Source organism: Streptomyces himalayensis subsp. himalayensis, assembly GCF_013778455.1.
GTDB lineage: Bacteria > Actinomycetota > Actinomycetes > Streptomycetales > Streptomycetaceae > Streptomyces > Streptomyces himalayensis.
This window is the reverse complement of record NZ_JACEHE010000001.1, coordinates 633065-748123: the sequence shown is the minus strand read 5'-3', so window position 1 is coordinate 748123 and position 115059 is coordinate 633065. Positions and strand designations below refer to the sequence as shown.

The window sequence follows — 115059 nt, the reverse complement described above, 5'->3', positions numbered from 1 at the left end:
CGCAAGGGCCCTGGGGTGGGACAGGGCGCCTGTCGTTCCGCTCGTGCCGGGGCGGGGACGGGCGGATCAACGTCCCGGTCATTCCGCCTGATGTCCCGGTCGTTCCGCCGGAAGCGCCACCGGTCCCGTGGGACCGGCCGTGGGAACGGTTGTGCGCTCCCCGAGCGCCGTTCGTCGCGCCAGGACCGTGTACGGCCCGACATCACGTCGTACGAAGGTCGCTCGGGGAACAGTGAGGCCGGGAACAACGGACGCAGACGGGTGCGGTTGGGCTGGCGTGGGAAGTTGTCCCGGCCGAGCTCGATCCCGTGCCCGTCCTTGAGCCGGTGCATGAGGTGGCCGCCGGGCGAGGCGGGAGCGTTGCGCACCGCCTCGCCCACCGGGCCCTGAACGGGACGCCGACGGCCCGGTGACGGGGAGCCCGTCAGCGGATCGGCCGGTGCACGTTCTCCCGTCGTGCCGGCCCAGGCGTGGCGTCCGCGATCCACGGGCCCTCGCCCGAGGGGTCGACGATGCCGGACTCCAGCCAGGTGTACATGCCGCTCATGACGCCCTTGACCACCTTGCGGTCCAGGTCGTCGGTGTTGGTCCACAGGCGCGCGAACAGTTCGTCGACGCGGATGCGGGACTGGCGGCAGAAGGCGTCGGCGAGCTGGTAGGCCTCGCGGCCGTACCCCTCGGTGTTCCGCAGCATCTCCGCCCGTACGCAGGCCGCGCTCATCGCGAACAGCTCGGCGCCGATGTCGACGATCCGGCTGAGGAAGCCCTGCTTGGTCTCCATGCGGCCCTGCCAGCGGGACATGGCGTAGAACGTGGAGCGGGCGAGCTTGCGGGCCGACCGCTCGACGTAGCGCAGATGCGTCGAGAGGTCCACGTGGCCCGCCGGGTGGAAGTCCGCGTATGCGCGCGGGAGCTGGCCCGGTCCGGCGACGAGTTTCGGCAGCCAGCGTGCGTAGAATCCGCCGGCCTTCGCGCCCGCCTTCGCCTTGTCGGAGAGGGACTTCTCGGGGTCGATCAGATCCCCGGCGACCGACAGGTGGGCGTCGACCGCCTCACGGGCGATCAGCAGGTGCATGATCTCCGTGGAGCCCTCGAAGATGCGGTTGATGCGCAGGTCTCGGAGGATCTGCTCGGCAGGGACTGCCCGCTCGCCGCGGGCCGCGAGGGACGCGGCCGTCTCGAAGCCGCGGCCGCCGCGGATCTGGACGAGCTCGTCGGCCATCAGCCAGGCCATCTCGGAACCGTAGAGCTTGGCCAGTGCCGCTTCGATGCGGATGTCGTTGCGGTTTTCGTCGGCCATCTGGCTCGACAGGTCCAGTACGGCCTCCAGGGCGAAGGTCGTCGCCGCGATGAAGGAGATCTTCGAGCCGACGGCCTCGTGGTGGGCGATGGGCTTGCCCCACTGCTCGCGGGCGGCCGACCACTCGCGGGCTATCTTCAGGCACCACTTGCCGGCGCCCGCACACATGGCGGGCAGGGAGAGGCGCCCGGTGTTCAGTGTGGTGAGCGCGATCTTCAGTCCGGCGCCCTCGGGGCCGATGCGGTTGGCCGCGGGAACCCGGACCTGATGGAAGCGGGTGACGCCGTTCTCGATGCCGCGCAGGCCCATGAACGCGTTGCGGTTCTCGACCGTGATGCCCTCGGATCCGGCCTCCACGACGAAAGCCGTGATGCCTCCCTTGTGGCCCTCGGACTTCGGTACGCGCGCCATGACGACCAGCAGGTCGGCGACGACGCCGTTGGTCGTCCACAGCTTCACGCCGTCCAGGACGTAGTCGTCGCCGTCGGGCACCGCGGTGGTGGCCAGGCGTGCGGGGTCCGAGCCGACGTCGGGTTCCGTCAGCAGGAAGGCCGAGATGTCCGTGCGGGCGCACCGCGGCAGGAAGGTGTCCTTCTGCTCCTGGGTGCCGAACAGCTTCAGCGGCTGCGGTACGCCGATCGACTGATGCGCGGACAGCAGCGCGCCGATCGCCGGGCTCGCGGAGCCGGCCAGGGCGAGCGCCTTGTTGTAGTACACCTGAGTGAGGCCGAGGCCGCCGTACTTGGTGTCGATCTTCATGCCGAGCGCGCCGAGCTCCTTGAGCCCCTGGATCACCTCGTCGGGGATCTGGGACTCCCGCTCGATACGGGCGGAGTCGATCTTCGTCTCGCAGAAGTCGCGCAGCTTGGCCAGGAACTCCTCACCGCGCTGGGCGTCCTCGTCGGGGGGCGTCGGATGGGGGTGGATGAGATCCAGCCGAAAGCGGCCGAGGAAGAGTTCCTTGGCGAAGCTGGGCTTGCGCCAGTCCTGCTCACGCGCCGCCTCGGCCACCTGACGGGCTTCGCGTTCGGTGACGGTCGGCTTCGTGGTGACGGTCGGCTTCTTGGTTGGTGCGGACATGAGGCTCACCTCGCCGCGCAGTGGGGTCGATTGAGATCGATTGTCCGGTCGGTTACCGACCAGTGCTACTCGTTCGTATGTACCCGATATGCCGGGCCCCCACCAGCCCTCGCGCACCGTTCGGGGGAACGGGGCGCCTCGCGCGGGGCCCCGCGGCGGTCAGCCGACGTCCGCCGAGTACGCCTTCGTGTCCAGCCGCCCGGCCGCCTTGAACACCTCCGTGCCGGCCTCGACACCGGAGAGATACTTGTCCTTGCCGAGCAGCTTTCCGGCGGGCCAGGGCCTGCGCGAAGTCGTCGAGGTTCAACATCGCCTTGGTGGTGTCGGAGACCCGGACGATCAGATGGTGTGGGCCCGCATGTCGGACTCGGTTACGGGGTTCAAACTCCTAGTCGAAGCGCTTCGACAACCTATGGACACCCCCTGGCCGTCGGGCTACTGTCGGATCACCCTCATCCCGCAGTCCTGTCCGCAGCGCCCGTTGTCGAAGCGCTTCAAACCAACGCTTGGAGAGCTGGATGGTCACCCTCGCCGAGGTCGCCCAGCACGCCGGAGTGTCGGCGAGCACGGTGAGCTATGTCCTCAGCGGCAAGCGGTCCATCTCCGCCGGCACGCGGCAGCGCGTCGAGCGGAGCATCCAGGAGCTCGGCTACCACCCCAACGCGGGGGCCCGGGCCCTGGCAAGCAGCCGCTCGAACATCATTGCGCTGATGATTCCGCTGCGTACCGACATGTATATGCCGGTGATGATGGAGATCGCCATCGCCGTCGCCACAACGGCCCGTGCGCACGGGTACGACGTACTGCTGCTGACCGGCGAGGAGGGGCCCGACGCCGTACGGCGGGTCACCGGCAGCGGGCTCGCGGACGCGATGATCCCCATGGACGTCGAGCTCGACGACGAGCGGCTGCCGTTGCTGCGCGGCACGGACCGGCCGTCCGTGCTCATCGGCCTGCCCGCCGACACGACCGGGCTCACCTGCGTCGACCTCGATTTCGGGGCGACGGGTGCCTTGTGCCTCGAGCATCTGGCCAAGCTCGGCCACCGCGATATCGCTGTCATCGGTGAGGCGCCCGGAGTGTACGAGCGGCACACCGGATTCGCCGAGCGGACCCTCGACGGGCTGCGCAGCCGCTCCCGGGAGCTGGGCGTACGGCTGCTGCACCGGCCCTGCGAGGGCGGCTACGACGCGATGTCGGTGACCCTGGCCCGGATCTTCGACGAGCGTCCGTCCACCACCGGGTTCGTCGTGCAGAACGAGTCCGCGGTCGAGCCGCTGCTCGCGCTGCTGCGCCAGAGCGGCCGCGCCGTTCCCGAGGACGTGTCGGTGGTCGCGATCTGCCCGGACCAGCTCGCCATGCAGGCGTCGGTGCGCCTCACCTCGGTCGCCATCCCCGCGCAGGAGATGGGGCGGCGCGCCGTGGAACTCCTGGTCGCCAAGCTCGAGGGACAGGGCACGGACGAGGTCGTGCTGCTCCCGCCGGAACTGACCGTACGGGCCAGCTCGGGCCCGGCCCCGGCTACTGGCTGAGCCTCGGGGCCCAGCCTTCCCCGGAGCACGGGCAGAACCCCGGAACGGCCCCCGCAGTACCTCGGGGCACCCGGCGAGCCTCGGGCCCCCCGGCGAGCCTCGGGCCCGGAGCCCGGCGCCCGAACAAGCGACCTGCGCCCTATCAGCGAGGGCCCGAGCGCCTTGTCCCCGCCGCCCCGCCACTCCCCGGCATGGCTCCCGCCAGGCCGGCCTGTCACCACACCAACCGTCACATCGCACGAGCCGTCACATCACACCAGCCGTCACACCACTCCCTCAGGAGCACCCGCGTGAACCAGCCTGCCGTGCCCCAGCCTGGAGAAGGCTCCCCCAGCCTGGCGCAGTCGTCCCCCACCATCGGCACGTTCCGCGAGCGTGACGGTGCGCTGGAGTGGAGCGGCCGCCAGGAGACCGTACGCATCGAGCCCTGGGGCCCGGGCGCGATCCGCGTCCGGGCCCGGCTCGGCGGCCCCGTCCTCGAAGGGCTGCCCGGCGCACTCATGGACGACCCTGAGCCCGCCCAGGCGGTGACGGTCAAGATCGGCGACGACGAGGGGCAGTTGACCGTCGGCGCGATCACCGCGCACATCAGCGCCGAGGGGCAGATCCGCTTCGTCCGTACCGACGACGGCACCGAACTGCTCGCCGAGGAGCGCGCCCACTTCTGGTGGCCCGGCGCGCGCCTCTACACCCCGACCGGCAACGGCCACCACCGCCTCGAGCAGCGCTTCAGCGCGTACGAGGGCGAGAAGCTGTACGGCCTCGGGCAGCACCAGCACGGGCGGTTCGACCAGAAGGGCACCGTCCAGGACCTGGTGCAGCGCAACGCCGAGGTCACCATCCCGGTGCTCACCTCCAGCCGCGGCTACACGCTGCTGTGGAACAGCCCCGCGATCGGCCGCGTCGAGCTGGCCGACAACGGCACGCGCTGGGTCGCCGACTCCGCCCGCCAGATCGACTACTGGATCACCGCGGGCGCCCCGGCCGACGCCCAGCGCCGCTACAGCGCGGCGACGGGCCGGACGCCGATGCTGCCGGAGTGGGCCGCCGGCTTCTGGCAGTGCAAGCTGCGCTACCGCACGCAGGACGAACTGCTCGCCGTGGCGCGGGAATACAAGCGGCGCGGCCTGCCGATCTCCGCGATCGTCTGCGACTTCTTCCACTGGACGCATCTGGGCGACTGGAAGTTCGACCCGGCGGAGTGGCCCGACCCGGCCGCGATGATGCGAGAACTCGACACGCTCGGCATCAAGCTGGTCGTGTCCGTCTGGCCGTCGGTGTCTCCGCTCAGCGAGAACCACGAGCTCATGGAGCAGAAGCGCTACTTCATCGGCACGCAGTACAGCCCGATGGCGCACGCCGACTGGCCGGACAAGGAGGTCGCGTCCACCGTCCAGGTCGCCTTCTACGACGCCACCAACCCGGAGGCCCGCGAGTTCGTGTGGTCGCGGGTACGCGACAACTACCTGGAGCCGTACGGGATCCGCGCCTTCTGGCTCGACGCCTGCGAGCCGGAGCTCAAGCCGCACTTCGCCGAGAACCTGCGTTACTACGCGGGTCCCGGCCTGGAGGTCGGCAACCTCTACCCGCGCGAGAACGCCCGTACCTTCTACGAGGGCATGCGCGCCGCGGGCGAGACCGAGGCGGTCACCCTCAACCGCTCGGCCTGGGCGGGCAGCCAGCGCTACGGCGCCGCCCTGTGGTCCGGCGACATCGGCACGGACTTCGCGACCCTGCGCCGCCAGATCGCTGCGGGCCTCAACACCGCGCTGTCGGGCATCCCGTGGTGGAACACCGACATCGGCGGCTTCCACGGCGGCGACCCGGACGACCCGGCGTACCGGGAGGTGATGGTCCGCTGGTTCCAGTTCGGCGCCCTGTCTCCGCTGATGCGCCTGCACGGCTTCCGCGACCCGGGCATGCCGCTCGGCCCGGACATGACGGGCGGCCCGAACGAGGTGTGGTCGTACGGCGAGGAGAACGCCGCGATCCTCGAGAAGTACCTGCACCTGCGCGAACGCCTCAAGCCGTACGTCCTGGAGGTCATGCGCGCCGCCCACGAGGAGGGCCTGCCGGTGATGCGCCCGTTGTTCCTCGAGTTCCCCGAGGACGAGACGGCCTGGTCGGTGGACGACGCGTACCTCTTCGGCCCGGATCTGCTGGTGGCACCGGTACTGACGGCGGGCGCCACGGAGTGGACGGTGTACCTCCCGGCGGGCGCCCGGTGGACGGACGCCTGGACCGGCGAGGAGTACGGGGGCGGCACGACCGTCACGGTCGACGCCCCGCTGGACCGGATCCCGCTGTTCCTGCGGGACGGGGCGCGGCTGCCGGTAGCGGAGTAGCCGCGGGGTGAGGGGAGGGCGGCCGGTCCATCGGGGGAGCGGCCGCCCTCGTCCGTCGCTACGAGACTGCCGTTCGCCTCAGAATCCGTGTGCCAGGCGCTATACATGGCGCCATGACCGACGCTGCCTTCTTCTCCGCCCGTGAGTTCATCCGTCGTGAGGGACGCCTTCTGGAGCGGCGGCTGTTCGCCTGCCTCTTCGAGGGTGCCGACCCCTCCGGCGTGGTGGACGCGTTGCGCGGCTATCAGAACCCCGACGGCGGGTTCGCACACGGCTTGGAGCCCGACAAACTCTGCCCCGCGAGCCTTCCCATCGACGTCGAGATGGCCCTCCAGGCTCTGGCCGACGCCGGCATCACCGACGAGCAGATGGTCCAGCGGGCGTGCGACTGGCTGCAGTCGGTCGCCGCCCGGGACGGGGCCGTCGCCCTGGCCTCACCGGTCATCGAGCAGTACCCCAGGGCCGAGCACTGGAGCGAGTGGACGTACACGCCGGGGCTCAATCCGACCGCCGGGCTGGCAGGCCGGCTGCACCGGCTGGGTGTCGAGCATCCCTGGCTGACCACCGCCACCGCATGGTGCTGGTCGGCGCTGGAAGCCGGCCTGCCCGAGGACGCCCACGCGCTGGCCGAGGCTCTGGTCTTCCTCGAGCACGTCCCCGATCGTGCCCGGGCCGAAGCCCTGGCGTCCGGGGTCGGCGAGTGCCTGCCCAAGCTTTCGCTGTACCGGGCAGATCCCGACGATCCGGGCTACGGCATCACCCCCCTGCACCTCGCCCCCACACCGGACAGCCGTTGGCGTCGGCTGTTCGCCGACGACCTGATCGAAGGCCACCTCGAGCGGCTCCGCCGCGACCAACAGCCGGACGGCGGCTGGGCCATCACCTGGCAGCCACCGAGCAGCGCCTCCACCCTGGCCTTCCGGGGCATCGAGACGCTGCGGGCCCTGCAGGTCCTGACCGCTTACGGCAGTTGAAGCAGCAGCTCAGGCCACCGCCTGCACCGTCGCGTCGGGCATGGGTGAAAGCAGCCACCCGACATGCTGTGTTCGCCGGCCGGAGGTCACTGGGCGACGCCCGCCAGGAGCCAGCGGCGCACCGGCACCTCCAGCAGCACCCGGCCGCGGCCCGGTCGTTGCGGGGCGGTGACGTCCCAGTCGTACTTGGCGGCAAAGTCCGCCGTGACCTCCGCCGGGAAGGCGTCGCGGTGCACTGCCGCTTCGCCCTCCGCCACCACCGGCGCGTCGCCGCTCTCCAAGGCCAGGGAGACCCGGGGCGTCTTCTCGATGTTGCGGACCTTGACCGCGCCTTCGTCGGCACCGATCCACCATGTGTCGTGCAGGTAGACGAACCACACCGGCGTCACATGAGGAGAGCCGTCCGGCCGTACGGTGCACAGCCAGGCGTTGCGCTCACGGGCGAGGCGATCGAGGACGGCGGGCGTGGGCGTGGGCATCCGCCTATCTCACCACCCGCCGTCGCTATCCGGTAGGCGGCCGGGTGTCGGCCACCGCCTGCCTGCCGCCGGCGGGCAGGCCGGAGACGATGGCGTGGACGTTGTCCGTCACGGACATGAGTGTGGCGACTTCGCCGAGCCTCAGACCCGGTCCAGCGGCCGATGCGGCCCCGCCGGAAGCTGGGCTCGGATCGCGTCGCCCGGCCGCACCTCGCCGCCCCGCAGGACGATGCCCATGATTCCCGCCTTGCGCACGATGTTGCCGGCCTGGTCGCGGCCGACGACCTGCTTCAGCAGCCCGTCCTGGAAGTTGTCGATCTGCAGGCAGGGGTTGCGCAGGCCCGTGACCTCGACCATCGCCTCCTCGCCTATGTGCAGCAGCGTGCCGGCGGGCAGACCCAGCAGATCGATGCCTCGGGTGGTGACGTTCTCTCCGAGCTCGCCCGGGGATACCTTGAATCCCTCCTGGCCGACCTCGGCGAAGAGCTCCTCATGGATGAGGTGGACTTGGCGCATGTTCGGCTGTGTGGGGTCCTGCGCGACCCGCGAACGGTGCTTGACCGTCACCCCGGCGTGCACGTCACCCTCCACACCGAGCCCGGCGAGCAACCTGATGCCGTCCCGGTTCGTTTTGCTGAACGAGTGCTCGCCATTGCTGCTGACCGCCGTTACCGTTCCGCCCATGCCAGGGCCCCTTCTGCGATGCGACGTCTGCCTCGAACCTACGTGGCGCAGCAACAGGCTTCCACCGAGGACGAGCATCGTGACCTCGGGGACTTTTTCGTGCGCGAGGCGCCCTGGCGCCTGGACCACTCAGCGCTGTTGCCATACCAACGTGTAGCGCCAGAACAGACGGCGTCGCAGCCGTGCACCTGGCAGGACGTGGCGGGCCTCGCGGACAATGTGGGAGAAGCTCATGTCCGCTGGTCGGGTCGGGGCGGTCATCGAGACCGGCCGTGGTGCCGTCCGGCCCCTGTTCTTGAACCATCCCGTGGCGGCGTTCAGCGGGATGGCGGCGGCGCCGAGCAGGTGGTCACCGAGGGTCTGCGCGCGGGCCAGTCCGACGACCACCAGCGTTCCTCCGGGTGCCAGGTGCCTACGGAAGTGGGTGAGCGCATCGGTGAACGGCAGGTGGTGGATGGCGGCGACGCACGTGATGACGTCGTAGGAACCGGCGGGGATCCCGGTCAGCGCGTCTGCGACGGAGAACGTCACCTGGGCGGCCGGAGGAGTCAGCTCCCGTGCCCGGCCGACGATGACCGGATCGGCGTCGATTCCGTGCACCTCGTTGGCGCGTGTGGCCAGGAGCCTGGCCAGGTCGCCACTACCGGAGCCGACGTCGAGCCCCCGGTCGAAGTGTTTCGGGAGCTGTCTCAGTATCCATCGGTGGTAGTGGGCGTTGTGGTCCCATGGGTGAGCGGTATTGAACCGCTCAAGGGCTTGCAGGACGTGGTGCGGCAGCGTTGTCATGCCGTCATCCCAGCAGGCCCTGCGGCCCTGTGACGCTCGGTCTGGAAACTGACTATGGCTCAGCCCATCAACCAGTTGTACTGGACCGGTACCAGGACACGTTCTCTGGTGGCTTTGTCGTTGGCGACGGACATCGCATGCCGGTGGGTTTCGGCAGCACTTCGCGATCCTTAGTACTCCAGCTGTAGATCGCGATCTTCGTAGTGCGCGGTCTGCCGGGCGGCAGCGGCAGGCTTGGGCTTGGTGGCTGTGGCGGGCTGGCGCGTAGGGTGCCGGGATGATCGCGATGCCAGAGGAGTTCGCACAGAGCACCGTCGACCGCGAGGGGGAGGCCGGGGCCGCGTGGCTCGCCGAGCTGCCCGGGATCGTGGAGGAATTGCTGGGGCGCTGGGGGTGCGTGCCGGATGGCGAGGTCATGCACGGGGGCGTCGGCGTCATCGTTCCGGTACGGCGGCGGGCTGAGGAGAGCGCCGTGCTGAAGGTGTCGTTTCCGCATCCCGGCAACGTCCATGAGCCGGATGCGTTCGTTGCGTGGGGCGGGTGCGGCGCCGTCCTGCTGCACGAGCGCGACGACGAGCGGTTCGCGATGCTGCTGGAGCGGGTTCAGCCGTCGACCCTGGCGGAGGTCGAGGACGGCGACGAGGTGGTGACGGTCGCCGGGCGGCTCAATCGCCGCCTTGCCATCCCCGCACCGCTCGGCCTGCCCCGGCTGTGTGCGCAGGCCGATGCCTGGGAGGAGCAGTTGTGCAAGGACGCCGAGGAGTTGCCAAATGCATTGCCGCGTCAGGTGCTGGATGCCGCCGTGGCGACCGTTCGGGAGCTGGGTCAGGCTCAGCCGGACACCCTCATCCATGGCGATCTACATGCCAAGAACATCCTGCGTGCCGGCCGAGAGCCGTGGCTGGCTGTCGACCCCAAGGGGTACGTGGGAGATCCCGCCTACGACGGCGGCACACTGATGAAGTCCCGCGCGCTGACGCTCCTTGAAGCAGATGACCTGGGCAAGGCTGTCCACCGCGTCTTGGACGTCTTCGCCGAGGCCGCGGAACTCGACCGTGAACGCGTCCAGCGGTGGTCCCAGTTCCATGCCGTCCAGGCTGCGTTCTGGGGCCGCCGCCACGGCTTTCGTATCGCCCGTAGTGGACCACGGCTGGACTGGCTCATCGAATTCGCCGACCGACTGGCGGAGTTGCTCATCGAACGCCCGTAGAGCGTGATGGTGCTGGCCGGGTCCGGTGGGTGGACGAGTGCGGCCACCGTTGATCATCGTGAGCTGTGTGGACTGACGATGAGATGGTGGCCGCAGGTCACAGCATAGATCCCGCCCGGTGGCGGGAAGCATCCGCGGCGGCCATGGGCCGCATTGCGGGCCGGTTCGCCCGCTCTCCTCGCCGCGCCTGGTCAGGCCACCCTCGAGGAAACGGTGTGTGAGCTTGTTCCGCTTTGACGGACACCATCGGTGTGGTGGTCAGGCTGCGAGTGCGGTCTCGTATTCGGCGGGACTGCGGTAGCCGAGGCTGCTGTGCAGTCGGTATCACCAACCCGGGGGGCGTGAAGCTCAAGCCGGCCGGCGCCGGGGAGCCGTTGGACAGCGATCCCCTCGCCACGGAGGCCTTCCCCGGCTTCGCACAGCTCACCCTGGTCACCACGACGACCAGCACGGGGCCGGACGGGACCGAGGTCGCCGACGTGATCACCGCCGAAGGAGTGCTCTATCGGGCACGGCCCGACGGCACAGTCCTCGACGCCATGGGCACACCGACAACCAGCGGCGAGGTCGCTCTCTCCACCGACCAGGCACGCGAGACCGCCCAGCGGTTCGCCGAGGCCAACCTTCTCGGCTTCACCACCGACTGGCAAATCGTCGCAGACGAGCCCATCAGCCACCTCGCCGGCGACGCGCTGCAGCTGCTGCGGTGGCGTCCGGTGGATGCGGGAAAGGCTGGTGCACGTGAGGTCACCGTCGAGATCGACCGGCGGACCGGCGCTGTCGTCTACTTCTCGGCCACCGGCGGCGGTGCCGACGCCGGTGAAGAGCCCACGGCCGCCTTCGCGGTGAGTGAGTCCGAGGCCGTCGCAGCCGCCCGGGAAGCCGTCGGCGACGACCGCGGCATCGCCACCGCCGTGGCCGACACCTGGCAGACCAGCAGGTGGATCGTGACCGTCGACCGGGGTCTGACCGGGCGCCCCGAAGCCCTGGTCCACGACGTCGACCGCATCGAGATCGATGCCCGCACCGGCGCCGTGTTGTCCCGCACCACCGTCTGACCCCTGCCCCACAATTCACGGAGGACATACATGTCCATGTCGACGCTCATCCAGAAACGGCTGAGGCAGAGAATCGCTGTCGTACTGGCCTCGCTGTTCGTCGCCACTGGCCTCACCTTGCCCACCACCGTGCACGCGGTGACGTCCGCCCCTGTCGTTGTGGCCGCCGACGCGGTGGAGCTGCGCTGGGAGCAGATCCCGGACGCGACCGCCTATCTGGTCGTCGACGACTACGAGAACCGGGTGCTGTGGCGCGGTGAGCAGACCACCACCCGCATCCCCGCCACTGCGCCCAGCGCACTGTCGCTGCTCGTCGTCGCCCTCACCGAGACTGGAGAAACGGTCGTGGCGAAGGTCATGGCGACCCTGCCGGACCCTGCGTCGGCCCGTACGCCGATGACCGCGATGACCACGGCAGAAGGCACCTGGTTCAGCTGGGGCGCGCTCTCTGGTGTCACGTCGTACACGGTCGAGGGCGACGGAATCCCGGCGATGTCGGTGGCATCGACGGCCGTCAACCTCCCGGCGAAGCTGGGTGAGACCGCCGAGTACAACATGTACGCCAAGCCGCCGGTGGTCGGGGAGATCACCGACGCCACCGTGACGGACGTCCACTACGGCGTCCGGGTCACACCCGCGTCCACGGACGTTTCGAGCGCTTCCCAGCAGACCCGGGAAGGAGACGTCCTGCCCGCTGGAATTCCCACCATCCTGGCCAGCCGTTTCAACTACGAGACGTACATTCCCTGGCAGTGGATCGATGCCCCGGAGGACGGCTACTACCTCAACTGCGAGAGCGGCGACAACGGGGAGGACTGGTGGTACAACGGCAACAACCGCGGTAAGTACGACTATGGGGTGGGCAATTACAAGAGCCTGACCTCCGCCTACTACGCCTGGACCCGGGCAAAGACCTATCCCAGCAAGGGGATCACGACCACCAAGCGGTACAAGAAGGTCGGCACCAGCTACATCTACGACTCCTCACGTACCGCGAGCACCGAGGACATCGTGATCACCCCGCTCGACAACACCGGACGCACCGCCTACACGTCCGTGGAGCATGAAGCCGGCCACCCGTACTGCACGCCCTTCGCGAGAATCTCGTACGAGCAGACGCAGGTGGCCTACAGCAGCGGCGGATACGGTATGTCGGGCACGCACGACCGGATGCCCAACCACCAGCAGTACCGAACGATCTACTACTCCGACGGTACGCAGAGTAACTACCTGATGTTCGACCACCCGCTCACCGATCCCAAGTGCCTCAACGAGATCTACAGCTCATGGAAGTGCGGTGGTAAGTGGGAGTATCAGGTTCAGGGATAACGCCAGGATGTGACGGCCGTCGGCTCCTCGCTGAGTCGCCGGCCGTCCCGCCGGACAGTCGAGGATCGGTTATGCGGCAGAAGAACGTGGTAGGTTTTTTCGCCCGGTGGGCGCTGGCAATGATCGTGTGCGCCTTCTTTCTTTACTGGTCAGCTTTTTTTGCCACCCTTTCTGGCTGGAGCTTCATCGAGGAACCGGCCGAGCGGTGGCGGCAGGAAGGTCGCGAAATCATTGAGCTGCTGATCTTCTCGGCGATTCTCGGAATGCTCGGAATCGGATCGGCCCGGCTCGTCCTCCGGAAGTCCCCACTGACCTGGTGGCACCTGCTGTCCCTGGTCATACCCGCGTGGGTCGCCCTCGACTACGTGGAAAGCGGCGTCATACCGCTGTGAGAGTGCGTAATGGCTACCGTGAGCCGATCCGCGTGTCGCGATCGGGAAGGGGAACCGCGATCGGGAAGGGGAGCCCGGCAGGGCAGGCGCGTCGCAATACCGGCCCCGTCAGGGACATCATGAGCGTGACGGCCGCCACTGCGGCCGTCACCGCGTAACCCACCGCCGCCGAGGCGTGCTCCACGACCCAGCCGCCGGTGGCCGAGCCGCAGGCGATGCCGCCGAGCAGGGCGGTCACGGCGATGGTCATGCCCCCGACGCGGGACGGCGTAACCGCCGCTGTATGGGCGGCGTTGGGAGAACATCCGACCCCCGCGGATACGCAAGCGAGCCCCGGACCGGGTGGTCCGGGGCTCGCGGTGTTCGGGAACGTCTACAGGTCGAACTCGATGTGCTCGATGTCGGTGAAGCGGACTTCCTCCAGCTGGCCGGCTCGGCGGCCGTTGTCCTGGAAGTACACCTCCTTGAGCGCTGCGGCGGCGATCTCCTGCAGACGCTGCTCGGTGGCGCCCTGCTCCTGGGCGTCGAAGAGGCGGGCGGCGAACTGCGGCGGCAGGGCGACGGTCAGGTGCCGGAGGCGGTCCTCATCGGTGGAGCCGATCGGCGCGGTGTAGCCGATGCGGGCACGGGTGTCGATGACGATGCCACCAGTGGTCGCCGCCTTCTGCCGGGCCTTCGCTCGGATCTGCGGCTGCCACCGCTTTTTCACCTCGGTCTCCAACCGGCCTACCGGCTCGGCTGGTCGCATTGGCGGCGACTCCATCAGCAGCGATCCCTCACCAGCCATTACCGGCGACAAGCCGCATCCCAGACATGAAGATCGCGATCTACAGCTGGAGTATTAGGCAGAGAAAAGTCGGCAAGTTTCGACAGCGCCAAAGGTCAGCTTGTCCTGCTCGCCTGATGCGATGATCACTCCTATGTCTTCATCGCCCGCCACGGATTCCTGGCCTGCCACCATCGGCACCCCCAGGTCGATGCTGCGCCCTGCCGAATCCGACGACGTATTCGCGTTCACCCGACTGTGGACCGATCCCGACGTCCGGTGCTTCCTCGGTGGTCCGGTCGCTGAACAGCAACTCGCCACTTATCGACAGTATTTTGCGGGTCGTCCCAACCTGTTCGCCGTGGTCACACGCCAAGAGGCCACCCTGCTCGGCTCTGTGTCGATCGATCCGAAGTCCCGGTTTGACAGCCGTCGGGAGGTGTCCTATTCCTTCCTGCCGGAACACTGGGGGCAGGGATATGCCCGTGAGGCCGTGACGGCTGCAGTCGGCTGGGCATTCGACCATGCCCCCTCGGACGATCCGTCCGTCATTGCGGTCACCCAGGAAGCCAACAGCCGCTCACGCCGACTCCTTGAAGCCATAGGCATGCACTTCATCAGCAGTTTCGTGGAGTGGGACGCTCCCCAGGCGATGTATTCCATGCAACGTCAGGACCTCCGCGCTGACCTGTAATCCTCACGACAGGCTCGTCAGGGGTCAGGCCGTGTCGGTGTGCTCGATCCTGGCCCGGGGCTGGGTGAGACGGTAGGAGTCGCTGCCGTCTCGAATGAGACGCCATACAGCGGCTCCTCTCGCATCCTTGGCCAGGTGGGCCAAGCGACGGACGTGGTGCTGTGGCCGGAAAACCGGCTGCTCCATCCAGTTCCTCGCTCATAGGGTTCCGGGGCATGGACTGGCATGTGTGGCACGACGACTACGACCTACCGGATTCCTTCCTCGGACGACGATTGCGGGCTGTGCAGGAGCGGATTCGAATAGCTCTCAACGGGTGCCCTACAGGTCCTCTCCGGGTGATCAGTGTGTGCGCCGGTCAGGGCCGTGATCTGTTCGGCGCGTTGTCGACGCACCCGCGCCGTGGAGCTGTGACCGCGCGGCTTGTCGAAATCGACTCGCGCAATGCGGCAGCGGCGCGGGAAGCCGCTGCGCTGGCCGGGGTGGGACGGGTCGAAGTCGTGGTCGGAGATGCCGCGTTGACCAGCCACTATGGCGGCATGGTCCCGGCAGATCTCGTGCTGGTATGCGGGGTCTTCGGCAACATCAACGACGAAGACATCCATCGCACCGTCGCCCACTGCGCCCAGTTGTGCAAGGCAGGCGGAACCCTGGTATGGACCCGGCATCGCAAGCCACCAGATCTCGTACCGCGCATCTGCAATTGGCTGGAGACACGCGGTTTCGAGCGCCAGTGGCTCTCCGAGCCGGAGGAGGGCTACGGCGTGGGGGTGCACCGTTTCGCCGGTGAACCCCAGCCTCTGACCCTGGGGGAGCGCATGTTCACATTCATCGGATACGACGTCCTGGCGCAGAGAGACGGAACGACCTGAACAGGCCACCTACTGGGCCCAGGCCGCCGCTGCGATTGAGCCGCTGTCCCACGGATGCAGGCATTAAGTCGGCCAGAAGAGGACACAGGCCCCGGCGGCACGTACGCACGCCTTGCCGAACTCGGCCACCGGCCTGCGCGTTTCCGCGAGGAGATTCGCAGCCGGATGCCATCGAGCAGCGAGGCCGAGCGCCTAGCCCTCGCTTCGGGAACCCCTGTCATCCTGATCTGCCGGACAGCCATGACCGAAGACGGCAGAGTCGTCGAGCTCAATGAAATGACCCTCGACTCCGCGGCCTATGTGCTCGAGTACGACTTCGAAGCCTGACGGCAGAGCCCTCGGCGTCACCGCATTCCGAGCTGCCGCGCGGCGGCTGCCACGGTCTGCTCCAGCAGGACGGCAATGGTCATCGGTCCGACGCCGCCGGGGACGGGAGTGATCAGACGGGCGCGGGTGCGGGCGGTGTCGAAGTCCACGTCGCCGACGTTGCCCGGGTTGTATCCGGCGTCGATCACCACCGCGCCCGGCTTGACGTCCTGACCGTGGATCAGCCGGGGGCGACCCACCGCCGCCACCACGATGTCCGCTTCGCGGACGATCGCTTGCAGGTCCGTGGTGCGGGAATGGCAGTACGTCACCGTGGCGTCCTGTGCGAGCAGGAGCATCCCGACGGGTTTGCCGAGGATCGGGCTGCGGCCGACGACGACGGCGTGTTTGCCGGCGAGTTCGACGCCGTACTCGTCCAGCAGCCGCATGATCCCGCCGGGGGTGCACGACTCGAAGCCGGGCAGTCCGAAGCTCGTCGCGCCGAAGGAGTGCATAGTGACGCCGTCGACGTCCTTCTCCGGAGCGATGGCCTCGAACGCCGCCCGCTCGTCGATTCCCGGCCCGACCGGATGCTGCAGCAGGATGCCGTGGACTTGGGGGTCGTGAGAGAGGGCGGCCAGCGTGTCGACCAGTTCGGCGGTCGTGGTGGTGGCGGGCAACCCGATGTGGCGGGACTGGATGCCGGCCTTCGCGCAGCGGGCCCGCTTCATGCGGACGTACGTGACCGACGCGGGGTCGTCGCCCACCAGCACCGTCGCCAGGCACGGCGTGACACCCGTGCGTTGTGCGATCTCCGCCGCCTTGGCGGTGGTCTCTTCGACGATGCGCCGGGCGAGTCCGGTGCCGTCCATGAGCTGGGCCGTATGGGTCGGGGACATCATGGCCTCCCAGGCGTGGTCATCCACTCGCCCAGGCGCACGGCATCGACGCTCTCGTCAGACCGCTCCCCGGTGGTGCTCCACCTCAGCGCCAGTCACGGCCCACGGCGCACTGTAGTGGATGCGCGTCTCGCCCCCGTGGGTTGTGCCGTACCGGCAGCGCGCGGACGCCGCCTGGTGCGCGGGCGATCGAGCGTTCCGCGGCTCAGGACGCCGCATACGCCGTCGCCTGAATGCCGTACAGATCCGCGTACCGCCCGCCGACCGCCAGCAGTTCCTCGTGCGTGCCGTACTCCGCCAGGATGCCCTTGTCGAGGACGAGGATCAGGTCGGCGCCGCTCACCGTCGAGAAGCGATGCGAGACGATGACCGTCACGGCGCCGGTGCGGTCGGCAAGGGTGCGGGCGCGGTCCATGTAGCGCTGGAAGATGGCTTGTTCAGGCGTCCGTGTCGAGCGCCCCGAGATCCGTACCGTCGACGGTGATCCGGCCCTCGTCGGGCCGGTAGAACTTCGACAGCAGCTTCACCAGCGTCGTCTTGCCGGAGCCGAACTCGCCGACCACCGCGACCACGGCACCGGCGGGCAGCGTGACGCTGATCCCGTCCAGCGCGCGGCGCTCCGTGCCCGGATAGACGTACGACACGTCGGTCAGGGTGATGCCCTCGCGCAGCGCGTCCGGGGTGGGGGTGGTGCCAGTCGTACGGGCCCGCTGCCCGGCGGCGTACGAGCGCAGCCACAGGTACGGGCCGATCAGCCGCATCGCGTCGATCGCCCCGGCCGCCCGGTACACCGCCTGCTGCACGGACTGGCGCAGCGCCGCCGCGACCGTGATCGTCAGCACCAGGTCACCGGGCGTGCCGAGGCCCTGTGCCGTGCGGTGGCCGACGAGCGCGAGGCCCCCGCCGAAGCCGAGCGTGAACACCGTCCAGCCGGCCGCCCGCAGCCATGCCGCACGCATACGGGCCCCGTAGCGGCCCTCCACCACGTCATCGAAGGCCGCGCTCTGGCGCCGTACGATCTCCTCCCCCGCGCCCGCCACCCTGAGCTCCTTGCCGGTCGCGGCGCGCGTACCCAGCTTGAACAGATGGCGCTGGAGACGGTGGGACTCGGCTGTGTCGGTCTCGGCGGCGTTGACCAGCCGCTGGCCGCGGGCGTTGGCCCACAGCGGGAGTGCGGCGGCGGGCAGCAGGAGCAGCAGCCAGGGGCTGACCGTTCCCAGCAGCAGGAGAAGGACGACGAGTTGGAGGACGTCCGTGAAGATCGCGATCGCGCTCCACATGCTCGCCACGATGGCCCAGGCGGAGGTGCGGACCGTGGTGACCCGGTCCAGATAGTCCGTGCGCTCCAGGTGCTCCAGGCCCTCCAGCGTCGCGATGTCGCGGTGGATGCCCTCGTGGACGTCCGTCAGCCCGAGCTTCTCGGTGGACATGATCATCAGGGAGCGGCCGGTGTGGTTCAGGGTGCGGGTCGCGGCGTATGCGCATGCCGCGCAGACCGCGCCGAGGACCGCCGCGTCGTGGTCGCCGGTCGTGATGCCGTCGACGGCGGTGCGCAGGGAGAGCGCGATGCCGGTGGTGGCGGGCACGCCGAGCAGGAGCACGGAGAGGGTGGCCGCGGTGGCGGCCGGGATACGGCGCCAGGAGAGCGCGAAGAGTTCACGCCACAGCGCGAGTGTGCGCCTCACCGGTACTGCCCCTTTCGTGCCGGTCTCGTCCTCACGCACTGCCGTACTCGCCTCACTCAATGCCGTACTCGCCTTCCTCGATGCGGTCCTCGTGGCCGCGCCGGAAGCGTTCGGCCTGGATCGCGAACATCTCGGCGTACGTGCCCTGCCGGGCGATCAGTTCGTCGTGGCTGCCCGATTCGGTGATGCGGCCGCCGTCGAGCAGCACGATCCGGTCAGCCTGGCGGACGGTGGACAGGCGGTGCGAGATGAGGACGACGGAGGTGTCGTCGCCGCGGGCGCGGGCGAGCCTGTCGAAGACGTCGAACTCGGTGCGTACGTCCAGGTGGGCGGTCGGCTCGTCGAGTACGAGGAGCCGGGCGCCGGTGTGCACGGCGTACAGCGCGCGGGCGAGGACGACCTGCTGCCACTGTCCGCCGGAGAGGTCGACGCCGTCGGTGCGGGAGCGCGCCAGCGGGGTGTCCCAGCCCTGCGGCAGCCGCTCCAGGACGGCGGTCAGACCCGCGTCGCGGGCGGCGGCTGCGAGCGCGGTGTCGTCCCGGGGGACGGCGGCCTGGCCGAGCGTCACGTTGTCGGCGGCGGAGAGTTCGTAGCGTACGAAGTCCTGGAAGACGACCGAGATGCTGCGGCGCCAGGCCTCGGGCGCGAGGTCGGCCAGGTCGGTGCCGTTCGCGGTGAGGCGCCCGCCGGTCGGCTCGTACAGGCCGGAGAGCAGCTTGATGAGCGTGGACTTGCCGGCGCCGTTGAGGCCGACGACGGCGAGGAGTTCGCCGGGGCGGATGTCCAGGTCGAGGGCGTCGAGGACGGTGCGCTCGGTGCCGGGGTAGCGGAAGGAGACGCCCTCGAAGCGGACGTGGAGTGGGCCTTCGTGGACGGTTTGGTCTCCCTGGCGCGGCACGGGCACCGGCAGGAGCTTCTCCAGCTCCGCGGTGGCTTCCAGCGCGGCCTCCGCCCCTGCGACATCGCGCCCGTCGGCGTAGTCGACGAGGCTCACCAGCGACCAGCCCGCGCTGAGGACGGCGGTGGCGACCGCGGCCGAGTGCGTGCCGTCCGCGCCGCCCGCCGCTGCCGGTACGAACACCGCGAGCAGGCAGACGAGGACGACGAGCCCGTGCCCGATGTTCTCCCACGACGTGTGGACGGTCCTGCGCCACAACGGCTCGAACATGCCGAGCAGATGGCGCCGGTACTCGGCGAGCATCCACCCGGCAAGGCCGAAGGTCCGTACGTCCTTTCCGGAGTTCGGCGAGGTCAGCGCCTCGGCCCACACCTCACCCTGCTGAGCGCGGTCGGCGCGGGTCAGCCACTGCCGGATCAGCTCCGTGAAACGGCGTACGAAGCGGATGCGCAACGCGACGACAGGCAGCAGGATCACCGGCACCGCCCACCACGCGAACGCGGCCAGCACGGCGGACGAGGCGACGAAACCGCACGCGGCCGTGATGAATCGCAGCTGAGCGGCCGCGCCGTCGGCCGGGGTCCGCTCGGTCCAGTTCTCGGGGTCCGCTGACGCGGCCTGCACGAGCTGCTGGGTCCGTGGCTGCTCCAGACCGCCGATGGTGGGGACGGAGACGGCCCGGCGAAGCAGCGCGGCCCGGTGCGCGCCGACGATCCGCGCCTTGAGCAGCCAGTCCAGGGGCTCGATGAACGACTCGAGGAGATGCGCGGCGAGGAGGAGGACGGTGAACGCGGCCAGTGGCCAGAGGAGACCGCCGAGGAGGCCGTCGCCGGTCAGCCGCTCGGCGCGGCCGATGAGCTGCCCCATGGCGAGGGCGGTGGCCGCGGGCAGCAGGGCCTGAGCGAGCAGGAGCAGCGAAAGCCCCGCCAGCAGGGGGCGGGGGACGGTTCGGAGCGGGCGGAGCAGCATGATGCGCCGCGGCAGTGGGCCGGTCAGCAGGGTCACCTCGCGGGTTCCGGTGGGCGGTGGAGCCGGCCCCGGGCGGGACCGGCTCCCTTTCGCGGTGCTCCATAGTGCCGTGGTGCTGTGGTGCCGTGCTGCTGAGTTTTCCGGCCGTCAGGGTGTGAGGCCGTCGAATCCGCTCAGCTGCTGGAGACGGTCAGGTTGTTGGTCTGGAAGTCCAGGCCGCCCGACGACGAGGTGATCTCGTAGCCGAACTGGACGTCGCCGATCGTCTCGTTGCCCATCCAGCCCTTGGTGTCCTTGATCCACTTCAGGATCGGAAGGATGTTGACGGTGCCGGAGTTCGAGTCCGAGGTGCGCAGGAACGAGAACACCTCGTTGGCGCCGTTGTTGCCCTTGTAGACGGTCCAGGTGTGGCCGCCGAGGGTGACGTTGCCCTGCGAGGTGCCGAGCGGGCCGACGGCGCCGTTGTAGTTCACCCAGAGCATGATCTCGTAGTCGTAGTCGGTGTCCCAGATGTCGTACGAGGTGTTGTACGCGCCGGAGGACGGGACCGTGACGTTGTAGCTGCTGCTGAGCGAGCCGAGCGAGGTGATCGACTTGTTGATCACCTTCTTGGCGTTGGGGTAGGACTTGATGCCACCGGTGTTGGGGTGGTCGGCCCAGACGCCCCAGTTCGTACCGGAGTTGGCCCATATGCACTGGCTGCCCGCGCCGGAGCCCCAGATGTTGTTGTAGAGCGTGTAGCCGTTGAGTGTGGTGTTGCCCCACTGGTCGCAGGAGTTCCAGACGGCGGCCTGGGCGGGGGCGGCTGCGAGGCCGATCGTGGCGCCGAGCGCGAGCGCGGGGGCCAGCAGAGCCTTGGTCAGCCTGCTAAGAGTGCGTCGTGCCATGGTGTCCCTTCCATGGGTGGGGGGATTTTCTGCGGTTCTGTACGGTTCACTGCGCCTCCAGGGTGAGGACGCAGTCTTCTCCGGCCCGCAAGGAGAGCTGTCGTGGGCCGGTGGAAGTCCGGGAGGGCGTCCGCAGGTCGACGCGGACGCTGCGGGTGGGGCGGATCACGGCGGTGGCGCCGTCCGGGCCCCAGGTGAGGTCGACTTCGGCGCCGAAGCGGGTCCGTACGCCGAGGAGTCGGCCGCTCTCGTACGCGTCGGGAAGCGCGGGCAGGAGGACGAGCCGGTCCGGTGTCGACTGGACCAGCATCTCGATGACCAGCGCTGGGAGCGTGTGGGCGGCGTCCGCGTTGTAGACGTCGCGGGCCGGATAGTGCGCGCTCATCAGCGAGGCGTGGAAGAAGTCGCCGGCCAGGACCTGGCCAAGGGCGGCTTCGGCACGCTCGCCGTCCCGCAGTCGGGCCGCGATCAGGGCGTGATGGAGATGGCCGTGCGCGGAGTCGTTCTCGGCGCCGCGGAGCTCGAGGGCGCGGTGGGCGGCCGCGGCGAGGTCGGGGGTGTCGTAGGGGTTGATCTCGTCCAGCGGCCAGACGCCGTAGAGGTGGCTGAGGTGCCGGTGGTCGTAGGAGTCGTCCAGGCCCGGCCACGCCCATTCGGCGATCGCGCCGTCACCGTTGACGCGGTGCGGTGGGAGCCGGTCGGCAAGGGCGCGCCAGCGTTCGGCGTCCGGGGTGCCGGGGTGGTAGGCGGCGGCTGTGTGCAGGGCGTGGCGGGCCGCGGAGAGGTCCATGGCGGCGTTGAGGGTGCCCCAGCTCGCGTTGGCGGGCCGGTTCTCCGGGGAGTAGGAGGGGACGACGACGAGGTGCCCGTCCGGCCCGGTGCGCGTGAGGAAGTCCTCGTAGAAGTACGCCACTTCGGCGAGCGCGGCGGCCAGACGCGGGTCCTGTTCGCCGCGGGTCTCGTCGTGGTCGACGAGCGGCTTCAGCAGCCAGTCGGCGCCCGCCGTCCACAGGTGGAGGGGGTACTCGCGGCTGAAGTGGTACGTGTGCCCGGACTCGCCGTCGGTGTGCGCGGGCGCGACGACGCCGCGTGCGCCGAAGATCGCGCGGGCGTTGTCCCGCCAGTCCGGCAGCTGGGCGTACACCAGGGCGGCCTGCGCCTCGGTGACCTCGGGCAGGGCCCCGGCCGCCGCGGATGCGGTCTGCAGGTTGAGGTTGGCGTCGTTGGTGAACGCCCCGGACCACCCGGTGTTCCAGTCACCCGTCCACAGGCCGGTCAGGCGAGGCGGCAGCATGCCGCTCGCGGACAGCAGGTGGTAGCGGCCCGCCGCGAAGAGCCGCTCCAGGAGGGCGGGGCTCTTGGGGCGGCGGATCAGCTCGGAGCCGGCAATGCCGTGGTCGGGGTCGTCCTCGGGGGTGCCGAGGCGGAGGGAGACGCGTTCGTAGGCGGGGCGGTGGAGGGCGGTGTGGCGGGCGAGGAGGTGGGTGTAGGTGCTGTCCAGACCGAGGGGGTGGGCGTCGGCGGCGTCGGGGGCGTCGGCGAGGCTGCCGTCCGGCGGCAGGCCGGGGTCGGGGTCGGGGGCGAGCAGCAGGGCGCGTAGGGACTCGGCCTCTGCGAGGACGTCGAGTTCACCGGTGTGGCGGTGCACGCGCGTGAGGAGCAGTACGGCTTCCGCGTCCTCGACGCGCACACCCGGCGGCTCCACGGTCGGGCGCCCGCCTGCGGGCACGACGAGGGTCACGCCGGTGTATGCGCGGTCGCTGTCGGGGTAACGGGCACGCAGGGTCAGCAGGGCGCCTTCCCTCGTGAGCGCCGCCCCGTGACCCACCGACAGACCGGCCGGGGCGCCGGGGAGACGGTGGTCGAGAGAGATGTCCAGGGTGGTACCCGGTCCCGTGACGTACTGGACGATGACGTCGTCCGCGCGGGAGACGAAGACGCGGCTGCGCCAGTCCGCGCAGGCGGCATCGGCGACCCCGGTGGTGAAGTCGACGGAGCGCCGGTAGCCGTGCTGCGGTTCGCCGGCCGCTCTGCGCAGCCGTACCTGGAAGGCCGGGTGGAAGGGCTGCACCCACATCAGGCCGCGGCCGTCGGTGAAGCGCTCGGCGGCCGTCGTGTCGCCGGCGAGCAGCCGGTCCTGGAGGGCGGCGAGTTCGGCGGCGAGCTGCGGAGGGCGGCCGTGCTCGCTGCCGTTGGGGCGGACGAGGGTGTGGTGGTTGACGATGACCCGGTCATCGTCCGGATCACCGAACACCATGGCGCCGTGCCGCCCGTTCCCGCTCAGGAAGGCGTCCTCCCAGCGGTCGGCGGGCATCGGCTCCCAGGTTCCGGCGCGCCACGCGTGCGTGCCGTGTGCGACCTGCCGCGCGCGCGTGCCGTCCGTGACCTCCCACGCGGGCGTGCCGTCCGCGGTGTGCCGCGCGTGCGTGCCGCCGTCCGTGGTGTGCCGCGCGTGCGTGCCGCCGTCCGTGGCATGCCGCGCGCGCGTGCCGTCCGCGACCTCCCACGCGCGCGTGCCGTCCGCGGTGTGCCGCGCGTGCGTGCCGCCGTCCGTGGCGTGCCGCGCGTGCGTGCCGCCGTCCGTGGCATGCCGCGCGCGCGTGCCGTCCGCGACCTGCCACGCGCGCGTGCCGTCCCCGGTCTGCGGCGCGCGCGTGCCGTCCGCGGTCCGCGGCGCGCGCGTGTCGCGCGTCTCCTGCGGCCCGTTCACGGCGCCAACACCGCCACCCCGTACCGCTCCAGCTCCAGCGACCCCTCGGCGGCCTCGCCGGTGAGGAGATCGCGGTGCGTGCCGGCGGGCACCTCGACCGTGACCGGCTCGCGCCCGTGGTTGAGGACGAAGAGCAACTCGCCCCGGCGAACCGCCTCCACCCCGGCCGGGAGGCCCTCGAGCACCGGCCGTACGCCGGCCTCGGCGGCCACCCGCGCCAGCAGATCGCGCAGCGCCTCGGGCTCGGGGAGCGTGGAGACGTACCAGGCGCGGCCCTTGCGCAGCACGGCCGGGAGGCCGTCGAGCTCACCGCCCTTGTAGGGCGTGACGGCGTCGGCGTCCCCGGCCTCCAGCTCCTCGGACCAGAGCGTGCCGCGGAAGCCCTCGGCCTCCACGGTCTCGCCCGCGTCCAGGGGCCACCACTCGTGCAGGATCCGGATGCCGAAGAGCTCCCGCAGCCGCGCGTCCATGCCGCCCGTGCGCACCCGGTCGTCCTCGTCTGCGACACCGGTCTGGAAGCCGCAGACGAGGGTGCCGCCCCGCTGCACGTACGCCACCAGGTTGTCGATCGCCGCGTCGGTGAGCAGATACAGCTGCGGCACGACGACCAGCTTGTACGCGGAGAGGTCGTGCTCGGGGTGGGCGAAGGCGGCCGTCGTGTTGGTCTCCCACAGGGCTCGGTGCCAGGCGCGTACGACGTCCTGGTAGTCGACCCTGGAGGAGAGCCGGCCGTCCTGCTGGCCCGCCCACCAGGCGTTCCAGTCGTGCAGGATCGCGACATCGGCGGGCACGCGCGTGCCGGTCACCTCGCCGCTGATACGGGCCAGTTCGGCACCGATCTGCTTGACCTCCTGGAAGGTGCGGCCCTGCTCCCCCGCGTGACTGACCATCCCGGAGTGGAACTTCTCCGAGCCCTGCCGGGACTGGCGCCACTGGAAGTAGCAGACGGCGTCGGCCCCGCGCGCGACGGCCTGGAGCGACCACAGCCGGTTGAGGCCGCGCGGCTTGGGGTGGTTGACGCCCCGCCAGTTGACCGGCCCGGCCGCCTGCTCCATGACCATCCACGGACCGCCGCGCGCCTGGGAGCGCGTCATGTCCTGGATCAGAGCCCCGTTCTGGCCGCCGAAGGGGTCGCGCGGGTCCGGGTAGATGTCGACCGAGACGGCGTCCTCCTCCTCGGCCCACCGCCAGGCGTCCTGGCCCGTCCAGAACGGCATGAAGTTGGTGGTCACCGGGATGTGTGGGGTGTGCCGGCGGACGATGTCGCGCTCGATGACGTAGCACTCCAGGAGCATGTCCGAGGTGAAGCGCTTGAAGTCCAGCACGTGGGTGGGGTTCTTCATGTAGTGGGCGCGGCGGGGCGGGAGGATCTCGTCCCAGCTGCCGTAGCCCTGGCTCCAGAAGGCGGTCCCCCAGGCTGTGTTGAGGGCGTCGAGCGTGCCGTACTTGTCCTTCAGCCAGCGTCGGAAGGTGGTGGCCGCCTCGTCGCCCCAGTCGTAGGTGCAGTACTCGTTGTTGATGTGCCACATGGTGAGGGCAGGGTGGCTGGCGTAGCGGGCGGCCAGGTCCTCGGTGATGGCGGCGGCGTACCGGCGGTAGGTGGCGCTGGAGTGCGAGAAGTGCTGGCGGGAGCCCCACCACTCGGTCTGGCCGTTCTCGTCGCGGGGCAGCGTCTCGGGGTGCAGGCGGCCCATCCACGGCGGGGGCGAGGAGGTCGGCGTCGCCAGGACGACCCCGATGCCGTTCTCGTGCATGAGGTCCATCAGGCGGTCGAGCCAGCCGAACTCCCGTGCACCCGGGCGTGGTTCGAGCTTCGCCCAGGAGAAGACGCCCAACGTGACGGAGTTGACGCCGGCCTCGCGCATGAGGCGCACGTCCTCGTGCCAGGTCTCCTCGGGCCACTGCTCGGGGTTGTAGTCGCCTCCGAAGAGGACGCGTCCGCGCGTGGTGTCGGCGAGGGTGGGCCGGTCCGGTGTACCGGATCCGGCGGCGGGCGTTGAGCGGGGCGTCGGGCGGGTCATAAGGAAAGTTCTCCGTACACGCTGGGCGTCGGGGGTCACGCTGGGCGTCTGGGGTCACGCTGGGCGTCTGGGGTCGCGCCGCCGGGCGGGATGTCAGGCCGGGTCTCCGTACTGGATGCCGCGGCCGTTGGTGCCGAGGTAGACCCGGCCGAAGATGCGGCGGTCGCCGGCGATGACCTCACCGATCCAGCCCCACTGGTGGGCGTCGTCGTTGATGCGGATCCAGGTCTTGGCCTCGTCGTCGGAGCGGTAGACGGCGGTGATCGCCTCCGTGGCGCCGACCTGGTAGATCGCCGGGTAGTCGGCGCCGTCGGCCGCCTTGCCGAAGCCGAGCGTGTACGAGGCCCAGCAGCTCGTCACCTTCGTGAAGGTGGCGCCGCCGTCGGTGGAGCGGTAGAGGCCGTTCCACTTGGCCGAGAGCCACAGGTCGCCGCTGCGGCCGGGAGCCGCGGCAATCTTGAACTGGCTGTCGCCGGAGGGCAGTCCGGTCGCACGGATGGTGAACGAAGCGCCACTGTCAGTGCTCGCGTATAGCGTTCCTGTGTCGGTGTCGTACGCGTAGAAGAGCGTCGGGTCGGCCGGGTCGGCGACCGGCGTGGCGCCCTTCGGGAAGGAGGAGACCTCGGTCCAGGTCGCGCCGTTGTCCGTGGAGCGGTGCGCGGCGTACTTGGTGCCGTCCCAGTGCACGAACGTCCACAGCAGCGTCGAGCCGTCGGCGCTGGTGGCGATCGGTCCCGGAGCGCTCTTGGCGATGTCGGGCTGGGCCGCGAAGGGCGCCCAGGTCTGCCCGCCGTCGTTCGAGTACGCGCCGTTGCCCTTGTCGCCCCAGCCCGTCCGCACGACGTACGACGGCTTGGCCGCGGCCAGCGCGAGTCCCGTCGCCGTCCCGAACACGGGGTTCGTCGCCATGCCGCGCGACGGAGACGCCGTGAGCAGCTCGTGGTACATCACGCCGATGTCCCCGAGCCCGCTGAGCAGGTGTGCATCGCCGGCCGGGGGCGAGATCAGCTGGCGCACGGAGGTCTCCTCCAGGCCGCGGATCTGCGGTGCCCAGTTCTTCAGGTCCCGGGTCGCATAGAGCGTCGCGCCCGTCCCGAACACGATGTGCTTCGAGTCGTACGGGTCGATGCCTATGGCCTGGATCCACCAGCCGAACTTGGGCTTTTCCTCGCCCCACTTCAGATAAGGAGTCTCGGATACGTCGAAGACAGCAGCGTCCTTGAGGGACGTCCAGGTACGGCCACGGTCGGTGGATCGGAACAGGGTGTCGACGGCCGCCCAGCGGTTGTTGGTGGAGACGACGACGGTGCCGGGGCGGCGGACGTCCACGGCCACCCCGCCGTAGCCGAAGGTGTCCTTGGAGCCGTCGGCCGTGGTGCCGCCGGGCTTCACGGGCGTGACCTCGGTCCACTTGCCGGTCGCGGTGTTCAGCTTGTGGACCGAGCCGGTGGAGTGGCCGTTCGGGCCGGGGGTGTCGGCGTAGGTGACGTACAGCTCTCGCGTGGTGGAGTCGTACGCGGCGCGGATCGGCACCTTGGCGGCGGTCCCGGTGGGCTGGCCGGGCACGGCCTCCCAGCCGCCGGACGAGGTCGTGCGGTACAGGGCCGTGGCGGTCGCGCTGCCGTCGCCGTCTCCCCAGCCGGCGTACAGGGTGCGCCCGGCCGCGACGAGGAACATGACGCCCTGGCCCGAGGCGTTCGCCTGCGCCGGGAAATCCGCGGAGGCCCAGGTCGCGCCTCGGTCGGGGGACTTGAGCAGTCCGTCGTGGCGGGTGCCGAGCCACAGGGTGTCGCTGTCGCGCGGGTCGACGAGGAGTCGCTCACCGGCGCCGCGTCCGTCCTCGTTGGCGCCGAGCTTCACGGTCAGATCGGTGCGCGTCCAGGTGGCCCCGCGGTCGTCGGAGCGCAGCACGGCGCCGTTGCCCGCCCACGGCTGGGAGTACGTGCCGACGGCCAGGTACACCCGGTCCGGGTGGGCGCGGTCCACGGCGATCGCCTCGACGCCGAGCAGGTTCCAGTCGTCCCAGCCGATGTGGTCGGTGAGCGGCACCCACTGGCTCGTGGCGTCGTCCCAGCGGTAGGCACCGCCGATGTCCGTACGGGCGTAGGCGAGGCCGCGCACGGAGGGGTGGAACAGCACGCCGCTGATGAAGCCGGTGCCGCCGATGACGGCGTTGCGCCAGCGGTACGCGGCGGCCCCGGAAGCGGCGGCCGCGGTGTCGTCGGTGGCCGCGTGTGCCCTGCCCTGGAAGGCGGGGACAGCGGTGAGAGCGGCGGTTGCGGCGGTCCCGGCGAGGACCGCACGTCTGCTCAGGCCATACGTGCGCATGACATACCTCGTTCTGTGCGGGAGAAGCGGAGGAGGCTGAGGAGGGGAGCAGGAGGAGAGCCGACGTGGAGGGCCTCGGAAGGCACCTGGCGGCTCGAACCGGCCGCGCGACGGGGAGGTGGAGCCTCAGCCCGCCGTGTCCGGCCGGTGACAGGCACGGCCGGACACGAGGGCGTACGTAGGGTGGCGCGGGCGTCAGCCCTTGATCGCGCCGGTGAGCATGCCCTTCTTGAAGTGCTTCTGGACGAAGGGCGAAGCGATCGCGACCGGGACCAGGGCGAGCACCATGACGGCCATCTGCAGCCCGAGGGCGGACAGCTCGCCGGTGTTGACCCGCTGGCTGAGCCCGGTCGGCAGACCGGTGTTCTTCTGCACCAGCTGGATCAGCACGTTCTGCAGCGGCATCTTGTTCTGGTCGTCGATGTAGATCATCGCGTTGAACCAGGCGCTCCAGTAGGCGACGGCGTAGAAGAGCGAGATCACCGCGATCACCGCCCGGGAGAGCGGCATGATGATCGTCCACAGGATGCGCACCTCGCCGGCGCCGTCGATCCGCGCGCTGTCGGTCAGCTCCGGCGAGATGTTCATGAAGAAGGACCGCAGCACCAGGATGTTGAAGACGCTGACGGCGCTCGGCAGGATCAGCGACAGGTAGGTGTTGGTCAGGCCGAGGGTCTGCACCAGCAGATACGTGGGGATGAGGCCGGCGCTGAAGAACATGGTCGCCATCAGGGCCATCAGCAGGATGCGGTGGCCGAAGGAGCCGGGCCTCGAGAGGCCGTAGGCGGCGAGGATCGAAACCGCCATCGAGAACAGCGTGCCGAAGCCCGTGACCCCGAGCGAGACCAGCATGGCCCGGCTCACCTGGCCGCCGCTCAGCAGCTCCTGGTAGTTGACGAAGGTGATCCCCTGCGGCCAGATCACCAGCCCCCCGGCGGACTCGATCACATCGCGCGGGGAGAGGCTGGTGACGACCACCACCCAGAGCGGGAAGAGCACACCCAGGCAGCACACGGCGAGGAAGACGCCCTTGGCGGTGAGGCCGACCCGGCTCGGGGGCTCCTCCCACACCGGACGCTCCGGTGCCCGCAGACGGGCGATCGGGCTCAGGCTGACGCTCATTTCTTGTACACCCCTTGCTCGCCCAGGAGATGCGCGAACTTGTTGGCGGCCAGGACCAGGCACACGCCGATGACCCCCTTGACCAGGCCGACCGCAGCCGCGTAGCTGAAGTCCCCGTTCTGGATGCCGACGTTCCAGACATAGGTGTCCAGGACTTCGGAGGCGCCCGCGCCCACCGCGTCGCGCTGCAGCAGCAGCTGCTCGAACCCGACGGTGAGGGCGTCGCCGACCCGCAGCACCAGCAGCAGCGCGATCACCGGCCGGAGCGCGGGCAGCGTGACATGCCACATCCGCCGCCACCGGTTCGCCCCGTCCATCGCCGACGCCTCGTACAGATCGGGGCTGACCGAGGCGAGCGCGGCGAGGAAGACGATGATCCCCCAGCCCGCGTCCTTCCAGATCATCTCGGAGGTGACCAGGTACTTGAAGATGCCCGCGTTCGTCATGAGATCGAAGCCGCTGATCCCGTGGTCCTCGAGGATCTGGGCGATCAGCCCGGCGCCGCCGAACATCTGCTGGAAGACCGTGACGACCAGGACCCAGGAGAAGAAGTGCGGGAGATAGAGGATCGCCTGGGACAGGGCACGGACCCGGGGCCTGATCACGCTGTTGATGACCAGCGCGAGCACGATCGGCACCGGGAAGAACAGCACCAGCTGAATGAAGAACAGCACCAGCGTGTTCTCGAACGCGCCCCAGAAGTTCGAGTCGTTGAACATCTTCTCGAACTGCTCGAACGCCACCCAGGGGCTGTTGAAGATCGCCGTGACGCCGTTGGTGGAGATATAGGGGTTGTAGTCCTGGAAGGCGACCACATTGCCGAGCAGCGGAACGTAGTTGAAGACCAGGAGCAACACCACCGCGGGCAGCGTCATCAGGATCAGCGTGCGGTCGCGCCGCAGCCGGGTGCGCCAGGTGAGGCTGCCGAGGCGGGCAGCCGTCCGCGTACGCCGGGAGAGGCGGAATCCCTGGAACCGGCGGGGCTGTTGGGGCTCCCGCCCGCCCCGGGTGCCGGCGGGCCGGGGCGGGCGTTCGGCCTGAAGAGCCATCAGGAAGCGCTGCCGTTCTTGTCGAGGATCTCCTTCTTGTACCAGTCGCGGAGCTTGTCGCCGCCCTTGGACTTCCAGTCGCTGATCGCCTGCTGGACGTCGCTCAGCTTCTTATTGCCGCGCACGAAGTCGTCCTCGAGCTGCTCGAACTGGTCGGAGAGGTTGGCGTAGCGGGACGGCTCGACGATCGTGAGCCCGTAGAACGGGGGCTTGGTGACGAAGGCACCCATCCGCTGCTGCCACTCGACCTGCGCCTTGGCGACCTCCGGGAGGTCGGGGTGCGCGATGAAGGAGGCCGGTCCTGCCAGCATCGACCAGGCGTTCAGGACCTCGGTGTTGCCGCGTTCCGTCTTGACGGGCACGCCGTCCTTGACGGTGTAGTGGGCGCCCTCGACGCCGTAGTAGACCATCATCTGCTCGCGGGTCCCGTAGGGGGCGGCGGCGTAGTTGGAGGCGGCGAGCAGGTTCTCCACGACCTCCTTGGGGGCGTCCTTGCGGATGAAGGCCCACATGTTCGCCGGGGTGCCCGCGTACAGCTTCGGGTCGCCGCCGTCGTGGCCGAAGATGTCCATGGCGGCCATCTCGAAGTTCGGCGTGGTCTTGCTGCCGACCATCTCCGCGGTCTTGCCGTACCAGGCGGTGATGTCCGCGTTGTACATCATGACCTTGCCGCTGGTGAAGCGAAGGGAGGAGTCGCCGCTGACGGCCCGGGCGTCGGGGTGGACGACCCCGGCCGCGTAGAGCTTGCGGGTCCACTCCAGGGCCTCGAGGTACTCGTCGGTCTCGACCCGGTAGACGAGCTTGTCCCCGTCCAGCTTCCAGCCGAGCGCCTTCTCGCTGCCGCCCAGGGAGCCGAAGATGTTGAAGGAGGACCACTTCATGTCGTCGCAGCCGTAGACCCCGGCCTTCTTGCTGGTCATCTCCTTGGCAAGAGCCAGGAATTCGTCCGCGGACTTCGGAACCTCCCAGCCCTTCTCCTCGAATATGTCCTTGCGGTAGAAGGGCGCGATATTCGGGACATAGGAGTACGGGTAGGGAATGCCGCGGAGCTTGCCGCCGAAGATGCCGCGCTGCCAGGCGTCGGAGGGGATGGCGGCGAGGTTGGGGTACTTCTTGACCTCGGAGCCGGCCAGGTACGGCCCCAGGTCCAGCATCTTCGCGACGAGCGCGGAGGGGACCTTGCCGCCCAGCTCCCAGCCGGGCACGACCAGCATGTCGGGGATGCTGCTGGAGGCCAGGACCGCGCCGATCTTCTCGCCGTAGGTGTTGCCGTCCTGGTTCTGCCAGGTGACGTCGACACCCGTGGCCTCGTTCAGGGCCGTGTAGTAGGCGCAGTCCTGCTTGGGCGGGGTGCCCCAGAAGGGCGCCATGATCTTGACCTTGGCGCCGGTGCCGAGCTTCTCGGGGACCGCGGTGGCGAGCTCGTCCAGCTTCACCTTGCCGGTGAACCCCGCCGAGGAACCGTTCTTGGAGGGGATGTCGGGGGTGACGATGTTCCGCGGGGTGTAGGTCGGCAGGAGCTTCTTGGCCGACTTGCCGGAGGTCGCGCCCTCTCCAGTCTCGGCGGAACCGCCGCAGGCGGTCAGCAGAGGCGCCCCGCCGGCGACAGCCACCGCGGCGAACGCCGTCGAGGCGAGGAAGCTTCTCCGGCTGGGGGCGGAATTCGCGGAGGAGGAGTTCGGCGTCATTGCGTCAACCCTTCGTGGTGCACACCAGGACACCCGGGGCGGCGTGCCACCGGTCGGCTGCAGTGTCGTGAGTGAAACTGGCTGAGCTGAAGCGGACTTGGGAGCGGTGCAGTGATCACGGCTGCCCGGTCTCGTGTCGAAGCGCTTCGATGTTGCTGTGAGGTTAAGTGAACACCTCGAGGCGCACAAGGGTCGATTCCAAGATTCCTCCGAGGTATCAATCGATCAGGAACGCCCGCATCCGACGCTTCCCGCCCGAATTCGTTGCCACGGTGTGTCTTGACACTCACCGCTCCACGGCAACAGCATCGAAGCGCTTCGAAAGCGCGCGTCCTCGTTCGACCACACGACTCGTCCAAGCACACACAGCGCACACCTCGCAGACCTCGCAGACCTCGCTCCACCACAAGGGGATTCCCACGTGACCGCACACCCGCTGCCCTTCCGCGATCCGCAGCTCCCGTCCGGCGAACGGGTCGACGATCTGCTCGCGCGGCTCACGCTCGACGAGCGGATCGCGATGCTGCATCAGTTCGCACCCGCCGTGGAGCGGCTGGGCGTCCCCGCGTTCCGCACCGGCCAGGAGGTGCTGCACGGCGTGGCCTGGATGGGCCCAGCGACGGTGTTCCCGCAGGCGGTGGGCCTGGGCGCGACGTGGAACGACGACCTCGTACGCAGGGTCGGCGAGGCGGTCTCGACGGAGGTCCGCGCCATGCGCGCCCAGGACGACCGCGTCGGCCTCAACGTCTGGTCCCCCACGGTGAACCTGCTGCGCCACCCGCTGTGGGGCCGCAACGAGGAGGGCTACTCGGAGGACCCGAAGCTGACCTCGGCCATCGCGACCGCGTACACCCGCGGCCTGCGCGGCGACCACCCCGCGTACTGGCGCACCGCTCCCGTCCTCAAGCACTGGCTGGCCCACAACAACGAGACGAACCGGGACACTTCGTCCTCCTCGGTGCGCCCGCGCGTGCTGCACGAGTACGACCTGCGTGCCTTCCGCGAGGCCGTCGAGGCGGGCGCGGTCGCGGGCGTCATGCCCGCGTACAACCTGGTCAACGGCCGCCCCAACCACGTCTCGCCGTATCTGCGTGAGCGCCTGCGGACCTGGACGGACCAGGATCTGCTGGTCTGCTCGGACGCGGGCGCGCCGTCGAACCTCGTCGACTCGGAGCACTACTTCGACACGCATGAGGAGGCGACGGCGGCCGCGCTGATCGCCGGCGTCGACAGCTTCACCGACCACGGCACGGACAGCTCGCAGATCGTGGCACGCGTGCGTGGCGCTCGCGAACAGGGTCTGATCTCCGAGTCGGACATCGACACGGCGGTACGCCGCCAGCTGGCCGTCCGTCTCAGCCTCGGCGAGTTCGACCCGGAGCTCGACCCGTACGCCGGCACCAAGGACTTCGACACCCCGGCGCACCGCGCACTCGCCCAGGAGGCCGCCGAGCAGGCGGTCGTCCTGCTCAAGAACGACGGCGGCCTGCTGCCGCTGGCCGCGGACACCCGTATCGCCGTGGTCGGCCTGCTCGCCGACGAGTGCAAGCTCGACTGGTACAGCGGCACGCTGATCCACCGCTCGACGCCGCTCGAGGGCCTGTACGAGCGGTTCGGCGCCGACAGCATCGAGTTCGCGGAGGGCGTGGACCGCGTACGGCTGAAGACCTCGTCCGGTACGTATCTCGTGGTGCCCGAGGCCGAAGAGGCGGACGACCAGGTGCGCGGCGCCGAGGGCGCGCTCGACCCCGCGCTCCTCGCGGGCCGCACGGACCTGCCGCCGCTGACCGCCGACGCCACCGGGACCGACCTCGCGCTGATCGACTGGGGCGACGACGTGCTCACGTTCCGCGCCCCCGACGGCCGCTATCTGTCGGTCGCGGACGACGGCTTCGTACGGGCTTCCGCGGACCAGCCGGGCGGCTGGGTCGTCCAGGAGACATTCCGCCTCGAAGCGTCCGGGGCCCACGAGAACGGTCACCTCCTGAAGCACCTGGGAACGGGCCTGTACGTCTCTGTCGTCGCCGACGGCGTGAAGGTTGCCGCGGAAGACCCGGCTGAGGCGGACATCTTCGAGGTCGTCGTCACCGAGCGAGGTGACGAAGCGGTGTCCCGCGCCGCCGCCGCGGCGGACGTGGTGATCGTGGCGGCGGGCAACGATCCGCACATCAACGGCCGCGAGACCGAGGACCGCACCACCCTCCGCCTGCCCGCCCACCAGGAGCGCCTGCTGCGCGCCGCGCGCGCCGCGAACCCGCGCACGGTCCTGGCCCTCGTCTCCGCGTACCCGTACGCGGTCGACCACGAGGACCTGCCCGCCGTGCTGTGGACCGCGCACGGCGGCCAGGCGGCGGGCACCGCGCTCGCCCGCGTCCTGGCCGGCGACGTCTCCCCCTCCGGCCGGCTGCCGCAGACCTGGTACGCGTCGGACGACGACCTGCCGGACCTGCTGGACTACGACGTCATCGGCGGCCGCCAGACGTACCTGTACTTCGAGGGCACCCCGCTCTTCCCGTTCGGCCACGGCCTGTCGTACGCGCCGTTCGCCTACGAGAACCTGTCGGTGCGGAGGGACGGGGACGTGCTCGGGGTCTCCTTCACCGTCACCAACACGGGCGATGTCGCTGCCGACGAGGTCGCCCAGATCTACACCCGGGCCGTCGACCCGTCGGTCCCGCGCCCGCGCCGCGAACTGGCCGCGTACCGCCGCGTCCACCTGGCGCCCGGCACCTCGGCCGAGCTGTCCTTCGAACTCGCGGTCAGCGGGCTCGGGTTCTGGGACGTCGCCCACGGCCGCTGGTGGGTGGAGCCGGGGCAGTACGAGCTGCTGGCGGGCGCGTCCAGCGAGGACATCCGGCTGCGGGAGACCGTCCGGATCGACGGCGAGGCGGCAGGCCCGCGTCCGGTCCTGGCGCACGGCCTGGAAGCCGCCGGCTACGACGAGCAGACGGGCACCGCGATCGTCGACCGCAGCAAGACGTCGGGCGACGCGGTGACGCCGGCGGACGGCGAGACGGGTGAACTGGTCTTCCGCCGCTGCGACTTCGGTGACGGTGTCACCGAAGTGTCGGTGGAGGCGGCGGGCGAGGGCACGGTCGAGCTCTCCCTGCCGGACGGCGAGGTCCGTGCCACGGTCGGCATCCCGGCGACCGGCGGCCCCTACGAGTACGCCACCGTCGGCGCCGCCTTCGCGGCGGACGGCGTGCAGGACCTGCACATCAGGCTGCGCGGCCCACTGCGGCTCGCGCACGTCGGCTTCTCCGGTTGAGGGTTGGCAACTCTTCTCTGAGAGGCAGGCGTGGGCGGTAGCTCGATCGCGTGATGATCAGATCGCTGGCTTGTGGAGCTGTGATGAGATCGCGGTAGCGTGATCGCGCGATCTGGAACGCCTGGTGCGGTGCCAGCGGCGGGGCCCCTGCTCCACCAGAGTGATGGTTCAAGGCCTCCCCGTCGCCTCTGGCCGCGCTACGTGGCCAGGCCGTGAGGGACTCCGCCCTTCCGGGTAGGACCACGGACAGGATCCGTGTCGCCGCCCGGTTGCGAAAGCGGATGACCAGTGCGCCCAAGACCGTTCGGGGCGTGCCAGTGCACGGGCTCACTTCCGCTCACTGTCCAGGAACGGTCCGGAAGAAGCCGGCGCACCAGGTGGGGGCCCGGCATCGCAGACTCAGCCGGATTGCGTCGATGCCGGGCCCCCACCTCAGGCCTTTGGACTGCCGAGAACTACAGGGCGAGGCCCGTCAGCACCATGACCCGCTCGTACGTGTAGTCGTCCATCGCGAAGCGCACGCCCTCGCGGCCCACACCGGACTGCTTGACGCCGCCGTACGGCATCTGGTCGGCGCGGTAGGACGGGACGTCGCCGACGACGACGCCGCCGACCTCCAGGGCGCGGTGGGCGCGGAAGGCGGTCTGCAGGTCGTGCGTGAAGACGCCTGCCTGAAGGCCGAACTTGGAGTCGTTGACGGCGGCGAACGCCTCGGCCTCGCCGTCCACCTTCTGGAGGGTGAGGACCGGCCCGAAGACCTCCTCGCAGGAGATCGTCACGTCCGCCGGTACGTCGGCGAGCACGGTCGGCGCGTAGGAGGCGCCGTCGCGCTTGCCGCCGGTGAGCACCAGGGCGCCGGCGCGCGCGGCCTCGTCGACCCAGGACTCGACTCGCTTTGCGGCGTCCTCGCTGACCAGCGGGCCGACGTCGGTCGCCGCGTCGGACGGGTCGCCGGTGACCTGCGCCTCGACGGCCGCCACGATCCGCGGCACCAGCCGCTCGTAGAGCGAGGCGTCCGCGATGACGCGCTGCACCGAGATGCAGGACTGGCCGCCCTGGTAGTTGGAGAAGGTCGCGATACGCGTCGCGGCCCAGTCCAGGTCCTCGTCGGAGGCGTAGTCGGCGAGGACGACGGCCGCGCCGTTGCCGCCGAGCTCGAGGGTGCAGTGCTTGCGCGGCACCGAGTCCATGATCGCGTAACCGACCTTGTCGGAGCCGGTGAAGGAGATCACCGGCAGCCGCTCGTCCTGGACGAGGGCGGGCATGCGGTCGTTGGGGACCGTCAGGATCGACCAGGAGCCGGCGGGGAGGCCGGTCTCGGCGAGCAGTTCGCCCAGGATGAGGCCGGAGAGCGGGGTCGCGGGTGCGGGCTTGAGGATGATCGGCGCGCCGACGGCGATCGCCGGGGCGACCTTGTGGGCGCACAGGTTCAGCGGGAAGTTGAACGGCGCGATGCCGAGGACGACGCCCTTGGGGAAGCGGCGGGTGAGGGCGAGGCGCCCGGCGCCGCCCGCGTCGGTGTCGAGGCGCTGGGCCTCGCCGCCGTTGAAGCGGCGGGCCTCCTCGGCCGCGAAGCGGAACACCGAGACGGCGCGGCCGACCTCGCCGCGGGCCCACTTGATGGGCTTGCCGTTCTCGGCGGAGATCAGCTGGGCGATCTCCTCGGTGCGCTCGACGAGTCGCTTCGAGACGTGGTCCAGGGCGGCGGCCCGTACGTGCGCGGGGGTCGCCGCGAACTCGTCACGGACGGCGTACGCGGCGGCCACGGCCTCCTCGACCTGAGCGTCGGTCGGGACGGCGGCCTTCCCGACGAGCCGGCCGTCCCAGGGGGACGTGACGTCGAAGGTGGCCTCGCCGGTGGCCTGGCGGCCGGCGAGCCAGAAGGCGTGGGTGGCTGCCTCGTTTCCCTGTGGCATGTGAGTCCCGGCCCTTCCGCTGTCGGTGTCTGGTGTGGTTCGTGGGCCGGTGGCGCGTGGCCCGCCGACCCGGATTGGTCCGAGTCCCACCGTAGGGCCGGGGGCAGCCGGGGTCGCTTGTCCGGTACGGAGTGATAGGGGCGCCTGGTACACCGCTTTGGCAGTGTCGCGGGCCGGGCGTCGGGCGGGCGCCTTCGCGGTGATCGCGGCCGGGCGCCCGGCTCGTCACTCGCCCGCCGTCGCCTTCAGCGCCAGCCACAGCTCCATGCGTACGTCCGGGTCGTCGAGGGAGCGGCCGAGGATCTCCTCGACTCGGCGCATCCGGTAGCGCAGTGTGTGCCGGTGGACGCCGAGGTCCGCGGCCGCGGCGTCCCACTGGCCGTGCCGAGAGAGCCACGCCCGCAGCGAGGCGACGAGGTCGCCGCGGCCCCGCGCGTCGTGCTCGTGCAGCGCCCGCAGCAGCCCGTCCGCGAAGGCGCGTACCGCGTCGTCGGCGAGCAGCGGCAGCACGGAGCCGGCGGCAAGCTCCTCGTGTTCGACAAGGCAACGTCCGCGCCGGCGGGCCACGGACAGGGCCTGTTCGGCCTGCTTGAAGGCGGTGGCGGCGGCGATCGGGCCGGTCGGCGCGGACAGGCCCACGACGAGTTCGTCGTGCTCCTCCACGGGCTCCTCCCGGATCACGGCACGGGCGCCCTCCAGCGCCGCGGCGTGGTCGGTGCAGGCGCGCACGGCCGCGCCGCCGTCGGCGGCGAGCAGGACGAGCCGTTCTCCGTCCGGGACGACGAGGAGTGCTTCACCGGCGCGTGCGGCAGCGGCCTCGACGAGCTCCGCGAGCGCGGTCGGGTCGTCGGCGGCTACGTCGGCCACGGCGGCGGCCGATGGCTGGGCGGCCGGCACGCGCGCGTGGCTGTTGTCCTTCGCCCGCACGGGCCCGTCCCCCGCGTGTGTACCTTCGGTCTCGCCGGCCCCTGCCCCTCCGTCCGTGGCCGCGCCTCTGGCGTGGGCTCTCGCCGCCGAGGCCGGTGCCGTCTCCGCGAGGATCACGCGGAAGGGCGCATCCAGCAGCCCTCCGTACAGGTCCCCTGCGACGGCGCGGGCGTGGTCGGGCTGCCCGGCGAGCAGCATCCGCAGTACGGCGGCGCCGATGCGTTGCTCGGCGGCGTGCAGGGAACGGGACCGTTCCGTGGTGAGCGTCAACAGGGCGATCGCCGAGTGCACGGCGTACCGCTCGGCGGTGCCCAGCGTCGACGCCGTGCCGACGGCGAGTGCGGCGCGGGGGCGGCGGCCGGTGCCGAGCGAGTGCAGCTCCACACGGTCCTCGCCGCTCCCGTCGCCCGCGGAGCCGCCCACGACGGCGCTCGCGGGAGCGGTCCGCAGGTGCAGCCGCTCGACATCAGGGGTGAGCCGGGCAGCCCGGCGAGCGGCCCACTCGGGCGCGGCGGCGACGACGGCGCCGGACGCGTCGTACATCGCCGCCCAGCCGTCGACCTGCGCGGCGAGCGCGGCGAGCAGCCCCTCGGGGCCCCCGCTCAGCGCCTGCTTGGTCAGCTCGCGCTGGGCCGCGAACCCGGCGGTCACCGCCCGGTACTGATCGGCCGCGATGGCAGCCGAGACGGCCTTGCTGATGGCCAGGAACGGCGTCCGTCGCGGCACCTCGAGCAGCGGCAGGCCCTCCGCCTCGGCCGCCTCGACGAGCGCGTCGGGGATGTCCTCGTAGTTGACGCCGACGGCGAAGCCCAGCCCGACGACACCGGCGCCCACCAGCCGCTTCACATAGCGGCGCATCGCCTCGGGGTCCTCCGCGTCCAGCTTGAGCGCGGTGATCAAGAGCAGCTCGCCGCCCTCCATGTAGGGCACGGGGTCGGCGAGCTCGCTCACGTGCGCCCATCGGACAGGGGTGTCCAGATGCTGCTCGCCCGCGCGCACCCTGAGCTTGAGCGCGGAGTGCTGGACGAGCGAGGCGAGCGTGGGGCGCATGGGTCTTCAGATCTTCTTCACAGGTCGTCGTTCGAGGTGGTGGCGACGTGTCATCGGCGTTCATGCCGTGGTGACGCCGGGGCGCTTCATTGGCCGCCGCGTATGAACGACCACTGTCGATTCTGCCTCACCGTACGGTGCCCCAGTGATCGAATGTCCGGACGTCCTGCACATCCCGGCACACTCCGCCGGCCTCGGCCTCAGCTTCTGAGATCCACCAGCAGCGGCGGCGCGTGTTCACCGCGTACGTCGGTGAGGGACAGCACCGCATGCCCGGGCGGTACGCCGTGGGCCAGCTCGGAGGCGGACCAGCGCTCGCGCTCGACCTGTCGGACGGTCACCGCACGGGCGGTGGGGGCGTGGCCGGTGATCACGCGCCGCAGGACGTGCACGGTCTTGCCGAGCGGGGTCTCGGCGATGATCTGCCGGTCGGTGACGTCACGCGCCTCGGTCCACTCCTTGCCCCACACCTCCGCGAAGTCCTGCCCGTCCCACGGGGTGAGTCCCGACAGCGCCATACGGCAGCCGATCGAGCCCAGGAGGGGCCCTCGGAGCGGCCGCGGGACGTCGTCGAGCGTGCGCAGCGTCAGTACGGTGCCGGCGTTCGCCGACCGCAGCCGCTGGATGCCGCGTACCGCCTCGGGCGTGACCACGCCCGTCGCGTCGTCGAGGACGAGGCAGGCGAACAGCGACCGGTCGTCGCGGAGGGCGGCACTCGCCGTGAACTGGGCGAGCACGAGACGGGCGAGGATCCGGGAGGCGTCTGCGTGCCCGCGCTCGGGCAGGTCGATACGGACCCGGACGGGGTGGTCGAGCGCCCGCAGCGAGAACGGACGCCCCTGACCCGATGTGTCGAAGAAGGCCGCGAAGGCGGGCCGGTCGAGCAGCGCGATCCGGTCGGCGAGCACACCGCTCAGATCTCCGAGATGCCCCAACTGCCGCTCTCGCGCGTCGAGTTCCCGCAGCATCGGCTCCTGCCCCGCGTCGGTGAGCGCCCTGCGCAGGGCACCGAGCGGACCGGGCGCACCGTCCAGGAGCTGCCGCAGCTCGGGCACGGAGGGGAAGCGGCCGTGGACGGCGTGGAACGGCCCGAGCAGCTGGGCGAGCACGGTCGTGGAGCGACGGCTGTCGCCGCCCGGGTGCGGGTCCGCGAGGTCGCCGACGAGGGCCTCGGCGAGAACGGCTGCGGCCTCGTCGGGATCGTGGCTTCCGCCGTACAGATCGAGGTCGTAGACGGATTCGGGGTTGCCGATCCGGACGACGACGTCGTACGCGTCGGCGGGCCCAAGCCCGGCGCCCGCGGCGCCCACCACGACCACGGCGGCCCGCCCCGCCAGCGCCTGCAGGCACAGCGACTCGGCGAGCGGCCGTACGACACTGCCGGTCTTGCCGGATCCGGCCGGGCCGACGGCGAGCAGAGAGGTGCCGAGCAGATCGGGGCCGAGCGCCAGCCCGGTGCCGCGGTACTGGTAGGGGTTGCGCGGGTCGTCGGCGGTCGTGCCGATCCGTACCTGCGCGGTGGCGAGGTCGTGCCGGGCTGCGCGGACGGGGAGGTCGCGCTCGCCGGAGGGGTGCAGGCAGGCGGCGGCACCGTCCTTGAGGACGGCGCGGGTGAAGGCCGCGAGGTTGTGCCGCCCGGTGCGCACGCCCTGCCACGCGCGCGTGATCCTCGCGTGGTCGACGTCGCGCATCAGCCCGGCGCGGGCTTCGGCGGCGAGCTTGTCGGCGGCGTCCTGGGCGCCGGCGGCCCTGAGCTGGGGCCATTGGGCGGGATCCTCGGCGGGCGCGGGCGGGGGTTCGGCCCTCGGCGCGGCAGGGCGCCACGCGGGAAACCCGTACCGCCGCCAGAGCTCGGACCACCGGCCGAGCCGCCCCACCCCGACCATGATCAGAAGCGCGACGACGGTGTAGTACGCGTAGACGGCGACGACAGCGGCGAACGAGTGGGGCTCGGCCCAGGAGTCGGGAATCATCGCGTAGAGCGGCAGCAGCCACCATCCGCCCAGATACCCGTTCCACAGCAGCGACCAGATCAGCCACCCCACGAGGAACGCGATCAACGCCCCGCTGAGCAGCTGCCGCGCCGGAACGACCTCGGGCTCCTCGGCGGGCCGCGGCCGATGCCCGAACCGCCACACACCGGGCGCGGCCTCGGGCCGCGGCGCCCGCAACCAGGCCAGAAAGGCGGACCCGTCGGGGACGGGAGGAGGGCCGGGCGCCTGCGCGGGCCGGGGCGGGATGTCGACGGACGGCTCGGCGGCAGGGGGCTGCGCGGGCTGTTCAGGCTGCGCGGGCCGCCCGGCCTGCGGTGGCACGTCAGCCGGGGGCACTTCGGCCGCGGGCTGGGCATCCGGCGACGGCGCGCCGGTCCACGGACCGGCGGCCGGGGACCGCTCAGGGTACGCCGGCACGCCGGCCGACGGCCCCGCGTGGGGGGACCCCGACGGCACATCCGCCGACGCCCCGGCGGCGGACGGCTGCGACGGCACGCCATCCGGCGGACCGGCGTCCGATGTCTGGGCCTCTGCCAACCACCTCGGCACATCAGCCCGCCGCACGGCGTCCGGGGACTGCGTGGGCCACGACGGCACCTCGCCCGGCCGCGGTGCGTCCGGCGCATGTGCCTGTGCCAGCCGCCTCGGCACCTCGGCCTGCGCCCCGGCGCTCGAGGCCTGCGAGGGCCGCGACGGCACATCGGCCGATCCCCCTCCGGCGGACGGCCGCGACGGCGCATCGCCCGGCGGCCCCGCGGCCGGTCGCCGGGCCGCCGGGCGCGGCACCGGATCGGCCTGTGTGCCGTGTGCGTCCTGCGTGCCGTCGGTGTTCATCGACCCTTGCCCCCTGACCTGCCGGTCCGTGCGTCATCCGCAGTCAATCTAGTGCGCTCGTATGGGGAGTTCACCGGTTACGCGCCCGGGGCTGCGGGAATGCGTCAGCCCCGGCGCGGGGCGCGCGGTGGGCCGCTATGTCCACCACGGACAACCGGCACCTCCGACAACGCCCTCATGGAGCATGCCCGCACCCGTTCCCCGGACCTAGCCTGCGAAGAGAGAACCGAAGCGTCCGGAACAGGAAGCGTCCAAAAGAAGCCTCCGGAAGTCCGGGCATCCGGACATTCCGGAAGAGAATCCCCAGGAGCCCCGCATGAGTGCACTTCCGCAGGAGCGCCGCGTCGTCACCGCCATCCCCGGCCCGAAGTCGCAGGAGCTGCAGGCCCGCCGTACCGCCGCGGTCGCGCAGGGCGTGGGCTCCGTGCTGCCCGTCTTCACCGCGCGTGCGAGTGGCGGCATCATCGAGGACGTCGACGGGAACCGCCTGATCGACTTCGGGTCCGGCATCGCCGTGACCTCCGTCGGCGCCTCCGCCGAGGCCGTCGTACGCCGGGCCTCCGCCCAGCTGCAGGATTTCACCCACACCTGTTTCATGGTCACGCCGTACGAGGGCTACGTGGCCGTCGCCGAGGCGCTCGCCGAGCTGACCCCGGGTGACCACCCGAAGAAGTCCGCCCTGTTCAACTCGGGCGCCGAAGCCGTCGAGAACGCCGTCAAGATCGCGCGTGCGTACACCAAGCGCCAGGCGGTCGTCGTGTTCGACCACGGCTACCACGGCCGCACCAACCTCACGATGGCGCTGACCGCCAAGAACATGCCGTACAAGCACGGCTTCGGCCCGTTCGCCCCCGAGGTCTACCGCGTCCCCGTCGCGTACGGCTACCGCTGGCCGACCGGCCCGGAGAACTGCGGCCCCGAGGCCGCCGCCCAGGCCATCGATCAGATCACCAAGCAGGTCGGCCCGGACAACGTCGCCGCGATCATCATCGAGCCGGTGCTCGGCGAGGGCGGCTTCATCGAGCCGGCGAGGGGCTTCCTGCCCGCGATCGCCCAGTTCGCCAAGGACAACGGCATCGTCTTCGTCGCCGACGAGATCCAGTCCGGCTTCTGCCGCACCGGCCAGTGGTTCGCCTGCGAGGACGAGGGCGTCGTCCCGGACCTGATCACCACGGCGAAGGGCATCGCGGGCGGTCTGCCGCTCGCCGCGGTCACCGGCCGCGCCGAGATCATGGACGCCGCACACGCGGGCGGCCTGGGCGGCACGTACGGCGGCAACCCGGTGGCCTGCGCGGGCGCGCTCGGCGCGATCGAGACGATGAAGGAGCTCGACCTCAACGCCAAGGCCAAGCGCATCGAGGAGGTCATGAAGGACCGCCTCACCGCGATGCAGGAGAAGTACGACGTCATCGGCGACGTGCGCGGCCGCGGCGCCATGATCGCCATCGAGCTGGTCAAGGACCCGGCCACCAAGGAGCCCGCCCCGGAGGCCACCGCCGCGCTCGCCAAGGCCTGCCACCAGGAGGGCCTGCTGGTGCTGACCTGCGGCACCTACGGCAACGTGCTCCGCTTCCTGCCGCCGCTGGTCATCGGCGAGGACCTGCTCACCGAGGGCCTGGACATCATCGAGTCGGCCCTGGCCCGCATCTGAGTCCGCGACTCACCCGGAGCGACTCACCCGGAGCGACTCACCCGGAGCCGCGATCTGCCCAAAAAGGGCCGGTCGCGGCTCCGTATGTGCTCTGACATGTGTGGACGCCACACCGTAGAACTCTCGTGACCTGGGGTAACGGTCGGAGCATGTGAAGAACGTGTGCGAGGGCCATGGCAGGATGCCGTTCCGCCTGTTCGGTCCCGCACCCCTGCCGTAGGTTCTAAGCAGATGAGAGAGACACCCCGCCCACAGGGAACTGTGGGCGACGCCAGGTCGTGGCCTCCCCAGCTTCGTCCTGGTCGTGCCTTCGCGCACACACCCGGAGTTTCAGGCTCCGGAACTCCTCACCGATCGGATGGCCGCCCGCCCCAAACCCCCCGGGGCGTGCGGCACACCGATCAGGACGGCCGCCCCGGAACTACCCCCCCTGTTCCGGGGCGGCCGAACGCGCGTTGGGGCATGCGCACCCAGGCCCTGTCTGCCCTTCTCCTCCTCTTCGGACTCCTCACCTGGCAGGTGGCCGGCAAGGGCCCGCTGCGCCGACTGGACGAGCGCTTCGGCCTGGCGGCGAGACAGACCCGCCTCCCCGACACCGTGGCGGAGTTCTTCGCCGACCTGGGCAGCGTGACGATCGCGGTACCGGTCCTCGCCGGGGTCGCCGGCTATGTCGCCTGGCAGGCCCGCCGTACCGGTGCGCCCCGCTGGTGGCTGCCGCCCCTGGCCGCCACGCTGGCGATGGCGGCCGTCCCCTTGCTTGTCGTCCCGCTCAAGCTCCTGATCGACCGCCCCGGCCCGCCCGGCATGGCGGGCCACGGCTTCTACCCCTCGGGGCACACCGCCACCGCGGCCGTGGCGTACGGGGCGGCAACGCTGCTCATGCTTCCGTACCTGCGCGGCAGCGCCTACACCCGCCGCGAAGTGGTGATCGGCTGTCTGCTGCTGAACGCGACGGTGGGCTTCGGCCTGGTGCGCCGCGGCTACCACTGGCCGCTCGACGTGCTGGGCAGCTGGTGCCTGTTCGGAGCTCTCCTCGTGGTGCTGAGCGCATGTCTCGACAGGTTCGGCGATGAGCCGGGCAGCTCGTCTCCTTCGTCCGGCAGTCCAGCGCAGCCTTCGCCGTAAACGGCCGCACGCGCGCGTGGCGGCCCCGTTCGGGTGCCGAAGGCGCACGCGCGCGTGGGTCGTTCAGCTGTCGAAGCCCAGGCCCAGCCTGTCCATGACCTTCAGCCACGCGTTACGCCGGCCGCCGTTCGCGTCGGCGCGCGCCAGCGACCACTTGGTGAGCGCGATGCCCGTCCAGGCGAACGGCTCGGGCGGGAAGGGCAGCGGCTTCGTGCGGACCATCTCCAGGGCCGTACGTTCGGTGCGTTCGCCTGCCAGCAGATCGAGCATGACGTCCGCACCGAAACGGGTGGTGCCCACGCCGAGGCCCGTGTAGCCGGCAGCGTAGGCGACGCGGCCCTTGTGCGCCGTGCCGAAGAAGGCCGAGAAGCGGGAGCAGGTGTCGATGGCGCCGCCCCACGCGTGCGTGAAGCGCAGCCCCTCGAGCTGCGGGAAGCAGCGGAAGAAGTGGCCGGCGAGCTTCGCGTAGGTCTCCGGGCGGTCGTCGTACTCGGCGCGCACGCGGCCGCCGTACGGGTAGACGGCGTCGTAGCCGCCCCACAGGATGCGGTTGTCCGCCGACAGCCGGAAGTAGTGGAACTGGTTGGCGCAGTCGCCCAGGCCCTGGCGGTTCTTCCAGCCGATCGAGGCCAGTTGCGTGGCGCTCAGCGGCTCGGTCATCAGGGCGTAGTCGTAGACCGGGACGGTGTACGAACGGACGCGTCTGACCAGGGACGGGAAGACGTTGGTGCCGAGGGCGACACGGCGGGCCAGGATCCGGCCGTACGGCGTGCGGACGCCCATGCCCGCGCCGCGCGGCGTCAGCGAGAGGGCCGGCGTGTGCTCGTACACCCGCACTCCCAGCGAGAGGCAGGCGCGCTTGAGGCCCCAGGCGAGCTTGGCGGGGTGGAGCAGGGCGACGCCCCGGCGATCCCAGAGTCCGCCGGTGAATGTCGGTGAATCGACTTGTTCCCGTACCGCGTCCGCGTCCAGGAGTTCGATGTCGTCCGCGAGGCCGAGACGGCTCATCGCCTCGTACGTCTCGCGGAGCTCCTCGGCCTGGTACGGCTCGGTGGCGACATCGATCTCGCCGCTGCGCTCGAAGTCGCAGTCGAGCGAGTAGCGGGCGACGGCCTCCTCGATGGCGTCGAGGTTGCGGGCGCCGAGCTCCTCGAGCTGCCCGATCTCGTCCGGCCAGCGGGACAGGCCGTTCGCGAAGCCGTGGGTGAGCGATGCGGCACAGAAGCCGCCGTTGCGGCCGGAGGCGGCCCAGCCCACCTCACGGCCCTCGACGAGCACCACATCGCGGTCCGGATCGCGCTCCTTGGCGAGCAGCGCGGTCCACAGTCCGCTGTAGCCGCCGCCGACGACGAGCAGATCGCACTGCTCGTCGCCGGTGAGGGCCGGTTCGGGGCGCGGCCTGCCGGGGTCGTCCAGCCAGTAGGACACCGGCTGGGCGTCGGAAAGAGATTTCGTCCACTGGTTCATGGCGCTTGGGGCCATGATTGTCAACTCCCCACAGATTTCCGGAAAGGTGTGGAAGGTTATGCCTTCTGCCTGCTGCGGCGGCCGACCATCATTCCGGCCAGGACGCACAGGACGGCCACGAGGAACATCGCTGTACCGATGACATTTATCTGGACGGGCGTACCGCGCTGTGCGGATCCCCAGACGAACATCGGGAAGGTGACGGTCGAGCCGGCATTGAAATTGGTGATGATGAAATCGTCGAAGGAGAGCGCGAAGGCGAGCAGCGCGCCCGCGGCGATTCCAGGGGCGGCGATCGGCAGCGTGACCCTGATGAACGTCTGGAAGGGGCCCGCATAAAGGTCCTGTGCCGCCTGCTCGAGGCGCGGGTCCATCGACATCACACGCGCTTTCACGGCCGTGACCACGAAGCTCAGGCAGAACATGATGTGCGCGATGAGGATCGTCCAGAAGCCCAGCGGGGTTCCCATGTTCAGGAACAGCGTGAGCAGCGAGGCGGCCATGACGACCTCGGGCATCGCCATCGGCATGAAGATCAGCGAGTTGACGGCCCCGCGGGCCCGGAAGCGGTAGCGGACGAGCGCGAAGGCGATCATCGTGCCGAGGACGGTGGCGCCGAGCGTGGCCCAGGCGGCGATCTGCAGGCTGAGGGCGAGCGAACCGCACAGGTCGGCGACGCCGCACGGGTCGGTCCAGGCGTCCGTGGAGAACTTCTGCCATTCGTAGTTGAAGCGCCCCTTCGGATCATTGAAGGAGAACACCGTCACGACGATATTCGGCAGGAGCAGATAAGCGAGCGTCAGCAGCCCCGCTATGACGACGAGATTCCTGCGAATCGAGCGCCCGAAGGATCCAAGGGACATCAGACGAGATCCTCCGTTCCGGACTTGCGGATGTAGAGGGTGACCATGACGAGGATCGCGGCCATGAGAATGAAGGACAGCGCGGCGGCCGTCGGATAGTCGAGAATCCGCAGGAACTGTGTCTGGATGACGTTGCCGACCATTCGAGTGTCGGTGGAGCCGAGCAGATCCGCGTTCACGTAGTCGCCGCTGGCGGGAATGAACGTGAGCAGCGTTCCGGAGACGACGCCCGGCATGGAGAGCGGGAAGGTCACCTTGCGGAAGGTCGTGAACGGCTTCGCGTAGAGATCGCCCGCCGCCTCGTGCAGCCGACCGTCGATGCGCTCCAGCGAGGTGTACAGCGGCAGGATCATGAACGGCAGGAAGTTGTACGTCAGGCCGCAGACCACCGCGAGCGGTGTGGCCAGGACGCGCTCGCCGGCCGTGATGCCGAGCCAGCTCGTGACGTCCAGGACGTGCAGGCTGCTCAGGGCGCCGACGACCGGGCCGCCGTCCGCGAGGATCGTCTTCCAGGCGAGCGTACGGATCAGGAAGCTCGTGAAGAACGGCGCGATGACGAGGACCAGGATCACGTTCCGCCAGCGGCCCGCGCGGAAGGCGATCAGATACGCGAGGGGATAGCCGAGCAGCAGGCACAGCACGGTCGCCACGCCCGCGTAGAGCACCGAGCGCAGGAACTGGGGCCAGTACTCGGACAGCGCGTCCCAGTAGGTGGCGAAGTGCCAGGTGACCTTGTAACCCTCCTCCAGGGAGCCCGTCTGCACGGACGTGGAGGCCTGGTAGACCATCGGCAGCGCGAAGAAGACCAGCAGCCACAGGATGCCGGGGAGCAGCAGCCAGTACGGGACGAGGCGGCCGCGCCTGCGCGGCCTCCGCGGTTCCTCGACGGGTGTGGGCGCGAGCGGTGGCGCCTCGGTGACGGTCGTCATGCGGCGGCCTCTTCCTCGACCGACTCGACACCCGCATCGATGTCCTGGTTGGCATCCAGGCCGAAGGTGTGGGCCGGGCTCCAGTGCAGGACCACCTCGGCGCCGGGCACGAGGCGCCCGTCGCGCTCGATGTTCTGGACGTACACCGCGAACTCGTCGCAGACCGGGCTGTCGATGACGTACTGCGTCGAGACGCCGATGAAACTGGCGTCGGCGATGGTGCCGGTGATGCGGTTGCGGCCCTCGGGGATCGAGCCGGCGTCGTCCGCGTGCGTGAGGGAGATCTTCTCGGGGCGTATGCCGACGAGCACCTTGCCGCCGGCGGAGGCGGGGGCGGAGCAGCGCGCGGCGGGCAGGACCAGCTTGCTGTCGGCCGCCTTGACGATGATCTCGTCGCCGCTCTTCGCGTCGACCTCGGCCTCGATGAGGTTGGAGGTGCCGAGGAAGTTGGCGACGAACGTGGACTGCGGGTTCTCGTAGAGCTCGGCGGGCGAGCCGAGCTGCTCGACACGGCCGGCGTTCATCACCGCGACCGTGTCGGCCATGGTCATGGCCTCCTCCTGGTCGTGCGTGACATGGATGAACGTGATGCCCACCTCGGTCTGGATGCGCTTGAGTTCGAGCTGCATCTGGCGGCGCAGCTTGAGGTCGAGGGCGCCCAGCGGCTCGTCGAGCAGCAGCACCTTCGGGTGGTTGATCAGCGCTCGGGCGACGGCGACGCGCTGCTGCTGGCCGCCGGAGAGCTGGTGCGGCTTCTTGCGGACCTGCTCGCCGAGCTGGACCAGCTCGAGCATCTCCTCGACCTGCTTCTTCACGGACTTGATGCCGCGCCGGCGCAGACCGAAGGCGACGTTCTCGAAGACGTCGAGGTGCGGGAAGAGCGCGTACGACTGGAAGACGGTGTTGACGGGCCGCTTGTACGGGGGCAGCGCGGTCACGTCCTGGTCGCCGAGCGCGACCGTGCCGGTGGTCGGCTCCTCCAGGCCGGCGATCATGCGCAGCGTGGTGGTCTTGCCGCAGCCGGACGCGCCGAGCAGCGCGAAGAAACTGCCCTGCGGCACGGTGAGATCGAGGGGGTGGACGGCGGTGAAGGAGCCGTAGGTCTTACTGATCCCGGAAAGGCGAACGTCGCCGTTGGTGTCTGTCATCTTGGGGATTCCCAGCGTTCGAGGGGGACGGGTACTGGCTGTGGGCAGGCGCCAGCGCCTACGCCCCTGTGAGCTTGGCGAACTTCTCCTCGTACGCCGTCTCTTCCTTCGGCGTCAGCGACCGGAAGGCGTTGGACTTGGCGGCCATGGCCTTGTCGGGAATGATCAGCGGGTTGTTCGCCGCGTCCTCGTCGATCTTCGCGAGCTCCGCGCGCACCCCGTCGACGGGGCACACGTAGTTGATGTAGGCGGCGAGCTGCGCGGCCGGGCCCGGCTCGTAGTAGTAGTCGATGAGCCGCTCGGCGTTGGTCTTGTGGCGCGCCTTGTTGGGGACCAGCAGGTTGTCCGTGGACGTGAGATAGCCGCTGTCGGGGATGACGAAGTCGACGTCCGGGTTGTCCGCCTTGAGCTGGACGACGTCGCCGGCCCAGGCGAGACAGGCCGCGAGGTCGCCCTTGGTGAGGTCCGACGTGTAGTCGTTGCCGGTGAAGCGGCGTATCTGTCCCTTGTCGACGGCCTTCTGAAGACGCGCGACCGTCGCGTCGAAGTCGTCGTCCGTGAACTTCCCGGGGTCCTTGCCCATGTCGAGCATCGTCATGCCGATGCTGTCGCGCATCTCGGAGAGGAAGCCGACGCGCCCCTTGAGCTTGGGGTTGTCGAGCATGTCGGAGACCGAGGAGACCTTTTCGCCGTCCAGGGCCTTCTTGTTGAACGCGATGACGGTCGAGATGCCGGTCCAGGGGTACGAGTAGGCCCGTCCCGGGTCCCAGTCGGGGCTCCGGAACTGGGACGACAGATTGGCGTACGCATGCGGCAGGTTGGACGGGTCCAGTTTCTGGACCCACCCGAAGCGGATGAGCCGGGCGGCGAGCCAGTCGGTGACGCAGATGAGGTCGCGCCCGGTGTCCTGACCGGCCGCCAGCTGCGGCTTGATCTTGCCGAAGAACTCGACGTTGTCGTTGATGTCCTCGGTGTACTTGACCTTGATCCCGGTGCGTTTGGTGAAAGCGTCCAGGGTGGGGTGGTGCTTCTCGCTCTCGTCGACGTCCATGTACTCGGTCCAGTTGGAGAAGTTGATCTCATTCTCCTTCGCCGAGTGGTCCTGGGACGAGACGCCCTGGGTCTTGCTCGCCGGGGGGATGCCGCAGCCGCTGAGCACCCCGAGCCCGCCGACGGCGAGCGCGCCGCCGGTGGAGGCACGCAGCAGGGAACGGCGGGTGAGGGCTGCTCTGCCGTTCCTCATACTGCGCCGCATGGCGGCCAGTTGGGCTGGGGGGAGGCTGTCGGGCTCGTACTGCTGCATGCGCGTGGTGCCCTTTCGGGTCGGTTCCCTGGGGGTGGTGCCCTTGTTGGGGGGTGGATGCCTGGGGTGCCTTGCGGGTGGTGGGTGCCTGGGGTGCCTTGCGGTTGGTGGGTGCCTGGGGTGCCTTGCGGGTGGTGGGTGCCGCTGACCGGGCGGCTGCTACCGGTCCCCGAAAATCGTGCGGTGCCAGTCCTTCCTGGCCGCCGCGGTGTTGTCGAACATGACGTGCTTGAGCTGCGTGTACTCGTCGAAGGAGTACGAGGACATGTCTTTGCCGAAGCCGGACGCCTTGTATCCGCCGTGCGGCATCTCGCTGATGATCGGGATGTGGTCGTTGACCCAGACGCATCCCGCCTTGATCTCGCGGGTCGCGCGGTTGGCGCGGTACACGTCGCGGCTCCAGGCGGAGGCCGCGAGGCCGTACGGGATGTCGTTGGCGAGCCGGATGCCCTCGTCGTCGCTGTCGAAGGGCAGTACGGCGAGCACGGGGCCGAAGATCTCGGACTGCACGATCTCACTGTCCTGCGGGGCGTCCGCGATCAGCGTCGGCTTGTAGTAGGCGCCGTTCCGCAGGGCGCCGCCCGGTGCCTCACCGCCGGTGACGACGCGGGCGTAGCCCCTGGCGCGCTCGACGAATCCGGCGACGCGGTCGCGCTGGACGTGGGAGATGAGCGGGCCGAGGTCGGTGGACACGTCGAAGGGGTCGCCGAGCCGGACCGTCTCCATCAGGTCGGCGACGCCCTGGACGAACGCCTCGTAGAGCGGACGTTGCACGTACGCGCGCGTGGCGGCCGTGCAGTCCTGCCCGGTGTTGATGAGCGCGCCCGCGACCGCACCGTGGACGGCGGCCTCGAGGTCGGCGTCGTCGAACACCACGAAGGGCGCCTTGCCGCCGAGTTCGAGGTGGAGGCGCTTGACGGTGGCGGTGGCGATCTCGGCGACGCGCTTGCCGACGGCCGTCGATCCGGTGAAGGACGTCATGGCGACGTCGGGCTGCCCGACGAGGTGCTCGCCGGCGTCCCGGCCCAGGCCGGTGACGATGTTGACGACACCGTCGGGGATGCCCGCCTCTGTGGCCGCCTGCGCGAAGAGCAGAGACGTCAGGGGCGTCAGCTCGGACGGCTTCAGGACGATGGTGTTGCCGGCGGCGATGGCCGGCAGGACCTTCCAGGCGGCCATCTGGAGCGGGTAGTTCCAGGGGGCGATGGAGCCGACGACCCCGATCGGCTCGCGCCGGACGTACGAGGTGTGGTCGCCGCTGTACTCCCCCGCTGACTGCCCCTGGAGATGCCGCGCGGCGCCCGCGAAGAACGCGGTGTTGTCGATCGTGCCCGGCACGTCGAACTCCCGGCTCAGCTTGATCGGTTTGCCGCACTGCAGCGACTCGGCCTGCGCGAACTCCTCGGCGCGCTCGGCGAGTACGGCCGCGAAACGGTGCATCGCGTCGGAGCGCTCCCCCGGCGTTGCCCCGGCCCAGCCCGGAAAGGCCTCGCGCGCGGCGGCGACGGCTGCGTCGACGTCGTCGGGGCCCCCGAGTTCGTACGTGTACACCTCGTCGCCCGTGGCGGGGTCGACGACCGCGTGGGTGCGGCCCGAGGTCCCTTTGGTCAGCCGGCCCGCGATGTACTGCGCGCCGTCCGCGAAGCGGTCCTGAGCCGACAGGCGGTTGCGGTTTCCGTGCCCCGTGGTGTGCATGTCGCTCTCCTCCGCCGACCTCCCGTTTGCGTGAGGGCGGGCGTAGCTCCAGCTCGATTTGAGTGCCGATCCTGACAGAGCCATACTCCTCCAACAAGTGATTCCGTTGTTTCCTTTTGGTTACGCGACGGAATCTGTCGAGAAGCAGGTGTGGCAGAAATGGAAAGCCAGGCGTTGTGTCAGTGGTGCCTGCCAGACTCGGCGCATGGTGACGATCGATTCTTGGGAGTCCCTGACCAGGGAGATCCGCTCGGGGGCGAGGATCAAGTACCTCCACTTCTGGGGGCACAGGCCGCGGCCCGACGGGACCATCGGCGCGAGCTGCCTGAGCCAGTGGTGGCCGTCCTCGTTCACGGTCGGCGGTGTGGAGTACGCGACGGCCGAGCACTGGATGATGGCAGCCAAGGCGCGCTTGTTCGACGACGCGGAGGCCGAAGAGGGTGCGCTGGCCGCCTCCTCGCCGGGCGCCGCGAAGAAGGCGGGGCGGTTGGTGCGCGGCTTCGACGAGGCGATATGGGCGCGCGAGCGGTTCGCGATCGTGGTGGAGGGCAGCGTCCACAAGTTCGCGGCGCACGCCGATCTGCGGGAGTTCCTGCTGGCCACGCGGGGCCGTGTGCTCGTCGAGGCCAGTCCCCGGGACCGTATATGGGGCATCGGACTGACCGAGGACGACGAGCGGGCCGGGGATCCGGAGCGCTGGCGCGGGCAGAATCTGCTGGGCTTCGCGCTGATGGAGGCGCGGAAGAGGCTGGCTGCCGGCCTGCCCTGACGATCCGGCGGGCGAACGGTCAGGGCGGGGCGTGCGTCAGGCCTTTGCCCAGGCGCCGGCGATTCGGATGGGGACGACCGCAGGGCTCAGCGGCCGGAGCCCACGATGAGAGAGGTGGAGAAGGGGTCGCTCTCGCCGGACTCCTCGTACTGCTCCATCTGGCTGAAGCCCCAGATCAACAGGCCCACGATCACCATTCCCAGCACGATGCCGACGCTGCCCGTGACGATCCCCGCGACGGCCATCCCTGAGTTGGTGGCCTCACCGCGCTTCGCGAGCTTGCGTCCCTGCAGGCCGAAAATCAGGGCGAGGACGCCGAGCACGACGCTGACCACGCCGTACAGACAGAACAGACAGACGGAGAGGATGCCGAGGACCAGCGCGGCGATGCCCATCCCGTTGCGGGGCTGCGCCGGCATTCCGGGCCACCCGTATCCGGGGTAGCCGTAGCCGGGGTAGCCGTAGCCGCCGTATCCCTGGGCCGCCGCGCGGGAGCTCTCGGGATAGGGCGGGAGACCCCCGTAGCCCAGGTCCGGACCGCCGGGGGCAGGCGGCACCGGGGGCACCGCGTCGCCCGGACCCGGAAACGGCCCCGGACCTGGACCCGGAACCGGACCCGAGCCCGGAGCAGGGCCCGTACCCGGAACCGGACCCCAGCCCGGCCCCCCGGCCACCGGCGCGAAGGAACCGCCCTCCCGGCCGTCGACGAGCGTCTCCTGCTCATGAATCGGCGCAGCCTGCCCGCCCTGCGGCGGAACCAGAGGCTGCGGGCGCTGTGATTGCTGGGGCTTGCCCAGCGCGACCTTGGGGTCGGACTCCGCAGGCGGCGCCCACGGGTCCCGCGGTGCGGAATCACCCGGTATGTGCTGGTCGTTCTCGGTCATCCGGGCGAGCCCCCCTCGTCGTATGTGCTGGTCATGTTAGGCCCACGCCAGCTCGGCGCGGGCCGCCGCCTACTCTGATCCCTGACCCACCGATCAGCCGATCACCAGCGCCTCGCCGCACACCGGACAGGCGCCGTTCCGGGGAGGAAACTTGACCGACCGCCGCGACCACGACCGCCACCGCGATCTGCACACCTTCATCGCCGGACTGCCCAAGGCCGAACTGCACGTGCACCATGTCGGCTCCGCCTCCCCCCGGATCGTCTCGGAACTCGCCGCCCGCCACCCCGACTCCAAGGTGCCGACCGACCCGGAGGCCCTGGCCGATTACTTCACGTTCACGGACTTCGCGCACTTCATCAAGGTGTACCTGTCCGTCGTCGACCTGATCCGCACCCCCGAGGACGTGCGGCTGCTGACGTACGAGGTGGCCCGGGACATGGCCCGGCAGAACGTGCGTTACTCCGAGCTCACCATCACCCCGTACTCGTCGACCCGCCGCGGCATCGACGAGCGGGCCTTCATGGACGCGATCGAGGACGCCCGCAAGGCGGCCGAGGCCGAGCTCGGTGTCGTACTGCGGTGGTGCTTCGACATCCCGGGCGAGGCGGGGCTCGAGTCGGCCGAGGAGACCGCGCGGCTCGCCACCACCGACGGGCTGCGCCCGGAGGGCCTGGTGTCGTTCGGGCTCGGCGGACCCGAGATCGGCGTGCCGCGGCCCCAGTTCAAGCCGTACTTCGATCGCGCTATCGCCGCGGGCCTGCACTCCGTGCCGCACGCGGGCGAGACCACGGGCCCGGGGACGATATGGGACGCCCTGACCGAGCTGCGCGCTGAGCGCATCGGGCACGGCACGAGCGCCACGAAGGACCCGAAGCTGCTCGCCCACCTCGCCGAGCAGCGCATTCCGCTGGAGGTCTGCCCGACCTCCAACATCGCCACCCGCGCCGTCCTCACCCTGGACGAGCACCCCATCAAGGAGATGGTGGCGGCAGGCGTCCTGGTCACGATCAACTCCGACGACCCGCCGATGTTCGGCACGGACCTCAACAACGAGTACGCGGTCGCGGCCCGCCTCCTCGATCTCGACGAGCAGGGGCTCGCCGCCCTCGCGAAGAACGCCGTCGAGGCATCCTTCCTCGATGCACCCGGCAAGGCCCGTATCGCCGGTGAGATCGATACGTACACGGCGGCGTGGCTCGCGGCATGATCCGTCTCCGTAACGGCGGCCTCCGCGACCGTGCCGTCGCGGAGGCCTCGGATGCGGACAATGGGCGCATGCGCACCGTGACAGCCGTGGCCCACCGCGGCGATCCGTACCGCTTCCGCGAGAACACGCTTCCTTCGCTGCGCTCCGCACTCGCCCGGGGCGCGGACGCCGTCGAGTTCGATGTCCGCCTGACCCGCGACGGTGTCCCCGTGCTGCTGCACGACAGGACGCTGAAGCGGCTGTGGGAGCACGACCGGCCGGTCTCCGCGCTGTCGGCCGCCGAGGTGCGCGAGATCACCGGCAACGGCGTACCGACACTGGTGGAGGCCCTGGAGGTACTCGCGGCGCCCGGCAGCGAAAACGGCAACGGTAAGGGCAACGGCAACGCCGGCGGCAGCCGGATCATGGTCGATCTGCCGGACGCCACGCCGAAGGCGGTGCGCACGGTCGTGGGCGTCGTCCGCGACTGCGGCGCCGCCGACCGGGCGTACTACTGCGCGGGCGCGACGGCGATGCTCGCGGTCCGCGCGGCCGATCCGTCCGCCGAGATCGCCCTGACCTGGACGACGCTGGCGCCGCCGCGCCCCGCTCTGCTCGACGCGATACGGCCGCGGTGGCTCAACTACCGTTTCGGGCTGATCGACCGGAAGCTGGCCGACAAGGTGCACCGCGACGGGTATCTGCTGTCCGTCTGGACCCCTGACACCCGCCGCTCCATGCGGCGCCTACTCGATATGGGCATCGACTCGATCACGACCAACCGCATCGACACGCTGTGCGCGCTGCGCCGGGGCAGTTGAGGCGGCGGGACGGCCGCCCCAAGGTGCCGGATCGGTTCGCCCCTACACGCGGGACCGCTGAGGCACCGTCGCCGGATCGGCCGGGGTCGCGCGCGAGACGTACTGCGGCACCGGGGCGGTGTCCTTGCCGTTGTCGCGAACGAGGCCGTAGCGGATCGCCCCCTGGTCTGGCCCGGCCGTGATGTCCTCGGTCACCGAGTCCCAGCTGGACGGGAAGACGGTCACGCCGTAGTCGCAGCCGCGTTCGTTCTGATTGAGCGTGACGGTGCCGTCAACGTAGAAGTACTCGTTCTGCCACATCTGCTGAGTGCCGTCCGGCAGTACGGCGTAGCCGATGCTCGGCCCGCCCATGCCGGTGGCGTAGCCGTCAGGGCTGCCTTCGAGTGGGTCGTCCATCCGTCGGCCACCGCCCGAGGCCACGTGGAAGAGCTTGCCCTTCAGGCCCGTCCAGGACGGCATGACCACCTGTCCCGGCCGGTACTTCGGCGAGATCTGCCAGCGTACGAGGACGTAGCCCTGACCCTTGAGCGTCACGCTCTCTCCGCGGTGCTGCATCACGGCCTTCGGGCCCCAGGTGCTGGTGATCCCGGACTCGGGCCGGTGCGGGAGGGCCGCGGGCTGTGCGTTCGGGTCCGGGGCCCGGTCGACGGTGTCGACGACCGTGCCGTAGAGCTCGGCCTTCTTCGTCGGCGACGGCGAGCGGGACGGCGTGGGTGTGGGTGTGGGTGACGGGGCTCGCAACGGCGGGCGGGCCGTGCTCGCCGCCGTGGGTGCGGCAGCCTGCGGTGGCGGGGCGTCCGGCTGCTCGACGACGACGTACGCGCCGCCCGCGGCGAGCGTCGCCCCCGCCGTCACCGCCACGGCGGGCTTGCTGAGCACGCCGATCACCTTGGCCGACCAGGCGACCGGGACGGCGGCCGCTACGGCGGTCTTGCCGCCGAGTGCCAGGGAGAGGGTGAACCCGGCGGGCACCGGCACCAGAGCCAGTCCGACCAGCAGCCGTTCGGCGGGCACGAGCCCCTCGCTCGGCCCGCCGCACCGCCCGCAGCCCCTGATATGTCTGGCAAAACGTTTGCGCCAGACGGAGTCGGTGCGCCCGTCCCAGCGCACGGTCAGCTGACGCAGTTCCGTGCACGAGGACTCCAGGGCGCGGACTATCCCGCGCGCCGTCTCCAGCCGCCCCTTCATGCGCTGTACGCGTACGGCGGCGTGCTGCCTGCTGATGCCGACGGCCGCCGCGAGTTCGCGCCGGGTCAGCTCGCCCGCGACCTCCAGCCACCACAGCGAAAGGAGCTGCCGGTCCTCGTCGTCGAGCCAGCGCACCGCCTCCGCGACCTCACGGCGCTGCCCCTCGAGCTGGAGCCGCAACACCGTGAGCTCGGCGAAGTCGGCGGCGGATTCGGCGCCCTCGGTGAGCTGCTGGGTGCCCGAGCGGCGGCGTGCCCGCTCCCTCACCTGCCGCATGGCGATGGCGACCAGCCAGGACCGGAAGCTGTCCGGGTCGCGCAGCGAGCCGAGGCCGTCGACGGCACGCAGCATGGTCTCCTGCACGACGTCGTCCACGTCGGCGTGGCCGCCCAGCGCCCGGCCGACGATGTTGTAGACCAGCGGCAGCCAGCCGGCCACGAGTTCGTCCAGCGCCTGCCGGTCCCCGGATTGTGCGGCCGTGATCGTGCCGCGCCACTGCCGCCCGTCCACATACGCCCCTTCCGGCACGCCGTTCACCCGTATGCGCCAGAGGTTACTTGGCGTACGGAAACGTCCCGAACCTGAGTTCGCTGAAGCCGCAGCTGTCGGATACGCGATCCCCCGCGCCCGGCGCGTTCTGCTGGACGCTGCGGCGGCTCGTGCCATCCCTGGTGGGCTCGGCCATTCCTCATTGCTCCCGTGCCAGTTATCGCGCCCGTGCGGTCAGGACTGCGGCGGACCGCTCGTACGCCGCAGTCCTGACCCCGTGCAGGAGACGGGTACAGGGGACCCTCGATAACACTTTTTTGGCCTCCACTGCGGCCACTCCGAGGCTCCTTCCCTTCGCCTGCCTTCGCCTCCGTCAGGGGCCCGCCCCGACTAACGCCCCCTATCCCAGAGGGAGATCCCCCGGAAGGAAGGCAGGGAAGGGCACCTCCCCGACGACGATCACATGTGCGGGCTGCAGGGGCGAGTGGACGGCTCTCATCCTCACGATCTTCAGAGCGGTGAGGACGCGGCGAGGGCGGGGGAGGCGGCAAAGGCGGGCGCCGTCAGCGGGCCGGCCGCGAGGCCGATCGTGAGGACCGCGGAGACGGCGGCCAGGGCAACGGGCGATCCCGCACTCGTGCCGAGGTTGCGTGGCAGTTCACGCGGTGAGGGCCGCTGCGGCTGGAGGCGTCGGAGTGAGGGCCTCCAGCCGCTTGATCTTCTTCCATACGACATAGAGCGGGATCACCCCGAAGACCCCGAACGACATGTCGATGACGGTCCACCAGAAGGGAATCCCGCGGATCGGCCCGCAGATCAGCGCGAGCGGGATGATGCCTGCACAGGCGATCATGCCGAACTCGATGACCCAGATGTTGCGGACCGGGTCGCGGTACGGACCGTAGAAGGCGACCGCGATGACCAGATGCGCGAAGGCCAGCCAGTCCGTGCCGTAGAGGATGAAGGGGTACTTCTCGTCGGTGGCGTCGAGCCCGTCGCGGACGTGCTCGATCCAGTCCATGAGGGCGGGAAGGTGCTCGGGTACGGACAGGGACCTCAACAGCTCCTCCGCCCACCGCAGTTCGTGCACTAGCGGAAAGGCCGTCGCCCCGCTCAGCACGAGGCACACAACGAACACGACCAGCCACACACGTATCCCCCGCAGGAGGGCTCTTCGCTCGCTCATGTCCGCAGAGCGTACGCCCGGGATTGCCAGGCCTTTTCGGAAGGGTCGGGGACGCCGCGACCACTGCCAGGAGGGAGCGACCGGCTCCGCCGTGCGCGAGAACCGCCGCCGCTGTCGGGCAAGTACTCGACGCTGCACGGCGTGCGCGCCGGCCGTGGCCGCCGGGCCGCGGCGAGACAGGTATGCGCGGCCGCCCGGCTGATCTCACTCGTCCGGGCGAAAGCTCCCTTCCGGCGTAGAACAAGACGTTCTACGCTGGCACCATGGACCGCATCCCTGTTCGTGAGCTCAACCAGAACACCAGCGCCGTGCTCGCCCGGGTGCAGCGCGGCGAGTCCTTGGAGGTGACCGTGAAAGGTACTGCCGTGGCCCGGTTGGTTCCGATCACGACGACGCAGTCCCTGCTCGACCGACTCGTCGCCGAGGGCCGTGCAACCGCGCCGACCACAAGCGGTCCAGTCCCGATGCCGCCGACTCTGGGCGACCCCGCGGTGGAGGCCGCCGCCGAGCTGGCCGCGATGCGCGACGAGGAGCGCTGGTGATCTACCTGGACTCGGCGGCGGTCGTGAAGCTGGTCCGCCGGGAGCACGCCTCCGCGGAACTCAACACCTGGCTGAACGAGCGGCCGGACGAACCGCTGGTCGCCTCCTCACTCGTCGAGGTGGAGGTGCCGCGCGCGCTGCGCCGGGCCTCCCCACAGGCCCTCGCGGGAGTGCCGGGCGCCCTGACGCGGTTGTACCGGCTGGAGATCGATCAAGCCGTACGGGCCACCGCCGCCGCGTACAGCGACCCTCATCTGCGCTCACTCGACGCGATCCACCTGGCCACCGCACAGCTCCTCGCCGGCCAGCCGGGGGCCGAACCGCTCACCTTCGTCACGTACGACCAGCGGTTGCTCAAGGCCGCGGAATCAACGGGCCTGAACGTCGCCGCGCCCGGCGCCTGAACTGCGCGGCCCCGGACAGGAGAAGTCCTGTCCGGGGCCGCGTGATGGACACAGCCGTCAGCCGCCAGCCGTCAGCCGTCCAGCGACGTCATCACGTGCTTGATCCGCGTGTAGTCCTCGAACCCGTACGCCGACAGGTCCTTGCCGTAGCCGGACTGCTTGAAGCCGCCGTGCGGCATCTCGGCGACCAGCGGGATGTGCGTGTTGATCCAGACGCAGCCGAAGTCCAGGGCCTTGGACATGCGCATCGCGCGCGCGTGGTCCTTCGTCCAGACCGAGGACGCGAGGGCGTACTCCACGCCGTTCGCGTACTCGACGGCCTGGGATTCCTCCGTGAAGGGCTGGACGGTGATGACCGGGCCGAAGACCTCCTTCTGGATGATCTCGTCGTCCTGCTTCACACCGGACACCACGGTCGGAGCGTAGAAGTAGCCCTTGTCGCCGACCCGGTGGCCGCCCGCCTCGACCTTGGCGTGCGCGGGGAGCCGGTCGATGAAGCCGGAGACCTGGGCGAGCTGGTTGGGGTTGTTCAGCGGGCCGAAGAGCACGTCCTCGTCGTCCGGCTGGCCGGTCTTCGTCTCGGAGGCCGCCTTGGCCAGCGCGGCCACGAACTCGTCGTGGATCGACTCATGGACCAGGACGCGGGTCGCGGCCGTACAGTCCTGGCCGGCGTTGAAGAAGCCCGCGACCGAGATGTCCTCGACGGCCTTGGCGATGTCGGTGTCCTCGAAGACCACGACCGGCGCCTTGCCGCCCAGCTCCAGGTGGACACGCTTGACGTCCTTGGAGGCGGACTCGGCGACCTGGATGCCCGCCCGTACGGAACCGGTGATGGAGGCCATCGCCGGAACCGGGTGCTCGACCATCATGCGGCCGGTCTCACGGTCGCCGCAGATGACGTTGAAGACGCCCTTGGGCACGACGGAGCCGATGATCTCGGCGATCAGGACCGTGGACGCCGGGGTGGTGTCCGACGGCTTCAGGACGACCGTGTTGCCCGCGGCGAGCGCCGGGGCGAACTTCCACACGGCCATCATCATCGGGTAGTTCCACGGCGCGACCTGCGCGCAGACTCCGACCGGCTCGCGGCGGATGATCGAGGTCATGCCCTCCATGTACTCGCCGGCCGAGCGGCCCTCGAGCATCCGGGCGGCACCCGCGAAGAAGCGGATCTGGTCGACCATGGGCGGGATCTCTTCGGTGCGCGTGAGACCGACCGGCTTGCCGGTGTTCTCGACCTCGGCGGCGATGAGCTCCTCGGCCCGCTCCTCGAACGCGTCCGCGATCTTGAGGAGGGCCTTCTGGCGCTCGGCGGGCGTGGTGTCGCGCCAGGCCGGGAACGCTGCCGCGGCCGCGGCCATGGCGGCGTCGACGTCCGCTTGCCCCGACAGCGGCGCCGTGGCGTACGCCTCGCCCGTCGCGGGGTTGACCACCTCGGTGGTCCGCCCGTCGGCCGCGTCCCTGAACTCTCCGTCGATGTAGTTGCGCAGACGACGCAGTTCGGTGGTCACTGCCGGACCCTCCTGTCAGATGTCCAATGGGTGAGACACCCACCCTAGGTCCGTTCACCGACGTTTTCAACATACCCAACCGGAGCCAAGTACGGATTCCGTTAATCACAACCCCGTAAACAACGGATTTCATCGATTCGGCCTTGCGGAAGTGACGACTCCTCGTGCACAGTGAGCTCGTGGCCAGTCGAAGTGCAGACCCCAGTGACCCCAGGACCGCGAAGGATCCCGGGAGCTCGAGGTACTCCAGCAGCTCCAGGGACTCCCGGAGCGGAAACGGATCGCCTCAGCTCGACGCCGTCTCCCTCGCCATCATCGAGCAGCTCCAGGAGGACGGCCGCCGGCCGTACGCCGCCATCGGCAAGGCCGTCGGGCTCTCGGAGGCCGCCGTCCGCCAGCGGGTGCAGAAGCTGCTCGACCAGGGTGTCATGCAGATCGTCGCCGTCACGGACCCGCTCACCGTGGGCTTCCGCCGGCAGGCGATGGTCGGGATCAACGTCGAGGGCGACCTGGACCCTGTGGCGGAAGAACTGACGGCCATGTCGGAAGTCGAGTACGTGGTGATGACGGCGGGCTCGTTCGACCTCCTGGTGGAGATCGTCTGTGAGGACGACGACCACCTTCTGGACGTCATCAACAAACGCATCCGGGCCATTCCCGGAGTGCGCTCCACCGAGAGCTTCGTCTACCTCAAGCTCAAGAAGCAGACCTATATGTGGGGAACCCGATAGCCGTGAGCAAGGACCTCAGCAAAGCCGCGTACGACCACCTGTGGATGCACTTCACCCGCATGTCCTCGTACGAGAACGCGCCCGTGCCGACCATCGTGCGGGGCGAGGGAACCTACATCTACGACGACAAGGGCAAGCGCTACCTCGACGGCCTGGCCGGCCTGTTCGTGGTGCAGGCGGGCCACGGCCGCACCGAGCTCGCCGAGACGGCCTTCAAGCAGGCGCAGGAGCTGGCCTTCTTCCCCATCTGGTCGTACGCCCACCCCAAGGCGATCGAGCTCGCCGAGCGCCTCGCGGGCCACGCACCTGGTGACCTCAACAAGGTCTTCTTCACCACCGGCGGCGGCGAGGCGGTCGAGACCGCCTGGAAGCTCGCCAAGCAGTACTTCAAGCTCCAGGGCAAGCCGACCAAGTACAAGGTCATCTCGCGGGCCGTCGCCTACCACGGCACCCCGCAGGGCGCCCTGTCCATCACCGGCCTGCCCGGCCTGAAGGCCCCCTTCGAGCCGCTCGTCCCGGGCGCGCACAAGGTGCCGAACACGAACATCTACCGCGCCCCGATCTTCGGCGACGACCCCGAGGCCTTCGGCCGCTGGGCCGCCGACCAGATCGAGCAGCAGATCCTCTTCGAGGGCCCGGAGACGGTCGCGGCCGTCTTCCTGGAGCCGGTGCAGAACGCCGGCGGCTGCTTCCCTCCGCCGCCCGGCTACTTCCAGCGCGTACGCGAGATCTGCGACCAGTACGACGTGCTGCTCGTGTCGGACGAGGTCATCTGCGCCTTCGGCCGCCTCGGCACGATGTTCGCGTGCGACAAGTTCGGCTACGTCCCGGACATGATCACCTGCGCCAAGGGCATGACGTCCGGCTACTCCCCCATCGGCGCGTGCATCGTCTCCGACCGCCTCGCCGAGCCGTTCTACAAGGGCGACAACACGTTCCTGCACGGCTACACGTTCGGCGGCCACCCGGTCTCCGCCGCCGTGGCGCTCGCCAACCTCGACATCTTCGAGCAGGAGGGCCTCAACCAGCACGTGCTGGACAACGAGGACGCCTTCCGGGCGACCCTGGAGAAGCTGCACGACCTGCCGATCGTCGGCGACGTCCGCGGCAACGGTTTCTTCTACGGCATCGAGCTCGTCAAGGACAAGGCCACCAAGGAGTCCTTCACGGACGAGGAGTCGGAGCGCATCCTCTACGGCTTCGTCTCCAAGAAGCTCTTCGAGTACGGCCTTTACTGCCGCGCCGACGACCGCGGTGACCCGGTCATCCAGCTGTCGCCGCCGCTGACCGCGGACCAGGCGACGTTCGACGAGATCGAGTCGATCATCCGCCGGGTGCTCACGGAGGCCTGGACGAAGATCTGATCCGGTCGTCCCCCGGTTCCCATGGCCCGGGTGCCCCTTTTCGAGTGAGAAGGGCGCACCCGGGCCGTGTGCTTCCCAGGACCCCGGCTCCGAATCCCTACGGTGCAGTAACCCATCGGTCCCGCCTTCGTTCCCCCGTGCGGGGGACGCGACAACCGAACTGAACCGAGGTGTTCGCCATGGTGGCCCCGCCGGACAACGACGTGATCTGGGCACGTTCCCTGCACTTCTCCCACAACGGTTCCCCCGCGCTGGCCGGTGTCTCGGTCAGCGTCCGCGAGCGTGAGATCCTCGCCGTCGTCGGCCCCCGCGGCAGCGGAAAGACGACGCTGCTGCGGTGCCTGTCCGGCCAGTTCGTGCCCGAGCAGGGCGAGGTCTGGTTCAACGGCGCACCTGTGCACAACATGAGCCCGATCGTCCGGGAGCAGCTGCGGCGGGAACGGTTCGGCTGGATCGACCCGGTCCCCCATCTCGTACCGGAGCTGAAGGCCTGGGAGAACGCGGCGCTGCCGCTGATGCTGCGCGGCATCTCACGCCGTGTCTCCAGGACCGCCGCCCTGGAGTGGCTGGAGCGCCTGGACATCGAGGAGTGCGCCCCCAAGCGGCCGCATGCCCTCCTGCAGGCCGAGCGGCAGCGCATCGCGATCGCCCGCGCCCTGATCACCACGCCGACCGTGCTCTTCGCCGACGAGCCCACCGCGCCGCTGCACCGCGCCGACCGCGCCCAGGTCCTGCACACGCTGACCGCCGCGGCCCGCTCGCACGGCATCACGGTCGTACTGGCCACGCACGACCCGGGGATCGCATCCGTCGCGGACCGCACGGTGTCGCTGCTCGACGGGCGGCGCGTGAACACGGTCAACCTGCCCACTGACGCCGACGCGGAAGGCTCTGCCGCGTGCTCGCTCTCCGTCTAGCCCGCGGCGCCAGGCCCCTCGTCCAGCTCAGCAGACTGCTGGTCTCGGTCGCCTCCGCCGGCACCGGTTTCCTGCTGCTGTGCGCGCTGGGGTACGCGATGGGGCATCCCGAAGCGCCCACGGAATCCGCCGCCCGTCTCGCCTGGTGCATGGTGCCGCTCGCCGCCACCGTGTACTTCGCCGTCTCGGTGGCCCGCAGCGACCCGGGCGCCCGCCCCCGCACCGGGCTCTCGGCGATCGGGCTCGGCCCGGTCCGGCTGATGATGCTGGCGGTGACGTCCACCACGCTGGCCTGCTCCCTCGGCTCGCTGCTGGCGCTGCTGTTCTTCCTGCATCTGCGCGGCGATCTGACAGGGATGCCGTTCGACGGTGCCGCGGCCGAACTCCTCGCCGCCCACCAGCCCTTGCCGGTACCCGCCGTGATCACCCTGCTCGCACTCGTCCCCTTGACCGCGTCCATCGCTGCCGTCTTCGTTCTGCGCCCAGGTGCCCGCAAGGCCACAGAGACACCCGAACCGATCGGGCCGCGGACGCCGCTGCCCGCCCCGGGCGGGCTGTCCTGGGGAGTGGCCCTGCTCGCCGTCGGCCTCGCCGCGGAGATGTACGCCGGTCCGCGCACCGGTGCGGCCGGTCTGCCGGGGGCGGGAGGCCTCGGCGGCAGCTCCACAGGAGCGATCGTCGGCTGGTGCCTCACCGCACTCGGTCTTGCGCTGTCCGGGCCGGGCCTCACTCATCTGTGCGGCCGGATGCTGCAGGCGGTGCGGCCCGGTGCACTGCGGGTGCTCGCGGGCCGTGTGCTGCAGACGGAGGCACAGCGCATCGGACGGCCGCTCGGCCTGGTGTGCGCGGTGGCCTCCGGGCTGTACGCCGCCGGCCGGCTGTACAGCGGGGATCAGCTGGAAATCGGTCCGCTCACCCTCCTCGGGGCACTGGTGGTCGCGGTCTGCGCCGTCGCGACGCTGCTGACGGCCGCGGTCGAGTCCAGGCAGTTCCACGCGGACACGACGGCGGCACTGACACAGATGGGTGCGCCCGAGAAGATGCTGCGCGGGGCGGCGTCGCTGCGAGCGGGCACGCTGTTCGTCGTGTTCGGGCCACTGACCTGGGCGGTTGCGGAGCTGTCGGCGGTCCCGCTGATGTCCTGAGCGAGGCCGCTGTCATTTCCCGAGCGAGGCCGCTGGTGATGTCCCGAGCGATGGCCGCTGTGATGTCCCGAGCGAGGCCCCTGTGGTCTCCCGAGCGAGGCCGCTGATTTCCTGAGCAAGAAAGTGCCCGGCACCGATGAGTTCTGTGCCGGGCCCCGGTCTATCCCCCCGTACCGCACCTCACACAAACGGGAGAGACCCTGATGTACCAGCAGATGATCTTCGTCAACCTGGCCGTGAACGACGTCGACGCCTCGAAGAAGTTCTTCACGGAGCTCGGCTACACGATCAACCCTCAGTTCACCACCGACGACTGCGCCTGCGTGGTGATCAGCGACACGATCATTGCGATGCTCCTGAGCAAGCCGCGCTACCAGGACTTCACGAAGAAGGAGATCGCCGACTCGACGAAGACCAGCGAGGTGCTGCTGTGTCTGAGCGCCGAGAGCCGCGAGAAGGTCGACGAGCTGGTCGAGAAGGCGGTGGCGGCCGGCGGCTCGGTGTCGGGCGAGACGCAGGACTACGGCACGATGTACGGCCGGGCGTTCGACGACCTCGACGGTCACACGTGGGAGGTCATGTGGATGGATCCGTCGCAGGTCCAGGGCTGACAGGGCTCACAAGGCTCACCCGGCTCACAGGGCTCACAGGGTGGTCCCGCGGCAGGAGCCCGGCAGGCGTCGGGGAGGCTTCGCGTCCGCACGTACCGCAGGATCTCACGTCCGCACGTACCGCAGGATCACCGCAGCACGTACCGCAGGATCACCGCAGCACGACGATCTCCTGCGCGTCGAACGCGACGCCGACCTCGGCTCCGGGCTCCGGCGCGTCCCGCAGCGCGCACGCCGCCTCCAGTCGCGGCGGCGCGTCCCGCGGCTGGAGATGTACGGCGACATGGGTGCCGCGGAAGGTGCGTGCTGCCACCGTGCAGACGAGCCCTTCGCGCGCAGGCACGAGCCGGACCCCCGCGGGGCGCACGAGCAGCTTGCAGTCGCCCTGCGGGGTCCCTCCGGGTACGGGCACCTTGCCCCAGGGGGTGTCCGCGGACCCGGTGCCGACCGTCGCCTCCACCACGTTGTCGAAGCCGAGGAAGCGCGCGACGAACTCGTCCACCGGGTTCTGCCACACCTCGAGCGGCGTGCCTGACTGGGCGATCCGCCCGTCGCGCATCACCACGACGCGGTCGGAGAGCGCGAAGGCCTCACCCTGGTCGTGAGTGACGGCCAGCACGGTGGTGCCCAGCTCCGTGAAGAGCTCGCGGAGTTCGACGACGAGGCGTTCGCGCAGGGACCGGTCGAGCTGGCCGAGCGGCTCGTCGAGCATGAGCAGGCGGGGGCGGGGCGCCAGTGCGCGAGCCAGCGCGACTCGCTGCTGTTCGCCTCCGGAGAGCGCGGCGACAGTGCGCCGGGACGCCCCGGGCAGGCCCACGAGCTCCAGCAAGTCCTCGACGCGTACGTCCTGTTCGGCCCGCGAGGCGCCGTGCATCCGGAGCCCGAAGGCTACGTTGCCGCCGACGTCCCGCTGCGGGAACAGCTGGTGGTCCTGGAACATCAGTCCCACGCCCCGCCGGTGTGCGGCCACCCCGGACTGGTCGCGGCCGTCCAGGAACACCCGGCCCGAATCCAGCTCCTGCAGTCCGGCGACCACCCGCAGCAGCGTCGACTTGCCGCTGCCGCTCGGCCCCAGCACGCACACGATCTCGTGCTCGGCGACATCGAGATCGACGGAGTCGAGCGCGGCGCGGGCGCCGAACCGCACGGTCGCCCCCTCGAGCCGCAGCAAGGCCTGAGCGGCGCCCGACACGGCAGTGGCTTCAGTGGATGTGGACACCGGCGGCATCAGAACTCCCCCGTGGAAGCCGTGGAAACGGTCCGGACACGTTCGAGGAGGAGCAGCGACACCGCGCACACCACCATCAGGATCGTCGAAAGAGCCATCGCCTGGCCGTAGTTGAGCTCCCCCGCGCGTCCCAGGAGCCGGGCCACGGCAACCGGCAGCGTCGGGTTGTCGGGCCGCGCGATGAAGACCGTGGCGCCGAACTCGCCCAGGGACACGGCGAAGGCGAAGCCGGCCGCGACGAGCAGCGCCCGCCGCACCATCGGCAGGTCGACCTCGCGCCACACCCGCCAGGGCGAGGCCCCGAGCACGGCCGCCGCCTCCCGCAGCCGTTCGTCCACCGCTCGCAGGACGGGCAGCATGGTGCGTACGACGAAGGGCACGCCGACCAGCGCCTGGGCGAGCGGCACCAGGATCCAGGAAGCGCGCAGATCCAGCGGCGGTTCGTCCAACGCGATGAGGAAACCGAAGCCGACGGTGACGGCCGAGACGCCGAGCGGCAGCATCAGCAGCGCATCGAAGCCGCGTACGAAACGGCCCGCGCGTCGGGTGAGGGCGGCCGCGGCCAGGCCGCCGACCAGCACGGCGATGGCGGTCGCCGCGAGCGCGTACTGCAGGGAGTTCCCGACCGCGTCGATGGGTGGCACGAGGAAGGCGCCGCCGTCCGCCGAGGTCAGCGCCCGGAAGTACGTGAAGCCGTAGCCGTCGGGTCCCTTGAACGACCGTTGGACCAGCACTCCGAGCGGCAGCAGGATCAGCGCGGCGATGGTGAGCAGGACTCCGCCGAGGAGGGCCCGCTGTCCGGAGCCGCGCGGCCTGTGGGTGGTGCTCGCGGCGTCCACCAGTCGCAGCGCGGTCTCCCGGCGGCGCACCGTCCAGGCATGGACCGCGAGAATCGCGCCGACCGCGGCGAACTGCACAAGCGTCAGCACCGCCGCCGTGGACAGGTCGAAGATCTGCGACGTCTGCCGGTAGATCTCCACCTCCAGCGTCGAGTACGCAGGGCCGCCCAGGATCTGGACGATGCCGAAGGAGGTGAAGGTGAAGAGGAAGACCATCAGCGAGGCGGCGGCGACGGCGGGCGCGAGCGCGGGCAGCGTCACCTTCCGCCAGGCCGCGAACCGCGAGGCGCCGAGGACCCGCGCGGCCTCCTCCTGGCGCGGATCCAGCTGGCTCCACAGCCCGCCGACGGTACGGACGACCACCGCGTAGTTGAAGAACACATGCGCGAGGAGGATCGCCCATACCGTCGTGTCCAGGCGCACCCCCCACATCTCGTCGAGCAGCCCGCCCCTCCCCAGCAGCGCCAGGAACGCCGTACCGGCCACGACGGTGGGCAGCACGAACGGCACGGTGACGACCGCCCGCAGCACCTGCTTGCCGGGGAAGTCGAACCGCGCGAAGACATACGCCGCCGGGAGCGCGATCAGCAGGGTGAGCGCGGTCGATGCGAGGGCCTGCCAGGTCGTGAACCACAGCACGTGCCGGATGTCCGGCTGGCTCACGACCTCGGCGATACGGCCGAACTGCCAGGCACCGTCAACCTTGAGGCCGCGCGCCACGATCGCCGCGACCGGGTAGGCGAAGAAGGCCGCGAAGAACGCGACGGGCAGGGCCATGAGGCCGAGCCGCGCGAGGCTCCCGCGGCTCGGGCTCAGGCCGAGACGTCGGCCCTTACCGGCCCTTACTTCAGTACGAGCGACGTCCACGACCTGACCCACTGGTCACGGTTGTCGGCGATCGTGTCCGGCGCCATCGTCTCCGGATCGTCGACCTTGACGGCGTACTTGACGAAGTCCGCGGGCGCCTGGACGTCCTCCCGCACAGGGTCCACGAACATGTTCAGCGGCATGTCCTCCTGGAACCTCTTGCCGATCAGGAAGTCCAGCAGGGCCTCGCCGCCCTTCTCGTTGCCCGCGTTGCTGAGCAGCCCCGCGAACTCGATCTGCCGGAAGCAGGTGCCGGTCGCAACACCCGTCGGCGCGGTCTTCGGCTGCGGGTCGGAGTAGATGGCCTCGACGGGCGGCGACGAGGCGTACGAGACGACCAGCGGCCGGTCGCCTCCCGCCTGCTTGCCGCCTGCGGAACCGGAGAACTCCTCGTTGTACGCCTGCTCCCAGCCGTCGACGACCTTGACGCCGTTGGCCTTCAGCTTCTTCCAGTAGTCCTGCCAGCCGTCGTCGCCGTAGTGCGCGGCGGTGCCGAGCAGGAAGCCGAGGCCGGGCGAGGACGTCGCGGCGTTCTCGGTGACCAGCAGATTCTTGTACGCGGGCTCGGTCAGGTCGTCGAAGGACTCCGGCGGGTCCAGCTTGTGATCGGCGAAGTACTTCTTGTCGTAGTTGACGCAGATCTCGCCCGAGTCGATCGGTGTGACGCGGTGCTTGTCCTTGTCGAGTTGCACGTCCTCGGCGACGGACTCGAGCCCCTTGGCCTCGTACGGCTGGAAGAGCCCGTTGTCGAGCGCGCGGGACAGCAGCGTGTTGTCGACCCCGAAGAACACGTCGCCCTGCGGATTGTCCTTGGTCAGGATCGCCTTGTTGACCGCCTGCCCGGCGTCGCCGTCCTTCAGCACCTTGACCTTGTAGCCGGACTGCTTCTCGAACTCCTTCAGAACGTCCTTGGACGCGGCGAAGGAGTCGTGGCTGACGAGCGTCACGGTCTTCGCATCCGACGTGGCGGACTCGCCGTCGGAGCCGCCGCATGCGGAGAGCGTGAGGAGGCCGAGTCCTGTGACCAGGCTGACGGCCGTGATCTTCTTACGGGTGACCTTGCCGGTGACCTTGCTGGTGCTCACTGAGCTCACTGAGTTTTTCCTCCTGGGATGACCAGGAAGAGACGCGGCCCTGCCCGCAACCCCTCAGGGTTCGCGGGCAGGGCGCAACAGCTTGAGTAGAGACCGAACTTCCTACCCGGAATGACCCGGGCGAGGTTCAGAGGGTCTGCAGCCCACCGGTTCCCCGGCTGCCGCACTCTCAGCGCTGTGGCGCTCCCCTGTCGGAATATGAAGATGTCGATGTGGAGACATCGGCATTGGATTCGCTGGGCAACAGATCCGTATGCGGATGCCGGAGCCCAGAGTACCGGTCTAGCGTTCGGACGCAGCCAGCTGTCCGCAGGCTCCGTCGATCTCCTGACCGCGGGTGTCCCGGATGGTGACCGGCACACCGTGCGCCTCGATGGCGGCCACGAAGGCCTTCTCGTCCTCGGGACGGGACGCGGTCCACTTCGACCCGGGCGTCGGGTTCAGCGGGATCAGGTTCACATGCACCCGCTTGCCCTTGAGCAGCCGCCCGAGCAGATCACCGCGCCACGCCTGGTCGTTGATGTCCCGGATCAGTGCGTACTCGATGGAGATACGGCGGCCCGACTTCGCCGCGTACTCCCACGCGGAGTCCAGGACCTCGCGCACCTTCCAGCGCGTGTTGACCGGTACGAGGGTGTCGCGCAGCTCGTCGTCGGGCGCGTGCAGCGACACGGCGAGGCGGCACTTGAAGCCCTCGTCGGCGAAGCGGTGTATCGCCGGGACGAGGCCGACCGTCGAGACGGTGATGCCTCGCTGGGACAGGCCCAGGCCGTCCGGCTCGGGATCGGTGAGCCGCCGGATGGCACCGACCACGCGGTTGTAGTTGGCGAGGGGCTCACCCATGCCCATGAAGACGATGTTGGACAGCCGCGCCGCACCGCCCGGTATCTCGCCGTCCCTGAGCGCCCGCATGCCGTCCACGATCTGGTGCACGATCTCGGCCGTCGACAGGTTCCGGTCGAGGCCGGCCTGTCCCGTGGCGCAGAACGGGCAGTTCATGCCGCACCCGGCCTGCGACGAGATACACATGGTCACCCGGTCCGGGTAGCGCATCAGCACGGACTCGACGAGCGTGCCGTCGAACAGGCGCCACAGCGTCTTGCGCGTCGTGTCGTCGTCACAGCTGATGTGCCGCACAACCGACATCAGCTCGGGCAGCAGCGCCTCCTGCAGCTTGCCGCGCGAACCGGCGGGGATGTCGGTCCACTCCGCCGGTTCGTGCGCATACCGCGCGAAATAGTGCTGCGAGAGCTGCTTGGCGCGGAACGGCTTCTCGCCGATCGCGGCGACGGCCTCCTTGCGCTCGACGGGCGTGAGGTCGGCGAGGTGCCGCGGGGGCTTCTTGGCTCCGCGGGGGGCGACAAAAGTGAGTTCTCCGGGCTTGGGCATGGTTGTTCCAGTGTCGCAGACATACGGCGAGGGGCTCGCCACCCTGTGGACAACGAGCCCCTCACCACTACGAGATGCAGAAAATCCCTGGTCAGCCCACTCGTGCGTGGCGCGAGACGTCAGCTCGCCCCGACGAAGACGACGAACAACAGCCACACCACCGGAGCCGTAGGCAGCAGCGAGTCCAGCCGGTCCATGATCCCTCCGTGGCCCGGGAGGAGCGTGCCCATGTCCTTGATGCCGAGGTCCCGCTTGATCATGGACTCGCCGAGGTCGCCGAGCGTGGCGCTCGCCGCGACCGCGAGGCCGAGCAGCAGCCCCTGCCACCAGGTGCCGTCGTCGATCAGGAACTCCATGCACAGCGCGCCGGCCGCCATCGCGAACGTCACCGCGCCGACCAGGCCCTCGCGCGTCTTGCCAGGGCTGATGCGCGGTGCGAGTTTGTGGCTGCCGAAGCGCCAGCCGATCGCGTACGCCCCGGTGTCGCTGACCACCGTCAGCAGCAGGAACGTCAGCACGCGCCACGGCCCGTCGTCCGCGGTGAGCATCAGTGAGACGAAGGTCGCGAGAAACGGCACGTAGAAGGCGGCGAAGGCACCCGCCGTGACATCCCTGAGATAGCCGTCGGGCGGTTCCGTCATCCGCCAGACGAGGATGGCGAGCGCCGTGAGCGCCATCGCGACCCAGGCGCCCTCGGCACCACGGAGATACCCGGCGACGACCATCGCCGCGCCTCCGACCGCGAGCGGGACCAGGGGCGCCTTGATGCCCTTGCGCTCCTTGAGCCGCTTGGTGAGCTCCCACAGGCCGACGACGACGGCGATCGCTATGACGCCGACGAAGACGGCCTTGACGATGAACAGGGACGCGAGGATCACCGCGCCGAGACCGACACCGACGCCTATGGCCGCACTCAGATCGCGACCCGCGCTCTTCTTCTGCGGTGCGGGGACGGGCTGTGGGGCGCTGGGCATGGGCTCCTGCGGCTTCTGCGGCTGCTGCGTGTTCGTCTGCGGCGTCGGCGTCGGCACCTCGTCGCGGAACAGGGGGCCGCTCAGCCGCGCGGCCCCCCGGTCGTCATCCTGGTCTCCGCCACTCGCGGGTACGTCGGACACGATGGGCATGGGGCGGGTTTCCAGCGGAGGCTGGGCGCCATACGCATCGTACGCGGGACCCGCCGGGGCGGCCCCCGCGACAGGCCCCTGGCCGGGAGGCCCCCAGTACCCGGCTTGTGGTGGCGCGCCCCAGGAAGAGTCGTTCATCAGACCTCGAGCAGCTCTGATTCCTTGTGCTTGAGCAGCTCGTCCACCTGAGCGACGTACTTCGCGGTGGTGTCGTCGAGCTCCTTCTCCGCACGGCGGCCCTCGTCCTCGCCGACCTCGCCGTCCTTGATCAGCTTATCGATGGCGTCCTTGGCCTTGCGGCGGACCGAGCGGATCGACACCTTGGCGTCCTCGCCCTTGGTCTTGGCGACCTTGATGAACTCCTTGCGGCGCTCCTCGGTGAGCTCCGGGAAGACCACTCGGATGATGCTGCCGTCGTTGCTCGGGTTGACGCCCAGGTCGGAGTCACGGATGGCCTGCTCGATGTTGCGCAGCGCGCTCTTGTCGAACGGGGTCACCACGGCCATCCGCGGCTCGGGCACAGAGAACGAGGCCAGCTGGTTGATCGGCGTCAACGCGCCGTAGTAGTCGGCCACGATCTTGTTGAACATCGCCGGGTGCGCACGGCCCGTGCGGATCGCGGCGAAGTCCTCCTTGGCGACCACGACGGCCTTCTCCATCTTCTCCTCGGCCTCGAGGAGGGTCTCTTCGATCACCACTTGCTCCTGCGTGTCTTGAGTGGGCCCGGCATCCAGTGGGCGGCCGGCTGCGTCGCGTCTCTTTCCTGCACGGTGTCCGACCGGCAGGGCTTTGTCCATCCCCTCACGGGGTCGTCCCGGGATCAAGGCCCGGTCGCGTCCCGTGGATCAGGCCCGGGCACCCTGGTCGCCCACGAGCGTGCCGATCTTCTCACCCTTGACGGCCCTCGCGATATTGCCCTCCGTGAGGAGTTCGAAGACGAGGATGGGCAGCTTGTTGTCCCGGCACAGGGTGATGGCGGTGGCATCGGCGACCTTCAGGTCGCGGGTGATGACCTCGCCGTAGCCGAGGGCGTCGAACTTCACCGCGTCCGGGTTGGTCTTGGGGTCCGAGTCGTAGACCCCGTCCACACCGTTCTTACCCATCAGCAGCGCCTCCGCGTCGATCTCGAGGGCGCGCTGGGCTGCGGTGGTGTCGGTGGAGAAGTACGGCATGCCCATACCGGCGCCGAAGATGACCACGCGGCCCTTCTCCAGGTGGCGCACGGCCCGCAACGGGATGTACGGCTCCGCGACCTGGCCCATGGTGATGGCCGTCTGGACGCGGGACTGGATGCCTTCCTTCTCCAGGAAGTCCTGCAGGGCGAGGCAGTTCATGACCGTGCCGAGCATGCCCATGTAGTCCGAGCGGGCCCGGTCCATGCCGCGCTGCTGCAGTTCGGCGCCACGGAAGAAGTTGCCACCGCCGATGACGACGGCGATCTGCGCGCCCTCACGGACGACGGCTGCGATCTCCCGGGCCATTTTGTGCACCACGTCGGGGTCGACGCCCAGTCCCCCGCCGCCGGCGAACGCCTCCCCGGAAAGCTTCAGCAGAAATCGGCCGGGCACTTTGCCGTCGTCGCTCTTCTCGCCCTTGTCGGCCCTGGTGGTCATGGAGATCTCCTCGTGGTGCACATACCAAGAAGGCCATTGCCGGTGGGGTGTGGTTCGCAACCCATGCTCGGCAATGGCCTCCTCGTCAGCTCTGCCGTCGCCCGTCGCGCACGCGCGCGTGGCGTACGCGGACGACTGCTGTCGACCCTAGCGGGGTCTTCCGTCGATCGCGGTACGGACTCAGATGCCGACCTTGATGCGCGAGAAGCGCTTCAGGGTGACACCGGCCTCGTTCAGGATCTGCTGGACCGACTTCTTGTTGTCGAGCGCGTACGGCTGACCCAGGAGGGTGGCCTCCTTGAAGAAGCCGTTCACACGACCCTCGACGATCTTCGGCAGGGCGGCCTCGGGCTTGCCCTCGGCGCGGGTCGTCTCCTCGGCGACGCGGCGCTCGGTCTCGACGACCTCGGCCGGGACGTCCTCGCGGGACAGGTACTTCGGCGCGAAGGCGGCGATGTGCTGCGCGACGCCCTTGGCGACCTCGGCGTTCTCCTTGTCGAGCTCGACGAGGACACCGATCTGCGGCGGGAGGTCCGGCATCGTGCGGTGCATGTACGCCGTGACGTAGCCGCCCGAGAACTGCGCGAAGCGGTCCAGGACGATCTTCTCGCCCAGGTTGGCGTTGGCCTCGTCGACGAACGCCTGAACGGTCTTGCCGGGCTCGATCTCGGACGCGAGCAGCGCCTCGATGTCGGCCGGGGAGGTCTTGGCGACGTGGGCGGCCAGGGCGTTCGCGGCGGCCTGGAACTTCTCGCCCTTGGCGACGAAGTCGGTCTCGCACTTCAGCTCGACGATGACACCAGAGGTGTTGTCGTCGGCGATGAGGGAGACGACGGCGCCGTTCTCGGCGGAGCGGCCCTCGCGCTTGGCGACGCCCTTCTGGCCCTTGACGCGGAGGAGCTCGACGGCCTTGTCGACGTTGCCCTCGGCCTCGTCCAGCGCCTTCTTGCAGTCCATCATGCCGGCGCCGGTGAGCTCACGGAGCTTCTTGACGTCGGCGGCGGTGTAGTTCGCCATGAGTCTGTGAATCTTTCTCGAAGTCTGGAAGATCGAAGATCTGCGGGTTCTACGGGTTTCTACGGTGCCGCGGTCTCCACGCGTGTGCAGATCCGTGACTCGCCGCTGATCTACGGGTGAACGGCGGGAGCGGGCTGTGTAGCGCCGCTCCCACCGTCAGCAACCGAACCTGGGGTCAGGCCTGCTCGGCGTCCGCGGCCGGAGCCTCGGCAGCGGCCTCGGCCGGCTTCTCGGCCTCGGCGGCCGGAGCCTCAGCGGCCGGAGCCTCAGCGGCGGGAGCCTCGGCAGCCGGAGCCTCGTCGGCCTTCTTCTCGCCCTCGAGCAGGTCGCGCTCCCACTCGGCGAGCGGCTCGCCCGCGGCCTTCTCACCCTTGGCCTCGGCGGCGGCACCGGAGCGGGCGATGAGGCCCTCGGCGACGGCGTCGGCGATCACGCGGGTGAGCAGGGTGACGGAGCGGATCGCGTCGTCGTTGCCCGGGATCTTGTAGTCGACCTCGTCGGGGTCGCAGTTGGTGTCGAGGATGGCGACGACCGGGATGTTGAGCTTCCGGGCCTCACCGACCGCGATGTGCTCCTTCTTGGTGTCCACGATCCAGACGGCGCTGGGCACCTTCTGCATCTCACGGATACCACCGAGGGTCTTCTCCAGCTTGGCCTTCTCGCGCGAGAGCACGAGAAGCTCCTTCTTGGTCAGACCGGACGCGGCGACGTCCTCGAAGTCGATCTGCTCGAGCTCCTTGAGGCGCTGCAGACGCTTGTAGACGGTCGAGAAGTTGGTGAGCATGCCGCCCAGCCAGCGCTGGTTGACGTAGGGCATGCCGACGCGGGTGGCCTGCTCGGCGATGGCCTCCTGCGCCTGCTTCTTCGTGCCGACGAACATGACCGTGCCGCCGTGGGCGACGGTCTCCTTGACGAACTCGTAGGCGCGGTCGATGTACGACAGCGACTGGAGCAGGTCGATGATGTAGATGCCGTTGCGCTCGGTGAAGATGAAGCGCTTCATCTTCGGGTTCCAACGGCGGGTCTGGTGACCGAAGTGGACGCCGCTCTCCAGCAGCTCCCGCATCGTGACGACGGCCATGGCCGTACTCCTTGTGTTTCTCGGTTGTGCCGCGTGTGCCGGACGGCACTCGCGCCTGACGCCCGCTGTGCGCCGTGCCGCGAAGGACCGAGGGGCGCTGACACCGGCTTTCCTCTTGTGACGGAGGGGCCAGGTGTCGGGGCGTGCGAAGTCGACCCGGTGACCCGGATCGCCACCAGAAGTGTACGGGACCCTGGAGGCACCGGGTGACGCCGCTGTCCACAACCGGCCGGTACTCCACAGATCCCGGCCATGATCCCCGGGATTCACAGGGGTGCGACACGGTTCTCGCATGCGATGGATGACCAGGATGTGGACGGCCGTGGCGATGGCAGCGGCGGCTGCGGTGGTGGGTCTGCTGGGGGCCGCTGCGGCGCCCGGGGTGGGGTCCGGGACGGGGTTCGCGGAGGCAGCGACTGCGAACCGCGCGACCGCCGTGGGCGGGACCGTGGAGGCGGCCCGAGCGGTGCGCCGGGTTCAGAGTACTCAGGGCATTCGGGGCGTTCCGGGCGTTCGGGGGCGGGCTGGTCCCCCCGAGCCGATGCCCGCTGTGGCCGAAGTGTGGCCGGTGGGCGTGCGCCCCGTGGTCGTACGCGGCTGGGAGCCCCCGGCGACGGAGTACGGCCCGGGCCACCGTGGCGTGGACCTCGCCGCTGCCGCCGGGGCGCCTGTGCGGGCTGTCGCGCCCGGCCGGGTGTCCTTCGCGGGCCGAGTGGCGGGCCGCGGGGTGATCGCCGTGGAACTGGACGGCACCGGCGACCCGCCTCTGCGGACGACCTACGAACCCGTACGGGCGGAGGTGGAGAAGGGCGACGAGGTGGTGACCGGCCAGATCATCGGCACGGTGGAAGCGGGCGGCTCCCACTGCCCGGACACGGGGTGCCTCCACTGGGGGCTGCGGAGAGGCGACACCTACCTGAACCCGCTGTTGCTCCTGCCGCCGTGGCTGCTGAACAGGGGCCCCTCGCGCCTACTGCCGGTGGCCGGGGTTCCGCTGCCCGCAGGTCCGCAGTGAATGAGCCGCCCACGACATCCGGGCGGCCCAGCCGTCTACGGGAAGCTCGGGCGATGGACGCTGGGTCACCCGGCCGAGGTCACCCCTGGACACCGCGCAGAGCCATCGTCACCGCGGCTTCGGTGATCGCAGCGGGGCTCTCGGCCACACCGAGCTCGATCCGGCGCACCGCGGCGTCGACGATGCCCTGAAGCAGCATCGCGGCCAGCCGCGGCTCCGCATGACCCATGTGTCCGAGCGCCTCGACGATCATGGCGACGAGGCTCCCGTGTGCGGCGCGGATCTTCTCCCGGGCACCTGCGTCGAGCTCGCTCGCGGAGATGGCGACGACGGCCCGGTGCCGCCGGTCCCCGACGAGTGCGAGCTGCATCCGCACATACGCCTCGACCTTGCCCTCGGGCGTGTCGGCCTGCTTCATGGCCGACTCCACCTCGGCCGCCCACACGGGGAAGTCGACCTCGCAGAGCTCTTCGACGACCGCGGCGCGGGAGCGGAAGTACTCGTAAACGGAGGACCTCGCCAGTCCTGTGCGCTCTGCCAGGGCGGGGAAGGTCAGCGCCTCCGTACCGCCCTCGGACAGGAGGGAGCGCGCGGCGTCCAGCAGGGCGCTGCGCTGCATCGACCGGTGCTCGGCCACAGAGGCCGCTCGAATCCTTGGCACGCATCCACTTTACGGACGCAGCGCAGGCCGAGGGAGACAACGGTACGCACACACCTACGGCAAACCCTGGAATGATCCGGCGTTTCGGACGTACCGTCAGCGCCCGAAGCTCGCCAGTTTTGCTCTCAGCTGGAGGACGGACTTCGTGTGGATCTGGCTCACCCGGCTCTCCGTCACGCCGAGCACGTTGCCGATCTCGGCCAGCGTGAGGCCCTCGTAGTAGTAGAGGGTCACCACGGTCTTCTCACGCTCCGGCAGTGTGTTGATGGCCCGCGCGAGGAATCTCCGCAGCTCGCGGTCCTCGGCCACCTCCACCGGGTTGTCGGCCGCGGTGTCCTCGAGCGTGTCCATGAGGCTCAGACGGTCGCCGCCCTCGCCCCCCACGTGCAGCAATTCCTCCAGTGCCACCACGTTGGCCAGCGACAATTGACTGAAAACCGCGTGCAGTTCCTCCACCGCGATGCCCATCTCCGCTGCCACCTCGTTCTCCGTCGGCGTCCGCCGCAGCTGCGCCTCGAGGGTTGCGTAGGCCCGCTCGACATTGCGCGCCTTCTGACGGACTGACCGGGGAATCCAGTCCAGCGCCCGCAGCTCGTCGATCATGGCGCCGCGGATGCGCGTGATCGCATACGTCTCGAACTTGATCTCGCGGTCGATGTCGAACTTCTCGATCGCGTCGATCAGCCCGAAGACCCCGGACGAGACGAAGTCCGCCTGCTCCACATTGGGCGGCAGGCCGACGCTCACCCGGCCGGCGACGTACTTGACCAGCGGCGAGTAGTGCAGGATCAGCTGCTCACGCAGCCGCTCGTCACCCGTCGCCTTGTACGACCTCCACAACTCGTCGAGCGACGAGGGGGCGGGAGGCCGCACGCTGCCGCGGGCAGCGGTGGGAACTGCCGCCCGGTCAGACCCGGAGGTGTGCTGGGGCATTCGTCGCCTTGTGCCGTTCTGCCGTGAACTGGGTGGGGCCGGGCTGTGCCGGCCCGATTCTCAAGTGACCGTGTGAATCGGAGTCCTGAGCCGGAATCCTCGTGAGCGTAGCGTGACTGAGGTGTCGCGGTGCGCGAAGACCGACAGATCACCCGTGTGAAGATACGTTCCGCCGGACGCCCGGCCGGGTCACGCCCGTCGCCGTGCGTGACCGTGGGGGAGCTCCAACTGCGGTAACTGCCAAGGGCGTCGGGCCGACGTCAGGCGAGTAGGGCACGCTCCGTCACAAGAAACTGTGATTCGGAGGGACCGACACGAGCGCCTGGCGTGTCAACTGCCAGACATCGCCGTGTCGTTCGACGAACCCCAGTGACCTGAGTTCGTACAACCTGGCGACTGCATCATCCACGCTCGTACCCGCGCCACGGGCGATGTCGCCCACCGCCGCGGCCCGACCGGCAGGGAGCGCGGACAGCACCCGCGCGGCGCCAGGGTCGAGCAGGTCGCGCGGCAACACCGGTCCACGCCGCTCCGGAGCGAGCTCACCGATGTCCCCGACCAGCTCGATCACTTCCGCGGCGTCCGTGACGAGGACCGCCTCCCCGCGGAGCAGTTCATGCACCCCGGAGGAGAGCCCGCTGGTGGCGGGACCCGGTACCCCCATCGTCGGGCGCCCCATGCGCTGCGCACTGCGCGCCGTGACGAGCGCACCGCTGCGATACGCCGCCTCGACGACGACGGTGCCCGTGGTGAGCGCGGCGATCACCCTGTTGCGGAGGATGAATCTGCTGGGCGTCGGATGGTCGCCTGGTGGCAACTCGCCCACGACCAGTCCCTGTTCCGCGATGCGCCCGATCAACTGGGTGTGCCCCCGTGGATAGGGCCGGTCAACGCCGCACGCCAGCACCGCGACGGTCGCACCGCCGGCCCCGAGCGCCCCGCGGTGGGCAGCGCCGTCCACCCCATAGGCACCACCGGACACCACGACCCAGCCGCGCTCGGCGAGACCCGCGCTCAGGGCGGCGGCCATGTGCGCGCCGTACTCGGTGCAGGCTCGCGCTCCGACGACCGCGACCGAGCGCAGTGCCCATATCCGCAGCGAGGGCCGCCCGCGCACCCAGAGCCCGACCGGTCGCGTGTCCCCCAGGTCGTCCAGCTGCGCCGGCCACTCCACGTCCCCTGGGCATACGAACCGCGCGCCCACGTCCCGCGCCACGGCCAGGTCCTGCTCGGGCCGCGCATGGGCGGCCCTCGCCCGCAACCCTGCCCAGCGCCTCGGGGACACACCGGGCAGCGGCTCTTCGCCCTCGACGATGCGCCGCGCCACATGCACGGCCCCGAACTCCCGCAGCCATCTTCCCCCGGCCTCGTCCCCCGGCTCGATGATCCGGCTCAGGGTGACTCTCGCCAGCCGCTCCTCGTCCGTCGCACCGCAGCCGCTCATCGCGGGGTGCCGATCGCCATCGGTACACCGCGCTGAATGCCTGTGCGCAGCTGCAGCGCCAGGGCCACGTCGCCGGCATCGGGACGGTCGTGGCCGACCAGGTCAGCGACGGTCCAGGCGACGCGCAGGACGCGGTCCAGGCCGCGTGCTGTCAGCAGCCCGCGCTCGAGATCCCGCTCGGCCTCGGCCATCGCGCCCGGTAGGGCCCGCCACTTGCTGCGCAACTCGTGCCCGGGCACCTCGCCGTTCGTTCGCCAGGGAGTGCCCGCCAGTCTCGCGGCCGAGCGCTCCCGCGCCACGCACACCCGCTCGGCGACGGTGCGGGTCGATTCGCCCCCTGCACCGCTTGCCGTCAGCTCGGAGCGGGTGACGCGCTCGACCTCCACCCGGAGATCGACCCGGTCGAGCAGCGGGCCGGAGAGCCTGGCCTGATAGCGGCGGATGACCGAGGGCGGGCAGTCGCACCCCTCACCCGCCACCGTGTATCTGCCGCAGGGGCAGGGGTTGGCGGCCAGCACCATCAGGAACCTTGCGGGCAGCCGCACCACGCCCGCGCTGCGCGCGATCACCACGTGGCCCGATTCGAGCGGCTGGCGCAGGGCGTCCAGAGCGTGGCTGCTGAACTCGGGGGCTTCGTCCAGGAAGAGCACTCCGCGATGAGCGAGCGACACGGCCCCTGGCCGGGCCATTCCCTGGCCGCCGCCGACGAGTGACTGCATGGTCGCCGAGTGGTGCGGGGAGCAGTAAGGCGGGCTGTCCACCATCGGCTTGCCGGGAGGCAGCATGCCGGCCACCGAGTGGACCGCCGTCACCTCCAGGGACTCCTCCCTGGTCAGCCGAGGCAGGATGGCCGGCATGCGTTCGGCCAGCATCGTCTTTCCGGCTCCCGGGGGCCCTTGCAGGAAGACGTGGTGCCCGCCGGCGGCGGCGACTTCCATCGCCGTACGCGCCGCCCACTGTCCGACGACATCCGCGAGATCGTGACCGTGCTCCTGATCAACGGTGCCGATGCTGCTCAGGCCCGTGCCCAGGCCCGCCCCGGGCATGCACAGGCCGGAGAGCAGCGGATCGGGGCGCCCTTCCTCGTCCGGCTCCTCCTCCGGCACCGGCTCGTCCGTCAGTACCGCGATCAGCTGCCCCAGGCTCCGGACGCCCAGCACGGATACGCCGGGGACCAGCGTGGCCTCGGCCGCCGTGCACTCCGGGACCACCACCTGTTCGTAACCCGCGTCGGCCGCCGCCAGCACGGCCGGCAGGACTCCCCGAACCGGCCGGACCCGTCCGTCGAGACCCAGCTCTCCGATCATGACGACGTCGGACAGCACCCGTGGGTCGATTCGCTCGGCCGCCCCCAGGACGGCGCATGCGACGGCCAGATCGAAGCCGCTGCCGCCCTTGGGTACCGACGCCGGGCTCAGGCCGACCGTGAGCTTCTTCTGCGGCCACTCCGCGCCCGAATTGACCACCGCGGCCCTGACCCTGTCCCGGCTCTCCGAGAGACTCTTGTCGGGAAGGCCCACCAACGTGAACGCGGCGACGCCCGGTTCCAGATCGGCCTGCACCTCGACGACCACGCCCTCGACGCCCACGAGCGCCACCGAGCACGTACGCGCGAATCCCATCAGGCCGCCCCCCGCACATGCTCGACCACGGCCGCACCGCGGCCGGGCAGCACGACGCCCACGAGATCGATGCGCACGCCTCCGGGCGGCGCACCCCCGTGCGCCTGGATCCATCGCTCGGCGAGCCCGCGCAGCCGCTCTGCCTTCACCGGTGTGACGGCGGCCATCGGATGCTCGAAACACCCGGCTCGGCGGGTTTTCACCTCGCAGACGACCAGGACGTCACCGTCCCTGGCCACGATGTCGATCTCACCCGTCCTGCCACAGCGCCAGTTGCGCTCGAGCACCGTCATCCCGGCCTCGGACAACCGCCGTGCTGCCAGGTCCTCGCCGTACTTGCCGAGTGCGCTCCGTGCGTTCATGTCGGCACCACCTCCGGCGCCAACCGTCACGCATCCGCCACCACCTATTGGATCTTGGTGGACAACCCGGCGGTTGTGGATAACTCCGTCACCCGCCCGGGAGCTCCAGGTCGCTCTTGTTCAGCTCCTCGATGTTCACGTCCTTGAACGTGAGTACCCGTACCTGCTTGACGAAGCGGGCAGGCCGGTACATGTCCCACACCCAGGCGTCCGCCATGGACACCTCGAAGAACACCTCGCCCTGGACCGAGTGCACCTGCATCTCGTAGTCGTTGGTGAGGTAGAAGCGCCGTTCGGTCTCGATCACGTATTTGAACAGACCGACGACATCGCGGTACTCCCGGTAGAGCTTCAGCTCCATCTCGGTCTCGTACTTCTCGAGGTCCTCGGCGCTCATGGCATGTTCCCCTTCAGCCGTGCGTCCCCCTATTGTCCACCAGCCCCGCGGGCCCCTAGACGATTTCGGTGTCCAGAACCTCGGGCCGGTCAGGAGGACCCTCGTCGAGCAGTCTGCGGAACAGCTCGGCGAGTTTGGTCGGATACACCGTCTCATGTGCCTCGGTCAGTTCCTGGCACGTCCACCAACGGGCTCCGGCAACACTGCGCCGCTCCAGCTCAGTGAGCCCGGTCGCCGCGGTCGCCGTCTGCGTCGTACGACCCAGGTAGTACCACTCGTCCTGGTTCCAGCGCTGCCCGGCGAAGGGGAAGGAGCAGGTCCGCTGCCACAGCACCGGCCCCAGCGCGACCTCCGTGATGCCAGTCTCCTCCGCGAGCTCGCGCAGTGCCGCCTGGTCGCGGGTCTCGTCGCCCTCCACCCCGCCGCCGGGTGTGAACCACCAGTCGTCCGCCGGATCACCCGGCTCGTGACCGTGCAGCAGAAGGATCCGCCCCTGCGGGTCGAGCAGCACGACGCGCGCCACTTTCCGCCACGGCATGGGCTCCCCCGGCCCTCCTCTTCCGGCACCTGGCTCGCTGACACCGCCACCAGCCACCGCACCGGGCTCGAACACGCCGTTCACTTGCCCCGGCTCGAACGCTCCGCTGCCGTCTGGCCCAGTGCCGCCCGACCCGGCCCTCACCTCAGCGGACACGCACAGGCTCCCTCCGCCCGGCGCCACTGCGGCCACGGCTGCGCCCCAGGCGGGCGGCCACCGGCCCGTACGCGGCCCCGCCAAGGACGAGCACGGCCCCCGCTGCCACCGCGGCGAGCATGAGCCGCAGCGGTCCCGGCTGTGAGATGCCGCCGGGCAGCGCCTCGAACCCCGTGGGCCGTATGAGCATGCCGTCGAGCGGCCAGGCAACAGCGTCGACGCGGGCCGCCACCGCGCTGCGCGGCACGGAACCGTTGCCCACCTCCTGGAGGTGGGCGGTCGAGTCCAGCGAGCCGCTGCGCTCGTCGCCCAGTAGGAAGAGCCGCCCCTTGGGCACCGTGGTGGCCGGGATGCCGGTTGCTTCCGCCTCGGTGCCCTTGGCGAGATACGGCTCGTCGATCTCCTTGCCGTTGACCGTCAGCTTCCCGTCGGTGCAGCAGGCGATCTTGTCGCCGCCCACGGCCACCACACGCTTGACCATGGGCAGGTCGCCCCAGGAGGCCTGGCTGAAGACGACGACGTCGCCGCGCTGCACCTGGCTGCCGTCGATGCGCTGCGCCAGCACGCGGTCGCCCGCGCTGATCGTGGGGGCCATCGAGTCGGTCGGCACGGTGTACGGCTGGTACACGATCGCGCCCCAGACGAACCCTCCGAGGAAGAGCACACAGCCGAGGGCCACGGCCAGCCCTGACAGCACGCTGCCGAGCCGGCCGGGGCCCTCGCCTGTACGACTTGTCCTGCTCATCCCAGTGCTCTCCCACGTCGGAGACTCGACCTCGCGGCACGTCGTCCGGGCCGCGGAAGATCGGTGATCTGGGACGGCACCCTACCCGGCGGTACCCACTCCAGAAACCCCGGAGTTACCGGAGGCAACCCGCCTCCGCCGCCACATCACGAGCGGCACGGCGCCCGCCAGCCCCAGAGCCCCGGGAGCCGCACCCAGGGCAGCGTTGATACCCGGCTGGTCGAAGGTGTCGGGAACCGGCAGCGTGGCCCAGCGGGTGGGCGGCCAGGCGACCACGACGGCGCGGCCCACGACGTTGTCCACGGGGACGGCTCCGCCGTTGGAGTCGCTCTGGTGGTACCGGGAGTCCAGCGAGTTCTGCCGGTGGTCACCCATGACCCAGATTTTGCCCTTGGGTACCGTGATCTTGAACTGGCCCCCCTGGTCGTCCATGCTGCACGGGGTGTTCGTGGGGTAGATGTAGGGCTCGTTCAGCACCTTGCCGTTGACCCTGAGCGGGCCCGTGCCCTTGCACTCGACGGTGTCGCCGCCCACGGCGACGACCCGCTTGATGAGGTCCTTCTCCTCCGCGGACGGCATCAGACCGATCCAGCCGAGGAACTTCTGCACCGGGTTCGGCGTGGGGGTCGGCTCGCCCGCCAGCCAGTTGTCCGGGTCATGGAAGACGACGACCTCACCGCGCTCCGGCTCCGAACCGAACCACGGGGTCAGCTTGTCGACCAGCACCCGGTCGCCCCGCTGCAGCGTGTTCTGCATGGAGTCCGAGGGGATCGAGAACGCCTGCACCAGGAAGGTCTTGATCAGCAGCGCGAGCAGCAGCGCGATACCGATGAGGAGCGGGAGCTCCTTCCAGAAGGAACGCGGCTTCTTCGGCTGCCCACCGCGCCTGCCCGAGCCGCCGGGACGACCGCCGCCCCCTCCGGCGCCGCCGTCTCCGCCGTCACCGTCACCGCTGCCGCCGCTTCCGGTCTCATGCCCGGGGATCACGCCGTCTGCCGCACCCGGCCGGCCGGGACGCCCTGGCTGGTCCTCCGGGCCGTCGTGTCCGGACCGTGCGCCGACCGCCAAATCCCCCACATCCACTCCTCACTCCGTGCCGCGGCCCACGTCCCGTACGACGCAGGCCTACCACTCCCATAACGAGCGGGAGTTCCGCAGGGCTCGGGAGCGGGATCAATCCGTTGAGATCCGCGGACGCCAGCCTATGCGACGGCCCGAGCGCGGTGGTCGTTCCGCTGCTCGCGTCGGGCACGGACGCGTACGTCTCCGGCTCTTCCAGTCTGCGCCAGTGGTTGACGGGCCACGCGATGACGAGCGCGCGGCCGACGACCTCGTCCTCGGAGACGGTGCCGCTGAAGCGCTCGTCCCGGTGGTAGCGGGAGTCCGCGGAGTTCGCCCGGTGGTCGCCCATCACCCAGAGGCGCCCCTGAGGGACGCGCACCTCGAACTCCAGCACCGACGGCTTGTTGCCGGGGTGGATGTACGGCTCGTTCAGCGGGACGCCGTTGACGGTGACCCGCCCCTGCTCGTCGCAGCACTTCACCGTGTCGCCGCCGACCGCGACGACACGCTTGATCAGGTCCCGTTCGTCGTCGGATGGCAGCAGGCCGATGAAGGTTAGCCCCTGCTTGACCTGCTTGACCCCCACGGGATCGTTCGTCTGCTGGCTCTGCTCCTGCTCGAGCCACTTCGCGGGGTCCTTGAAGACGACGACGTCGCCGCGCTCCGGCTTCGCACCGAACCACGGGGTCAGCTTGTCGACGAGAACCCGGTCACCGATCTTGATGGTCTGCTCCATGGAGCCCGACGGGATCACGAAGGCCTGCACGAGGAAGGTCTTCAGGACGAGGGCTATCAGCAGGGCGACACCTACGAGGAGAGGGATCTCCTTCAGCGCGGAGCGCCGTCGGCGCCGCTTGACCTTGCGGGCGAGCCTGCGCCGTTCGGCGCGGCCCGGCAGTACGGGGCCGCTGGTGGGCCGGGACCCGGTGGGCAGCCTGGTGTCGGCGCGGTGGCTGGCGCGCGGGCGTCCGCGGCTACCCATGCGCACCGCCGGAAGCGGGCACGCGCGCGAAGACGTCCGGACGCTGGAGGGAGGTCCAGTGGTCGACGGGCCAGCCGATCCAGTCGGCTCTTCCGATCACGTCGTCGACGGGGACCATGCCGCCGCCGGGCGATCCGAGGTGGTCGCGGGAGTCGCTCGAGTCGCTGCGGTGGTCGCCGAGCACGAAAAGTCTGCCGTCGGGCACGACGACGTCAAATGTGACCTGCGAGGGGGTGTCTCCCGGGTAGAGGTACGTCTCGTCCACCGACCGGTCGTTCACCTCGATCCTCCCCTGCCTGTCGCAGCAGACCACATGGTCTCCCCCTATGCCCACGACTCGCTTGATGTAGTCGGCGTCGCCGAAGTACCCGGTGCCGTCGAAGACCACGACGTCACCACGGAGCGGCTCAGAACCGAAACGGTACGCCAACTTGTTCACGAGTACGCGGTCCCCTACCTGGAACGCGGGTTCCATGGAACTGCTGGGGATCTGGAACGGTTGCATCACAAATCGGCTGAACAGCAGCAGAAAGACCAGGCAGAGCAGCGCGGTCAGGGTGAGTCGTCCGCCGGGCAGCCACTGCGTGATTGCGGCCCCCGGCGCAGTGGGGGCGGACGCGGCGGGTGTCGACGCGGCGGGTGCCGACACGGTGGCCCCCAACGCAGAACGCGACCGTTCCTCCGGCCCCTCCGGATCCGAGATCTCCTCGGACTGGGAAGGGCGGGAGGAGCGGTCGCGCTCCGTCGGCTGTTCTGCGGTGTCCATCGGGGCCAGATGGTATCCGGCCCCGCTGTGACGCCCGTTTACGCCTTGTTCGCGGGAGCTCAGCTCTCGCGCTTCTCCTTGATCTTCGCCGCCTTGCCGCGCAGGTCGCGCAGGTAGTACAGCTTGGCGCGGCGCACGTCACCGCGGGTGACGAGCTCGATCTTCTCGACGATCGGGGTGTGCACCGGGAAAGTGCGCTCGACGCCGACAGAGAACGAGACCTTGCGGACCGTGAAGGTCTCACGGACACCGGAGCCCTGGCGACGGATCACAACGCCCTTGAACTGCTGCACACGGGAGCGGTTGCCCTCGATGACGCGCACGTGGACGTTGATGGTGTCACCCGGGCGGAAGGCCGGGATGTCGCTGCGCAGCGACGCGCTGTCGACGGAGTCGAGCAGGTGAGACATGATCGTCTGCTTTCTTCGCTGATGCCACAGGTCATCAACGGGATGTCGTTGGTTGGGAGTGCGAGTGCCGTGGGTCGTCGGTGGCGGGCGTCGTGTCCCCCTGTGGCAGGGGCGCACGCCGGACGACGCACAACAGCGGTCTATTCTTCCACGGCCTCTGGCCTGCGCCAAAATCGACCGTCCGGCCCGGGTGCCCAGCCCAGGATCGAGAGCATTTCGCGGTCCTTCTTGTCGAACGCCGACGGGTCGCAGCGCTCGATCAGGTCGGGCCGGTTGCGTGTCGTGCGCCGCAGCGCCTCGTCCCTGCGCCAGCGGGCGATCTTGCCGTGGTGGCCGCTGAGCAGGACGTCCGGGATGCCGCGGCCGCGCCACTGGGGTGGCTTGGTGTAGACGGGCCCCTCCAGGAGGTTGGCCATGGCGCCGGGCGCGAAGGAGTCGTCGCGGTGGGACTCGGCGTTGCCGAGGACGCCGGGCAGCAGCCTGGCCACGGCCTCTGTGATGACCAGGACGGCCGCCTCGCCGCCGGCGAGCACGTAGTCGCCGATGGACACCTCGTAGACGGGTATGCGGGTCGCGTACTCGTCGATGACGCGGCGGTCGATGCCCTCGTACCGGGCGGGTGTGAAGATCAGCCAGGGCCGCTCGGAGAGTTCGACGGCGAGTTCCTGGGTGAAGGGGCGCCCGCTGGGCGTGGGGACGACCAGGGCCGGGCCGTGGGAGCCGGTCTCGTATCCCTCGGCCGTGATGTCGTCGAGTGCGTCGCCCCAGGGCTCGGTCTTCATGACCATGCCCGGGCCGCCGCCGTACGGGGTGTCGTCGACCGTGTTGTGCCGGTCGTATGTCCACTGCCGGAGGTCGTGCACGCGGACGTCGAGCCGGCCACGCGCGCGTGCCTTGCCGACGAGGGAGACGTTCAGCGGTTCCAGGTACTCGGGGAAGATCGTGACGACGTCGAGCCGCATTACGCCTCTTCTCGAGAATCGTCTCGCGAGGACGCGATCTCGGCCCGGTCGTCGATCAGGCCGGGCGGCGGGTCGATGACCGCGCGCTGTTCCTCGAGGTCGATCTCGGTGACGATCTCCTCGACGAACGGCACGTAGACTTCGCTGCCGTCCGGGCGCTCCACGACGAAGAGGTCCTGCGAGGGCAGGTGCGAGATCTCGGTGATCCGGCCGACCTCCACGCCGTCCTTGGTGACCACGTCCAGATCGATCAGCTGGTGGTCGTAGTACTCGTCCTCACCCTCGGGCAGTTCCTCCGGGTCGACATCGGCGATCAGGAGCGTGTTGCGCAGCGCCTCGGCGGCGTTGCGGTCGTTCACGCCCTCGAAGCGCAGCAGGAGGCGGCCGCTGTGGACGCGGCCCGTCTCGATGGTCAGCGGGCCGGTGGCGGCCGGGTCGGTGGCCAGGACGGCGCCGGGCGCGAGCCGCAGTTCCGGCTCGTCGGTACGTACCTCGACGGTGACCTCGCCCTTGATGCCGTGGGCGCGGCCGATCCGTGCGACTACCAGCTGCACTGTGCTTGATCTCCTGTCGGAACGACTGCGAGCCTTCAGGCGGCTCGTACGACTACGGGCCGGGGACGGCCCAGTGGCCCTCCCCGGCCCGAGCCGGTGCTGCGTTGTGCGTCAGCGGACGTTGTCGACGTCGACCAGGTCGACGCGGACACCGCGGCCGCCGATGGCGCCCACGACGGTGCGCAGGGCGCGCGCGGTGCGGCCGTTGCGACCGATCACCTTGCCGAGGTCGTCGGGGTGGACCCGGACCTCGAGCACGCGCCCGCGACGCAGGTTGCGCGAGGCCACCTGCACATCGTCAGGGTTGTCGACGATGCCCTTCACGAGGTGCTCGAGAGCCTCCTCGAGCATGCTCAGGCCTCGGTCGACTCGGACTCGGCCGGGGCCTCGTCCTTCTTCTCAGCCTTCTTCTTCTGGGTGATCGCCTCACCCTTGGCCTCGTCCTCGCCGCCCAGGGCGTCGAAGGTGGGGCGCGTGGCCTTCGGCTCGGCAACGAGCAGCGGGGCCGGGGCGGGCTCGCCCTTGAACTTCTGCCAGTCGCCGGTCTTCTTGAGAATGGCGAGAACGGGCTCGGTCGGCTGCGCGCCGACACCCAGCCAGTACGCCACGCGCTCGGCGTCGACCTCGATGCGCGACGGGTTCTGCACCGGGTGGTACAGACCGATCTCCTCGATGGCCCGGCCGTCACGGCGGGTACGGGAGTCGGCGACGACGATGCGGTAGTGAGGCGAACGGATCTTGCCCAGACGCTTCAGCTTGATCTTGACTGCCACGGGAGTGGTGTCTCCTGGTCTTGACGTGGTTGGGCACAACGAGATGCCGCGTGGGGTTGCGGTACTCGAGATGCCCGATGGACGCGTCAGCCGGAGGAGAGAGGGGTCCTGTGCGGCTGTCGAGTACAGCTAGCCATTGTGCCATACGCCAAGGACGCGGCCGAACCGGGACCTGTGCCGCATCAGGGCAGCCCGCATGGCGCCCCGTCCCGGCGCCATGCGGGCTCCCGGAACGGTTCAGCTCGCGACCGCGGCGACCGCCTCGGGGATGCGGAAGGGCTTGCCGCAGCCTCCGCAGACGATCGGCGCCTGGGCGAGGACGGACGGGACGACCCGCACATTGCGCCCGCAGTCGCACACCGCCTTGACGCGGACGCCGCCCCCGGAGGAGCCGTGCCGGGCGGCAGGGCCCCGGAAGCTGCGCGCCGTGTCGCCCGCGGTCGCGGCGGAATGCGCCTTGAGGGCGCGCTGCAGCCGCTCGATCGTGGGGCGGTAGCGCTTCTTCGCCTCGGGGTTGAGCGTGACCAGCGAGAAACCGCTGCTGGGGTGCGGCTCGTCCGGGTGGTCCAGGCCCATCTCCTCGGCGATCGCGAGGAATCTGCGGTTGTGGTACCGGCCGGCGCGCGAGGTGTCGCGGATTCCGCGCGCGGCGGCGATGCCGTGGACTGCCTCATGGAGCAGTCGCTCGAAGGAGAGCTCGTGCCCGCAGGCGGACGACGACTCCCCGATCAGGGATTCGGGCTCGGCGAGGTCTGGCAGCTCGGGGTGGTGCCGCTGAATGTCGGCCCACGCCTGTGCCAGCTCTGCGGCGAGAACAGGTGGTGTCGTGCTCACGTCGTGAGAACGAGCCGGGGTGCCCCAGTGTTCCTATTCCGGGCCATCCCAAATAATTTGCACGTACCCGTCAGTTGCCGCTCATGCGTCCTGACGAGGGCGGGTGCGCTGATCTGCGGAGAAGCCTCACAGCTCACGCCAAGGTGGTACGTAGTGGCGCGTACGCCCCGGCGCGTAGCCGGTGTCGGCGCGCCGGGGTAGCAGTTGCCTCGCGATGCGCAAGTGACGTTTCGGTCGCTGTTGCGCGCTGCTGTGGGGGTTCAGTATGCCCGCGCCACGATCGCGACGGTACCGGGGGCATCATCCGCTTCCGGCACCGCCCCGTCCTCGGTGACCAGACACCGTACGGTCACCCCCTGTGCGGCGAGTTCGGCCTCGCCGGCCTCGCCGAGGGCGGCCCAGGGGATACGCGCCCAGCCGCCGGCGGCAGCGACCTCGACCGCATCCCCGACGCCGGCCACCTCGCTGGTACGGGACGTGCGCCACTCTCGCGACTGCTGCAGCAGCAGCGTCTGGTCCGCCTCGAGGACCTCGGGCACCAGCGCCGCGAGCGAGTCGAGCGCGACCGGTTCCTTGCCTCCGGGGATGCGCCGGGCCAGCAGCGCGGTGCCGTTCTCCAGATCGCGCGGGCCGATCTCGATGCGGACCGGAACGCCCTTGAGCTCCCAGTCGACGGCGCGGCGGCCGAACGGGGTGTCGGTGCGGTCGTCCACCTGGACGCGTACGCCCGCGGCCGTCAGCCGGTTGCCGATCTCACGCACCTTGGCCAGAACTGCCTGGTCGTCCTTCACGGCCAGGACGACGGCCTGGACAGGCGCGAGCCGCGGCGGCACCCGCAGACCGTCGTCGTCGCCGTGCGCCATGATCAGGCCGCCGACCATACGGGTCGACGAGCCCCAGGACGTCTGCCAGACGAGCTCCTGCGTGCCGTCCCTCGACAGGTACCGGGTGTTGAAGGCGCGGGCGAAGTTCTGGCCGAGCTCGTGGCTCGTGCCCATCTGCAGCGCCTTGCCGTCGCCCGTCATGGCTTCGAGGGTGAGGGTGTTGACGGCGCCCGCGAAGCGCTCGCTCGGTGTCTTGCGGCCGAGGACGACGTCGATGCCCAGGACGTTCACCATGAAGTCCGCGTACACGTTCCGGTGGATGTGCGCCGCGTAGTCCCGGGCCTCCTCGCACGTGGCATGGGCGGTGTGTCCCTCCTGCCAGAGGAACTCCGTCGTTCGCAGGAAGACCCGCGGCCGCATCTCCCAGCGGACCACGTTCGCCCACTGGTTGATCAGCAGCGGCAGATCACGGTAGCTCTGCACCCACTTCGAGAAGGAGGCGTTGACGATCGTCTCGGAGGTGGGGCGTACGACGACCGGCTCCTCGAGCTCCTTGCCTCCACCGTGCGTGACGACGGCCAGTTCGGGGGCGAAGCCCTCGACGTGCTCGGCCTCCTTGGTCAGATAGGACTGGGGGATGAAGAGCGGGAAGTAGGCGTTGGAGGCGCCCGCCGCCTTGATCCGGGCGTCCAGCTCCTGCTGCATCCGCTCCCACAGCCCGTACCCGTACGGCCGGATCACCATGGTTCCCCGCACCGGGCCGTTGTCGGCGAGCTCGGCCTTGTTGATCAGGTCCTGGTACCAGCGCGGGAAATCATCCGCGCGCGGCGTGAGAACAAGTGCCTTGGCCATGGCGCGAATGGTACGACTCGGACACTCACGAGCAGCAATCCGACGGCGCACGGGGGCGCACGACGGTGGCACGCAAGCATTGGCCCGTAACCCCTGGACGCCGCGGCGGAAGCGGAGTTCTCTGGCATACGGGGGGATGCGGGTGCACTGCACGGGGGGGGCGCAGGGGCACGTCACGGCAGTAACTCTCGGCAGATTGGGGCCAATTGATGACACCTACGCTCGTGCGGCGAAATCAGCCCCACTCGGAATCGATGCCCCATGTGGACCTGTGTGCACGCGCGCGTGACTGGGCGGAGATCCAGGAGCGGATGCTGGTTCCGCTCTACGAAGCGGTGTACGAGCGACTCGAGATCGGCTCGGGGACCCGCCTGCTCGGCCTCGGCTGCGGGTCGGGACTCGCCCTTCTGATGGCCGCGCGGCGGGGAGCATCCGTCACCGGTGTCGATCCCTCGTCTCCCGAGCGACTGGTCCTCGCCAGGGAGCGGCTGCTGTCCGATGCTGCGCCGGGCACGCGCGCGTGTGTCGACGCCCGGCTGATCGACGGAGGTCCCGCGGACGCGGCCGTCCCGGCCGGGTCCGCATACAACCTCGTCACCGCGTTCCAGCCGATCGGCTGCATGGCGGGAGACTCCGAAGGCCTCGGCGAGCTGCTGGCGGCCGCGGCTCCGCTCGCCCAGCGCGGCACCCGGGTCGTGCTCGCGGGATGGGGTCCCCCGGAGCGCTGCGCCACGTCCTCCGTGCTGCGCGTCGCGACCAAGCTGGCGGATCCGCTGCGCAGCACGGGCAGTTGGCGCCCCGCTCTTCGGGATGATCTGGAGGAGGTCGCCCAGCGCGCGGGGCTGAGGCCCGACGGTTCCGGACGGGTGGCCTGCCCCTTCGGATACGCGGACATGGACAGCGCAGTGCGCGGTCTGCTGTCCACGGGGCTGTTCGACGCGGCGGCCGCTGCGACGGACCAGGCGCAGGTCGACAAGGAGCTGAGGGAAGCACTGCATCCGCATCAGCGGGCGGACGGCACCGTGTGGATGCCGAACATCTTCCGGTACCTCGTCGCGCGTACGGCCTAGAAGGCGACAGCGCGCGGACGGTTCCCGCGCCAACGCGCAACGCCAACGTGTAAGGGGCGTCCGTCATTGCGGACGCCCCTTACGAGGTTCGGGCTCCCGGGTGGGACTCCGGGGTCTCGTTCCCGACAGGCGGACCTCAGCCCATGAACTTCTTGAACTCGTCCGGCAGCTCGAAGTCCTGGGCACCCTGCTGACCGCCGGGCAGGCCGAAGGCGTTGCCCTGAGTCGCCGCCTGCTCGCGCCGCGCGGCCGCGTCCAGCTCCTGCTGCTTGCGCTTCATCGGGTTGCCGGAGCGCTGCTTGCCCTTGGCCTGCTTCTGCTTCTTCTTCTGGCGACCCGGGCCACCGCCCATGCCCGGCATCCCGGGCATACCCGGCATGCCACCGCCCTGGGCCATCCGCGACATCATCTTGCGGGCCTCGAAGAACCTTTCGACGAGATTCTTGACCGCGCTGACGTCGACACCGGAACCCTTGGCGATACGGGCGCGCCGAGAGCCGTTGATGATCGTCGGGTCCTGCCGCTCGACCGGCGTCATCGACTTGATGATCGCGGCAGTGCGGTCCACGTCCCGCTCGTCGAGGTTGTTGATCTGGTCCTTGATCTGCCCCATGCCGGGGAGCATCCCGAGCAGCTTGCTGATGCTGCCCATCTTCCTGACCTGCTCCATCTGCGCCAGGAAGTCGTCGAGCGTGAAGTCCTTGCCCTTGGCGGACGCCAGCTTGGAGGCCATCTTCTCGGCCTCTTGCTGCGAGAAGGTCTGCTCGGCCTTCTCGATCAGCGTGAGCATGTCGCCCATGCCGAGGATGCGGGACGCCATCCGGTCCGGGTGGAACGCGTCGAAGTCGTCCAGCTTCTCGCCGTTGGAGGCGAACATGATCTGGCGGCCGGTGACGTGCGCGATCGACAGGGCCGCACCACCGCGGGCGTCACCGTCGAGCTTGGAGAGCACCACGCCGTCGAAGCCGACGCCGTCCCGGAAGGCCTCCGCGGTGTTGACCGCGTCCTGACCGATCATCGCGTCGACGACGAACAGGACCTCGTCCGGCGAGACCGCGTCACGGATGTCCGCGGCCTGCTGCATCATCTCCTGGTCGATACCGAGGCGGCCGGCGGTGTCGACGACAACCACGTCGTACTGCTTGGTGCGCGCGTGCTCGATGGAGTCCTTCGCGACCTGGACCGGGTCGCCGACGCCGTTGCCCGGCTGCGGGGCGAAGATGCCGACACCGGCGCGCTCGGCGACGACCGCGAGCTGGTTGACGGCGTTCGGGCGCTGCAGGTCGCAGGCCACGAGCAGCGGCGTGTGACCCTGCCCCTTCAGCCAGCTGCCGAGCTTTCCGGCGAGCGTCGTCTTACCGGCACCCTGCAGACCCGCGAGCATGATCACGGTCGGCGGCTGCTTGGCGAACCGCAGACGGCGGGTCTCGCCGCCGAGGATGCCGATCAGCTCCTCGTTGACGATCTTGATGACCTGCTGGGCGGGGTTCAGGGCCTGGGAGACCTCGGCGCCGGCGGCACGCTCCTTGACCTGCTTGATGAAGGACCGAACGACGGGCAGGGCCACGTCCGCCTCGAGCAGCGCGATACGGATTTCGCGCGCCGTGGCATCGATATCCGCCTCACTGAGGCGCCCCTTGCCGCGGAGGTTCTTGAAAGTCGCTGCGAGGCGATCGGAAAGAGTATCGAACACGGCGGTCGCGGATCCTCGGGTCGGGTGCGGGAGCAGGTCGCCCTCCAGGGTATCCGCCCCGGCAAGCTGGTCACCCTCGCCTGTCGTCAATATGCAGTGAGATGCCCGGATGGCCGGGCGAGACGGCCCTGCCACCTGGATACATCAGTCACGTCGGAACGCGCCTGTCCCTGCGGCGCTTCCTTGCCACTGAGACACACCCTGTCACTAGGCACATACGGTGCCGTCACTGGGCACATACGGTGCCGTCACTGGGCACGTCTCTGTCGCAGTCATGCCCGGCACCGAGGCACGCCCGGCACCGAGGCACGCCCGGCACCGGGCACGTCCTCACCCCCGCAGCATCTCCTCCAGAGCCCTGGCCACCGAAGCGGCCTCCTCCCCCGGCAGCGGTGCCCCCTCGGGCCCGGTGACATAGAAGGCGTCCACGGCGTTGGCGCCGAGCGTGCTGACATGCGCGCTGCGCACCCGCACGCCGGCTTCCTCCAGAGCGCGCCCGATGCGGTGCAGCAGCCCGGGCGCGTCCTGGGCCCGCACCTCGATGACGGTCGCGAGCCGCGACGCCGCCGGGGCGACCGTGACCCGGGGCGGAGGCGCCACCGTGCCGCGCCGCCGCGGATAGGCGGCATCACGTTCGGCGAGGCGGGCCGGGATGTCGAGGGACCCGTCGAGCGCGCGCACCAGGTCGGCTCGCAGGCGGGCGGCCTGCGGCAGCGAGCCGTACTCGGCGGCCACGCGCCAGTCGAGCAGCAGCACCGAGTCGTACGACTCGTCGTTCACCCCGTCGGGCAGAGGCAGGGCCCGCAGTTCGGCGGTGCGCACCGTCAGCCGGTGCATCGCCAGCACACCCGCCACGGCGGGCAGCACTCCGGATTGGTCGGGAACCGCGATGAGCAGTTCCACGCCCAGCGGCTCCGGATCGGCTGAGGGCTTCTCCGCGTCGGGGGCGTCGGAGGTCTCGAGCTGCGGCTCGGTCTGGGCGCGCAGGGCCAGTACGGGGCCGCCGGTGCGGAACGCCTCGATGGCGAGTCGTTCCTGCTCCGCCGTGGGCGCCTCCGGCTCCGGCTCCTCGGGCGCGGCACCGGCGAGCACGGCCGCGACGCGCTTGACGAGGTCGGCCACCAGCGAGCCGCGCCATGATGACCAGGCTGCGGGCCCGGTGGCCAGCGCGTCGGCCTCGGTGAGCGCGTGCAGCAGTTCGAGTGTGGTCCCCGAGCCGACCGCCTCGGCGACGGACCGAACGGTCGCCGGGTCCTCCAGGTCACGCCGGGTCGCGGTCTCGATCAGCAGCAGGTGGTGGCGTACCAGCGTGGCGAGTACGGCGACGTCCGCGCGGTCGAAGCCGATACGCGCGGCCACGTCGCGGGCGATGATCTCGCCGGCCACCGAGTGGTCGCCGGGCCAGCCCTTGCCGATGTCGTGCAGCAGCGCGGCGACCAGCAGGAGGTCGGGGCGCCCGACGCGGCGGGTCAGCGCGGAGGCGCGCACGGCCGTCTCGACCAGGTGCCGGTCGACGGTCCAGGTGTGCACAGGGTTGCGCTGCGGGCGGCAGCGCACCCGCTCCCAGTCGGGCAGCAGCCGTGTGATCAGGCCTTCGGCCTCCAGGGCCTCCCACACCTCGACGGTGGGCCGTCCGGCGCCGAGCAGGGTCACGAGCTGCTCGCGCGCCTCGGCGGGCCAGGGCGTGGACAGCGGCCGGGCGGCGGCCGCCAGCCGTCGTACCGCGTGCAGGGACATCGGGAGCCCCGCCTGTGCGGCCGCCGCGGCGGCGCGCAAGGGGAGCACGGGGTCGCGTTCGGGGCGCGCGGTACGGGCGAGCACGACCTCGCCGTCCTGCTCGACGACACCGTCGGCGAGCGGAGACCTCTCGGGCGTCGGCTTGCTGCCGCCGCCGAGCATGGCCCGCAGCCGGGGCCGGGCGCCGCGCGAGCGCAGCACACGTCCCACCTCGCGCCATGTGACGTCACTTGCATACGAAACGGTGCGTGCCGACTCGTACACCTGACGGAGCAATGTGTCGGCGTCCAGCAGGCCGAGTTCGGCGGCGACCTGGTCCTGCTCCTGGAGAGAGAGGCGGTCGGTGGCGCGTCCGGTGGTCAGGTGCAGGGCGTCGCGTACGTCCAGGAGGCGGCGGCGGGCGTCGGAGAGCCCTTCGCGCGGGGCGTCGGCGAGCCAGGAGGCGGCGACGGCGCGCAGGGCGGTGGCGTCGCGCAGTCCGCCTCGGGCCTCCTTGAGGTCCGGTTCGAGGAGGTACTGGAGCTCGCCCTGGCGCTCTGCGCGTTCGGCGCACAGCTCCTGGAGTTCGGGGAGGCGCTTGGGTGCCTGGTTGCGCCAGTCGGCGAGGACGGCGGTGCGCAGGCCCGCGGTGAGGCCCAGGTCGCCCGCGATGTGGCGCGCGTCGAGCAGTCCGAGCTGGACCTTGAGGTCCTCACCTGCGGTCTTGCGTGCCTCGCTGGGCGTACGGACCGAGTGGTCGAGGGCGAGGCCCAGGTCCCACACGGGGTACCAGATGCGGTCTGCGAGGGAGGCCACCGCACCCGAGTCGGCGTTGCCGTCGTGCAGGAGCAGCAGGTCCAGGTCACTGCGCGGGGAGAGTTCGCCGCGCCCGTAGCCGCCGACCGCGATGAGGGAGGCGCCCTTCACGTCCGCCGCGGCCGCCGTGAACAGGCCACCCAGCCAATCGTCGGTGAGGTCGGCCAGGGCGGTACGGCGCGGCGGCCCGGACTGCGACTCCTCCTGGAGGAGCCGCAGCCGGGCCGCCGCATAGCCGCTGGGTCCCGAGTCTTCCGCTTCCGTCTTCACGTCCACACTCGTCACCCAGCGACTCCTGTTCTTCGTCGGTCAGAGCGCGTCGGGACCGCGCTCGCCCGTCCGCACCCGTACGGCCGTCTCGACCGGGATGCTCCAGACCTTGCCATCACCGATCTTGCCGGTGCGAGCGGCCTTCACGACGACGTCGATCAGCTGTTCTGCGTCGTCGTCCTCGACCAGCACCTCGATGCGGATCTTGGGAACCAGGTCGACCGTGTACTCGGCGCCGCGGTACACCTCGGTGTGCCCACGCTGACGACCGTAGCCGCTGGCCTCGGTGACCGTCAGCCCGTGGACCCCGAAGGCCTGGAGGGCTTCCTTGATCTCGTCGAGCCGGTGGGGCTTGACGACTGCCGTGATGAGCTTCATGCGTCCACCTTCTTGTTCTCCGGCGCTTCCTGGGCCGGGGCGGGCGCCGCCGTGCGAGAGGCCGCGCCGCCGCCGGCGCCGCTGAAGTCGTACGCGGTCTCGGCGTGCTCGACCTGGTCGATGCCGGCCACCTCTTCGTCCTCGCTGACCCGCATTCCGATCGTCTTGTCGATGAGGAAGGCGAGGATCGCGGAGGCGATGAGCGAGTACGCGAGGACCGCACCGACACCGGCGAGCTGCTTCCACAGCTGGGCGAGGCCGCCGCCGTAGAAGAGACCCGCGACGTCGGACTGGCCGCCGCCCGTGGCGAAGAAGCCGATGAGGACCGAGCCGACCACACCGCCGACGAGGTGGACACCCACGACGTCGAGCGAGTCGTCGTAGCCGAACTTGTACTTCAGGCCGACGGCCATGGCGCAGAGCAGACCGGCGATGGCACCGATGGCGATGGCACCGAGCGGGGAGCAGGAACCACCGGACGGGGTGATCGCGACGAGACCCGCGACCGCACCGGAAGCGGCACCCAGCGTGGTGAACGCACCGTGGCGGATCTTCTCGTAGATCAGCCAGGCGAGCATCGCGGCGGCGGTGGCGACCTGCGTGTTGATGAACATCAGCGCGCCGACGCCGTCGTCGTTGCCCAGCCACGAGCCGGCATTGAATCCGAACCAGCCGAACCACAGCAGACCGGCACCGAGCATGACCAGCGGCAGGCTGTGCGGCCGCATCGGGTCCTTCTTGAAGCCGACGCGCTTGCCGATGACCAGGATCACGCCGAGCGCGGCCGCACCGGCGTTGATGTGGACCGCCGTACCACCGGCGAAGTCGATGACGCCGAGCTCGAAGGCCCAGCCGCCGGTGCCCCACACCCAGTGCGCGACCGGGAAGTAGACGACCGTGGCCCACAGCGCGACGAACAGCGCCCAGGCGGAGAACTTCACACGGTCCGCGAGCGCACCGCTGATCAGCGCGGGCGTGATGATGGCGAACATCAGCTGGAAGACGGCGAAGACATAGATCGGAATCGTGTAGCCGTCCCAGAGCTGGGTGAGGCCGATTCCGCTGAGTCCGACGTAGTCGGAGGACCAGCCGATGACGCCGCCGGAGTCGGTGCCGAAGGCCATCGAGAAGCCGTACAGCACCCAGAGAATGGTGACGATGCCCAGGCTGATGAAGCTCATCATCAGCATGTTCAGGGTGCTCTTGACGCGGACCATTCCTCCGTAGAAGAAGGCCAGGCCCGGTGTCATGAGCATCACCAGGGCAGAACAGATAAGCATGAATCCGGTATTGGCGGCAGACAGCGTTGGAGCGTCTGCGGCCAGCGTGATGCCTGGAGGCATCGGCGTCTCCTCGTCGTAGTACGGCCCCGTGCGGGCGAAGCCTGAGCGGTTAGAGGGGTGGGCCGGTTATGCGCCAGAGGTTTTCGCAGCGCCGTTTCGACGGAAGCCCCTCGATGTTTCGCAGCAGTGACGAAGAGGGCGTGGGTGTTACGGATACATGAACTGCCGGATCTGGGGCCGCCCGATCGTTATCGTGGCGCAACCTTCCCGGAGAAGCCGCAAAAACTCCCCGCACGGCGGCAGCCATCAAGGGAGGAAGCCCTACGGCGCCCAGCCATGTCCGCGAGTGGGAGTACCCCCGGACGGAGTCTGGGGAGGCACAGCTCTCGGCGCGGGTGAGCCGATCGCGGCGTGGCGGTTCAGGCGCAAAGAACAGCCCGGCCGCGGCGTGGCTGTCCCGGGGACCTGGCGTGGGGGTGCCGAGTCGGGCAGTTCGGGACGGCCGGCCGCGGCCGGGGTCTTCTGGGCGACCTCTAGACGGCCTCCGCTGTCTCGGGCGTCTCGGGCAGATGGACGGCGAGCTGCTCCGTCAGGTGGACGACTTCGGCGACGTCCCCGAAGTCGCGCACTGCCGTGTCCACGGTCTTCCGGATGCGGGTGTTCACCCGCTCCGAGCGGACCTTCTTGGCGATGGTCATGGCCTTCTCGGCCAGGACAGCGCTCTGCTCGGGCTCCCTGCGCAACAGGTGCACCGTGGCCATGCCGACGAGGTTCAGTGCGTACGACCGCTGGTGCTCGGCGTCCTCGCCGAACAGCTCCACGGCCTTGGCCATGACGGGTTCGGCGAGCGAGGCGTAGGCGGGGCTGCGGCCTGCCACATAGGCGAGGTCCCGGTACGAATGGGCGTTCTCGCCGTTGAGCTCGGCCTCGGAGAAGAAGCGGATCCAGTCGGGCTCCGGCTCGTCGAACTCCTCGGCGTCGGCGAAGGTGTCCTCGGCCATCCGGACGGCGCGCTTGCACTTGCCCGGTTGGCCCATGTTCGCGTAGGCGCGCGCCTCCATCGCATACAGCATCGCCTGGGTGCGCGGTGACGCACAGTCACGACTTCCGTACTGCGCGAGATGGATGAGCTCCAGGGCGTCTTCCGGCCTGCCGAGATGGATCATCTGGCGGCTCATGCTGGAGAGGACGAACGACCCGAAGGGCTTGTCGCCCGCTTCCTTGGCGGCGTGCAGAGCGAGGACGAAGTACTTCTGCGCGGTCGGCTGCAGGCCCACGTCGTAGCTCATCCAGCCGGCCAGCTCGGCGAGCTCGGCGGCGACCTTGAACAGCCGCTTGTTCGTCGCGGCAGGCTGGGGCTCCTGGAGCAGATCCGTCACCTCGTGCAGCTGGCCGACGACCGCCTTGCGGCGCAGACCGCCGCCGCACTGGGCGTCCCACTGGCGGAACATCACCGTGGTGGACTCCAGGAGGTCGAGCTCCGGTCCGGAGAGCCGGTTGCCGCGTCGCGCAGTCGACGGCGACAGCGCTTCGGGCTCGCCTTGCTGCATGCCGGGCGTGGGCACCAGCCAGCGCTGCAGCGGCTCGATGAGGGCGGGGCCCGCGGAGAGGGCCAGCGAGGTCCCGAGGAAGCCGCGCCGCGCCAGCATCAGGTCGCTGCGCGAGAACTCGCTGATCAACGCCACGGTCCCCGGGCCCGTCCAGGGAAGGTCCACGCCGGACACGGAGGGCGACTGGTGCGCGGTGCGCAGGCCCAGGTCCTCGACGGCGACGACACAGCCGAAGCGCTCGGAGAAGAGCTCGGAGAGGATGCGCGGGATCGGCTCGCGCGGATTCTCGCCGTCCAGCCAGCGACGCACCCGCGAGGTGTCGGTGGAGATGTGGTTGGCGCCCAACTGGCGGGCCCGGCGGTTCACTTGGCGCGCCAGCTCGCCCTTGGACCAGCCACTGCGCACGAACCATGAGCTGAGCAGCTCGTTGGGGCGCTTCTCAGCGTTCGCACCGGTTCCACCGTTGCCACCCACTGGAACGCCCCCATCCTTCAAGCCACTTGTCTCCGCGGGAATGCCGCAAGCCCCCAGGATGCCGCGTCTTGCGGTCCTACGTCCGGCGGTTGTCACCCTCCGTACGGGAACCGACTTGCCTTTGGCATACCCACGAGCGCACACATCTCCAGGACTCGTGCACTCAAAGTAATCCTACGATCACCCCTGCGGCGAGGCCGTTCCAGGAATCGCCACCATTCGCCACCCCTTCGAATGAACTCCGGGGCGGTGACAGACGGTTGACTTGACACTGGCGAGCGGAAGCGGCGGAGCGATGTATGCCGGGGCGCACAAGACCAGGCGCACCACCCGCCGTGCAGCCGGACGCCGTCACGACCGGTGAGTCGCGGCAGGGCGAGAACAGAGAGTGACGACGGACGACTGTTTCGTAACCACCGGCCGACCGGACCCGTTGGAGGGGGCATGGGCTTCACAATCGGCAGCAGCCGGGGGATGCGCGAGATCCGGCCCGGCTCACGGCGTCGCGGCCGGGCGTCCGAGTGCACTGCGGTGGCGGAGTTCACCGGCCTCTGGGGATGGGACGTCGTCCCGGGGGCGCGAGCCGTCGACGGTGCCTGCTCATGCGGCAGGGCCGACTGCCCGGCTCCCGGTGCCCACCCCCTGGACTTCGCGCCCGCGGTCCCGGCGAACGCCACACTCGACGCGGTCACGAAGGCCTGGGGCGAGTTCCCCGGCGCCGCGATCATGCTCCCGGTGGGGCGCGCCTTCGACGTGATCGAGGTGAGCGAGGCCGCGGGCCGGTGCGCGCTCGTACGGCTGGAGCGCATGGGCCTTCCGGTGGGGCCGGTGACGGCGACGCCGGACGGCCGGGCGCACTTCTTCGTCGCCCCGGGTGCCGCAGCGGAGCTCCCGGCGCTTCTCTACCGGATGGGCTGGGACGACGCCACGCTCGATCTGCACGGACTGGGCCCCGGTGACCACATCACGGCCCCGCCCTCCGACCGCGGCGGCCTCGGCCCGGTCCGCTGGCTGCGCTCCCCCGCCCTCGACGCGCCCACCGGTCCGCCGCAGGCGCGCCTGCTGCTGGGGACCCTGGCCTATGTGGCACACCGCATGTGCGCCTGAGGCACAGACGAGGGGCTCACCGCGATTCAGTACTGCGGTGAGCCCCTGTCTGCTTACTCGACTTGGTAAGCGCCCTCACTCCCCGATGAGCGCGTCCACGAACGCCTCTGGCTCGAAGGGGGCCAGGTCGTCCGCGCCCTCACCGAGGCCCACGAGCTTGACGGGCACGCCCAGCTCACGCTGGACCGCGACGACGATGCCGCCCTTCGCCGTGCCGTCGAGCTTGGTGAGCACGATGCCGGTGATGTCGACGACCTCGGCGAAGACGCGCGCCTGGACCAGGCCGTTCTGGCCAGTGGTGGCGTCCAGGACGAGCAGGACCTCGTCCAGCGGCGCGTGCTTCTCGACGACGCGCTTGACCTTGCCCAGCTCGTCCATCAGACCGGTCTTGGTGTGCAGCCGGCCCGCGGTGTCGATCAGCACGACATCGGCGCCCTCCCGGATGCCCTCCTTCACCGCGTCGTAGGCGACGGAAGCGGGGTCGCCGGCCTCGGGGCCGCGCACGGTACGGGCTCCGACGCGCTCGCCCCATGTCTGCAGCTGGTCGGCGGCGGCCGCGCGGAAGGTGTCCGCGGCGCCGAGCACGACGGACTTGCGGTCGGCGACGAGCACGCGCGCGAGCTTGCCGGTCGTCGTGGTCTTGCCGGTGCCGTTGACGCCGACGACCATGACGATGCCCGGGGTGTCCAGGGCGGACTCGGTGTTGACCGTGCGGTCGAAGTCGGTGTCGATGAGCCTCAGCAGCTCCTCGCGCAGCAGACCGCGCAGCTGTTCGGGGGTACGGGTGCCGAGCACCTTGACGCGCTCGCGCAGCCGCTCGACGAGCTCCTGGGTGGGGGTGACGCCGACGTCGGCGGTGAGGAGGATGTCCTCGATCTCCTCCCAGGTGTCCTCGTCGAGGTGCTCGCGCGAGAGCAGCGTGAGCAGTCCCTTGCCGAGCGCGTTCTGCGAGCGGGAGAGCCGGGCGCGCAGGCGCACCAGCCGTCCCGCGGTCGGTTCCGGGATCTCGATCTCGGGGGCGGCCGGGGCTGGGGGCTCCTCGACCACGACGGGCGCGGACGCCCCCGGCTCGACGAGCGGGAGGTCGACCTCCTCGATCGTGCGGCGGGGTTCGTCGCGCGGTGTCTCGGCCTCTTCGCCGACGTGCGGCTCGGCCGGAGGGGCGGTGATCTCGGGCGCGGTGGGCGGCGGCGGCAGCTGCTTCCTTCTACGGCTGCCGACCACGAGCCCGCCGAGCGCGCCGATCACGACCACGGCGATGACTACAGCAAGGATGACGATGTCCATAACGCGTCCAGTATCGGCCATGGGCACCCGGGTCAGGTCTTTGGACATTCCTCCAAGGACGTAAGCCGCTTGATGGGGCAACTCGGATTAACGTACGATGACGCCTCCCCACCCGGCTCTCCTGCCGAGCCGAGCGAGAGGTACGACATCCCCTTCATGAGCACCACCACGCCCTCTGAAGGCGCGCTCGAAACGCGCGGCATCGAACCCGTCCCCCACGCCGAGCGGCACGCCAGGACCCGTGAGCTGTTCCCCACCTGGGTGGCCGCCAACATCAGCGTCCTGCTGCTGACCATGGGCGCAGGCCTGGTCGTCACCGGCGGCCTCAACTTCTGGCAGATCCTCGTGGTCGCAGCGGTCTCGCCGATCCTCAGCTACGGGATCGTCGGCCTGATATCCATCGCGGGCAAACGCGGCGGATCCCCCGGCATGACCCTGTCGCGCGCCGTCTTCGGCCAGCGCGGCAACTTCTTCCCCGGCTCACTGATCTGGGTCGCCCGCTGGGGCTGGGAGACGATCAACGCGGTGACCGGCGCGTATGCGATCCTCACCGTCCTCGACATCTGCTTCGGCGTGGAGGGCAGCGCGGCGCTGACAGTCGTCACGCTCGTCGCATTCGTCGCCGGTACGTTCCTGATCAGCGGCCTCGGCCGCAAGGTGCTGCATGTCTGCAGCACCTGGTCCACGTATCTCTTCGGCGCCTTCAGCGTCCTGGTGCTGGCGTATCTCGTGGCGCGCACCGACTGGTCCCAGGTCTTCGCCAGGCCCGCCGGATCCACGGCGATGATGGTCGCCGGCATCGGCACCCTCGCTGCCGGCGGCCTCAGCTGGGCGCCCTCTGCCCCGGACTTCACTCGCTATCTGCCGCGTACCGCCTCCAGCAGGGCCCTGGTCGGGCACTCGGTCGGCGGGGCGGGCATCGTCGTCCTGCCGCTCGTGCTGATGGGTGCGGTCATGGCGGTCAGCGTTCCCGACCTGTCGTCCGCATCGGACCCGGTGTCGTTCCTGGGCGAGCTACTGCCGACATGGATCGCCGTCCCGTATCTGGTGATGGCCCTGATCGGCATGCTGTTGATCAACTCGATGTCGATGTACTCGGCGGGCTTCACCGCGCAGACGCTCGGGGTAAGGGTCCCGCGCGCGTGGGCGGTCAGCGTCAACGCCGTGATCAGCCTGGTGCTCGGCTATCTGCTGATGAACGTGGCGACGAGCTTCATGGGGTCGTTCATCTCGTTCCTCACCCTGCTCGCGGTGGCGTTCTCCGCGTGGATCGGCGTCTTCGGCGTCGACATGCTGCGCAGGAGGACGTACGACGGTGAGGCGCTCATGGACACCGGGCGCACCAGCGCCTACTGGTACCGGGCCGGTTTCGCCTGGCAGGCGATGACCGCCTGGGGCGTCGCTCTCGTGGTGGGGCTGCTCTTCACGAAAGTCGACTGGTTCAGCGGCCCGCTGGCCACCTCCTGGGTCGGGCGCAACGGCCTGGGCTGGCTGACCACCATCGTCGTCGCGGCCGTGCTGTACTCGGTGCTGCCGAAGGCACCCGCCGCGGCGGTCCCCTCGGAGCGGGCGTCCGACGAGGCCGAACTCGTCGGCGTATGACCGCTCCCGCAGCCATCTGACCCTGTTCATCTGACGCTCCGTCAGCTAACGTCGCCCTTCGCCCGCCCATGGTGAAGGGGGACGTCAGCCATGCCCGTCACGGTCGTACGTTTCAATCTCGTCGATCCCGCCGCCACCCCGGCGTCGCTGAGTGCCCGATATCGCGCCGCGCTGGAGATGGCCACGTACGCCGACGACCGCGGTGTCACCACGGTGCAGACCGAGGAGCACCACGGCGTCCCGAACAACTGGCTCCCGTCGCCCTTCGCCTTCGCCGGCGCGGTCTTCGGCGCCACCCGCCAGATCGCCGTCACGGTGTCCGCGGTCATCGGCCCACTGCACGATCCGCTGCGGCTCGCGGAGGACATCGCCGTACTGGACCTGCTCAGTGGCGGACGGCTGGTGACCGTGGTGGGAATCGGCTACCGGCCCGAGGAGTACGCGGCCTTCGACGTGGAGTGGAAGCGGCGGGGCCGACTGCAGGACGAGCTGCTCGAGACGCTGCTCAAGGCGTGGACGGGAGAGCCGTTCGAGTTCCGCGGCCGTACGGTCCAGGTGACCCCCCGCCCGTACAACGAGCCGCATCCGCTGGTGCTGGTCGGCGGCTCGTCGCAGGCCGCCGCGCGCAGGGCCGCCCGGCTGGGGATGCCGTTCTTCCCCAGTGCGCACCTGCCGGAGCTGGAGGCGTACTACCAGGCACAGTGCGCCGAGTACGGTACCGAGGGGTTCTGCATGATGCCCGCCGCCGAGACCCCGCTGCTGCACATCGCCGAGGACCCGGACCGCGTGTGGGCCGAGTACGGCGAGCATTTCCTCCACGAGGCGCGTACGTACGCCTCCTGGCAGTCCTCGGACATCAAGTCCGCCGTGCGCTCGGCGGCGACGACGGTCGACGAGCTGCGCGACGAGGGCGTCTACCGCGTCGTCACCCCTGACGAGTGCGTGGGCCTGGGCGCGGAGAACTATGTGCTGCATCCGCTCTGCGGCGGGATGCCCGTCGACGAGGGTTGGCGCAGCCTGCACCTGTTCGCCGAGCAGGTGCTGCCGCGCCTGAAGGACTGAGTGACCGCGAATGTGCGGCGCCGCCCCCGGCTCGGGCAGAGGCCGAACCGGGGGCGGCGGAAGGGTCGAGGAGAGGGGCAGCGGGGACTTAGCCCATCTCCTCCAACGCCTTGCCCTTGGTCTCCTTCACGAACTTGAGCACGAAGGGGATCGAGAGCGCGGCGAAGACCGTGTAGATGATGTACGTCCCGGACAGGTTCCAGTCCGCCAGCGACGGGAAGGTCGCAGTGATCGCCCAGTTGGCGATCCACTGGGCGGAGGCGGCCACGCCGAGCGCCGCGGCACGGATCTTGTTCGGGAACATCTCGCCGAGCAGGACCCAGACGACCACACCCCAGGAGAGGGCGAAGAAGAGGACGAACAGATGCGCCGCGACCAGGGCGACCCAGCCCTGGGTGCTCGGCAGCTTCCCGTCCACGAGGTCGTAACTGAAGGCCCAGGCCTCCAGCGCGAGACCGATGACCATACCCACGGAACCGATGAGCGCGAGCGGCTTACGGCCGATCCTGTCGACGAAGATCATGGCGATCACGGTGCCGACGATGTTGATGATCGACGTGGTGAACGAGTACAGGAAGGACGCCGCCGGGTTGACGCCGACCGACTGCCACAGCGTCGCCGAGTAGTAGAACGCCACATTGATGCCGACGAACTGCTGGAATACGGAGAGACCGATGCCGATCCAGACGATCGGCTTGAAGAGGAAGCTGCCGCCGAGCAGGTCCTTGAACGTCGGCTTCTCCTCTCGGTGCATGGCGATCCGGATCTCCTCCACGCGGGCGTCGAGGTCGACGTCCTTGCCCTCGACCTCTTCAAGCACCTCACGGGCGCGCGCGTCCTTCCCCACCTCGATCAGATAGCGCGGCGACTCGGGGATGGCGAAGGAGAGCAGACCGTAGAGGATGGCCGGGATGACCATGACGCCCAGCATGACCTGCCAGGCCTCCAGGCCCATCAGCTGACCGCGCTGGTTGCCGCCCGCGGCGTTCAGGATGGCGTAGTTGACCAACTGCGAGATGGCGATGCCGACGACGATCGCGGCCTGCTGGAAGGAGCCGAGCCGTCCGCGGTACGCGGCCGGGGCGACCTCGGCGATGTAGGCGGGACCGATGACGGAGGCCATACCGATGGCGAAGCCGCCGACGATCCGCCAGAAGGCCAGGTCGTACAGGGCGAAGGGCAGCGCGGAACCGATGGCGCTGATGGTGAAGAGAATCGACGCGATCTGCATGCAGCGGATGCGGCCGATGCGGTCGGCGATCCGTCCGGCCGTGGCGGCACCGATGGCGCAGCCGATCAGCGCGATCGCGATCACCTGGGCGAGGGTCGCGGAGCCGATGTCGTAGCGATCCCGGATGGCCTCGACGGCGCCGTTGATCACGGCACTGTCGTAACCGAAGAGGAAGCCGCCCATCGCGGCCGCTGCCGCGATGAAGACGACGTGTGCAAGATGCTCTGGATGAGCTTCCCTGGCTCCGGATGCCGGTGCCTTCTCTGCGCTGGTCACGTGAGTACTCCTCGGGCCACCGGCAGCGTTGCCGGGGGTGGGGCAGGCCCTTCCAGTGGGGCACAACTTTGGGCGGCCCACCACCTGAAGGTAAAAGCAACGCCGCAGAGAATATGCGTTCAATTTTTGAAGTCAAGTGCTGGGGTTGGCACCGGACTCACCCCGCAGCCACGGCCAGCTGCATTCAAGGCTTGAATCAGGAGACGAGGCGACCTCGTTCGCGACCTCGTGCTTCGCCGATACATCGCAGGTCAGCGATGCCGTCAGCCGTTCAGTGATGCCGCCAGCGCCTCAGCGAAGCCGCTGACTGATCACCTTCGAGACGCCGTCGCCCTGCATCGACACGCCATAGAGCGCGTCCGCGACCTCCATCGTCCGCTTCTGGTGCGTGATCACGATCAGTTGTGAGCTCTCCTGGAGCTCCTGCATGATCCGGATCAGCCGCTGCAGGTTCGTGTCGTCGAGCGCGGCCTCGACCTCGTCCATCACATAGAACGGGCTCGGCCGCGCCTTGAAGATCGACACCAGCAGCGCCACCGCGGTCAGCGACCGCTCGCCGCCGGACAGCAGCGACAGCCGCTTCACCTTCTTCCCCGGAGGCCGTGCCTCGACATCGACGCCCGTGGTGAGCATGTTGTCGGGATCGGTCAGGATCAACCGGCCATCGCCGCCCGGGAAGAGCCGCGAGAACACTCCCTCGAACTCACGGGCCGTGTCCCGGTACGCCTCGGTGAAGACCTGCTCGACGCGCTCGTCGACCTCCTTCACCACCTGCAGGAGATCAGCCCGCGTCTTCTTCAGGTCCTCGAGCTGCTCGGAGAGGAAATTGTGACGTTCCTCCAGCGCTGCGAACTCCTCCAGCGCCAGCGGATTGACCTTTCCCAGCTGCTGATACGCCCGTTCGGCTGACTTGAGCCGCTTCTCCTGCTCGGCGCGGACGAAGCGCCGGGGCTGGTTGCGCGGATGCTCAGGGTCGTCGGGGAGTTCCTCGCCCTCGGCGGGGGGCGAGGGCGGCACGAGCTGGTCAGGACCGTACTCGGCGACGAGACCGGCCGGTTCCACACCGAGCTCCTCCAGTGCCTTCGCCTCCAGCTGCTCGATCCGCAGCCGCTTCTCGGCGCCGAGTACCTCCCCTCGGTGCACTGAATCCGTCAACTTGTCGAGTTCCGCCTTGAGATCGCGGCCGGCGTTGCGCGCGACGGTCAGCTCCTGCTCCCGGTCCGCCTTGGCACGCTCGGCGGCGGCGCGCTCCTCGTCGGCCCGCGCGAGGGACACCTCGACATGGGCCAGCAGCTGGCGCGCGCCGGAGCCCACGGCCTCGGCCACGGCGGCCTCGTGGCGCAGCCGGGCCCGCCGCTGTTCGGCACGCGCGCGTGCCTCTCGTTCCGCGCGGGCTGCCCGGTCGAGGGAGTCGGCCCGTCCGGCAAGCCCCTTGACCCGCTCCTCGTGCGTACGAACCTGGAGGCGGGCCTCCATCTCCGTCTGCCGGGCGTTGGCCCCGTCCGCCGCGAGCCGGTCGCGTACGGATGTGTCGGGCTCCTCCTCGACCGGCATCTCCTCGGCGACGGCCAGACGTTCGGCGAGTTCCTCGGCCTCCGCGACGGCCTTCTCCAGGGCCTCCTGGGCCTTCGCGGCAGCGGCGGCGCTCCGCTCGGCCTCGCCGGCCGCCCCACGCGCCTGCCCGGCGAGCCGGCCGAGCTGCTGCGCGACGGACGACTTCGCGCGGTCGGCGACCCGCCGCCGCTCCCCGAGCTCCTCGACGAGCGCGGCGCACTCCGTACGCCGCTCGGTGGCCTGATGCTGCTCCTCGGCCAGCTCCTCGCAGCGCACCGCGAGCTCTTCCAGCTCTGCCGCGGCCTCGTCCACCTGCGCCTGCACCTCCAGCAGGCTGGGCGCACCAGCGGAACCGCCGTGCGCGAAGTGCGCGCCCAGCACGTCCCCTTCGGCGGTGACGGCGACCAGCTCCGGGTGGCCGTAGACGAAGTCCTCGGCATCGTCGAGGGTGCCGACGACGACCATGTCCCGCACGAGCCGCCGCACGGCGGGCAGCAGTTCACCGGGGCCGCGGATCAGCTCGGCGACGAGGGGCGCGTCACCGGGCCCACCCGCCGGCGTGCCCCACCGTGTTCCGGCAACGGGCACCGCGGACCCGGATGTTCCGGCATCAGGCGATGCGGCATCCAAGGGATGGCCCACGCCCGCCGGGTCCACGCCACGCGCGCGTGCAGTCGCAGCAGCCTCCGGTTCCGGCGCCCCGCCGGCGACCCGGTACGCCTCCGAGCCAGGGAGGCCCACGCCGCCCGGATCGTCCGCGGCACCAGGCGCCATGTCCTCCACTGCCCGCCCGTCGGCGGCCGGAACGCCGCCACGCGCGCGTGGGGTCCCGGCAGCCTCCGGTTCCGGCGCCCCGCCCAGCAGCATCGCCGCGCGACCCGCGTCCTGTTTCCGCAGCAGGCGGATCGCTTCTGCTGCGGTCGACGGATTGGCCACGGCCACCGCGTCTGCAGCCGCACCGAGCGCGGCCGCCACCGCCACCTCGAAGCCAGGGGCGACCGACAGCAGTTCCGCCGCCGGGCCCAGCAGCCCCGTCAGGCGGTCCTTCGCCCCCAGCAGCGCACCCGTACCGTCCTTGCGCCGCAGCCCCAGCGCCAGGGCCTCATGCCGGGCGGCAAGGGCCGCGCGCTTGCGTTCTGCGGTGGTCGCCGCCTCTCGGGCAGCGGTCAGCGCGGCCTCCGCGTCGACGAGCCCCCGTCGGGCCGCGTCGTGCTGCTCGGCGAGGACCGCATCGCCCTCGTCGAGCCCGTCGACCTCGGCCTTGAGCTGTTCGTACTCCTCCTGGGCTGCGACCGCACGCTCCTGCGCGCCGTCGCGGGCGGCGGCCAGCCGGTCGATCTCGGCCTGGGCGGATGCGGCGCGCGAACGGGCCGCGTTGACCTGGCCGTTCAGCCGGGCGAGTCCCTCACGCCGGTCGGCGATGGCCCGCGCCACGTCCTTGAGGCGCCGCTCTTCGACGGCCAACTCTCGCTCGAGCTCCGCCCGGTGGGCCACCGTGTCCTCGAGCGCCCGCTCGGCGGCCTCCAACGCGGCTTCGAGCTCCGCCTCCTGCTCACGGATACGCGCGGCCTCGCGCTCCATATCCTCGGGGTCCCTGCCGCGGCGCTCCTCGGCGGGCACGGATGTGGCGCTCTTGACACGGGCGTCGGCCAGCGAGATCGTGCCGCGCACCCGCTCGGCGAGCTGCGACAGCTCGTACCAGGTCTGCTGGGCGCGTTGCAGACGCGGCGTGAGGCGGCGCACCTCGTCCTCCAGGTGCGCCTCCCGGGTGAGCGCCGCCTTCAACTCGGCCTCGGCCGCCTCCTTGCGCTGCTTGAGCGCGGCTTCGTCGGCGACCTCTGCCTGGAGCGCGTTGCGCAGCCGTACGAGATCGTCGGCGAGCAGCCGCAGCCGGGCGTCGCGGAGATCGGCCTGGATGACGGCGGCCCGGCGGGCGACGGCGGCCTGGCGTCCCAGCGGCTTGAGCTGGCGGCGCAGTTCGTCGGTCAGGTCCTGGACGCGGGCGAGGTTGGCTTGCATCGCGTCCAGCTTCCGTAGCGCCTTCTCCTTGCGCTTGCGGTGCTTGAGGACGCCGGCGGCCTCCTCGATGAACGCGCGGCGGCCCATCGGGTCGGCGTGAAGGACGGAGTCGAGCTGACCCTGCCCGACGATGACGTGCATCTCGCGGCCGATGCCGGAGTCGGACAGCAGTTCCTGGATGTCGAGCAGCCGGCAGGTGTCGCCGTTGATCTGGTACTCGCTGCCGCCGTTGCGGAACATGATCCGCGTGATGGTGACCTCGGCGTACTCGATGGGGAGTGCGCCGTCGGAGTTGTCGATGGTCAGGGACACCTCGGCGCGGCCGAGCGGGGGCCGCCCGGTGGTGCCGGCGAAGATGACGTCCTCCATCTTGCCGCCGCGCAGCGACTTGGCACCCTGCTCACCCATGACCCAGCTCAGCGCGTCCACGACATTGGACTTGCCCGACCCGTTGGGGCCGACGACACAGGTGATGCCGGGCTCAAATCGCAGCGTGGTCGCTGAGGCGAAGGATTTGAACCCGCGCAGGGTCAGGGCCTTGAGGTGCACGCCGCCGGACTCTACCTCTCTCCTGTCACCCGACACCGCTCCAGCACCGGGAATCCCCCTGGGCTCAATGCCCGGGAGGATCCCATCGCCCCTGTTGCCGCGACGTCCGGCCTCTCTGCATGCGGGGAGGCGTCCAGCGCGTCACCCTCCGGGGCCCTGCCGTCTCACTCCATGAACTTGCATGAACTTGCGGTTTCATCGATGAAGGTGCAGGGCACATCAGACGTTAAGAATGCCGTCGGGTGTGCGGGGGACATCTGTACGAACAGTACTAAGGGACGCCGAAGCGTCCCTTGAGGTTTCTCAAGCGGTTGACACGGACAGCCTGACCAGCTTGTTCATCAGGTGTGGTCAGGTGAGCGCAGGCTCCGCCTGGGGTACGTCGATGCTCTCCAGAAGCTGGTCGCCGTGGTGGTGAGAAGCGGCAGCCGCAAGTGCGTCGTTCTCGGCCTGGATCCGTACGAGCTCGGACTCCAGGTCCTGGACGCGCTGCTGAAGCCGTCGCATCTCGGCGAGAAGTCGCGGGTCAGAGCCGCCGACGTAACCGAGAAGCGCCTTTGCCATGATGGATGGTCCTCCACACTGAGTGACCGACCGAAGCGGTGTGGGTCGATGGGTCGTGAGGGAATCGCACCCGCGGTGCTTGACACTTTTCAGTTCAATGCTGCCGTTCTTACATGCCAAACAGCTGAGGTGCGCGGGGCTTCCAGCGTCTCACCAAAAAGTTTGACGGTCAACACGATCACGCCCCGCATCGGCGGGCAACCCGGGGGCATGCGACCGTAGAACGTGCGGCGCTGCCTCACTGCGGGGCCCTCAGGGCGTGGCGATCATCCTTCCCTGTGGAGCCTTCCACCGCAAGCGATTCTTGGCAACCACCAGGTCATTCCTGTCGAGGCGGGCGTCCGGAGCATGTCATGGGACCCCGGCCCGGGGGTTGGACTCAGCGAACGCCGAAGCCGTCGTAGCCGCCGCGCGGGGTGTCCCAGATCTCAGTGACCCCGTCGACTCTCCCGGGTGTGTCGCCGTTTCTCAGCCAGTCGAGCAGGCGCTCACAGTCGGCCCGGCGGCCCTCGGCGACGACCTGGACCCGTCCATCGCCCAGATTGAGAGCAAAACCACTCAGGCCGCCGATCTCCAGAGCCTTGGCCCGCGTGAACCAGCGGAAACCGACTCCCTGTACTCGTCCGCGTACCCATGCGGTGAGCCGGACATGTTCGTTCATGGGTGCACGCTAACCGGGCAATTGCTCAGGAGACACTTCGCCCTCTCGCGTCATGGGGTAGCGTCCCGATCCGTTGGACCTCACCCGTTCGGGTGCGCACTTGACCGCGAGACGAGGAAGGCCAAGGCATGGGACGCCACCGACGCTCCGCCGCCGGCAGCGCCGCCACGAGCCGCGCTGCAGCGGGCACCGGTCTGTACGCGGACAGTCTGTACGCGGACGCATACGCGCCCACCGCGCCCAATCCCGTGGCCAACCGCTCCGGCGGAGGGTCGCACCGCCGCAGGAAGCGGGCAGCGGCGCCGGTCCGTACGGGGCTGCTCGGCGTTTCCGCGGCCGTCGCCGTGGGCGCTGTCGCCATGGCTTCCGGCATACTGCCCGGCGGCGACAACTACCGGATCGGCGGGGGCAATCCCGACAAGGTCGAGGCCGCGGACTCCCCGTCGCAGCTGGAGACGCAGGGCGGCGGGAGCGCGAGCGCCGACGACCGCGAGACGGGCAACACGGGCCGCGGCACCGAGCGTTCCGCGTCGCCGTCCGCATCACCGTCGACGTCGTCGGCCAAGCCCTCAGCGACACCACCACAGAAGCCGTCGGCCAAGGAGACCGGCTCGGGCGGCTCCGGCTCCGGCTCCGGCTCCGGGGCGACGACGACGAGCCCGTCGCGTACCGCCGACGCCGAGACCGAGCAGCCCACCTCCGGCTCCGGCTCCGGTGAGCAGTCCGCCGAGAGCGCCGCCGAGGCTCAGGTGCTGACGCTGGTCAACAAGGAGCGGGCCGAGGCCGGCTGCAGCCCGGTGCGCACGGACAACGCGCTGGCCACGCTGGCCGCGGACCTCAGCGAGGACATGGCAGAGCGCGGATTCTTCTCGCACACAGATCCGGACGGCGACACACCGTGGGACCGTGCCGATGCGGCCGGAATCTCCGATCTCGGCGGCGAGAACATAGCCCGCGGGCAGGCCAACGCCCAGTCCGTGATGGACGCCTGGATGAACAGCCCCGGCCACCGGGCCAACATCCTCAACTGCGAGTACGAGACCATGGGTGTCGGCGCCGTTTTCGAGTCGGGCGGCCCGTGGTGGACCCAGGACTTCGGCTTCTGATCCGTTACCGAGCGTCGCTAACTTTTCGATAGCGCGCACCCTTGGCTAGCGCTGTGCGGCAGTATGGTGGCGTCATGAAACCCATCGCGCAGGCCGAGGGCGCCGTGGACTGTCAGGACCTGGCGTTCGATGTGTTCTCCAGGCATTGCCCCTCGCGCGGCACGCTCGAACACGTCACCGGTCGGTGGGGTGCGCTCACCCTCGGTGCCCTGCACGAGGGCAGCTTCCGCTTCAACGAGCTGCGCCGACGCGTGGACGGGGTCAGCGAGAAGATGCTCTCCCAGACGCTGCACGCGCTGGAGCGGGACGGACTGGTGCACCGCGAGGCGCAGCCCACCAACCCGCCACGCGTTGACTACGAACTGACACCCCTGGGCCGGGCGGTTGCGGAGCGCCTGATGGCTCTCATCCACTTCGTCGAGGGCCGGATGGACGAGGTGCTCGAAGCGCGTGCGTCGTACGACGCGAAGCGCAGCACCCTCGACGGCCGCGCGTAGCGCCTACGGAAGACGCCGCCTGGTGACCGGCAGGCGCTGACAGCGCGGGCAGAAATAGCTGGAACGGTTCATCCAGGGGCGTCGGCGCATGATGGTGCCGCAGCGCCGACACGGCTCGCCTTCCCGCCCGTATGCGTCCAGGGACCGGTCGAAGTAGCCCGACTCG

The 115059-nt window shown here is 70.0% G+C and carries 95 protein-coding genes, 3 pseudogenes and 1 riboswitch (1 of these 99 running past the window's edge); of the genes and pseudogenes, 30 read left to right on the top strand and 68 right to left on the bottom strand.

Translation table 11 applies throughout. From position 1 onward, the window contains the following. Positions 1-424: 424 nt before the first annotated feature. Positions 425-2380: an acyl-CoA dehydrogenase family protein gene (locus tag H1D24_RS03255; RefSeq protein ID WP_181655769.1), complete on the bottom strand. Its 1956-nt coding sequence runs from the start codon at positions 2378-2380 to the stop codon at positions 425-427. 518 nt (positions 2381-2898) lie between these two features. On the opposite strand from H1D24_RS03255, the gene H1D24_RS03250 reads away from it, so the two are divergent. The 3 genes from H1D24_RS03250 (at position 2899) to H1D24_RS03240 (ending at position 7231) form a co-directional block, all read left to right on the top strand. Then, complete coding sequence (locus H1D24_RS03250) at positions 2899-3912, top strand: LacI family DNA-binding transcriptional regulator (RefSeq protein ID WP_181655768.1); 1014 nt, start codon at positions 2899-2901, stop codon at positions 3910-3912. A gap of 290 nt (positions 3913-4202) precedes the next feature. Further along, entirely contained in the window at positions 4203-6257 is a 2055-nt protein-coding gene (locus H1D24_RS03245) for a glycoside hydrolase family 31 protein (protein WP_309484182.1), read from the top strand. Between the two features lie 113 nt (positions 6258-6370). Beyond that, positions 6371-7231 (top strand): prenyltransferase/squalene oxidase repeat-containing protein, encoded by an 861-nt coding sequence (locus tag H1D24_RS03240; protein ID WP_181655766.1) that lies wholly within the window; start codon positions 6371-6373, stop codon positions 7229-7231. An 86-nt stretch (positions 7232-7317) separates the two neighbouring features. Here the strand turns inward: H1D24_RS03240 and H1D24_RS03235 are convergent, their stop codons facing one another. The 3 genes from H1D24_RS03235 to H1D24_RS03225 form a co-directional block, all read right to left on the bottom strand. Beyond that, positions 7318-7710 carry a TIGR03618 family F420-dependent PPOX class oxidoreductase gene (locus H1D24_RS03235; RefSeq protein WP_181655765.1) on the bottom strand — a complete coding sequence of 131 codons (393 nt, stop codon included), beginning with the start codon at positions 7708-7710 and terminating at the stop codon, positions 7318-7320. A 141-nt stretch (positions 7711-7851) separates the two neighbouring features. Then, a complete protein-coding gene (locus H1D24_RS03230) occupies positions 7852-8394 on the bottom strand; it encodes an MOSC domain-containing protein (RefSeq protein WP_181655764.1) in 543 nt (180 codons plus the stop codon). A gap of 129 nt (positions 8395-8523) precedes the next feature. Then, positions 8524-9180, bottom strand: coding sequence for a class I SAM-dependent methyltransferase (locus H1D24_RS03225; protein WP_181655763.1), 657 nt, complete (start codon positions 9178-9180; stop codon positions 8524-8526). Positions 9181-9457: 277 nt separating this feature from the next. Between H1D24_RS03225 and H1D24_RS03220 the strand changes: the two genes are divergently transcribed. The 4 genes from H1D24_RS03220 (at position 9458) to H1D24_RS03205 (ending at position 13169) form a co-directional block, all read left to right on the top strand. Beyond that, positions 9458-10390: an aminoglycoside phosphotransferase family protein gene (locus H1D24_RS03220; protein WP_181655762.1), complete on the top strand. Its 933-nt coding sequence runs from the start codon at positions 9458-9460 to the stop codon at positions 10388-10390. A 341-nt stretch (positions 10391-10731) separates the two neighbouring features. Beyond that, a complete protein-coding gene (locus H1D24_RS03215) occupies positions 10732-11448 on the top strand; it encodes a PepSY domain-containing protein (RefSeq protein ID WP_181655761.1) in 717 nt (238 codons plus the stop codon). Between the two features lie 30 nt (positions 11449-11478). After that, a complete protein-coding gene (locus H1D24_RS03210) occupies positions 11479-12777 on the top strand; it encodes a hypothetical protein (RefSeq protein ID WP_181655760.1) in 1299 nt (432 codons plus the stop codon). A 71-nt stretch (positions 12778-12848) separates the two neighbouring features. Further along, a complete protein-coding gene (locus H1D24_RS03205) occupies positions 12849-13169 on the top strand; it encodes a hypothetical protein (RefSeq protein ID WP_181655759.1) in 321 nt (106 codons plus the stop codon). A gap of 13 nt (positions 13170-13182) precedes the next feature. On the opposite strand, the gene H1D24_RS03200 is transcribed toward H1D24_RS03205, so the two are convergent. Further along, entirely contained in the window at positions 13183-13419 is a 237-nt protein-coding gene (locus H1D24_RS03200; RefSeq protein ID WP_181655758.1) for a hypothetical protein, read from the bottom strand. A gap of 123 nt (positions 13420-13542) precedes the next feature. Next, positions 13543-13893 (bottom strand): annotated as a pseudogene (gene tpg / locus H1D24_RS03195) (telomere-protecting terminal protein Tpg); the annotation flags it as partial. A 196-nt stretch (positions 13894-14089) separates the two neighbouring features. On the opposite strand from tpg, the gene H1D24_RS03190 reads away from it, so the two are divergent. From H1D24_RS03190 to H1D24_RS03180, 3 genes and pseudogenes are all read left to right on the top strand, one after another. Beyond that, positions 14090-14629 (top strand): GNAT family N-acetyltransferase, encoded by a 540-nt coding sequence (locus H1D24_RS03190; protein WP_258563760.1) that lies wholly within the window; start codon positions 14090-14092, stop codon positions 14627-14629. 215 nt (positions 14630-14844) lie between these two features. Beyond that, the gene (locus H1D24_RS03185; RefSeq protein WP_181655755.1) at positions 14845-15501 is read left to right on the top strand and encodes a methyltransferase domain-containing protein; all 657 of its coding nucleotides are present in this window, start codon (positions 14845-14847) and stop codon (positions 15499-15501) included. A gap of 75 nt (positions 15502-15576) precedes the next feature. Continuing rightward, a pseudogene (locus H1D24_RS03180) lies at positions 15577-15828 on the top strand (UTRA domain-containing protein); the annotation flags it as partial. 17 nt (positions 15829-15845) lie between these two features. Here the strand turns inward: H1D24_RS03180 and H1D24_RS03175 are convergent. The 11 genes from H1D24_RS03175 to H1D24_RS03130 all read right to left on the bottom strand — a co-directional run bounded on the left by H1D24_RS03175 (position 15846) and on the right by H1D24_RS03130 (position 32063). Further along, on the bottom strand, positions 15846-16706 hold the full coding sequence (locus H1D24_RS03175) for a bifunctional 5,10-methylenetetrahydrofolate dehydrogenase/5,10-methenyltetrahydrofolate cyclohydrolase (RefSeq protein WP_181655912.1): 861 nt from the start codon (positions 16704-16706) through the stop codon (positions 15846-15848). A 22-nt stretch (positions 16707-16728) separates the two neighbouring features. Beyond that, positions 16729-16815, bottom strand: a riboswitch (ZMP/ZTP riboswitch). A 96-nt stretch (positions 16816-16911) separates the two neighbouring features. Continuing rightward, positions 16912-17121, bottom strand: coding sequence for a hypothetical protein (locus H1D24_RS41665; RefSeq protein WP_220136243.1), 210 nt, complete (start codon positions 17119-17121; stop codon positions 16912-16914). A gap of 22 nt (positions 17122-17143) precedes the next feature. Next, positions 17144-18391 (bottom strand): ATP-binding cassette domain-containing protein, encoded by a 1248-nt coding sequence (locus tag H1D24_RS43465; RefSeq protein ID WP_220136242.1) that lies wholly within the window; start codon positions 18389-18391, stop codon positions 17144-17146. A 52-nt stretch (positions 18392-18443) separates the two neighbouring features. Next, positions 18444-20294, bottom strand: coding sequence for an ABC transporter ATP-binding protein (locus H1D24_RS03165; RefSeq protein WP_220136241.1), 1851 nt, complete (start codon positions 20292-20294; stop codon positions 18444-18446). 137 nt (positions 20295-20431) lie between these two features. Then, the gene (locus H1D24_RS03160; RefSeq protein ID WP_181655754.1) at positions 20432-21145 is read right to left on the bottom strand and encodes a glycoside hydrolase family 12 protein; all 714 of its coding nucleotides are present in this window, start codon (positions 21143-21145) and stop codon (positions 20432-20434) included. Positions 21146-21191: 46 nt separating this feature from the next. Beyond that, positions 21192-23459, bottom strand: a complete 2268-nt coding sequence (locus H1D24_RS03155) for a glycosyl hydrolase family 95 catalytic domain-containing protein (protein ID WP_181655910.1) — start codon at positions 23457-23459, stop codon at positions 21192-21194. Positions 23460-23851: 392 nt separating this feature from the next. Further along, positions 23852-25876: a beta-galactosidase gene (locus H1D24_RS03150; RefSeq protein WP_181655753.1), complete on the bottom strand. Its 2025-nt coding sequence runs from the start codon at positions 25874-25876 to the stop codon at positions 23852-23854. A 93-nt stretch (positions 25877-25969) separates the two neighbouring features. Beyond that, on the bottom strand, positions 25970-28204 hold the full coding sequence (locus H1D24_RS03145) for a beta propeller repeat protein (protein ID WP_181655752.1): 2235 nt from the start codon (positions 28202-28204) through the stop codon (positions 25970-25972). A 195-nt stretch (positions 28205-28399) separates the two neighbouring features. Next, positions 28400-29326 carry a carbohydrate ABC transporter permease gene (locus H1D24_RS03140; protein ID WP_181655751.1) on the bottom strand — a complete coding sequence of 309 codons (927 nt, stop codon included), beginning with the start codon at positions 29324-29326 and terminating at the stop codon, positions 28400-28402. Next, entirely contained in the window at positions 29323-30375 is a 1053-nt protein-coding gene (locus H1D24_RS03135) for an ABC transporter permease (protein WP_181655750.1), read from the bottom strand. Before H1D24_RS03135 ends, H1D24_RS03140 begins: the two co-directional genes overlap by 4 nt. Continuing rightward, a complete protein-coding gene (locus H1D24_RS03130; RefSeq protein WP_181655749.1) occupies positions 30375-32063 on the bottom strand; it encodes an extracellular solute-binding protein in 1689 nt (562 codons plus the stop codon). The genes H1D24_RS03135 and H1D24_RS03130 overlap by 1 nt, the downstream gene beginning before the upstream one ends. Positions 32064-32484: 421 nt before the next feature. Here H1D24_RS03130 and H1D24_RS03125 point away from each other — a divergent pair, with 421 nt between their 5' ends. Beyond that, positions 32485-35331: a glycoside hydrolase family 3 protein gene (locus H1D24_RS03125; RefSeq protein WP_181655748.1), complete on the top strand. Its 2847-nt coding sequence runs from the start codon at positions 32485-32487 to the stop codon at positions 35329-35331. 455 nt (positions 35332-35786) lie between these two features. On the opposite strand, the gene H1D24_RS03120 is transcribed toward H1D24_RS03125, so the two are convergent. From H1D24_RS03120 to H1D24_RS03110, 3 genes are all read right to left on the bottom strand, one after another. After that, positions 35787-37247 (bottom strand): aldehyde dehydrogenase family protein, encoded by a 1461-nt coding sequence (locus H1D24_RS03120; protein WP_181655747.1) that lies wholly within the window; start codon positions 37245-37247, stop codon positions 35787-35789. Between the two features lie 225 nt (positions 37248-37472). Further along, the gene (locus H1D24_RS03115) at positions 37473-39224 is read right to left on the bottom strand and encodes a PucR family transcriptional regulator (protein WP_181655746.1); all 1752 of its coding nucleotides are present in this window, start codon (positions 39222-39224) and stop codon (positions 37473-37475) included. Between the two features lie 200 nt (positions 39225-39424). Continuing rightward, entirely contained in the window at positions 39425-41464 is a 2040-nt protein-coding gene (locus H1D24_RS03110; protein WP_181655909.1) for an ATP-binding protein, read from the bottom strand. A gap of 904 nt (positions 41465-42368) precedes the next feature. On the opposite strand from H1D24_RS03110, the gene gabT reads away from it, so the two are divergent. Beyond that, a complete protein-coding gene (gabT, locus tag H1D24_RS03105; RefSeq protein ID WP_181655745.1) occupies positions 42369-43703 on the top strand; it encodes a 4-aminobutyrate--2-oxoglutarate transaminase in 1335 nt (444 codons plus the stop codon). Between the two features lie 462 nt (positions 43704-44165). After that, a complete protein-coding gene (locus H1D24_RS03100) occupies positions 44166-44828 on the top strand; it encodes a phosphatase PAP2 family protein (protein WP_309484181.1) in 663 nt (220 codons plus the stop codon). Positions 44829-44891: 63 nt separating this feature from the next. On the opposite strand, the gene H1D24_RS03095 is transcribed toward H1D24_RS03100, so the two are convergent. The 6 genes from H1D24_RS03095 to H1D24_RS03070 form a co-directional block, all read right to left on the bottom strand. Next, positions 44892-46310: an NAD(P)/FAD-dependent oxidoreductase gene (locus H1D24_RS03095; RefSeq protein WP_181655743.1), complete on the bottom strand. Its 1419-nt coding sequence runs from the start codon at positions 46308-46310 to the stop codon at positions 44892-44894. Positions 46311-46351: 41 nt separating this feature from the next. Further along, positions 46352-47158 (bottom strand): ABC transporter permease, encoded by an 807-nt coding sequence (locus H1D24_RS03090; protein ID WP_067274443.1) that lies wholly within the window; start codon positions 47156-47158, stop codon positions 46352-46354. Then, positions 47158-48087, bottom strand: coding sequence for an ABC transporter permease (locus tag H1D24_RS03085; protein WP_181655742.1), 930 nt, complete (start codon positions 48085-48087; stop codon positions 47158-47160). Before H1D24_RS03085 ends, H1D24_RS03090 begins: the two co-directional genes overlap by 1 nt. Further along, positions 48084-49235, bottom strand: a complete 1152-nt coding sequence (locus H1D24_RS03080) for an ABC transporter ATP-binding protein (protein WP_181655741.1) — start codon at positions 49233-49235, stop codon at positions 48084-48086. The genes H1D24_RS03085 and H1D24_RS03080 overlap by 4 nt, the downstream gene beginning before the upstream one ends. Before the next feature lie 58 nt (positions 49236-49293). Beyond that, positions 49294-50538, bottom strand: coding sequence for a polyamine ABC transporter substrate-binding protein (locus H1D24_RS03075; RefSeq protein ID WP_181655740.1), 1245 nt, complete (start codon positions 50536-50538; stop codon positions 49294-49296). A gap of 159 nt (positions 50539-50697) precedes the next feature. Further along, the gene (locus tag H1D24_RS03070) at positions 50698-52233 is read right to left on the bottom strand and encodes a gamma-aminobutyraldehyde dehydrogenase (protein ID WP_181655739.1); all 1536 of its coding nucleotides are present in this window, start codon (positions 52231-52233) and stop codon (positions 50698-50700) included. Between the two features lie 205 nt (positions 52234-52438). On the opposite strand from H1D24_RS03070, the gene ybiA reads away from it, so the two are divergent. Continuing rightward, positions 52439-53002, top strand: coding sequence for a riboflavin biosynthesis intermediates N-glycosidase (gene ybiA / locus H1D24_RS03065; RefSeq protein WP_181655738.1), 564 nt, complete (start codon positions 52439-52441; stop codon positions 53000-53002). Between the two features lie 86 nt (positions 53003-53088). On the opposite strand, the gene H1D24_RS03060 is transcribed toward ybiA, so the two are convergent. Beyond that, positions 53089-53886: a DUF4190 domain-containing protein gene (locus tag H1D24_RS03060; RefSeq protein WP_181655737.1), complete on the bottom strand. Its 798-nt coding sequence runs from the start codon at positions 53884-53886 to the stop codon at positions 53089-53091. Between the two features lie 74 nt (positions 53887-53960). Here H1D24_RS03060 and H1D24_RS03055 point away from each other — a divergent pair. Both H1D24_RS03055 and H1D24_RS03050 read left to right on the top strand, forming a co-directional pair. Further along, positions 53961-55096 (top strand): annotated as a pseudogene (locus tag H1D24_RS03055) (adenosine deaminase). Positions 55097-55164: 68 nt separating this feature from the next. Beyond that, entirely contained in the window at positions 55165-55896 is a 732-nt protein-coding gene (locus H1D24_RS03050; RefSeq protein WP_181655735.1) for a glycerophosphodiester phosphodiesterase, read from the top strand. A 42-nt stretch (positions 55897-55938) separates the two neighbouring features. Here H1D24_RS03050 and H1D24_RS03045 read toward each other — a convergent pair whose 3' ends face one another. Together H1D24_RS03045 and H1D24_RS03040 are read right to left on the bottom strand one after the other, a co-directional pair. Further along, positions 55939-57594 (bottom strand): RNA polymerase sigma factor, encoded by a 1656-nt coding sequence (locus tag H1D24_RS03045; protein ID WP_181655908.1) that lies wholly within the window; start codon positions 57592-57594, stop codon positions 55939-55941. A 637-nt stretch (positions 57595-58231) separates the two neighbouring features. Further along, positions 58232-58759 (bottom strand): hypothetical protein, encoded by a 528-nt coding sequence (locus H1D24_RS03040; RefSeq protein ID WP_181655734.1) that lies wholly within the window; start codon positions 58757-58759, stop codon positions 58232-58234. 263 nt (positions 58760-59022) lie between these two features. On the opposite strand from H1D24_RS03040, the gene H1D24_RS03035 reads away from it, so the two are divergent. Continuing rightward, positions 59023-59301 carry a type II toxin-antitoxin system Phd/YefM family antitoxin gene (locus H1D24_RS03035; RefSeq protein ID WP_181655733.1) on the top strand — a complete coding sequence of 93 codons (279 nt, stop codon included), beginning with the start codon at positions 59023-59025 and terminating at the stop codon, positions 59299-59301. After that, positions 59298-59705, top strand: coding sequence for a type II toxin-antitoxin system VapC family toxin (locus tag H1D24_RS03030; RefSeq protein WP_181655732.1), 408 nt, complete (start codon positions 59298-59300; stop codon positions 59703-59705). Before H1D24_RS03035 ends, H1D24_RS03030 begins: the two co-directional genes overlap by 4 nt. 71 nt (positions 59706-59776) lie before the next feature. Here the strand turns inward: H1D24_RS03030 and H1D24_RS03025 are convergent, their stop codons facing one another. Continuing rightward, a complete protein-coding gene (locus H1D24_RS03025) occupies positions 59777-61216 on the bottom strand; it encodes a gamma-aminobutyraldehyde dehydrogenase (protein ID WP_181655731.1) in 1440 nt (479 codons plus the stop codon). A gap of 164 nt (positions 61217-61380) precedes the next feature. Between H1D24_RS03025 and H1D24_RS03020 the strand changes: the two genes are divergently transcribed. The 5 genes from H1D24_RS03020 (at position 61381) to H1D24_RS03000 (ending at position 65984) form a co-directional block, all read left to right on the top strand. Beyond that, the gene (locus H1D24_RS03020) at positions 61381-61947 is read left to right on the top strand and encodes an Lrp/AsnC family transcriptional regulator (protein WP_181655730.1); all 567 of its coding nucleotides are present in this window, start codon (positions 61381-61383) and stop codon (positions 61945-61947) included. Continuing rightward, positions 61932-63311, top strand: a complete 1380-nt coding sequence (locus tag H1D24_RS03015; RefSeq protein ID WP_181655729.1) for an aspartate aminotransferase family protein — start codon at positions 61932-61934, stop codon at positions 63309-63311. The genes H1D24_RS03020 and H1D24_RS03015 overlap by 16 nt, the downstream gene beginning before the upstream one ends. Before the next feature lie 179 nt (positions 63312-63490). Next, entirely contained in the window at positions 63491-64228 is a 738-nt protein-coding gene (locus H1D24_RS03010; RefSeq protein WP_181655728.1) for an ABC transporter ATP-binding protein, read from the top strand. Next, a complete protein-coding gene (locus H1D24_RS03005) occupies positions 64210-65373 on the top strand; it encodes a hypothetical protein (protein ID WP_181655727.1) in 1164 nt (387 codons plus the stop codon). Before H1D24_RS03010 ends, H1D24_RS03005 begins: the two co-directional genes overlap by 19 nt. A 203-nt stretch (positions 65374-65576) precedes the next feature. Beyond that, the gene (locus tag H1D24_RS03000) at positions 65577-65984 is read left to right on the top strand and encodes a VOC family protein (RefSeq protein ID WP_181655726.1); all 408 of its coding nucleotides are present in this window, start codon (positions 65577-65579) and stop codon (positions 65982-65984) included. A gap of 151 nt (positions 65985-66135) precedes the next feature. On the opposite strand, the gene H1D24_RS02995 is transcribed toward H1D24_RS03000, so the two are convergent. The 9 genes from H1D24_RS02995 to rpsB form a co-directional block, all read right to left on the bottom strand. Continuing rightward, positions 66136-67203: an ABC transporter ATP-binding protein gene (locus H1D24_RS02995; protein WP_309484180.1), complete on the bottom strand. Its 1068-nt coding sequence runs from the start codon at positions 67201-67203 to the stop codon at positions 66136-66138. An 8-nt stretch (positions 67204-67211) separates the two neighbouring features. Next, positions 67212-68918 carry an ABC transporter permease gene (locus H1D24_RS02990; protein ID WP_374064102.1) on the bottom strand — a complete coding sequence of 569 codons (1707 nt, stop codon included), beginning with the start codon at positions 68916-68918 and terminating at the stop codon, positions 67212-67214. After that, positions 68894-70003 (bottom strand): thiamine ABC transporter substrate-binding protein, encoded by a 1110-nt coding sequence (locus H1D24_RS02985; protein ID WP_181655907.1) that lies wholly within the window; start codon positions 70001-70003, stop codon positions 68894-68896. The genes H1D24_RS02990 and H1D24_RS02985 overlap by 25 nt, the downstream gene beginning before the upstream one ends. A gap of 291 nt (positions 70004-70294) precedes the next feature. Further along, positions 70295-71401, bottom strand: coding sequence for a dual-specificity RNA methyltransferase RlmN (gene rlmN, locus H1D24_RS02980; RefSeq protein WP_181655723.1), 1107 nt, complete (start codon positions 71399-71401; stop codon positions 70295-70297). Positions 71402-71520: 119 nt separating this feature from the next. Further along, positions 71521-72663: a phosphatidate cytidylyltransferase gene (locus tag H1D24_RS02975; protein WP_181655722.1), complete on the bottom strand. Its 1143-nt coding sequence runs from the start codon at positions 72661-72663 to the stop codon at positions 71521-71523. Beyond that, positions 72663-73220, bottom strand: a complete 558-nt coding sequence (gene frr / locus H1D24_RS02970; protein ID WP_181655721.1) for a ribosome recycling factor — start codon at positions 73218-73220, stop codon at positions 72663-72665. The genes H1D24_RS02975 and frr overlap by 1 nt, the downstream gene beginning before the upstream one ends. A gap of 150 nt (positions 73221-73370) precedes the next feature. Further along, positions 73371-74138 (bottom strand): UMP kinase, encoded by a 768-nt coding sequence (gene pyrH, locus H1D24_RS02965; RefSeq protein ID WP_181655720.1) that lies wholly within the window; start codon positions 74136-74138, stop codon positions 73371-73373. Between the two features lie 180 nt (positions 74139-74318). Continuing rightward, on the bottom strand, positions 74319-75155 hold the full coding sequence (gene tsf, locus H1D24_RS02960) for a translation elongation factor Ts (protein ID WP_181655719.1): 837 nt from the start codon (positions 75153-75155) through the stop codon (positions 74319-74321). 175 nt (positions 75156-75330) lie between these two features. Continuing rightward, positions 75331-76236, bottom strand: a complete 906-nt coding sequence (rpsB, locus tag H1D24_RS02955) for a 30S ribosomal protein S2 (RefSeq protein WP_181655718.1) — start codon at positions 76234-76236, stop codon at positions 75331-75333. Positions 76237-76777: 541 nt separating this feature from the next. On the opposite strand from rpsB, the gene H1D24_RS02950 reads away from it, so the two are divergent. After that, positions 76778-77251 carry a peptidoglycan DD-metalloendopeptidase family protein gene (locus tag H1D24_RS02950; RefSeq protein WP_374064100.1) on the top strand — a complete coding sequence of 158 codons (474 nt, stop codon included), beginning with the start codon at positions 76778-76780 and terminating at the stop codon, positions 77249-77251. A 79-nt stretch (positions 77252-77330) separates the two neighbouring features. Here H1D24_RS02950 and H1D24_RS02945 read toward each other — a convergent pair whose 3' ends face one another. The 18 genes from H1D24_RS02945 to proS all read right to left on the bottom strand — a co-directional run bounded on the left by H1D24_RS02945 (position 77331) and on the right by proS (position 92128). Further along, complete coding sequence (locus tag H1D24_RS02945; protein WP_181655905.1) at positions 77331-77888, bottom strand: TetR/AcrR family transcriptional regulator; 558 nt, start codon at positions 77886-77888, stop codon at positions 77331-77333. Positions 77889-78008: 120 nt separating this feature from the next. After that, on the bottom strand, positions 78009-78845 hold the full coding sequence (gene whiG, locus H1D24_RS02940) for an RNA polymerase sigma factor WhiG (RefSeq protein WP_181655717.1): 837 nt from the start codon (positions 78843-78845) through the stop codon (positions 78009-78011). A 283-nt stretch (positions 78846-79128) separates the two neighbouring features. After that, positions 79129-80289, bottom strand: coding sequence for a DNA-processing protein DprA (dprA, locus tag H1D24_RS02935; RefSeq protein WP_181655716.1), 1161 nt, complete (start codon positions 80287-80289; stop codon positions 79129-79131). Further along, complete coding sequence (locus tag H1D24_RS02930; RefSeq protein ID WP_181655715.1) at positions 80286-81911, bottom strand: YifB family Mg chelatase-like AAA ATPase; 1626 nt, start codon at positions 81909-81911, stop codon at positions 80286-80288. Before H1D24_RS02930 ends, dprA begins: the two co-directional genes overlap by 4 nt. Then, complete coding sequence (locus tag H1D24_RS02925; RefSeq protein ID WP_181655714.1) at positions 81911-82273, bottom strand: YraN family protein; 363 nt, start codon at positions 82271-82273, stop codon at positions 81911-81913. Before H1D24_RS02925 ends, H1D24_RS02930 begins: the two co-directional genes overlap by 1 nt. 88 nt (positions 82274-82361) lie before the next feature. Beyond that, positions 82362-82670: a DUF2469 domain-containing protein gene (locus H1D24_RS02920; RefSeq protein WP_003965949.1), complete on the bottom strand. Its 309-nt coding sequence runs from the start codon at positions 82668-82670 to the stop codon at positions 82362-82364. Positions 82671-82725: 55 nt separating this feature from the next. Then, positions 82726-83208, bottom strand: a complete 483-nt coding sequence (locus tag H1D24_RS02915; protein WP_181655713.1) for an NUDIX hydrolase — start codon at positions 83206-83208, stop codon at positions 82726-82728. Between the two features lie 145 nt (positions 83209-83353). After that, entirely contained in the window at positions 83354-84109 is a 756-nt protein-coding gene (gene lepB, locus H1D24_RS02910) for a signal peptidase I (protein WP_181655712.1), read from the bottom strand. 81 nt (positions 84110-84190) lie between these two features. Further along, positions 84191-85186 (bottom strand): signal peptidase I, encoded by a 996-nt coding sequence (lepB, locus tag H1D24_RS02905; RefSeq protein ID WP_181655711.1) that lies wholly within the window; start codon positions 85184-85186, stop codon positions 84191-84193. After that, entirely contained in the window at positions 85080-86153 is a 1074-nt protein-coding gene (gene lepB, locus H1D24_RS02900; RefSeq protein WP_181655710.1) for a signal peptidase I, read from the bottom strand. The genes lepB (H1D24_RS02905) and lepB (H1D24_RS02900) overlap by 107 nt, the downstream gene beginning before the upstream one ends. After that, positions 86146-86919, bottom strand: a complete 774-nt coding sequence (gene lepB, locus H1D24_RS02895; protein WP_181655709.1) for a signal peptidase I — start codon at positions 86917-86919, stop codon at positions 86146-86148. Before lepB (H1D24_RS02895) ends, lepB (H1D24_RS02900) begins: the two co-directional genes overlap by 8 nt. Positions 86920-86978: 59 nt before the next feature. Further along, positions 86979-87329, bottom strand: coding sequence for a 50S ribosomal protein L19 (rplS, locus tag H1D24_RS02890; RefSeq protein ID WP_181655708.1), 351 nt, complete (start codon positions 87327-87329; stop codon positions 86979-86981). Positions 87330-87469: 140 nt separating this feature from the next. After that, complete coding sequence (trmD, locus tag H1D24_RS02885) at positions 87470-88291, bottom strand: tRNA (guanosine(37)-N1)-methyltransferase TrmD (RefSeq protein WP_181655707.1); 822 nt, start codon at positions 88289-88291, stop codon at positions 87470-87472. Beyond that, the gene (rimM, locus tag H1D24_RS02880) at positions 88291-88845 is read right to left on the bottom strand and encodes a ribosome maturation factor RimM (RefSeq protein ID WP_181655706.1); all 555 of its coding nucleotides are present in this window, start codon (positions 88843-88845) and stop codon (positions 88291-88293) included. Before rimM ends, trmD begins: the two co-directional genes overlap by 1 nt. 111 nt (positions 88846-88956) lie before the next feature. After that, complete coding sequence (locus tag H1D24_RS02875) at positions 88957-89196, bottom strand: RNA-binding protein (protein WP_029385578.1); 240 nt, start codon at positions 89194-89196, stop codon at positions 88957-88959. A 2-nt stretch (positions 89197-89198) separates the two neighbouring features. Continuing rightward, a complete protein-coding gene (rpsP, locus tag H1D24_RS02870) occupies positions 89199-89618 on the bottom strand; it encodes a 30S ribosomal protein S16 (RefSeq protein ID WP_181655705.1) in 420 nt (139 codons plus the stop codon). A 237-nt stretch (positions 89619-89855) separates the two neighbouring features. Beyond that, a complete protein-coding gene (locus tag H1D24_RS02865; RefSeq protein WP_181655704.1) occupies positions 89856-90452 on the bottom strand; it encodes a hypothetical protein in 597 nt (198 codons plus the stop codon). Between the two features lie 260 nt (positions 90453-90712). Further along, positions 90713-92128, bottom strand: a complete 1416-nt coding sequence (gene proS, locus H1D24_RS02860; protein WP_181655703.1) for a proline--tRNA ligase — start codon at positions 92126-92128, stop codon at positions 90713-90715. A 209-nt stretch (positions 92129-92337) separates the two neighbouring features. Here proS and H1D24_RS02855 point away from each other — a divergent pair, with 209 nt between their 5' ends. Next, complete coding sequence (locus H1D24_RS02855) at positions 92338-93198, top strand: SAM-dependent methyltransferase (RefSeq protein ID WP_181655702.1); 861 nt, start codon at positions 92338-92340, stop codon at positions 93196-93198. Between the two features lie 136 nt (positions 93199-93334). Here the strand turns inward: H1D24_RS02855 and ffh are convergent, their stop codons facing one another. The 5 genes from ffh to nsdA all read right to left on the bottom strand — a co-directional run bounded on the left by ffh (position 93335) and on the right by nsdA (position 101378). After that, the gene (gene ffh, locus H1D24_RS02850; RefSeq protein ID WP_181655701.1) at positions 93335-94891 is read right to left on the bottom strand and encodes a signal recognition particle protein; all 1557 of its coding nucleotides are present in this window, start codon (positions 94889-94891) and stop codon (positions 93335-93337) included. 330 nt (positions 94892-95221) lie between these two features. Continuing rightward, positions 95222-97708 carry a [protein-PII] uridylyltransferase gene (locus tag H1D24_RS02845; RefSeq protein WP_181655700.1) on the bottom strand — a complete coding sequence of 829 codons (2487 nt, stop codon included), beginning with the start codon at positions 97706-97708 and terminating at the stop codon, positions 95222-95224. A gap of 24 nt (positions 97709-97732) precedes the next feature. Continuing rightward, entirely contained in the window at positions 97733-98071 is a 339-nt protein-coding gene (locus H1D24_RS02840) for a P-II family nitrogen regulator (RefSeq protein WP_030231663.1), read from the bottom strand. Then, on the bottom strand, positions 98068-99414 hold the full coding sequence (locus H1D24_RS02835; RefSeq protein ID WP_181655699.1) for an ammonium transporter: 1347 nt from the start codon (positions 99412-99414) through the stop codon (positions 98068-98070). Before H1D24_RS02835 ends, H1D24_RS02840 begins: the two co-directional genes overlap by 4 nt. 473 nt (positions 99415-99887) lie before the next feature. Next, positions 99888-101378 carry a transcriptional repressor NsdA gene (nsdA, locus tag H1D24_RS02830; protein ID WP_181655698.1) on the bottom strand — a complete coding sequence of 497 codons (1491 nt, stop codon included), beginning with the start codon at positions 101376-101378 and terminating at the stop codon, positions 99888-99890. Positions 101379-101822: 444 nt separating this feature from the next. On the opposite strand from nsdA, the gene H1D24_RS02825 reads away from it, so the two are divergent. Further along, positions 101823-102485 (top strand): bifunctional DNA primase/polymerase, encoded by a 663-nt coding sequence (locus H1D24_RS02825; RefSeq protein ID WP_181655697.1) that lies wholly within the window; start codon positions 101823-101825, stop codon positions 102483-102485. A 75-nt stretch (positions 102486-102560) separates the two neighbouring features. Here the strand turns inward: H1D24_RS02825 and ftsY are convergent, their stop codons facing one another. Beyond that, positions 102561-103772 (bottom strand): signal recognition particle-docking protein FtsY, encoded by a 1212-nt coding sequence (ftsY, locus tag H1D24_RS02820; RefSeq protein ID WP_181655696.1) that lies wholly within the window; start codon positions 103770-103772, stop codon positions 102561-102563. Positions 103773-103928: 156 nt separating this feature from the next. Here ftsY and H1D24_RS02815 point away from each other — a divergent pair, with 156 nt between their 5' ends. Both H1D24_RS02815 and H1D24_RS02810 read left to right on the top strand, forming a co-directional pair. Continuing rightward, complete coding sequence (locus tag H1D24_RS02815; RefSeq protein WP_181655695.1) at positions 103929-105374, top strand: purine-cytosine permease family protein; 1446 nt, start codon at positions 103929-103931, stop codon at positions 105372-105374. A 90-nt stretch (positions 105375-105464) separates the two neighbouring features. Continuing rightward, positions 105465-106436: an LLM class flavin-dependent oxidoreductase gene (locus H1D24_RS02810; RefSeq protein WP_181655694.1), complete on the top strand. Its 972-nt coding sequence runs from the start codon at positions 105465-105467 to the stop codon at positions 106434-106436. A gap of 88 nt (positions 106437-106524) precedes the next feature. Here H1D24_RS02810 and H1D24_RS02805 read toward each other — a convergent pair whose 3' ends face one another. The 4 genes from H1D24_RS02805 to H1D24_RS02790 all read right to left on the bottom strand — a co-directional run bounded on the left by H1D24_RS02805 (position 106525) and on the right by H1D24_RS02790 (position 113290). Beyond that, on the bottom strand, positions 106525-107943 hold the full coding sequence (locus H1D24_RS02805; RefSeq protein ID WP_181655693.1) for a sugar porter family MFS transporter: 1419 nt from the start codon (positions 107941-107943) through the stop codon (positions 106525-106527). Between the two features lie 291 nt (positions 107944-108234). After that, entirely contained in the window at positions 108235-112065 is a 3831-nt protein-coding gene (locus H1D24_RS02800) for an SMC hinge domain-related protein (RefSeq protein WP_181655692.1), read from the bottom strand. Positions 112066-112416: 351 nt separating this feature from the next. After that, positions 112417-112629, bottom strand: coding sequence for a hypothetical protein (locus H1D24_RS02795; protein ID WP_181655691.1), 213 nt, complete (start codon positions 112627-112629; stop codon positions 112417-112419). A gap of 379 nt (positions 112630-113008) precedes the next feature. Next, positions 113009-113290, bottom strand: a complete 282-nt coding sequence (locus H1D24_RS02790) for an acylphosphatase (RefSeq protein WP_181655690.1) — start codon at positions 113288-113290, stop codon at positions 113009-113011. 128 nt (positions 113291-113418) lie between these two features. On the opposite strand from H1D24_RS02790, the gene H1D24_RS02785 reads away from it, so the two are divergent. After that, a complete protein-coding gene (locus H1D24_RS02785) occupies positions 113419-114396 on the top strand; it encodes a CAP domain-containing protein (protein ID WP_181655689.1) in 978 nt (325 codons plus the stop codon). A gap of 74 nt (positions 114397-114470) precedes the next feature. After that, positions 114471-114893, top strand: coding sequence for a winged helix-turn-helix transcriptional regulator (locus H1D24_RS02780; RefSeq protein ID WP_181655688.1), 423 nt, complete (start codon positions 114471-114473; stop codon positions 114891-114893). Between the two features lie 3 nt (positions 114894-114896). Here H1D24_RS02780 and mutM read toward each other — a convergent pair whose 3' ends face one another. Continuing rightward, positions 114897-115059, bottom strand: partial view of a bifunctional DNA-formamidopyrimidine glycosylase/DNA-(apurinic or apyrimidinic site) lyase gene (gene mutM / locus H1D24_RS02775; protein ID WP_181655687.1) — the 3' portion only. Its footprint extends 707 nt past the window's final position; the window shows 163 of its 870 coding nt (coding positions 708-870); its start codon lies beyond the right edge, outside the window; it ends in the stop codon at positions 114897-114899.

What these genes read in the sequence shown, in the direction of transcription:
- H1D24_RS03255 (WP_181655769.1), bottom strand. Translation starts at nt 2,380, where the DNA reads ATGTCCGCACCAACCAAGAAGCCGACCGTCACCACGAAGCCGACCGTC.
- H1D24_RS03250 (WP_181655768.1), top strand. Translation starts at nt 2,899, where the DNA reads ATGGTCACCCTCGCCGAGGTCGCCCAGCACGCCGGAGTGTCGGCGAGC.
- H1D24_RS03240 (WP_181655766.1), top strand. Translation starts at nt 6,371, where the DNA reads ATGACCGACGCTGCCTTCTTCTCCGCCCGTGAGTTCATCCGTCGTGAG.
- H1D24_RS03235 (WP_181655765.1), bottom strand. Translation starts at nt 7,710, where the DNA reads ATGCCCACGCCCACGCCCGCCGTCCTCGATCGCCTCGCCCGTGAGCGC.
- H1D24_RS03230 (WP_181655764.1), bottom strand. Translation starts at nt 8,394, where the DNA reads ATGGGCGGAACGGTAACGGCGGTCAGCAGCAATGGCGAGCACTCGTTC.
- H1D24_RS03225 (WP_181655763.1), bottom strand. Translation starts at nt 9,180, where the DNA reads ATGACAACGCTGCCGCACCACGTCCTGCAAGCCCTTGAGCGGTTCAAT.
- H1D24_RS03220 (WP_181655762.1), top strand. Translation starts at nt 9,458, where the DNA reads ATGATCGCGATGCCAGAGGAGTTCGCACAGAGCACCGTCGACCGCGAG.
- H1D24_RS03210 (WP_181655760.1), top strand. Translation starts at nt 11,479, where the DNA reads ATGTCCATGTCGACGCTCATCCAGAAACGGCTGAGGCAGAGAATCGCT.
- H1D24_RS03205 (WP_181655759.1), top strand. Translation starts at nt 12,849, where the DNA reads ATGCGGCAGAAGAACGTGGTAGGTTTTTTCGCCCGGTGGGCGCTGGCA.
- H1D24_RS03200 (WP_181655758.1), bottom strand. Translation starts at nt 13,419, where the DNA reads ATGACCATCGCCGTGACCGCCCTGCTCGGCGGCATCGCCTGCGGCTCG.
- H1D24_RS03190 (WP_258563760.1), top strand. Translation starts at nt 14,090, where the DNA reads ATGTCTTCATCGCCCGCCACGGATTCCTGGCCTGCCACCATCGGCACC.
- H1D24_RS03185 (WP_181655755.1), top strand. Translation starts at nt 14,845, where the DNA reads ATGGACTGGCATGTGTGGCACGACGACTACGACCTACCGGATTCCTTC.
- H1D24_RS03175 (WP_181655912.1), bottom strand. Translation starts at nt 16,706, where the DNA reads ATGTCCCCGACCCATACGGCCCAGCTCATGGACGGCACCGGACTCGCC.
- H1D24_RS41665 (WP_220136243.1), bottom strand. Translation starts at nt 17,121, where the DNA reads ATGGACCGCGCCCGCACCCTTGCCGACCGCACCGGCGCCGTGACGGTC.
- H1D24_RS03160 (WP_181655754.1), bottom strand. Translation starts at nt 21,145, where the DNA reads ATGGCACGACGCACTCTTAGCAGGCTGACCAAGGCTCTGCTGGCCCCC.
- H1D24_RS03155 (WP_181655910.1), bottom strand. Translation starts at nt 23,459, where the DNA reads ATGCCCGCCGACCGCTGGGAGGACGCCTTCCTGAGCGGGAACGGGCGG.
- H1D24_RS03150 (WP_181655753.1), bottom strand. Translation starts at nt 25,876, where the DNA reads ATGACCCGCCCGACGCCCCGCTCAACGCCCGCCGCCGGATCCGGTACA.
- H1D24_RS03145 (WP_181655752.1), bottom strand. Translation starts at nt 28,204, where the DNA reads ATGCGCACGTATGGCCTGAGCAGACGTGCGGTCCTCGCCGGGACCGCC.
- H1D24_RS03140 (WP_181655751.1), bottom strand. Translation starts at nt 29,326, where the DNA reads ATGAGCGTCAGCCTGAGCCCGATCGCCCGTCTGCGGGCACCGGAGCGT.
- H1D24_RS03135 (WP_181655750.1), bottom strand. Translation starts at nt 30,375, where the DNA reads ATGGCTCTTCAGGCCGAACGCCCGCCCCGGCCCGCCGGCACCCGGGGC.
- H1D24_RS03130 (WP_181655749.1), bottom strand. Translation starts at nt 32,063, where the DNA reads ATGACGCCGAACTCCTCCTCCGCGAATTCCGCCCCCAGCCGGAGAAGC.
- H1D24_RS03120 (WP_181655747.1), bottom strand. Translation starts at nt 37,247, where the DNA reads ATGCCACAGGGAAACGAGGCAGCCACCCACGCCTTCTGGCTCGCCGGC.
- H1D24_RS03115 (WP_181655746.1), bottom strand. Translation starts at nt 39,224, where the DNA reads ATGCGCCCCACGCTCGCCTCGCTCGTCCAGCACTCCGCGCTCAAGCTC.
- gabT (WP_181655745.1), top strand. Translation starts at nt 42,369, where the DNA reads ATGAGTGCACTTCCGCAGGAGCGCCGCGTCGTCACCGCCATCCCCGGC.
- H1D24_RS03100 (WP_309484181.1), top strand. Translation starts at nt 44,166, where the DNA reads ATGCGCACCCAGGCCCTGTCTGCCCTTCTCCTCCTCTTCGGACTCCTC.
- H1D24_RS03095 (WP_181655743.1), bottom strand. Translation starts at nt 46,310, where the DNA reads ATGGCCCCAAGCGCCATGAACCAGTGGACGAAATCTCTTTCCGACGCC.
- H1D24_RS03090 (WP_067274443.1), bottom strand. Translation starts at nt 47,158, where the DNA reads ATGTCCCTTGGATCCTTCGGGCGCTCGATTCGCAGGAATCTCGTCGTC.
- H1D24_RS03085 (WP_181655742.1), bottom strand. Translation starts at nt 48,087, where the DNA reads ATGACGACCGTCACCGAGGCGCCACCGCTCGCGCCCACACCCGTCGAG.
- H1D24_RS03080 (WP_181655741.1), bottom strand. Translation starts at nt 49,235, where the DNA reads ATGACAGACACCAACGGCGACGTTCGCCTTTCCGGGATCAGTAAGACC.
- H1D24_RS03075 (WP_181655740.1), bottom strand. Translation starts at nt 50,538, where the DNA reads ATGCAGCAGTACGAGCCCGACAGCCTCCCCCCAGCCCAACTGGCCGCC.
- H1D24_RS03070 (WP_181655739.1), bottom strand. Translation starts at nt 52,233, where the DNA reads ATGCACACCACGGGGCACGGAAACCGCAACCGCCTGTCGGCTCAGGAC.
- ybiA (WP_181655738.1), top strand. Translation starts at nt 52,439, where the DNA reads ATGGTGACGATCGATTCTTGGGAGTCCCTGACCAGGGAGATCCGCTCG.
- H1D24_RS03060 (WP_181655737.1), bottom strand. Translation starts at nt 53,886, where the DNA reads ATGACCGAGAACGACCAGCACATACCGGGTGATTCCGCACCGCGGGAC.
- H1D24_RS03050 (WP_181655735.1), top strand. Translation starts at nt 55,165, where the DNA reads ATGCGCACCGTGACAGCCGTGGCCCACCGCGGCGATCCGTACCGCTTC.
- H1D24_RS03040 (WP_181655734.1), bottom strand. Translation starts at nt 58,759, where the DNA reads ATGAGCGAGCGAAGAGCCCTCCTGCGGGGGATACGTGTGTGGCTGGTC.
- H1D24_RS03035 (WP_181655733.1), top strand. Translation starts at nt 59,023, where the DNA reads ATGGACCGCATCCCTGTTCGTGAGCTCAACCAGAACACCAGCGCCGTG.
- H1D24_RS03010 (WP_181655728.1), top strand. Translation starts at nt 63,491, where the DNA reads ATGGTGGCCCCGCCGGACAACGACGTGATCTGGGCACGTTCCCTGCAC.
- H1D24_RS03000 (WP_181655726.1), top strand. Translation starts at nt 65,577, where the DNA reads ATGTACCAGCAGATGATCTTCGTCAACCTGGCCGTGAACGACGTCGAC.
- rlmN (WP_181655723.1), bottom strand. Translation starts at nt 71,401, where the DNA reads ATGCCCAAGCCCGGAGAACTCACTTTTGTCGCCCCCCGCGGAGCCAAG.
- H1D24_RS02975 (WP_181655722.1), bottom strand. Translation starts at nt 72,663, where the DNA reads ATGAACGACTCTTCCTGGGGCGCGCCACCACAAGCCGGGTACTGGGGG.
- pyrH (WP_181655720.1), bottom strand. Translation starts at nt 74,138, where the DNA reads ATGACCACCAGGGCCGACAAGGGCGAGAAGAGCGACGACGGCAAAGTG.
- tsf (WP_181655719.1), bottom strand. Translation starts at nt 75,155, where the DNA reads ATGGCGAACTACACCGCCGCCGACGTCAAGAAGCTCCGTGAGCTCACC.
- rpsB (WP_181655718.1), bottom strand. Translation starts at nt 76,236, where the DNA reads ATGGCCGTCGTCACGATGCGGGAGCTGCTGGAGAGCGGCGTCCACTTC.
- H1D24_RS02950 (WP_374064100.1), top strand. Translation starts at nt 76,778, where the DNA reads ATGCCCGCTGTGGCCGAAGTGTGGCCGGTGGGCGTGCGCCCCGTGGTC.
- whiG (WP_181655717.1), bottom strand. Translation starts at nt 78,845, where the DNA reads ATGCCCCAGCACACCTCCGGGTCTGACCGGGCGGCAGTTCCCACCGCT.
- dprA (WP_181655716.1), bottom strand. Translation starts at nt 80,289, where the DNA reads ATGAGCGGCTGCGGTGCGACGGACGAGGAGCGGCTGGCGAGAGTCACC.
- H1D24_RS02930 (WP_181655715.1), bottom strand. Translation starts at nt 81,911, where the DNA reads ATGGGATTCGCGCGTACGTGCTCGGTGGCGCTCGTGGGCGTCGAGGGC.
- H1D24_RS02925 (WP_181655714.1), bottom strand. Translation starts at nt 82,273, where the DNA reads ATGAACGCACGGAGCGCACTCGGCAAGTACGGCGAGGACCTGGCAGCA.
- H1D24_RS02920 (WP_003965949.1), bottom strand. Translation starts at nt 82,670, where the DNA reads ATGAGCGCCGAGGACCTCGAGAAGTACGAGACCGAGATGGAGCTGAAG.
- H1D24_RS02915 (WP_181655713.1), bottom strand. Translation starts at nt 83,208, where the DNA reads ATGCCGTGGCGGAAAGTGGCGCGCGTCGTGCTGCTCGACCCGCAGGGG.
- lepB (WP_181655712.1), bottom strand. Translation starts at nt 84,109, where the DNA reads ATGAGCAGGACAAGTCGTACAGGCGAGGGCCCCGGCCGGCTCGGCAGC.
- lepB (WP_181655710.1), bottom strand. Translation starts at nt 86,153, where the DNA reads ATGGGTAGCCGCGGACGCCCGCGCGCCAGCCACCGCGCCGACACCAGG.
- lepB (WP_181655709.1), bottom strand. Translation starts at nt 86,919, where the DNA reads ATGGACACCGCAGAACAGCCGACGGAGCGCGACCGCTCCTCCCGCCCT.
- rplS (WP_181655708.1), bottom strand. Translation starts at nt 87,329, where the DNA reads ATGTCTCACCTGCTCGACTCCGTCGACAGCGCGTCGCTGCGCAGCGAC.
- trmD (WP_181655707.1), bottom strand. Translation starts at nt 88,291, where the DNA reads ATGCGGCTCGACGTCGTCACGATCTTCCCCGAGTACCTGGAACCGCTG.
- H1D24_RS02875 (WP_029385578.1), bottom strand. Translation starts at nt 89,196, where the DNA reads ATGCTCGAGGAGGCTCTCGAGCACCTCGTGAAGGGCATCGTCGACAAC.
- proS (WP_181655703.1), bottom strand. Translation starts at nt 92,128, where the DNA reads ATGGCCAAGGCACTTGTTCTCACGCCGCGCGCGGATGATTTCCCGCGC.
- H1D24_RS02855 (WP_181655702.1), top strand. Translation starts at nt 92,338, where the DNA reads ATGACACCTACGCTCGTGCGGCGAAATCAGCCCCACTCGGAATCGATG.
- H1D24_RS02840 (WP_030231663.1), bottom strand. Translation starts at nt 98,071, where the DNA reads ATGAAGCTCATCACGGCAGTCGTCAAGCCCCACCGGCTCGACGAGATC.
- H1D24_RS02835 (WP_181655699.1), bottom strand. Translation starts at nt 99,414, where the DNA reads ATGCCTCCAGGCATCACGCTGGCCGCAGACGCTCCAACGCTGTCTGCC.
- H1D24_RS02825 (WP_181655697.1), top strand. Translation starts at nt 101,823, where the DNA reads ATGGGCTTCACAATCGGCAGCAGCCGGGGGATGCGCGAGATCCGGCCC.
- ftsY (WP_181655696.1), bottom strand. Translation starts at nt 103,772, where the DNA reads ATGGACATCGTCATCCTTGCTGTAGTCATCGCCGTGGTCGTGATCGGC.
- H1D24_RS02815 (WP_181655695.1), top strand. Translation starts at nt 103,929, where the DNA reads ATGAGCACCACCACGCCCTCTGAAGGCGCGCTCGAAACGCGCGGCATC.
- H1D24_RS02810 (WP_181655694.1), top strand. Translation starts at nt 105,465, where the DNA reads ATGCCCGTCACGGTCGTACGTTTCAATCTCGTCGATCCCGCCGCCACC.
- H1D24_RS02795 (WP_181655691.1), bottom strand. Translation starts at nt 112,629, where the DNA reads ATGGCAAAGGCGCTTCTCGGTTACGTCGGCGGCTCTGACCCGCGACTT.
- H1D24_RS02790 (WP_181655690.1), bottom strand. Translation starts at nt 113,290, where the DNA reads ATGAACGAACATGTCCGGCTCACCGCATGGGTACGCGGACGAGTACAG.
- H1D24_RS02785 (WP_181655689.1), top strand. Translation starts at nt 113,419, where the DNA reads ATGGGACGCCACCGACGCTCCGCCGCCGGCAGCGCCGCCACGAGCCGC.
- H1D24_RS02780 (WP_181655688.1), top strand. Translation starts at nt 114,471, where the DNA reads ATGAAACCCATCGCGCAGGCCGAGGGCGCCGTGGACTGTCAGGACCTG.